At 40.3% G+C, this 115,343-nt stretch carries 111 protein-coding genes and 1 pseudogene (1 of these 112 running past the window's edge); 80 read left to right on the top strand and 32 right to left on the bottom strand.

Annotated features, from left to right (window positions below):
* A protein-coding gene (locus E6139_RS00560) for an ABC1 kinase family protein (protein ID WP_316401088.1) crosses the window boundary here: on the bottom strand, positions 1 to 987 show its 5' portion. Its footprint begins 756 nt before the window's first position; only the first 987 of its 1,743 coding nucleotides appear in the window; its start codon is at positions 985 to 987; the stop codon falls past the left edge of the window.
* A gap of 156 nt (positions 988 to 1,143) precedes the next feature.
* Positions 1,144 to 1,605, bottom strand: coding sequence for a DUF441 domain-containing protein (locus tag E6139_RS00555; RefSeq protein ID WP_316401087.1), 462 nt, complete (start codon positions 1,603 to 1,605; stop codon positions 1,144 to 1,146).
* 149 nt (positions 1,606 to 1,754) lie between these two features.
* Here E6139_RS00555 and E6139_RS00550 point away from each other — a divergent pair, with 149 nt between their 5' ends.
* From E6139_RS00550 to E6139_RS00540, 3 genes are all read left to right on the top strand, one after another.
* A complete protein-coding gene (locus E6139_RS00550; protein ID WP_316401086.1) occupies positions 1,755 to 2,705 on the top strand; it encodes an aromatic acid exporter family protein in 951 nt (316 codons plus the stop codon).
* An 86-nt stretch (positions 2,706 to 2,791) separates the two neighbouring features.
* Positions 2,792 to 3,607 (top strand): DUF4097 family beta strand repeat-containing protein, encoded by an 816-nt coding sequence (locus E6139_RS00545; RefSeq protein ID WP_316401085.1) that lies wholly within the window; start codon positions 2,792 to 2,794, stop codon positions 3,605 to 3,607.
* 26 nt (positions 3,608 to 3,633) lie between these two features.
* Positions 3,634 to 4,149, top strand: coding sequence for a VanZ family protein (locus tag E6139_RS00540; RefSeq protein WP_316401084.1), 516 nt, complete (start codon positions 3,634 to 3,636; stop codon positions 4,147 to 4,149).
* Between the two features lie 42 nt (positions 4,150 to 4,191).
* Here E6139_RS00540 and E6139_RS00535 read toward each other — a convergent pair whose 3' ends face one another.
* Entirely contained in the window at positions 4,192 to 4,881 is a 690-nt protein-coding gene (locus E6139_RS00535) for a YoaK family protein (protein WP_316401083.1), read from the bottom strand.
* Between the two features lie 508 nt (positions 4,882 to 5,389).
* On the opposite strand from E6139_RS00535, the gene E6139_RS00530 reads away from it, so the two are divergent.
* Positions 5,390 to 6,145, top strand: coding sequence for an AzlC family ABC transporter permease (locus E6139_RS00530; protein ID WP_316401082.1), 756 nt, complete (start codon positions 5,390 to 5,392; stop codon positions 6,143 to 6,145).
* Positions 6,138 to 6,455, top strand: a complete 318-nt coding sequence (locus E6139_RS00525) for an AzlD domain-containing protein (protein ID WP_316401081.1) — start codon at positions 6,138 to 6,140, stop codon at positions 6,453 to 6,455. The genes E6139_RS00530 and E6139_RS00525 overlap by 8 nt, the downstream gene beginning before the upstream one ends.
* Positions 6,456 to 6,503: 48 nt before the next feature.
* Here E6139_RS00525 and E6139_RS00520 read toward each other — a convergent pair whose 3' ends face one another.
* From E6139_RS00520 to E6139_RS00510, 3 genes are all read right to left on the bottom strand, one after another.
* On the bottom strand, positions 6,504 to 6,812 hold the full coding sequence (locus E6139_RS00520) for a hypothetical protein (RefSeq protein ID WP_316401080.1): 309 nt from the start codon (positions 6,810 to 6,812) through the stop codon (positions 6,504 to 6,506).
* Between the two features lie 86 nt (positions 6,813 to 6,898).
* A complete protein-coding gene (locus tag E6139_RS00515; protein ID WP_316401079.1) occupies positions 6,899 to 7,948 on the bottom strand; it encodes a HAMP domain-containing sensor histidine kinase in 1,050 nt (349 codons plus the stop codon).
* Entirely contained in the window at positions 7,945 to 8,619 is a 675-nt protein-coding gene (locus E6139_RS00510; protein WP_316401078.1) for a response regulator transcription factor, read from the bottom strand. Before E6139_RS00510 ends, E6139_RS00515 begins: the two co-directional genes overlap by 4 nt.
* A gap of 129 nt (positions 8,620 to 8,748) precedes the next feature.
* On the opposite strand from E6139_RS00510, the gene E6139_RS00505 reads away from it, so the two are divergent.
* Positions 8,749 to 11,097 carry an ATP-binding cassette domain-containing protein gene (locus E6139_RS00505; protein ID WP_316401077.1) on the top strand — a complete coding sequence of 783 codons (2,349 nt, stop codon included), beginning with the start codon at positions 8,749 to 8,751 and terminating at the stop codon, positions 11,095 to 11,097.
* A 49-nt stretch (positions 11,098 to 11,146) separates the two neighbouring features.
* Here E6139_RS00505 and E6139_RS00500 read toward each other — a convergent pair whose 3' ends face one another.
* Both E6139_RS00500 and E6139_RS00495 read right to left on the bottom strand, forming a co-directional pair.
* Complete coding sequence (locus tag E6139_RS00500; protein WP_316401076.1) at positions 11,147 to 12,766, bottom strand: hypothetical protein; 1,620 nt, start codon at positions 12,764 to 12,766, stop codon at positions 11,147 to 11,149.
* A gap of 183 nt (positions 12,767 to 12,949) precedes the next feature.
* Positions 12,950 to 14,143 (bottom strand): YdcF family protein, encoded by a 1,194-nt coding sequence (locus E6139_RS00495; protein ID WP_316401075.1) that lies wholly within the window; start codon positions 14,141 to 14,143, stop codon positions 12,950 to 12,952.
* Positions 14,144 to 14,433: 290 nt separating this feature from the next.
* Here E6139_RS00495 and E6139_RS00490 point away from each other — a divergent pair, with 290 nt between their 5' ends.
* Entirely contained in the window at positions 14,434 to 14,919 is a 486-nt protein-coding gene (locus tag E6139_RS00490) for a GyrI-like domain-containing protein (protein ID WP_316401074.1), read from the top strand.
* A gap of 184 nt (positions 14,920 to 15,103) precedes the next feature.
* A pseudogene (locus tag E6139_RS00485) lies at positions 15,104 to 16,379 on the top strand (ISL3 family transposase).
* Between the two features lie 94 nt (positions 16,380 to 16,473).
* Here E6139_RS00485 and E6139_RS00480 read toward each other — a convergent pair.
* From E6139_RS00480 to E6139_RS00465, 4 genes are all read right to left on the bottom strand, one after another.
* Positions 16,474 to 17,766: a serine hydrolase gene (locus E6139_RS00480; RefSeq protein ID WP_316401073.1), complete on the bottom strand. Its 1,293-nt coding sequence runs from the start codon at positions 17,764 to 17,766 to the stop codon at positions 16,474 to 16,476.
* Between the two features lie 142 nt (positions 17,767 to 17,908).
* A complete protein-coding gene (locus tag E6139_RS00475; RefSeq protein ID WP_316401072.1) occupies positions 17,909 to 18,706 on the bottom strand; it encodes a TPM domain-containing protein in 798 nt (265 codons plus the stop codon).
* On the bottom strand, positions 18,703 to 19,773 hold the full coding sequence (locus E6139_RS00470; RefSeq protein ID WP_316401071.1) for a TFIIB-type zinc ribbon-containing protein: 1,071 nt from the start codon (positions 19,771 to 19,773) through the stop codon (positions 18,703 to 18,705). The genes E6139_RS00475 and E6139_RS00470 overlap by 4 nt, the downstream gene beginning before the upstream one ends.
* Before the next feature lie 29 nt (positions 19,774 to 19,802).
* A complete protein-coding gene (locus E6139_RS00465) occupies positions 19,803 to 21,038 on the bottom strand; it encodes an SPFH domain-containing protein (RefSeq protein ID WP_316401070.1) in 1,236 nt (411 codons plus the stop codon).
* 182 nt (positions 21,039 to 21,220) lie between these two features.
* On the opposite strand from E6139_RS00465, the gene dnaX reads away from it, so the two are divergent.
* The 11 genes from dnaX (at position 21,221) to E6139_RS00410 (ending at position 29,874) form a co-directional block, all read left to right on the top strand.
* Positions 21,221 to 22,966, top strand: coding sequence for a DNA polymerase III subunit gamma/tau (dnaX, locus tag E6139_RS00460; protein WP_316401069.1), 1,746 nt, complete (start codon positions 21,221 to 21,223; stop codon positions 22,964 to 22,966).
* Positions 22,967 to 23,087: 121 nt separating this feature from the next.
* Complete coding sequence (locus E6139_RS00455; RefSeq protein WP_316401068.1) at positions 23,088 to 23,402, top strand: YbaB/EbfC family nucleoid-associated protein; 315 nt, start codon at positions 23,088 to 23,090, stop codon at positions 23,400 to 23,402.
* A gap of 28 nt (positions 23,403 to 23,430) precedes the next feature.
* The gene (gene recR / locus E6139_RS00450) at positions 23,431 to 24,027 is read left to right on the top strand and encodes a recombination mediator RecR (RefSeq protein WP_207106848.1); all 597 of its coding nucleotides are present in this window, start codon (positions 23,431 to 23,433) and stop codon (positions 24,025 to 24,027) included.
* 61 nt (positions 24,028 to 24,088) lie between these two features.
* Positions 24,089 to 24,733: a dTMP kinase gene (gene tmk, locus E6139_RS00445; protein ID WP_316401067.1), complete on the top strand. Its 645-nt coding sequence runs from the start codon at positions 24,089 to 24,091 to the stop codon at positions 24,731 to 24,733.
* Positions 24,734 to 24,745: 12 nt separating this feature from the next.
* Positions 24,746 to 25,075: a cyclic-di-AMP receptor gene (locus E6139_RS00440; protein ID WP_010740793.1), complete on the top strand. Its 330-nt coding sequence runs from the start codon at positions 24,746 to 24,748 to the stop codon at positions 25,073 to 25,075.
* 1 nt (position 25,076) lies between these two features.
* Positions 25,077 to 26,015: a DNA polymerase III subunit delta' gene (holB, locus tag E6139_RS00435; RefSeq protein ID WP_316401066.1), complete on the top strand. Its 939-nt coding sequence runs from the start codon at positions 25,077 to 25,079 to the stop codon at positions 26,013 to 26,015.
* 26 nt (positions 26,016 to 26,041) lie between these two features.
* Complete coding sequence (locus E6139_RS00430) at positions 26,042 to 26,854, top strand: stage 0 sporulation family protein (protein ID WP_316401065.1); 813 nt, start codon at positions 26,042 to 26,044, stop codon at positions 26,852 to 26,854.
* Positions 26,854 to 27,201, top strand: a complete 348-nt coding sequence (locus E6139_RS00425) for a DNA replication initiation control protein YabA (RefSeq protein WP_316401295.1) — start codon at positions 26,854 to 26,856, stop codon at positions 27,199 to 27,201. The genes E6139_RS00430 and E6139_RS00425 overlap by 1 nt, the downstream gene beginning before the upstream one ends.
* Positions 27,202 to 27,284: 83 nt before the next feature.
* Positions 27,285 to 28,139 carry a 16S rRNA (cytidine(1402)-2'-O)-methyltransferase gene (gene rsmI / locus E6139_RS00420; RefSeq protein WP_316401064.1) on the top strand — a complete coding sequence of 285 codons (855 nt, stop codon included), beginning with the start codon at positions 27,285 to 27,287 and terminating at the stop codon, positions 28,137 to 28,139.
* Between the two features lie 151 nt (positions 28,140 to 28,290).
* Entirely contained in the window at positions 28,291 to 29,505 is a 1,215-nt protein-coding gene (locus E6139_RS00415) for an ammonium transporter (RefSeq protein WP_316401063.1), read from the top strand.
* 24 nt (positions 29,506 to 29,529) lie between these two features.
* Complete coding sequence (locus E6139_RS00410; protein ID WP_316401062.1) at positions 29,530 to 29,874, top strand: P-II family nitrogen regulator; 345 nt, start codon at positions 29,530 to 29,532, stop codon at positions 29,872 to 29,874.
* Positions 29,875 to 29,912: 38 nt separating this feature from the next.
* On the opposite strand, the gene E6139_RS00405 is transcribed toward E6139_RS00410, so the two are convergent.
* The gene (locus E6139_RS00405) at positions 29,913 to 30,452 is read right to left on the bottom strand and encodes an SHOCT domain-containing protein (RefSeq protein ID WP_316401061.1); all 540 of its coding nucleotides are present in this window, start codon (positions 30,450 to 30,452) and stop codon (positions 29,913 to 29,915) included.
* A gap of 529 nt (positions 30,453 to 30,981) precedes the next feature.
* On the opposite strand from E6139_RS00405, the gene E6139_RS00400 reads away from it, so the two are divergent.
* The 10 genes from E6139_RS00400 to asnS all read left to right on the top strand — a co-directional run bounded on the left by E6139_RS00400 (position 30,982) and on the right by asnS (position 42,399).
* Positions 30,982 to 32,085, top strand: a complete 1,104-nt coding sequence (locus E6139_RS00400) for a hypothetical protein (protein WP_316401060.1) — start codon at positions 30,982 to 30,984, stop codon at positions 32,083 to 32,085.
* Positions 32,086 to 32,277: 192 nt separating this feature from the next.
* Positions 32,278 to 32,478, top strand: coding sequence for a cold-shock protein (locus E6139_RS00395; protein WP_010745638.1), 201 nt, complete (start codon positions 32,278 to 32,280; stop codon positions 32,476 to 32,478).
* A gap of 612 nt (positions 32,479 to 33,090) precedes the next feature.
* Complete coding sequence (locus tag E6139_RS00390) at positions 33,091 to 33,750, top strand: ABC transporter ATP-binding protein (protein WP_316401059.1); 660 nt, start codon at positions 33,091 to 33,093, stop codon at positions 33,748 to 33,750.
* Between the two features lie 14 nt (positions 33,751 to 33,764).
* Entirely contained in the window at positions 33,765 to 34,523 is a 759-nt protein-coding gene (locus E6139_RS00385) for an ABC transporter permease (protein WP_316401058.1), read from the top strand.
* Positions 34,524 to 34,576: 53 nt separating this feature from the next.
* Entirely contained in the window at positions 34,577 to 35,689 is a 1,113-nt protein-coding gene (locus E6139_RS00380; protein WP_316401057.1) for a sensor histidine kinase, read from the top strand.
* The gene (locus E6139_RS00375; protein ID WP_316401056.1) at positions 35,682 to 36,281 is read left to right on the top strand and encodes a response regulator transcription factor; all 600 of its coding nucleotides are present in this window, start codon (positions 35,682 to 35,684) and stop codon (positions 36,279 to 36,281) included. Before E6139_RS00380 ends, E6139_RS00375 begins: the two co-directional genes overlap by 8 nt.
* A 253-nt stretch (positions 36,282 to 36,534) precedes the next feature.
* Entirely contained in the window at positions 36,535 to 39,288 is a 2,754-nt protein-coding gene (locus tag E6139_RS00370; RefSeq protein WP_316401055.1) for a helicase C-terminal domain-containing protein, read from the top strand.
* A gap of 54 nt (positions 39,289 to 39,342) precedes the next feature.
* The gene (locus tag E6139_RS00365; RefSeq protein ID WP_316401054.1) at positions 39,343 to 39,846 is read left to right on the top strand and encodes a DUF5590 domain-containing protein; all 504 of its coding nucleotides are present in this window, start codon (positions 39,343 to 39,345) and stop codon (positions 39,844 to 39,846) included.
* 27 nt (positions 39,847 to 39,873) lie between these two features.
* Entirely contained in the window at positions 39,874 to 41,061 is a 1,188-nt protein-coding gene (locus tag E6139_RS00360; protein ID WP_316401053.1) for a pyridoxal phosphate-dependent aminotransferase, read from the top strand.
* Between the two features lie 39 nt (positions 41,062 to 41,100).
* Positions 41,101 to 42,399, top strand: a complete 1,299-nt coding sequence (gene asnS, locus E6139_RS00355) for an asparagine--tRNA ligase (RefSeq protein ID WP_316401052.1) — start codon at positions 41,101 to 41,103, stop codon at positions 42,397 to 42,399.
* Positions 42,400 to 42,442: 43 nt separating this feature from the next.
* Here asnS and E6139_RS00350 read toward each other — a convergent pair whose 3' ends face one another.
* From E6139_RS00350 to E6139_RS00340, 3 genes are all read right to left on the bottom strand, one after another.
* The gene (locus tag E6139_RS00350) at positions 42,443 to 42,643 is read right to left on the bottom strand and encodes a hypothetical protein (protein WP_316401051.1); all 201 of its coding nucleotides are present in this window, start codon (positions 42,641 to 42,643) and stop codon (positions 42,443 to 42,445) included.
* 31 nt (positions 42,644 to 42,674) lie between these two features.
* Positions 42,675 to 42,926: a hypothetical protein gene (locus E6139_RS00345; protein WP_316401050.1), complete on the bottom strand. Its 252-nt coding sequence runs from the start codon at positions 42,924 to 42,926 to the stop codon at positions 42,675 to 42,677.
* A gap of 74 nt (positions 42,927 to 43,000) precedes the next feature.
* Entirely contained in the window at positions 43,001 to 43,639 is a 639-nt protein-coding gene (locus tag E6139_RS00340; RefSeq protein ID WP_316401049.1) for a TetR/AcrR family transcriptional regulator, read from the bottom strand.
* Positions 43,640 to 43,887: 248 nt separating this feature from the next.
* On the opposite strand from E6139_RS00340, the gene E6139_RS00335 reads away from it, so the two are divergent.
* From E6139_RS00335 to dinB, 8 genes are all read left to right on the top strand, one after another.
* Entirely contained in the window at positions 43,888 to 45,945 is a 2,058-nt protein-coding gene (locus E6139_RS00335; RefSeq protein ID WP_316401048.1) for a heavy metal translocating P-type ATPase, read from the top strand.
* Positions 45,946 to 46,151: 206 nt separating this feature from the next.
* Complete coding sequence (locus E6139_RS00330; protein WP_316401047.1) at positions 46,152 to 46,592, top strand: CopY/TcrY family copper transport repressor; 441 nt, start codon at positions 46,152 to 46,154, stop codon at positions 46,590 to 46,592.
* Positions 46,593 to 46,623: 31 nt separating this feature from the next.
* Entirely contained in the window at positions 46,624 to 46,833 is a 210-nt protein-coding gene (copZ, locus tag E6139_RS00325) for a copper chaperone CopZ (protein WP_316401046.1), read from the top strand.
* Positions 46,834 to 49,008 (top strand): heavy metal translocating P-type ATPase, encoded by a 2,175-nt coding sequence (locus E6139_RS00320; RefSeq protein ID WP_316401045.1) that lies wholly within the window; start codon positions 46,834 to 46,836, stop codon positions 49,006 to 49,008.
* 100 nt (positions 49,009 to 49,108) lie between these two features.
* On the top strand, positions 49,109 to 51,220 hold the full coding sequence (locus E6139_RS00315) for a copper-translocating P-type ATPase (RefSeq protein WP_316401044.1): 2,112 nt from the start codon (positions 49,109 to 49,111) through the stop codon (positions 51,218 to 51,220).
* Between the two features lie 109 nt (positions 51,221 to 51,329).
* Positions 51,330 to 52,364 (top strand): HTH domain-containing protein, encoded by a 1,035-nt coding sequence (locus E6139_RS00310; RefSeq protein WP_316401043.1) that lies wholly within the window; start codon positions 51,330 to 51,332, stop codon positions 52,362 to 52,364.
* A gap of 171 nt (positions 52,365 to 52,535) precedes the next feature.
* Positions 52,536 to 53,066: a type II toxin-antitoxin system Phd/YefM family antitoxin gene (locus tag E6139_RS00305; protein WP_316401042.1), complete on the top strand. Its 531-nt coding sequence runs from the start codon at positions 52,536 to 52,538 to the stop codon at positions 53,064 to 53,066.
* 215 nt (positions 53,067 to 53,281) lie between these two features.
* A complete protein-coding gene (gene dinB, locus E6139_RS00300) occupies positions 53,282 to 54,412 on the top strand; it encodes a DNA polymerase IV (protein ID WP_316401041.1) in 1,131 nt (376 codons plus the stop codon).
* On the opposite strand, the gene nrdG is transcribed toward dinB, so the two are convergent.
* Together nrdG and nrdD are read right to left on the bottom strand one after the other, a co-directional pair.
* Complete coding sequence (gene nrdG, locus E6139_RS00295) at positions 54,404 to 55,006, bottom strand: anaerobic ribonucleoside-triphosphate reductase activating protein (RefSeq protein ID WP_316401040.1); 603 nt, start codon at positions 55,004 to 55,006, stop codon at positions 54,404 to 54,406. The two genes, dinB and nrdG, sit on opposite strands and share 9 nt — an antisense overlap.
* Before the next feature lie 98 nt (positions 55,007 to 55,104).
* The gene (nrdD, locus tag E6139_RS00290; protein ID WP_316401039.1) at positions 55,105 to 57,294 is read right to left on the bottom strand and encodes an anaerobic ribonucleoside-triphosphate reductase; all 2,190 of its coding nucleotides are present in this window, start codon (positions 57,292 to 57,294) and stop codon (positions 55,105 to 55,107) included.
* Between the two features lie 421 nt (positions 57,295 to 57,715).
* Here nrdD and E6139_RS00285 point away from each other — a divergent pair, with 421 nt between their 5' ends.
* The 8 genes from E6139_RS00285 to E6139_RS00250 all read left to right on the top strand — a co-directional run bounded on the left by E6139_RS00285 (position 57,716) and on the right by E6139_RS00250 (position 67,031).
* Positions 57,716 to 58,483, top strand: coding sequence for an ABC transporter ATP-binding protein (locus tag E6139_RS00285; RefSeq protein WP_316401038.1), 768 nt, complete (start codon positions 57,716 to 57,718; stop codon positions 58,481 to 58,483).
* Positions 58,473 to 60,485: an FtsX-like permease family protein gene (locus E6139_RS00280; protein WP_316401037.1), complete on the top strand. Its 2,013-nt coding sequence runs from the start codon at positions 58,473 to 58,475 to the stop codon at positions 60,483 to 60,485. Before E6139_RS00285 ends, E6139_RS00280 begins: the two co-directional genes overlap by 11 nt.
* 225 nt (positions 60,486 to 60,710) lie before the next feature.
* Positions 60,711 to 60,860: a teichoic acid D-Ala incorporation-associated protein DltX gene (locus E6139_RS00275; protein ID WP_316401036.1), complete on the top strand. Its 150-nt coding sequence runs from the start codon at positions 60,711 to 60,713 to the stop codon at positions 60,858 to 60,860.
* Between the two features lie 44 nt (positions 60,861 to 60,904).
* Positions 60,905 to 62,416: a D-alanine--poly(phosphoribitol) ligase subunit DltA gene (dltA, locus tag E6139_RS00270; protein WP_316401035.1), complete on the top strand. Its 1,512-nt coding sequence runs from the start codon at positions 60,905 to 60,907 to the stop codon at positions 62,414 to 62,416.
* A complete protein-coding gene (gene dltB / locus E6139_RS00265; protein WP_316401034.1) occupies positions 62,416 to 63,669 on the top strand; it encodes a D-alanyl-lipoteichoic acid biosynthesis protein DltB in 1,254 nt (417 codons plus the stop codon). Before dltA ends, dltB begins: the two co-directional genes overlap by 1 nt.
* A 340-nt stretch (positions 63,670 to 64,009) precedes the next feature.
* Positions 64,010 to 64,243, top strand: coding sequence for a D-alanine--poly(phosphoribitol) ligase subunit DltC (gene dltC / locus E6139_RS00260; RefSeq protein ID WP_088933251.1), 234 nt, complete (start codon positions 64,010 to 64,012; stop codon positions 64,241 to 64,243).
* Complete coding sequence (gene dltD, locus E6139_RS00255; RefSeq protein ID WP_316401032.1) at positions 64,243 to 65,508, top strand: D-alanyl-lipoteichoic acid biosynthesis protein DltD; 1,266 nt, start codon at positions 64,243 to 64,245, stop codon at positions 65,506 to 65,508. Before dltC ends, dltD begins: the two co-directional genes overlap by 1 nt.
* A gap of 398 nt (positions 65,509 to 65,906) precedes the next feature.
* Entirely contained in the window at positions 65,907 to 67,031 is a 1,125-nt protein-coding gene (locus E6139_RS00250; RefSeq protein ID WP_316401031.1) for a hypothetical protein, read from the top strand.
* A 100-nt stretch (positions 67,032 to 67,131) separates the two neighbouring features.
* Here the strand turns inward: E6139_RS00250 and E6139_RS00245 are convergent, their stop codons facing one another.
* Entirely contained in the window at positions 67,132 to 67,755 is a 624-nt protein-coding gene (locus tag E6139_RS00245) for a response regulator transcription factor (RefSeq protein ID WP_316401030.1), read from the bottom strand.
* A 32-nt stretch (positions 67,756 to 67,787) separates the two neighbouring features.
* Entirely contained in the window at positions 67,788 to 68,888 is a 1,101-nt protein-coding gene (locus E6139_RS00240; protein ID WP_316401029.1) for a sensor histidine kinase, read from the bottom strand.
* Positions 68,889 to 69,051: 163 nt separating this feature from the next.
* On the opposite strand from E6139_RS00240, the gene E6139_RS00235 reads away from it, so the two are divergent.
* From E6139_RS00235 to E6139_RS00225, 3 genes are read left to right on the top strand one after another with little or no spacing between them, the layout of a single operon-like run.
* Positions 69,052 to 69,984, top strand: a complete 933-nt coding sequence (locus tag E6139_RS00235; RefSeq protein ID WP_316401028.1) for an ABC transporter ATP-binding protein — start codon at positions 69,052 to 69,054, stop codon at positions 69,982 to 69,984.
* Between the two features lie 11 nt (positions 69,985 to 69,995).
* A complete protein-coding gene (locus tag E6139_RS00230) occupies positions 69,996 to 71,132 on the top strand; it encodes an ABC transporter permease (protein ID WP_316401027.1) in 1,137 nt (378 codons plus the stop codon).
* Entirely contained in the window at positions 71,119 to 72,291 is a 1,173-nt protein-coding gene (locus E6139_RS00225) for an ABC transporter permease (RefSeq protein WP_316401026.1), read from the top strand. The genes E6139_RS00230 and E6139_RS00225 overlap by 14 nt, the downstream gene beginning before the upstream one ends.
* A gap of 45 nt (positions 72,292 to 72,336) precedes the next feature.
* Here E6139_RS00225 and E6139_RS00220 read toward each other — a convergent pair whose 3' ends face one another.
* Entirely contained in the window at positions 72,337 to 72,747 is a 411-nt protein-coding gene (locus E6139_RS00220; RefSeq protein WP_316401025.1) for an NUDIX domain-containing protein, read from the bottom strand.
* A 125-nt stretch (positions 72,748 to 72,872) separates the two neighbouring features.
* Here E6139_RS00220 and E6139_RS00215 point away from each other — a divergent pair, with 125 nt between their 5' ends.
* The 6 genes from E6139_RS00215 (at position 72,873) to E6139_RS00190 (ending at position 77,697) form a co-directional block, all read left to right on the top strand.
* Complete coding sequence (locus tag E6139_RS00215; protein ID WP_316401024.1) at positions 72,873 to 73,952, top strand: M42 family metallopeptidase; 1,080 nt, start codon at positions 72,873 to 72,875, stop codon at positions 73,950 to 73,952.
* 70 nt (positions 73,953 to 74,022) lie between these two features.
* Positions 74,023 to 74,184, top strand: a complete 162-nt coding sequence (locus tag E6139_RS00210; protein WP_316401023.1) for a hypothetical protein — start codon at positions 74,023 to 74,025, stop codon at positions 74,182 to 74,184.
* 97 nt (positions 74,185 to 74,281) lie between these two features.
* A complete protein-coding gene (locus E6139_RS00205; protein WP_316401022.1) occupies positions 74,282 to 75,055 on the top strand; it encodes a DUF975 family protein in 774 nt (257 codons plus the stop codon).
* Positions 75,052 to 75,789 carry an MBL fold metallo-hydrolase gene (locus tag E6139_RS00200; protein WP_316401021.1) on the top strand — a complete coding sequence of 246 codons (738 nt, stop codon included), beginning with the start codon at positions 75,052 to 75,054 and terminating at the stop codon, positions 75,787 to 75,789. Before E6139_RS00205 ends, E6139_RS00200 begins: the two co-directional genes overlap by 4 nt.
* Positions 75,790 to 75,822: 33 nt before the next feature.
* Positions 75,823 to 76,830 carry a lipoate--protein ligase gene (locus E6139_RS00195; protein WP_316401020.1) on the top strand — a complete coding sequence of 336 codons (1,008 nt, stop codon included), beginning with the start codon at positions 75,823 to 75,825 and terminating at the stop codon, positions 76,828 to 76,830.
* Positions 76,831 to 76,989: 159 nt separating this feature from the next.
* The gene (locus tag E6139_RS00190) at positions 76,990 to 77,697 is read left to right on the top strand and encodes a GntR family transcriptional regulator (protein WP_316401019.1); all 708 of its coding nucleotides are present in this window, start codon (positions 76,990 to 76,992) and stop codon (positions 77,695 to 77,697) included.
* A 69-nt stretch (positions 77,698 to 77,766) separates the two neighbouring features.
* Here E6139_RS00190 and E6139_RS00185 read toward each other — a convergent pair whose 3' ends face one another.
* Positions 77,767 to 78,966, bottom strand: a complete 1,200-nt coding sequence (locus E6139_RS00185) for an enolase C-terminal domain-like protein (protein ID WP_316401018.1) — start codon at positions 78,964 to 78,966, stop codon at positions 77,767 to 77,769.
* A gap of 276 nt (positions 78,967 to 79,242) precedes the next feature.
* On the opposite strand from E6139_RS00185, the gene E6139_RS00180 reads away from it, so the two are divergent.
* Genes E6139_RS00180 through E6139_RS00170 form a run of 3 tightly spaced genes read left to right on the top strand, consistent with a single transcriptional unit; the run spans position 79,243 to position 82,728 of the window.
* Positions 79,243 to 81,072 carry a glucose PTS transporter subunit IIA gene (locus E6139_RS00180; RefSeq protein WP_316401017.1) on the top strand — a complete coding sequence of 610 codons (1,830 nt, stop codon included), beginning with the start codon at positions 79,243 to 79,245 and terminating at the stop codon, positions 81,070 to 81,072.
* 14 nt (positions 81,073 to 81,086) lie between these two features.
* Entirely contained in the window at positions 81,087 to 81,740 is a 654-nt protein-coding gene (locus E6139_RS00175) for a bifunctional 2-keto-4-hydroxyglutarate aldolase/2-keto-3-deoxy-6-phosphogluconate aldolase (protein ID WP_316401016.1), read from the top strand.
* On the top strand, positions 81,733 to 82,728 hold the full coding sequence (locus tag E6139_RS00170) for a sugar kinase (protein WP_316401015.1): 996 nt from the start codon (positions 81,733 to 81,735) through the stop codon (positions 82,726 to 82,728). Before E6139_RS00175 ends, E6139_RS00170 begins: the two co-directional genes overlap by 8 nt.
* Positions 82,729 to 82,773: 45 nt before the next feature.
* Here E6139_RS00170 and E6139_RS00165 read toward each other — a convergent pair whose 3' ends face one another.
* Positions 82,774 to 84,315 (bottom strand): MFS transporter, encoded by a 1,542-nt coding sequence (locus E6139_RS00165; RefSeq protein ID WP_316401014.1) that lies wholly within the window; start codon positions 84,313 to 84,315, stop codon positions 82,774 to 82,776.
* Between the two features lie 338 nt (positions 84,316 to 84,653).
* On the opposite strand from E6139_RS00165, the gene E6139_RS00160 reads away from it, so the two are divergent.
* On the top strand, positions 84,654 to 85,157 hold the full coding sequence (locus tag E6139_RS00160; RefSeq protein WP_316401013.1) for a signal peptidase I: 504 nt from the start codon (positions 84,654 to 84,656) through the stop codon (positions 85,155 to 85,157).
* Between the two features lie 43 nt (positions 85,158 to 85,200).
* Here the strand turns inward: E6139_RS00160 and E6139_RS00155 are convergent, their stop codons facing one another.
* Complete coding sequence (locus E6139_RS00155; protein WP_316401012.1) at positions 85,201 to 85,488, bottom strand: YtxH domain-containing protein; 288 nt, start codon at positions 85,486 to 85,488, stop codon at positions 85,201 to 85,203.
* Positions 85,489 to 85,708: 220 nt separating this feature from the next.
* The gene (locus E6139_RS00150) at positions 85,709 to 86,074 is read right to left on the bottom strand and encodes an ACT domain-containing protein (protein ID WP_316401011.1); all 366 of its coding nucleotides are present in this window, start codon (positions 86,072 to 86,074) and stop codon (positions 85,709 to 85,711) included.
* 131 nt (positions 86,075 to 86,205) lie between these two features.
* Between E6139_RS00150 and E6139_RS00145 the strand changes: the two genes are divergently transcribed.
* The 9 genes from E6139_RS00145 to E6139_RS00105 all read left to right on the top strand — a co-directional run bounded on the left by E6139_RS00145 (position 86,206) and on the right by E6139_RS00105 (position 91,846).
* Positions 86,206 to 87,159, top strand: a complete 954-nt coding sequence (locus E6139_RS00145) for a zinc-binding dehydrogenase (RefSeq protein WP_316401010.1) — start codon at positions 86,206 to 86,208, stop codon at positions 87,157 to 87,159.
* Between the two features lie 133 nt (positions 87,160 to 87,292).
* Complete coding sequence (locus E6139_RS00140) at positions 87,293 to 87,589, top strand: hypothetical protein (protein WP_316401009.1); 297 nt, start codon at positions 87,293 to 87,295, stop codon at positions 87,587 to 87,589.
* Positions 87,590 to 87,699: 110 nt separating this feature from the next.
* Positions 87,700 to 88,587, top strand: coding sequence for a YafY family protein (locus E6139_RS00135; RefSeq protein WP_316401008.1), 888 nt, complete (start codon positions 87,700 to 87,702; stop codon positions 88,585 to 88,587).
* A 66-nt stretch (positions 88,588 to 88,653) separates the two neighbouring features.
* A complete protein-coding gene (locus E6139_RS00130) occupies positions 88,654 to 89,283 on the top strand; it encodes a GyrI-like domain-containing protein (protein WP_316401007.1) in 630 nt (209 codons plus the stop codon).
* A 333-nt stretch (positions 89,284 to 89,616) separates the two neighbouring features.
* A complete protein-coding gene (locus tag E6139_RS00125; protein WP_316401006.1) occupies positions 89,617 to 89,889 on the top strand; it encodes a Na+-transporting malonate decarboxylase, carboxybiotin decarboxylase subunit, madB in 273 nt (90 codons plus the stop codon).
* 123 nt (positions 89,890 to 90,012) lie between these two features.
* Positions 90,013 to 90,573, top strand: coding sequence for a TetR/AcrR family transcriptional regulator (locus tag E6139_RS00120; RefSeq protein WP_316401005.1), 561 nt, complete (start codon positions 90,013 to 90,015; stop codon positions 90,571 to 90,573).
* Positions 90,574 to 90,631: 58 nt separating this feature from the next.
* Entirely contained in the window at positions 90,632 to 91,048 is a 417-nt protein-coding gene (locus E6139_RS00115; protein ID WP_316401003.1) for a hypothetical protein, read from the top strand.
* On the top strand, positions 91,045 to 91,467 hold the full coding sequence (locus E6139_RS00110) for a DUF2871 domain-containing protein (protein ID WP_316401002.1): 423 nt from the start codon (positions 91,045 to 91,047) through the stop codon (positions 91,465 to 91,467). Before E6139_RS00115 ends, E6139_RS00110 begins: the two co-directional genes overlap by 4 nt.
* 1 nt (position 91,468) lies before the next feature.
* Positions 91,469 to 91,846, top strand: a complete 378-nt coding sequence (locus E6139_RS00105) for an HsmA family protein (protein WP_316401001.1) — start codon at positions 91,469 to 91,471, stop codon at positions 91,844 to 91,846.
* 123 nt (positions 91,847 to 91,969) lie between these two features.
* Here E6139_RS00105 and E6139_RS00100 read toward each other — a convergent pair whose 3' ends face one another.
* The 6 genes from E6139_RS00100 to E6139_RS00075 all read right to left on the bottom strand — a co-directional run bounded on the left by E6139_RS00100 (position 91,970) and on the right by E6139_RS00075 (position 98,638).
* A complete protein-coding gene (locus E6139_RS00100; RefSeq protein ID WP_316401000.1) occupies positions 91,970 to 92,770 on the bottom strand; it encodes an ABC transporter permease subunit in 801 nt (266 codons plus the stop codon).
* On the bottom strand, positions 92,767 to 93,651 hold the full coding sequence (locus E6139_RS00095; RefSeq protein ID WP_316400999.1) for an ABC transporter ATP-binding protein: 885 nt from the start codon (positions 93,649 to 93,651) through the stop codon (positions 92,767 to 92,769). Before E6139_RS00095 ends, E6139_RS00100 begins: the two co-directional genes overlap by 4 nt.
* Entirely contained in the window at positions 93,638 to 94,279 is a 642-nt protein-coding gene (locus E6139_RS00090; protein ID WP_316400998.1) for a TetR/AcrR family transcriptional regulator, read from the bottom strand. The genes E6139_RS00095 and E6139_RS00090 overlap by 14 nt, the downstream gene beginning before the upstream one ends.
* Positions 94,280 to 94,459: 180 nt before the next feature.
* Complete coding sequence (locus E6139_RS00085) at positions 94,460 to 96,445, bottom strand: LacI family DNA-binding transcriptional regulator (RefSeq protein ID WP_316400997.1); 1,986 nt, start codon at positions 96,443 to 96,445, stop codon at positions 94,460 to 94,462.
* Between the two features lie 241 nt (positions 96,446 to 96,686).
* Positions 96,687 to 97,742 carry a Gfo/Idh/MocA family oxidoreductase gene (locus E6139_RS00080; protein WP_316400996.1) on the bottom strand — a complete coding sequence of 352 codons (1,056 nt, stop codon included), beginning with the start codon at positions 97,740 to 97,742 and terminating at the stop codon, positions 96,687 to 96,689.
* Positions 97,739 to 98,638 carry a sugar phosphate isomerase/epimerase family protein gene (locus E6139_RS00075; RefSeq protein WP_316400995.1) on the bottom strand — a complete coding sequence of 300 codons (900 nt, stop codon included), beginning with the start codon at positions 98,636 to 98,638 and terminating at the stop codon, positions 97,739 to 97,741. The genes E6139_RS00080 and E6139_RS00075 overlap by 4 nt, the downstream gene beginning before the upstream one ends.
* A 212-nt stretch (positions 98,639 to 98,850) precedes the next feature.
* Between E6139_RS00075 and E6139_RS00070 the strand changes: the two genes are divergently transcribed.
* From E6139_RS00070 to E6139_RS00030, 9 genes are all read left to right on the top strand, one after another.
* Positions 98,851 to 99,666, top strand: coding sequence for a sugar phosphate isomerase/epimerase (locus tag E6139_RS00070; RefSeq protein WP_316400994.1), 816 nt, complete (start codon positions 98,851 to 98,853; stop codon positions 99,664 to 99,666).
* A 10-nt stretch (positions 99,667 to 99,676) separates the two neighbouring features.
* A complete protein-coding gene (locus E6139_RS00065; protein WP_316400993.1) occupies positions 99,677 to 100,810 on the top strand; it encodes a substrate-binding domain-containing protein in 1,134 nt (377 codons plus the stop codon).
* Positions 100,811 to 100,827: 17 nt separating this feature from the next.
* Positions 100,828 to 102,321, top strand: coding sequence for a sugar ABC transporter ATP-binding protein (locus E6139_RS00060; protein ID WP_316400992.1), 1,494 nt, complete (start codon positions 100,828 to 100,830; stop codon positions 102,319 to 102,321).
* The gene (locus tag E6139_RS00055; protein ID WP_316400991.1) at positions 102,302 to 103,297 is read left to right on the top strand and encodes an ABC transporter permease; all 996 of its coding nucleotides are present in this window, start codon (positions 102,302 to 102,304) and stop codon (positions 103,295 to 103,297) included. The genes E6139_RS00060 and E6139_RS00055 overlap by 20 nt, the downstream gene beginning before the upstream one ends.
* Before the next feature lie 23 nt (positions 103,298 to 103,320).
* Positions 103,321 to 104,499 carry a Gfo/Idh/MocA family oxidoreductase gene (locus E6139_RS00050; protein ID WP_316400990.1) on the top strand — a complete coding sequence of 393 codons (1,179 nt, stop codon included), beginning with the start codon at positions 103,321 to 103,323 and terminating at the stop codon, positions 104,497 to 104,499.
* A gap of 76 nt (positions 104,500 to 104,575) precedes the next feature.
* Positions 104,576 to 105,487 (top strand): sugar phosphate isomerase/epimerase, encoded by a 912-nt coding sequence (locus tag E6139_RS00045; RefSeq protein ID WP_316400989.1) that lies wholly within the window; start codon positions 104,576 to 104,578, stop codon positions 105,485 to 105,487.
* 11 nt (positions 105,488 to 105,498) lie between these two features.
* Entirely contained in the window at positions 105,499 to 105,681 is a 183-nt protein-coding gene (locus E6139_RS00040) for a hypothetical protein (protein ID WP_316400988.1), read from the top strand.
* Positions 105,682 to 105,755: 74 nt separating this feature from the next.
* Positions 105,756 to 106,901: a hypothetical protein gene (locus E6139_RS00035; RefSeq protein ID WP_316400987.1), complete on the top strand. Its 1,146-nt coding sequence runs from the start codon at positions 105,756 to 105,758 to the stop codon at positions 106,899 to 106,901.
* 280 nt (positions 106,902 to 107,181) lie between these two features.
* Positions 107,182 to 108,066: an alpha/beta hydrolase gene (locus tag E6139_RS00030; RefSeq protein WP_316400986.1), complete on the top strand. Its 885-nt coding sequence runs from the start codon at positions 107,182 to 107,184 to the stop codon at positions 108,064 to 108,066.
* 723 nt (positions 108,067 to 108,789) lie between these two features.
* Here E6139_RS00030 and E6139_RS00025 read toward each other — a convergent pair.
* Complete coding sequence (locus E6139_RS00025; protein ID WP_316400985.1) at positions 108,790 to 110,103, bottom strand: IS1380 family transposase; 1,314 nt, start codon at positions 110,101 to 110,103, stop codon at positions 108,790 to 108,792.
* 448 nt (positions 110,104 to 110,551) lie between these two features.
* Here E6139_RS00025 and E6139_RS00020 point away from each other — a divergent pair, with 448 nt between their 5' ends.
* The 4 genes from E6139_RS00020 to lacG are packed head-to-tail and all read left to right on the top strand — an operon-like array spanning position 110,552 to position 114,876.
* Positions 110,552 to 111,388 carry a PRD domain-containing protein gene (locus tag E6139_RS00020; protein ID WP_316400984.1) on the top strand — a complete coding sequence of 279 codons (837 nt, stop codon included), beginning with the start codon at positions 110,552 to 110,554 and terminating at the stop codon, positions 111,386 to 111,388.
* 22 nt (positions 111,389 to 111,410) lie between these two features.
* Entirely contained in the window at positions 111,411 to 111,728 is a 318-nt protein-coding gene (locus tag E6139_RS00015) for a PTS lactose/cellobiose transporter subunit IIA (protein WP_316400983.1), read from the top strand.
* The gene (locus E6139_RS00010; protein WP_316400982.1) at positions 111,728 to 113,437 is read left to right on the top strand and encodes a lactose-specific PTS transporter subunit EIIC; all 1,710 of its coding nucleotides are present in this window, start codon (positions 111,728 to 111,730) and stop codon (positions 113,435 to 113,437) included. The genes E6139_RS00015 and E6139_RS00010 overlap by 1 nt, the downstream gene beginning before the upstream one ends.
* 32 nt (positions 113,438 to 113,469) lie before the next feature.
* Positions 113,470 to 114,876, top strand: coding sequence for a 6-phospho-beta-galactosidase (gene lacG / locus E6139_RS00005; protein ID WP_316400981.1), 1,407 nt, complete (start codon positions 113,470 to 113,472; stop codon positions 114,874 to 114,876).
* The last annotated feature ends 467 nt before the right edge of the window (positions 114,877 to 115,343 follow it).

Below are 115,343 nucleotides of genomic sequence, written 5' to 3'. Positions count from 1 at the left end.
CCCAAAGTCAATAAAGTTCAGTCTGAAAGGCTGCAGCCGTTCATTTCGAGAAAGAGTGATCTCATAGGGGATATTACCGATTTTTCCCTTGCGCTCCTTGGTTTTGAATAGCTGATCTCTTCGATTTTCTTCTTCACTCATCAGTTGTAATAAAAGATTGCCCGGATGGGGATCGGCATGGAAGAAACCGTCCTCGAAAACTTCTTTCATAAAGTGTTCGATTAATAACTGACTGATGGTCTTTTTCAGATCTTTATAGGTCGTTTCACCATGAACGATCTTGTCGTCTTCGGTATTGATCAGCTCTCTTAAATTCGTGCCAGGCATCAATTCCATTATGATGACTTTTTTAGAAGAGTAAGCGGGCTCCATCTTAGGTACCCGAACTTCTTTCCATTCGTTGTTCAAACGATAAAATTCCTCAGCTAAGACCAGTTCCTTTTGAAAATCCAATTCATTTTCTAGCGACACCCGAATCTCTTTCAAAATGTTTTTGAGATCGATCACTTTACTTTCAGGTACCCAATTCGCGATCGGAATCGCCTTTTCGAACAAGGACAAATCTAGTTCGATTTCAGAAGCGATCCCAGGGTGTTGGACCTTTGCCACGACTTTCTGACCATTTTTCAAACGCGCGTGATGTGCTTGAGCGATTGACGCAGAGGCGAAGGGTTGCTCATCAAAACTCTCGAAAATCTCTGTCAACGGCAGCTCCAGCTCTTTTTCAACCAAAGCTTTAACTGATTCAAAATCATCCGTTTTTACATCATCCTGCAGCTTGCGCAGTTCTTTTGTAAAGTCCAGTGTGAAAATGTCTGTCCTTACTGACATCATTTGGCCTACTTTGATGAAAGTGGGGCCAAGTTCTTCAAAGGCTTTTCTGACCTCTTCAGGATTTTTTTGTTGAGTAATATTTTTTACAACGCTATAGTGGTTGATGATTTTAACGATTTGACGCAGTCGTGCTGCTCTCGATTTACCTCTCATTGCTACACCTCCTAGCTCGCACTAAGTCAACTATGTTTTTATTCAGAAATAGAATCAGCAAACGTTCATTTCTATCTTACAAGAGATTTTTGCGATATACAAACAAACCCCTAATTATTCTTTTCAGAAGAGAATTAGGGGTGGCATTCATTTATTTTAGTGATTTGTCACAACTTGGATGACCTGCATGATGCAATAAGTAATACCAGCAGCGATCACAGGTCCCGCAGCGACTCCCTTTAAGAAGACTACACCCATGATCGTACCGAAGACTAAGGCCACGGTTACTTCCGGTGACTGATTGATTAGTCCGACCCCTTTAGAAGATAGGACCGCAACCAAAACACCGCATAGTGTCGCTACCCAGCCAAGCGGAGATTTTAAAGTATTTAACAAATCTTTCAGGACGATATCCCCAGTGGCGATCGGGACTAGGATCGTCGCTGATATCAGCGTAACTCCCCAATTGATTCCTTGTTTGTTTAAGATCGATAAAAATTTATCTGAATGGGGAATTAATTTGAGCACTAAAATCGCGAGTGTCGCGATCATTAAACTTTGATTTTTTGCAATCAAGGCAATCAATAAAATGACACCTAAGAAAAGCCAACTCTCCATCTTCTCACTCCTCGCATTAATGAATTCATTTTTCTTCCGGAAAATATGCCTGATATCCACAACGTATTTACTATACAAGATATTTCGATAAGTTGCGACTTTTTTCCGAAGCAACTTTAGTGTAAGCTTTTAAAGGAAGGGAGAAACAAATGAAAATAGGATTACGTACGATTAAAACCGCAGTGGCTGCACCTGTTGCGTTGTTGTTGGCCAGCGGTCTAAACTTGGAATCTGCTGCTTCGGCGGCTATCATAACCATCTTGACGGTCACAAATACGAAGCGTTCTACTGCAAAAACAGCATTGAATCGACTTTTTTCTTTAACCTTAGCAACAGTGATTGCGGCCTTTTGTTTTTTACTTTTGGGTTTCCATCCGATTGTGTTTGGCTTGTATTTATTAGGCTTTATCCCGTTGTCGATCCAGTTCGATTTAGCTGATGGTGTCGCAGTTAGTTCTGTGCTGATCACCCATTATTTAGTAGCAGGGGAGATGCCATTGAGTTTGATCATGAATGAGTATTTGTTGATGATTATCGGTGTTGGCTGTGCTTTAGTAGCGAACCTCTATATGCCGAACACGGAGAAAAAAATTCAAGAAGATCAGACCGTTGTCGAGGTTTCAATGAAAAAAATGCTAGGTCAAATGTCTAGCTATTTGAACCAGCCGGCCAAAGAAGAACAGCTGCGGCAAGAATGCTTATCTTTGCGGGACTTTGTTCGTGAAGCACAGGTACGAGCGCAGGAATTCGAAGAGAATCGTTTCTTTTCTGGTAATAGTTATTATTTTGAATACTTTGCGATGCGTCGTTTACAGTTGAAAGTTCTATCCGACATGCTGCAAATATTGAATCGACTAGATGCAGAACCAGAAGACGTGCAAGAATTGCGGGAATTGTTTGAGTTTACAGCTCAGACCTTGGCAGAAGACAACGATGGCTCAGCGATATTAACGAAAATTGCCGAAACAGATCAACGGTATCAGCAAAAGAAATTACCGGAAAATCGTCAAGCTTTCGAAGAACGCGCGATGCTTTTCCAGTTGTTTCAATTATTTCAGGATTTTATTGAGATCAAAGCTGGGTTTACTCGTAAGAAGTAATGAGAAAGAATCAGTCTTTTGTCCCATGTAAACGGTTGAGAAATTCTTTATGATAAAGGTAAGAAAATCAGGTGAGGGGTATAAGTATGAAAAAGATAGTTTTAGGGTTAATTCTAGTAGGAGCTGCGTTGGTATGTATGAGCAGTTTATTTTTTAATAATCGAATAAGAAATGAAGAATTCACAACAACAAAAAATGTACAGCGCTTAGTCGTGGATGATCGCAATATGCCGGTGGATGTCGTTGGAGTGTCTGGAAATCAAACTAAGATCAATTATAAAAGAAGCAGAGATATTAAATATAATATCAAACAAACAAGTAATACGTTGACATTAGAACGTAAAAGAAGTATTGGCTTTAACTTTAGTTTCTTCAATTTTGGCAACCGCAATCCTAGAGTGACGATTGAAGTGCCGAAAGCAAAGTTGAAAGATTTACAAGTTGAAACGTCAAATGGTAAGATCAACGCAGAAAACCTTGTGTTAGACAATTTGGATTTGGAAACAAGCAACAGTAAAATGACAATCAATAAGGTGGATGCCGAAACAGTAGATGCTGAAACCAGTAATGGTAAAGTGGATCTGACACATCTGACTTTCGATGATGGATCATTTGAAACGAGTAACAGCAAGATGAACCTGCAAGATTTGAACTTCAAAGAAGGCGAGTTCCAAACATCGAACGGTAAGATCGATCTGATGAATCTGAAACCTGCCGAGTCACTTTCCTTAACTACCAGCAACGCTAAAGTTAGTGGAACTATCATTGGAGACAAAGATGATTTCGCAATCACTTCTAAAACCAGCAATGCTTCGAACAGCTTAGGCAATAATGCTGATGGCTCAAAAGAATTGGAAGTAAGGACTAGTAATGGAGATATTGAAGTCGTGTTTGTCCGGTAACAGATTTCTCTAAAGGAGGAGGAAGAATGGTCAATAAAAAACTTGGCAAAGTACTGCTCGTAATCTATTCGCTGATACTAATTTGGATATTACTATTTAAATTGAGGCTTTCCTTTTCTAGCATTGCAGCAAGTTTAGAACATCCGATGAGGTCTCTCAACCTTGTTCCTTTTCAGGGCTCAACGATTGTGAATGGTGAAGTTGCTATAAATGAAATCATTTCGAACGCATTGATTTTTGCACCCTTGGGCGTTATTTTAGGAATCTCAGAAAAAAACACTTCCTTCATAAAGAAGTTGGCCTTTATCCTGTTGCTCTCATTGTTTATTGAAGGAATGCAATTCATTTTGGGAATCGGAGCTACCGATGTGACCGATATACTAATGAATTTTTCTGGTGGATTCGTAGGGCTTATGATCTATCAAGGATTGAAGCTTGTTGTACCGGAAGCTAAGCTGGATAAATGGCTAGTAAGAATAGGTACAGCATTCGGAATTTTATGTTTTGGACTCGTCATGTTCATATTGTTTGTGAACCGTTAGTATAAAGATACAGAAAAACACTTCAGTAACTATGCTGAAGTGTTATTTTTTATGCAAGATATTCGTATTTCGCTGAAACCGCCACACTAAGAACGTTTCGGAAAGTGCCAAATAAAGAAACAATCCCGCAATGATCAAGACCGCCTTCGTCTCAATCATTCGATAAGAGAAAACGGAGACGATTGCACCCGCAATGAAAGCCGTGACCACTAAAAGAAAATGAATAAAGCGCGTTTTTGCTCCTTGATCCTTTGTACTCAAGTAGTCATAAAGATTTGTTGCTACGCCTTTTAGATTGCCAGTGGTAAATAAATTCGTGTAGGCTAGTCCATTGATTTTATCAAAGGAGACCCATTGAATCGCAGCAGTAAAAGCGATCATGATGGTAATGAGGGCCGGATGGGGCTGTAAGAAATCCAAACTGATCACTAAAAAGATCGCTGCCTCAAAGTAAAGCAGGAATAATCGCCAAAAGTGCAACTCTTTCTTTTTAAAATAATCAATCATAAACTTTGCTAAAAGAATACCAATAAAAAAGAAGAGGGTGGAAAGCATTTTTTTTCCAACCATGTTCCATTGCCGTTCGTAGGCTTGGATGATTGCTAAAATGATATTACCAGTCTGAGCCGAAGCAAAAGCACCATAACGAATATAGGTATAACTATCCATCATGCCGCCGATGAAAGTCAGTAGCAAACCAACCGAACGATTCTCATGAAAACTATTATCCATTTGTTACTCAACTCTTTTCGCTGATTATCTTACCACATTTTTTCAGAAAATGGATAATCAGTTTCACGGTAATTCTTTATACAATAAATAGATTGCCGCTACTAAGCTGATCAAACCGAGACCTAATCAGCGAAAACTTGAAATTCTCATACTGCTTTTTGGGAAGAATCTGAAGGCATGCTTCAGCTGACGATCGGATTCGACAGGAACTGAGAAGCAGGAATAGTTGAAAACGTACATGAATTTTCCATAAGAATATTTTAAGACTTTCCTTCTTTTTGTGGTGGAAAGCAGATGTTCTTTCTATTATTAAAAAAATAATTCGGATTGTCGGCGAAAACAATCGTTAAGACGATTGGAAATGGAGATCAACACTCGGTTTTCCGAATGATTGAGAGCTGATTTGCATGGAGTTAAGATGTTCGTGGAGTGCTATCTTTTTCGGAAGAATGTGTTAGAATGAAAATGCTTTTTATCCTGTGAACGTGAAGGGAATTGAGAACTCACCATGTCTGTAAAAAAAAGGACACCATGGTTAGAGGCGTTATATGCGGTTATGCCGCTTTGTTTTAGTTATATTCCGGTTGGCTTAGCCTGTGGAATGCTCTTACAAAAAGCTGGATTCAACATCTTATTAACAGCCTTGCTTTCGATGCTCGTTTTTTCTGGAGGCGCGCAATTTTTAGTCGTCTCGATGATCAGTGTGCATGCATCATTTGTGTCCACCATCCTAATGGTTTTCTTCTTGGAACTGCGCTATGCATTGCTAGGTTCCAGTTTGTCGCAATTTTTTAAAAAAGAAAAACGATCATTTATCGCACTGTTTTCACAATCAATGAATGATGAAAACTACGCAGTGAATTATTTGAAATACTCCACCGATCCTGATTGGAATCGTAAAAAAGCCCTATACGTCAACTGGTTTTCAATGGCTTCTTGGACAGGTAGTACGGTGCTTGGAACTATTTTTGGTTCTGTGATCCATGTTGATACGGAACTGGTTCACTTTGCTTTGACGGCGATGTTTATCTTTATGTTTATGATGCAGCTGAGCAACGGTCTGTTATTAGCTACTGGTTTGTTTTCTGGCGGGTTAGCAGTTATTTTCATGCTAGTCTTCAAAAATACTTTTGGCTTGATCTTAGCAACTTTGCTGGCCTCTTTTACCGGCTATTTGATCGAGCGCTTTTGGAAAACCGCTCATACAGAAAACGACGGGCCAGATCATTATGATTTGACTGGTGGGGAGGTTCACCATGAGTAATACCTCTTTGCTGCTGCTGATTCTTTGCTTATTTGGCGCTTCCTATTTGCCCCGTCTTTTTCCCATGCTGTATTTTTCACAACGGCAGGTACCGCAGTGGTTCAGTGATTGGATGAAATATGTACCGATCTCATTATTTGCGGCTTTGGTATTTAAGGATGTGTTTATTAGCGGCAATCATTTTGACTTGATTGGCAATGTCAGAATTATCGCGATGTTTTTAGTAGCCGGAGTTGCGTACAAAACCCGGTCAATGGCTATTTCAGTTATTACTGGCTTAGCGGCTGTTTTTTTATTATCAATGCTATAAAAACGAGACACTCAGAAAAGGAGTGCCTCGTTTTTTCCTGTTTAATTGTTAGTTTTGATACTCAGCGATCGGACGATAAGTAAGGACCTGCATCTTGCGATAAAATTCAGCTGGTAGATTTTTCCACGATTGCAAAAGATTATGGAAAAAGCCGCCATCTGCATTGATGATATATTCGTTCAATAAAAGACCAAACGATTTCTTTGGCTGTTCTTTGATTAATTTTTCGTAGACTTCGGTTGCCTGCTCTTGATTCTCTGCAACAAAAAGTGTATTTACTTCAACGTATGCACCTTCGATATTTTGCGTCTCTTCAACAAAATAAACCGATTTAGTAACTTTTTGCTCCTCTATCATTTGAGTCACCCTTTCTTTAAGTTACTCATAGCTTACAAGATAAATATTAACTAATGATGAATTAATTTGCTTTTTGCGTCATTTAATTATGAATTTTTTGGGTTATTTGGCAAAAAAAGTTTAAAGTTGCTGCCTTTATTAGGTGAACTGTTGACTTTGATTGTCCCATGATGTAGCTCAACGATTTGTTTTGCCAAGGCCAGGCCAAGTCCATTCCCTTTGGTTTTACGGCTGGTATCACTTTGATAGAACTTATCAAAGATTCGATTAGCAACTTCTTTTGTCATCCCAATACCTTCGTCACTGATTGTAATGGTTTGTCCGTCCTTTTCATTTTTTAAATGCACGTGGATGTTGCTGTTCTCTTGGCTATATTTAATCGCATTATCCATCAGATTCAGCCAAACTTGATAAAGAAACTCCTCATTGCCATAATACTCTGTCCATGGTAGATCCAAATCCAAAGACAAGTTTAATTGTTCCCATTTTGGTTGTAAGAACAGAATCACTTCACGAATCTGTTCATCCAAGCGGAAGGTTTGAAAGTCCAATCCGATCCCTTGGTTATCCAGTTTGCTCAATTTTAAAATATTGTCGGTCAAATGAGTCAGCTGTTGAGTACCGTCCAGCATGCGTTCTAAGTAAACCTGTCGTTCTTCTTTTGATAAGTCTTCATTTTGTAAGAGCTGGACATAACCTTTGATCGTCGCGATCGGTGTTTTGAATTCATGGGAGACCGTCGAGACAAAATCATTGCGCAATGTTTCAATACTACTCAATTCTTTTACCATGACATTGAAATCATGGTAAAGTTCCTCAACATCCTCTATTTGATCCTGTGCATCTAATTGGATCGTGAAGTCGCCTTTAGCCACTCTACTCATGGCTTGTCGCAAGTCACCGATCGGCTGCAAGATTCGTTTTCCCACAAAAAATGAAAGAACCAATCCCAAAATCAAACTGATCATAAAGATGATTCCTAAAGGGAAAAAATGGGAATCTCGTTCCGGTTCCAGAAGCTGAAAATGATTGCATACAAAAAGCAAAGAAACAAAGACACCTAATACAATGACCATGATCAAAAAAATGATTCCGACAAAATACATCCATAATTGGGAAAACAATCTTTTTCTCATGAGTGGATGACCGCCTTATAGCCCAATCCGCGAATCGTTTCAATCGAAAAATCAGGATTATTTTCTAAGCGCGACCGCAATCGTTTAATATGTACATCAATCGTTCGTTCATCAGTATCGGAGTCCAATCCCCAAATTTCATCCATCAACTGTTGACGCGTGAAGATTTTATTGGGGTAGGCCAGTAGTTTATATAGTAGTAAAAATTCTTTTTGCGGCAGCGTTTCGGTTTGTTCAGAAGTCTTGATTTGATAAGTTTCCTGATCCAGTCGCGTATTTCCTACGACCAGTTCTTTCGTGTGAACGATTTGCGCCCGCCGCAATAATGCGTCTACGCGTAAAATCATTTCATTCACATCGATCGGTTTTACCATGTAGTCATCGACACCGATTGTAAAGCCGCGTTTTTTATCTTCAAACGAATCCTTCGCAGTAATAAATAAAATCGGCAAATCATAATCTGCCTCGCGCAAGCTTTCGGCTAATTCATAGCCATCCATGTCTGGCATCATGATATCGCTGATGATCAAATCAATGAATTGCTTGTCCAAAATATCTAAGGCCTCTACGCCGTTCATCGCGCGAAATACTTCGAAGCGTTCGTTCTTTAATGCAGATTGATAAAGTAATGATAAGTTTTCATCATCTTCTACGATAAGTATTCGATTCATTTGCGTTGCCCTCCTTTTTGCTTAATAATAGTAGCAAATCACTGTGAACCTAGTGTGAATTTTTGTTCATTTTGAGTTAATAATGCCATGCTATCTTTACGATGTAAACAGAAAGAAAAGGGTGACGCAATGTTAGAATTAAAAGACATAAAGAAATATTATCATGTGGGTGATACCACCACGAAAGCTTTAGACGGTGTATCAGTCGCATTTCGGAGACAAGAATTTGTCGCGATCCTAGGAGCCAGCGGGTCTGGTAAGACAACGATGCTGAATGTCATCGGTGGCTTAGATAATTATGATTCTGGTGATATGGTCATTGATGGGAAATCCACGAAGACCTTTAAGGATGCCGATTGGGATGCGTATCGAAATAATTCTATCGGGTTTGTCTTCCAAAGCTACAATTTAATCAGTCACTTAGGAATCATCGACAATGTGGAACTTGGGATGACCTTGAGTGGTGTTGCGAAAGAAGAAAAAAGACAGCGAGCAGAGGATGCATTGCGCCGAGTAGGTCTAGCTGATCATATGCACAAGAAGCCGAATCAGCTTTCTGGTGGACAAATGCAACGGGTGGCGATTGCACGAGCATTAGCCAATGATCCTGATATTTTGCTCTGTGACGAACCAACAGGTGCTCTTGATACGGAGACCAGCGTCCAGATTATGAACCTGATTCAGGAATTGTCTAAAGAAAAGCTAGTGATCATGGTGACCCATAATCCTGAATTGGCGAATAAATATGCCGATCGGACGATCAGATTTTCTGACGGTCGAATCATGGATGATTCACATCCTCATATTGAAGGGAAGAAAGGCGAACAATTTCAGCTAAAACGGACAAAGATGAAATTCATGACTGCGTTGAAGCTGTCCTTCAATAACCTGCGAACCAAAAAAGGTCGGACTTTTTTAACGGCGTTTGCCTCAAGTATCGGAATTATCAGCATCGGAATCGTCCTCTCTTTATCAAGTGGATTCCAGAAACAAATCGATAGTACTCAAGCTGAGACGATGGCGAAGTATCCTATCACGATTTCGAAAACCACAACCGATCAAACGGCGAATCGCGACCGAGCGCTCGGTTCAGAAAAAGCCAGTGGTTCAACCAAAGACACGAAAAATAGTGTCGTCGCAAAAATCAGCGATGAAGACAAAGCCCAGCATACAAATAAAATCAATCAAGAGTACGTAGATTACATCGAGGATATTGATCCAAAACTGAGCAACAACATCGGCTTTACCCGTGTGGTTGGTATGAATCTGTTGCGTGATGTAGATGGCGATGTAAAACCAGTGAAACTATCGAATGAAGCACCGGACAGCGGTCCTTCAATGATGAGCGCGATGTCAAGCATGACAGGAATGGGCGTATCTTCATTTCCAACTCAGCTGGATAAAAATTCTGGCAACTTTTTAGAAGACAACTATAAGCTGTTATCCGGCGAGTATCCAAAAGCCGATACAGACGTCGTATTGATTGTTGATGCGAACAACAGTACCAATATTAACTCATTGAAAAACCTCGGCTTTGATGTCAAAGACGGTGAAAAACTGGATTTTGATCAAATCGTCGGTACTGAATTCAAATTAATCAACAACAATGAATATTATTCAAAAATTCCAACAGGTAATTTCATCCCGAATAATGACTACAAAGCGATGTACGACAATGCCAATAATGATACATTAAGGATTTCCGGTATTTTACGAGTAAAACAATCGTCAACAATGAATCTTTTAGCATCTGGAATTGCTTATAGTAATGAATTGACTTCTAAGATTGTTAAGGACAATGAAAATTCTGAGATCGTCAAAGCGCAAAAAGAGACCGATAATAATGTCATGACGAACGAAAAATTAGACGATGCGACGAAAGAAAGTACGTTGGCTTACTTAGGCGGAGATAGTATTCCCAGCAGTATCATGATCTATCCAAATAACTACAAAGATAAAGAACAAATCTTAAGCTATTTAGATGATTTCAATAAGGGAAAGAAGAAAGAAGACAAAATCATCTATACTGATTTGGCAGGAACGATGACTGAGTTGACTGGTGGTTTGATGGACGCCATCACGTATGTATTGATCGCCTTTGCCGGAATCTCATTAGTGACCAGCATGATTATGATTGGTATTATCACTTACACATCAGTAATTGAACGGACAAAAGAAATTGGTGTTCTGAAGGCATTAGGGGCACGGAAGAAAGATATTACCCGCGTATTCGATGCAGAAACGTGTATCTTGGGTGTTGCTTCAGGAACGTTGGGCGTGGTGATCGCCTACTTAGCGACTTTCCCAATCAACGCGATTTTGTACAACATGACTGATTTGAAGAATGTTGCACAATTAAATCCGGTTCACGGAATCATTTTGATCGTCGTATCAACAGTGTTGACGATGATCGGTGGACATATCCCAGCAAGAATGGCAGCGAAGAAAGACGCTGCGATCGCATTGCGAGCAGAGTAAAAAGCAGGACAGCTTCTCAAATTGTTTGGGAAGCTGTCCTTTTCAATTTCTAGAAGGTACCGTTATTCACGCCATCAATCGGTAAATTTCCTCCAGTTACACTGTATAAACGTAAAGTATAAGAACCGCCGCTGCCTACGGTGATTGGATTTCTTGACTGGGAGCTGCGAGCAGTCGGACCAAAACCATTCACTGCGCCGTACCACTTGTCTCCTTGTCCTCGTGAGAAACGCAATTTATACGTACCTGGAGGCAAGTTGACTGTTAGCTGCTCACCGCCTCTGATATAGGCTGATAAAATCGTGTCAGTGTTGTCTGTATTATTGAATTTGACATAATAATCATTCGTAGCGCTAGCCAATGTGTGAATTGCGACTGGAGTCCCCGTATTTGTACCCACGAGAACACCACTTGCCGGCCGTTCTTCCGGTTTCTTCATGACGTTATCTTGAACATAGGTCTTAATATCCGTTATCGTTTGATCGACTTGTTTTTTCGTTTCAATATTTGCTTCATTGGTTCCTGTTTGAGGAAGACTCATGGCATCGCCCTCGGGTTTGACGATGATTTCTTTTTCGATGGTGTGCTTCAGTTTTTCGTTTTGTAATTTTTGATTCAATTTGGTGCGGATTGAGGTATCCAGAACAGTAGTAAATAGTCCATTGGGATTATTTTTTTTATACTCCTCGTTCGTTGTATCTTTGATTTTTTTCAAAGTCTCTTCCAAGTTATCTACCAACAGCAATTTTACTTTGTATTGATCGTCATCTTGTTTAGTGATCTTGGAAATTTTTGGAGCTACAGCTGAAGGAACATCTCTTTTCAAATTCGTTTTTAAGTTACTCAGGAGTTTTACTTGCTGGTGAGCGTCGAGATCTTTTGAATCTGTCATAAAAGAGTTTTTAGAATTACTGACGGTTTGCTGGACCGGAGTTAAACCGTCATCGTTGAATGTTGCAGTAACTTTTTCATTGTCATCTTTGACGGTAACATTGACGGTGAATTTTTTCATTTTTACTTTCTTGTCTGATTCCAATTGTTTGATTAAGCTTTTTTCAACCGCCTCATCAATCGATTTGGAGTAATTCATCAAATATCCACTGTCTGAGTTTAAGCGCGCGTAATCAATCTCATCAATCTTGATCGATAGCTCTTCTGGATCGATCTCTTCAAGGGCTGGCAGCCAAACATTTACCTTGTATTTATAATTCTTTTGATCTTTGTCCGCTTCTTCATACTGTGGTTTGATTTGTTCATCGAGGTCTTTGAAGTCACGTTTAGCTAAAACAGCCTTCCAAAGCTTTGGATCAAGTTGGGAGATTCCCTGCGAATTATAAAGTTGCTTGAGGACGGCATCAGGTAGAATGGTCGAATCTGAGATGATCCCTCTTTCTCTAAGGATATCGGTCATCATTTCTCGTTCAGCAGGAGATACGGTAGTGTTCGTACTGGGTGTGGTTATGTAATATTTGCGTGATGACGAGGGTGTCGTTCTGCTAGACGAAGGCGTAGTAGCTGATTCTGACGTATCAGTTGATGAGGAACTGGAGGAACTTGCTGTTTCTTCACTAGTAAAGAGCTTATCGATTGCTTTAGAATGCTCAGACACTTGATTGGAACAACCAGTTAAAACCAACAGGAACAAGCCAACAATAAATAATTTTTTCATTTTTTCTGCTCCTTTCTTTGGAAACACTGAAGGGGACGGACAGTGTGCAAAAGAGCCGATAACTAAAAAAATATTAAAATTTAATGGCAATTGGTTAATAAAGTATATAGTCAAACGCCACTTTTTTCAAGCGAAACTAGCAAAAAAGACCAGAAAAAATCTGGTCTTTTGAATAAAAAATTGTTAGCCAACAAAAAAGTAATTAATCACGGCTATAGCTGCAAATCCAAACGTGATTAATCCGCAAATAATAAGGTGGAGACGTTTGTTCATTAAGGCTACCGCAATAAATTCTCTTAGAAAAGCGTTTGGCAGGTAGTAACGAGCAGTCTTTGAACCGATGCCGTCGATTTTCAATCCGACATCTTCAGCATACATACCCGCTCTGAAAATATGGTAATTGTTCGAGGTAAAAATAGCGTGATAACCGCCTGGTTTTTCACGTTCCATGATCTCTTTGCTGAACTTCATATTTTCTAATGTATTAGTAGACTGGGCCTCCATAATGATATCTTCATCAGGAATCCCTTGCTCTAGGGCGTATTCTCGCATCGCTTGAGCTTCTGGGACTTTTTCATCAGGACCTTGCCCACCGGACATCAAAAGCTGCGGCGGCGATAGGGTCTCTTCACTTTGTTTACGGTAAAATTGAATCGCCCGATCAATCCGTTTTGCTAATAAGGGAGTGACCTTTTCACCACCAGTCAAGCCAGCACCCAAAACGATTACATAATCTTGATTATATTTTGGCTGATTGAATTGATAGAGCAAAGAAATCGATAAAAAATTCCAAAAGACGATAAAGAAATAAATCGCAATTGTTGTTGGAGCCGATAAAAGAATGACTGACCAATCCGGTAATAATCGAGGTCCAAAGGTCTGTAGAGTGATTAATGCGATAATAGCCAAGCCTAAGATCAGGGTTAATAAATTTGGCAGTCTGCGGGATTCATGCCGCAAAACGATAAAACTGTTACCTATCAAAAAAATAATGGCCGCATAGATACCGAACAGAACTGTTACCAGGAATAAGACAGCCAATAACCCAAGAATCCCTGCGCCAATCAAGGAGCCTTCAGTAGCTGTGACGAGCGCCACATATCCCATAAAACTGACCAGTGCTAGATTGAGCAGCCAGCCGTTGCGCAGTCGACATTTTTCTTTGAAATAGAAATAGCTGAATAATAAAAAGAAAAATAGCGGAATTAAAATATAGAACGTTTTATTTTGGATCTCTAAGATACAAAAATACAGGATCAAAAAAATTCCTGTCCATAGTGAAAATTTGCTAAATCGTTTTTGCTTGAAGCGAACCATTAAACCAATTAAAATGACAAAATAAATGGCTAGAGCAATAAAATCTCGTTGTAGGTCCATCTCATCACACCTTTCGTTTTTAGATAGTATTATTTTTTCGAGATCAAGCGACCTTTCACTGAACCTAATTAGCAAGGAGAAACTGGCAGCTTTCTGTTTCAACAGCTCGATATTTCTATGTCAGTATATCAAAGAAAAGGTCAAATGCGCAGTTAAGAACTATCAGTTGGTTTTCTTTCATAAGATTAGTAAACTGAAAGAAAGAATATCGTTTTTATTTTTGCGGTGCACAATACAAGGCGAAAGAAAAACACTCTTTAATTCATTGATACGAACTTGGAGGGATTTGTATGGAAATCAAAGGAGTCGATCGGATTGATTTGCCGACAACTTATGTAATTGGTAAAGAAGGACGCGGATTAGCAGAAGAGGGACCGTCATGGGTACCACTGTTGTGGGATCAGATGAATGCTCATTTTGAAGAAGTGATCGGTATTTTAGCGGGACAAGAGATGAAGGACTTGCAATTATGGGGATTGATGAGCGATGGAGAGCATTGGTTAGAGCCGTGGCAAAAAGAAGGTCGCTATTTAGCCGGAGTCCAAGTGCCAGCAGAAGCAGAGGCTCCTGAAGGCTGGGTTCGCTGGGAGTTGCCGCCAATGAGCTATCTGACTGTCAAAGCCAGCGCGGAAAAAATCGAAGACGCAACAAACCTAATGCTGGGTGAGATCTTTCCCTTAGAAAAACTGGAGCTTGCTGGTGCCATTCATGAGCATTACTTGCCGCATTTTGCAGAAGGAGAAGTCGAATTGTATTTTCCCTTCAAATCAAAATAAAAAAACTTTCGACTTTAGCATTCGTGCAAAGTCGAAAGTTTTTTGGTTCTATAATATTTTGTGTTGGTGGAAAATCGAAGCCGATTTTCTACCAACACTTTTTTCTTGTCATCCAATCAAAAAGGAGCTACCGTTTGATAGAATTTAGTCGCCTAAAACCAACTCAATCAAAAGGAGCCCCTCAATGGATTATCATACTAGAAAACTACTTGGATTAACAGACATACACTTACATTTCGATGATGATTGGCTGGAAGAAAGAAACTATAAAGGCATCCAAGCCCAAGTGATCAAAGGAAAACTAGTGACTTCACCTAGCCGATGTGAAAACTGCGGTTCTGCAGAGATTATTCACAATGGGTCGTATACAACCCATTCTCAGATGCTGAAAGTCAAAGAAAAGCTGACTATTTTAGAACTAAAGCGTAGCCGTTTCTTGTGTCACGCTTGCGGAACAACTTTTTCTGCTCAAACAGACTTAGTCGATGACCATCATCATCTAACGAAAGAACTGAAACAGGCGATCCTCATGGAATTATTTGAGAACCAATCACGAAAATTGATCGCAAAGAAGTACTTTGTTTCTGATGGAACGATCACGCGTATCTTACGCGAAGTGACCAAAGATTATCAACCGAATAAAAAATATCTGCCCTCTGTTTTATGCATGGACGAGTTTAAATCCATGAAATCCGTCGCTGGAGCCATGAGTTTTATTTGTGTGGATGGGACCGACCAATAAGTTGTTCACGATCCTTGAAGATCGCCGATTATTCAAACTCACACAATATTTCATGCGGTTTCCAAGGAAGGCGCGGTTGAATGTCAAATACCTCGTGATGGATATGAATGCCAGCTATAATCAGCTGTTGAAAAAAGTGTTCCCAAATGCCGAGATAGTGACGGATCGCTTTCATATCGTGCAACACATTAATCGCAGCTTTAACCAATTACGCGTTCAAATCATGAATCGCTTTCGTACTTCTAACTCCAAAGATCAAAAGAAATACCGTCGGCTGAAGCGGTACTGGAAACTATTACTTAAGGATTCGGACAAACTGGAGCCCCTCAAACGGCATTACCATCGGCTTTTCAAAAAAGAGAGCAGCCAAACAGAGATCATCGATGAACTCCTAAGCTACAACGAAGAATTACGAAAGGCGTATAAATTTGTCCAACTTTTACGCTATTACTTTACGAAGCGGGATAATACAGGCTTTCGTCATACGTTAAAAATGATGAACCCTAGTCTTCCCCAAGCATTTAAAAAGAAGTTTAAGGTCTTTCAACGCTATCAGGCAGGGATTACGAATGCTTTCAAGGTGAAGCTTTCCAACGGTGTTACAGAGGGCTTGAACAATAAAATCAAGTTGATCAAACGAATCGCCTTTGGCTATCGTAATTTCTATAACTTTCGCGCACGGATTTACTTACAACAAGGATTAATCTTTGAAAACTAAAAAAAGTATGCGGCGCACAAAACGTGCCGCATACGGGACTAAATTTTATTCAGATTTGTCTCCACCAACACGATTTGACGAAGAGCCAGTTTTTTTATGCGAAAAAGCCAGTGATCTTTTGCCAGATCAATTCAAAGGTGCTGGCTTTCTCAACGTCTGTTTTCGTTACAAGATCGGCTGTCGCACCTTCATTTTTCTGCACATAGCCTAATGTATCTTGGGCTAGTGCAACACTAACAGTGCCGATTTTTTCATTTTTATGGACTGGAGCGATGATCGAATTATTGTCTAGTAAAGACTGATCCAATGTTGTTTTGATTGTCAGATTCTTCGGATCCATGTCGCTGCGTACCCAAAGTTTGACAGGTTTTTCCATGACCAAACCAACCGTTTTTTGTTTACCTTCTGTCACTTTTAGTTCTTTCTTGTCAGATGGAGTTTGACCTGCTGTAGTCACATCCTGCTGACTCCAATTGTTCAGGCAGTAATCCATTAATTTACCAGTTTCGGCAAATCGGGCATTTTCGTCATTTGGCTGATCTAGGGCGTTTAGGATCACCGTGATTACTCGGCGCCCATCTTTTTGGATTGTACCGACAAAACATGCCCCGGCTAAATCAGTGGTTCCCGTCTTCAATCCGTCAACGCCTTCTTTGTAATTAGGACCGTCGAACAACATCACGTTCCAATTCTTGATTTCGCCTGGTTGACTGGAATTAGGTGCGAAAGTTTTTTCCTTGATCTTCGAAACTTCTAAAATCTCAGGAAAATCTTTAATCAAATGCTGAGCCACGATCGCCACATCTCTTGCAGACATTAAGTTTTCATCGTTTTCTTGGGTGCCGGGGTAAATATGGTCACCTAGATAAACATTACTTAATCCCGAAGAGTTGATGATAGTAGCATCTGTGATTTCCCATTTATTGAGCTGTTCGCGCATTTGATTGACAAAAGTATGCTCATTGCCGGCAACAAGTTCGGCTAAAGCAACAGCACACGCATTGGCAGATTGAACGATCATGGCTTCAAACAGATCCCTGACCGTATACTTCTGTCCACGAACTAGAGTCACATTTGATAATTCAGGGACTATACTCAATTCTTCAGCGTACTCAGAGATGGGTACTTCTTGTTCCCAAGAGATCTTCTGCTGCTTGATTGCATCTAAAACGAGGTATGCCGTGATTGTTTTAGTTATAGATGCTACGCCTTTGGGAGTATCGCCGTCTTGGTTAAAAAAAACTTTTCCTGAGTCGGCGTCAATGGCATAGCCTGCATTCGCATTGACTGAGAACTCATCTGCCGCATGGACGGGGATCGCTATGAGGCTTTGGAAAAAGAGGACCAAAACAACCAAAACAAGGGGGAAACTTTTCTTTTTATTCATTGATGGGCTCCTTTATTTCTATTAACCCTAAAAGTTTAGCAAAATCAAGGGGTGAATTCAAGAAAATACAAGAAAACCCCAGAGTTTTTCATTAGTTTTAAAAGACTCTGGGAAAAATGATAACGATTTTTATTTTATTTACTTAAAAACTGCGTCCACCACCGCCAAAGGTCCCGCCACCTGTGGAATGTGTTGAGCTTCCGCCACCGCCACCGCCACCATTGTTGTTGGAAGGCTTTGGAATACGTCGGGTCGTAACGAAAGAATTGACTAACTGGTCTTGTCTTTCCGTCAAATCTAATTGAGCGTTTTGGCGATAAGGATAACGGTAGGTTCCAGTTTTTAATTGATATCGCAATCGTACAGAAACGAAGAAGGCAATAGCCGCCACTGCTGCAACGACCAAACCAATGATAAACTCAAACGGTCTGATGGACTTGTAACGCGTGATTTTGCCAGTTTTCTCATCCACTCGATAAGAACCACCTGGTACCCCAGCATCAACGAAATCTTTCGCATTGAACAAATAATTCGCGCTAGCTTGATAATAATCGCCGTCTCTCATTGCTGCTTCAACATCATCTAAAAGTTTATCTCTCCGCTTATTATTAATGTAATCAATCATATTCCCCGAAGTTGATAGATAAATTTCTCGTTGATTCATATCTAGCAAGAGAAGAGCGCCATTATTATTTTTGCCTACACGGTCCATTAATTGCATATCTGCGAAGTCTCGTGGTTCTTCTGTATTTGTATTAGTGGTCAAGATAAAGACTTCACCTTTGATCTTTTTGTTGATGGCATCGGCTTGATTGGACAACTCTGTTCGTTCTTCTGGCGTAAGCAGGTTGGCTTGATCATCTACTGTATCGGAAGCAGCCAAAACCCTTATCGGACTGAAGAGTGCCAAGAAACCGATGAATAATAGCATTTTTTTCATATGAGATACCCCACGATCATTGCGAGTATCATGATTGCCGCGAAGATACCACCTGAGAATAAGCCTAAACGTTTATTGCTGATCGGCAGGATACCGCTGACCTTGCCGGTTTGACCGTTCATGGCATAGTAATAGGTTTTGTCTGAAGCATCCTGATAAGTCACGAGCCAGACTGGCAGCAGCATATAGTGATTATCTTGCTTTTCAACATCGACTGACTGATTGCTGCGTGTGAAGGTTGTATAGCCCGAAACTGTATCTCGTAGCAGATCTTCCGTATATTCAGATAGTTCATGATCGATTTGCTCAGCCAGGTCCTTAATCTCGATATCTCGCTTTTCCGCCTGGAACCCGGACAGGTACTCTGTGTGAAAATCGACTGCTTGATCAATCGGGAAAGGCTGAACACCCTCTACCATTTTTTGCTGCAAATTTTTCTTCAAGGCGTTCTTCGTAAGATGTCTAATTTTTGCTTTTCCTTTACGATAAACTTGATAGACTTTCGTTTCAGTGTATTCTATCTCTCCGACGATCCAGACCCGTAACGAAGTACCTTTACCAGTCAAATTGCCGGCTGTCTCCGCATCAACTACCCAATAAGGAAAATAGACACCGGTCATTTTTTCGATTTGATCCTTGTTGAAAAAATCCTTTGGGATAAAACGTTTCTTTTGTGTCCAGGCTAAAAAATCTGCGACCGCTTTTTCACGATCAATTTTGAATGGTAAAACTTTATTCGGTAAAAACTCTCCCGTTAAACGTCCTGATAATACGACGGGATTATGACAAAAGTAGCAATAGGTTGCGGCGGTAGTGTGATCAGTGGCGATTTGAGCGCCACAGCTGGGACAGAGAAAGAGATCGACATCACCCGTGCTTGTTTCCTCAGCATTGGCAGTTTCTGCTTGTCCGTCCGCGGTTGGAGCTGCTTCTTTGGCTTCAAATTTTTCGATGTCTTCCACTGTAAAAATGCTTAAGCAATAGTCACAGTGAAATTTTTGATCACTAGGATTGAAAGTCAAGGGACCGCCGCAGTTGGGACAATGATGCGTCAATACATCTGCCATTTGCAGGTCCTCCTAAGGTTAATAATAATTTAGTCTAACGGAATTCCTTTAAAGGGTTTGCCGCAATGTGGGCAGAATTTTGGCACACCATTGCTCAAGTCAACCACTTCACCGCATTCACTGCACTTCATTTGGATTTTTGCTGCCGTTGCCGGAGCAGGTTTTGCTTCACCGCAATTGCTGCAGAATTTTCCAGTGTTTTCCTGACCGCATTTTGGACAGGTCCATTGATCGCCAGCAGGCTTTTGCTGCGACTGTTGATTTTGTTTGATTTGCTGATTATTACTTTGCGAAGCTTGATTTAAAAAGTCTCCGCCAGCGTTCATTCCCATGCCCATGCCGAAGAATCCAGTAGCAGCACCGGCATCGTTTTTTCCAGCAGCCTCCATGCCGCGAGCAACTGAACCTTGCACGTAACCTTCTCGGACATTTGGATCGCCTAGCATTGCGCCTTCATTTCGCATATTAATCAATTTTGTCGAGTCATCAGTATAAGAGATGCTGGCAACAGCCACCGATACGATCTCCATGCCGCGGAGCTCTTTCCAGCTTTCATCGAGTGCGTTAGATAAATATTTGCTTAGCTCCAAACTTTTTGATGGCACATAAGAGATACGTTGACCATCAGCAGACATTTGATTAATTGACGCTTGTAAACCAGTCAGGAATTCCTGCAAGTATTGCTCGTTAATATCGCTGATGTCGACTTGGTTCATATTTCGTGGAATAGCGTTAGCGAAAAATAAAATCGGGTCTGTTACTTTGATTGAGTACGTTCCGTGTGCCCGTAAGAATAGTTCCGCATTGTAAAAATTGTCAAAATAGTTCAACGGTGTACTGGTACCAAACTTGATTCCTTTGATTTCCTGTAAATTAATGTAAAATACTTGTTGTTTTTGTGGTGTTACCCCGCCAAATTTGAAACGACTGAAGGTTTCTGCAACAGCATCTTTTAATGAACCATTGAACATAGACGGAGCAGAATTATTTTCCACTGTATAGTAGCCTTCTTCGGCCGTGTAATCGATGATTTTGCCACCATCTACTAAGAGCATCATCATATTTGGATAAACATGAATCACAGAGCCATCTGTAATCACATCACTGGTACCTTTTTTGTTGCTGCCGCGTTTGTCATCTTTTCGAACGGCAATGCCTTTTGTCATAACTGTTGTTTGTCCCATGTTGGCTGGTTCGATAATTTCAAGCCATTGATCGGCCAGACCTCCGCCTATACTGCTAGTTGCTGCTTTAAATAGTCCCATGAATATCCCTCCATAAAAACGTTTTTTCTATTATACCACAGGGTTTTTTCGAAATAGAAAGGATGAACTTCCACAGATTAAAAGACACTAAACAATTACTTCTGACAATCGGTTTCTATAGTTTTTTTACACGAAATCACGTATAATAGAAAGCAGTGATTTTGAAGGAAAAGAGGAGAATTATGGCGTATCAAGCACTTTACCGCGTTTGGCGGTCGCAGCGGTTCGATGATTTAGTCGGACAAGAAGCAATCACGAAAACGCTGAAAAATGCGATCCAACAACAGAAAACTTCCCACGCCTATCTATTTACCGGTCCCCGCGGAACAGGGAAGACCAGTGCGGCGAAAATTTTTGCCAAGGCCATCAATTGTCCTAATAGTGTTGATGGGGAACCATGTAACGAGTGTGAGATGTGTCGTTCGATCACTGAGGGACGACAAGAAGATGTGATCGAAATCGATGCGGCCAGCAACAATGGGGTAGAAGAGATTCGCTTTATCCGTGACCGTGCGAATTACGCACCAACTACGGCAAAGTATAAAGTATATATCATTGATGAAGTTCATATGCTTTCTACTGGGGCCTTTAACGCATTGTTGAAAACATTAGAAGAACCTAAAGAACATGTGATTTTCGTCTTAGCAACGACAGAGCCCCATAAGATTCCGGCAACAATCATTTCACGAACACAACGATTTGATTTTAAACGGATCGATGTCCAAGCAATCATTGGACGAATGGCTTATATTCTTGAGCAGAGCAATCAGCCTTACGAAGAACAAGCGTTGTCTGTAATCGCACGAGCAGCTGAAGGTGGGATGCGTGATGCGCTAAGTATTTTAGACCAAGCGATTTCTTTCAGTAATGAAAAAATAACGTTAGAAGATGCATTGGCTGTGACAGGCAGCTTAACTACTGAGATGATGGACAGCTTTATCGGGTCTTGTCTGCGGCAAGATGTCAGTGGCGCTTTAGAAGTTTTGGAAAGTATTTTAGCGGAGGGGAAAGAAGCACGCCGCTTAACAGAAGATTTGCTACTTTACTGTCGTGATCTGCTGATTTATCAGCAGGCACCAAAGCTGTTGGAAAATCGTGCTGCGTATTTAACAGATCCCTTCAAACAATTAGCAGAGTCGACTGCTTCTGAACGACTGTATAGCATGATCAAAATATTAAGCGAGACACAAAACGAGATTCGCTTTACCAATCATGCGAATGTCTATTTAGAAGTAGCAACAGTGAAGTTGGCTACACCAACAACAGCGATCGATTCAGCGCCAGTGGCTCAGCCGGTAAATTCAACAGCACCAGCAACGGGACAATCAGTCGATCAATCAGAATTGACAGCTCTAAAAACGCAGCTTCAGCAGCTACAGAATGAAATGCAGCAGTTAAAAGCCAACCCAACAGTAGAAAAAGAAGAACGCAGAGCAGCACCGAAGAAGACTGCCAGCAGTTATCGTGTGCCGACTGAACGTGTCTATCAAGTATTGAGTGAAGCGACGAAAGATCACTTAGTCAATGTGAAGAATGTTTGGGAAGATTTACTGATGGCATTACCAGTTACCCAGCGGGCGATGTTGAAGGCCAGCGAACCGATGGCGGCAGGACCGGGCTTACTGCTGATTGCTTTTGATTATGAGATTGTGTGCCAACGGGCAGATGGCAACGATGAGTTACGCTTGAATATGCAGAACAGTTTAAGTATGATGATCAAGGATTATACACCCGACTTTGTCTTCATCACTCGTGAAAGTTGGCCGCGTTTGCGCCAAGCTTTTGTCAGTCAACATCATGACCGTCCAGTAGCGGCTGAAGAAAATGACACGGCTGATGAGATTAGTCTGATACCCGAAGAAACCAATGAAGTTGTTGAACAGGCTAAAAGTTTGTTTGGCGATCTTGTGACAATTAAAGATGATTAATGAGAGATGCCAGTTTTTCTTCTTGCTTTAGCAAGTTAGTAAAATGGTAGACGGCATGAAAATCAAACTAATTTTTTGGAAAAATTAATTCATTAATATAAATAAGGAGCGAGCAGATAAAATGATGCGCGGAATGGGAAACATGCAAGGCATGATGAAACAAATGCAAAAGATGCAAAAAGAAATGGTGAAGGCTCAAGATGAATTAAACGCAAAAGAATTCACTGGCAGCTCAACCAATGATTTAGTAACAGTAACATTTACTGGTGACAAAAATATGAAAGCAATGACGATTAATCCAGAGTTGATCGACCCTGAAGATCCAGAAATGCTGCAAGACATGATCGTCTTGGCAGTTAATGATGCAATCACGAAGATCACGAAGGAAACAGATCAAACAATGGGCAAATATACAAAGGGACTTCCTGGAATGTAAGCGACTTTGTTCAGAGAGGAAGGACACCATGCAATATCCAGAACCAATTGCGAAGTTGATTGAAAGTTATATGAAGCTGCCGGGGATCGGTCAAAAAACCGCTACTCGCCTAGCTTTTTTTACGATCGATATGAAAGACGAGTCAGTCAATGAATTTGCACGCTCATTGATCAGTGTCAAAAGAGATTTGCGTTTTTGCAGTGTTTGTGGGAATATCACGGAGGAAGATCCTTGTGAGATTTGTTCTGATACGACTCGTGACCGCAGCACGATTCTCGTGGTGGAAGAACCTAAAGATGTAATGTCGATGGAAAAGGTTCGTGAATATCACGGACTTTATCATGTTCTTCATGGAGTGTTATCACCGATGGAGGGGACAGGGCCAGAGGATATCAATATCGCGCCTTTGATCAAACGTCTCCATGATGATGAAATCAAGGAAGTCATTATTGCAACTAACGCCACCACTGAAGGCGAAGCGACTGCGATGTATTTATCGCGTCTCATTAAGCCAGCTGGAATCAAAGTTACTCGCCTAGCTCATGGCTTGTCAGTCGGGAGCGACATTGAATACGCTGATGAGATTACTTTGCTAAAAGCTGTGGAAGGACGTCGTGAATTATAAGCATGCACGGCGTTTTAAAAAAGATACAGATAGATCATAATTAATTTTGGGGGACAAGAACGTGAACGGATTATTTATTACGATTGAAGGGCCTGATGGGGCTGGGAAAACCAGCGTCCTGAATGAACTCTATCCTAAACTACAATTAACGGCGAAAAGATCCATCGTCAAGACAAGAGAACCCGGAGGCATCCCGATCGCAGAAAAAATTCGTCACGTCATCCTTGACCCTAGTAATGACCGAATGGATGATCGAACTGAGGCGATGCTCTATGCGGCAGCGCGTCGGCAGCATCTGGTGGAAAAGGTCTGGCCAGCACTTGATGAAGATAAAATCGTTTTGTGCGACCGCTTTGTTGACAGCTCGTTAGCCTATCAAGGAGCTGGACGAGGCATCGGCATAGAAGAGGTTGCCAAGATCAATGAGTTTGCGATCGAAGGCACAACACCAGATGTTACATTGTATCTGGATGTAGATTCCGACACCGGCTTACAACGAATCATGAAGAATCGAACCAATCAAATTGACCGTTTGGACTCAGAAGGGTTACAATTTCATCAGAGGGTCCGACACGCTTATCTAAAATTAGCAGAAGAAAATCCAGATCGGATCGTAAAAATCGACGCTCGGAAGCGTTTAGACGAAGTCGTGAGAGATTGTTTTTACGAGTTGTTGACACGTTATCCAGACTATTTTCAATCATGAGAGGTGTAAACTATGAAACTTATTTTAGCGATCGTCCAAGACAAAGACTCAAATCGTTTAGCCAATGAATTTATCGATGCCAATATTCGGGCCACTAAGCTATCTTCCACTGGCGGCTTTCTAAAAGCTGGCAACAGTACTTTTATCATTGGTATTGAAGATGAACGAGTGGAAGATGCGTTGGCTTTGATCAAAGAGACCTGCCAAGCACGTACGCAATATGTCACAACGCCAGTTACTTTAGACATTTCGTTAGACGGTCAAGTCCCTTATCCTGTTGAAGTTGAAGTCGGCGGAGCGACAGTCTTTGTGTTGCCAGTCGAAGGCTTCCATCAGTATTAATATGGAAGAAGCGAAAAAACTCCAGACAATCCAACCAATCGTTTTTCGCCAATTACAAAACAGTTTTGAGCATGGGCGTTTGGCCCATGCTTATCTTTTTGAAGGCGACCAGGGAACCGGCAAAGCAGAGTTAGCTCTGTGGTTTACGAAGCATCTCTTCTGTTTGAATCTACAGGATGCCATGCCTTGCGAAAAATGTAATAATTGTCTGCGGATAACCAGCAAAGATCATCCCGATGTCGTTGAGATTGAGCCAGATGGTCAATCCATCAAAGTCGACCAAATCCGGGCCCTGCAAAGTGAATTGACTAAGAGCGGCTTTGAGTCTGCAAAAAAAGTCGTGATCATTCATCAAGCGGAGAAAATGAATACAAATTCGGCAAATAGTTTGCTGAAGTTTTTAGAAGAACCGCCAGCCAACTTTATGATTATTTTGGAAACTCAATCATTAGGAAAAATTTTACCGACAATCCGCTCTCGTTGTCAGATCATTCACTTCCAAGCGTTGTCCACAGAACGCTTGCAGTCTCGTTTAGAAGCGGAACAAATCCCTGCAAAAACTGCGAAACTCTTAGCGAATTTAACAAATAGTTATACAAAAGCTGTTGAAATCTCAAAAGATGAATGGTTTAATGAAGCTAGAGATGTTGTTATTCAATGGTTTAATTATCTCGAAAAAAATGATCCGCAAGCGTTTATCTATGTTCAGAAAAAATTGGTCAAGACATTTAAAGACAAAACGCAGCAGCAATTTGCCTTCGAAATGTTGGCATATTTTGTCAAAGAGAAACGTGATCAAGTGATGAAGCAAAACCAAGCAGACCTAAACACGTACAATTACCTGCTGGAGGAAGTTTTATCCGCTAGTCAGAAACTAGAAGCAAACGTATCATTTCAAAATATCGCAGAACAAATAACGTTGCGCATCGTATTTGCTTAACGTTATTTAAGAGAGTAGGGAAAACCATGGTTGAAGTTGTGGGTGTTCGTTTTCGCGAAGCAGGACATATCTATTATTATGCCCCGGGCAAAAACGAATATTTTTATAATGATAAAGTCTTGGTCGAGTCGCAGCAGGCGCACCAGATTGCGACAGTGGCAATTCCAAAAATAGAGATTGATAAAAAGGATTTGTCCGATGACTTAAAAACGATTTTACATAAAGCGTCAGACAAAGAATTAAAAAAAGTAGCTCAAAACGAGGCCGATGCAGAAGCGGCTTTCAAGACGGCTAAAGAAAAGATTCGTGCACATGAGTTAGAGATGAAGCTGATCCAAGTTGAATATACCTATGATCGCAGTAAGATGATCTTTTATTTCACAGCGGATGGACGAATTGATTTTCGTGAACTGGTCAAGGATTTAGCTGGCGTTTTCCGGACGCGCATCGAGCTACGGCAAATCGGAGTGCGTGATGAAGCCAAGATCCTTGGTGGAATCGGCCCCTGTGGTCGACCGTTATGTTGTTCGACATTTTTAGGTGATTTTATCCCGGTTTCGATTAAGATGGCTAAGGATCAAGGATTGTCGTTGAACCCAACAAAGATTTCTGGTCTGTGCGGTCGATTGATGTGCTGTTTGAAATACGAAAACGGCGAGTATGAAGCAGCAAAGAAAGAAATGCCTGATTATGGGAAAGAGATCAATACGCCAGAGGGACGTGGGAAAGTGATCGGCTTGAATCTGCTAAGCAAAGTGGTGAAGGTCCGCTTATTCGGTCGCGATGCAACGATTGATTTTGATTACCAAGAATTAGTTGAAGCAGGTGACTTGTCATGATGGATCGACGCTCATTATACGACGGCTTGAATCAACTAGAGCTAGACATGCAGAAGAATCTTGAGGACTTAGTTTCCATGAAAGAAAATCTGTTAGAGCTTATAGAAAAAAATGCCACATTAGAGATGGAAAATGAACGCTTACGGGAGCGGATTCGTGAGATTGATGAGAAGAAATCGCCGGTCTTGGATGAACGCCAAGAACTATCGGAATCCCGCTTGAATCTAGAGAAAATCTATGAGGACGGCTTTCATGTCTGCAACCTGCTTTATGGATCAAGACGTGAAGCGGATGAGCCCTGTGCATTTTGTCTAGATGTTATTTATCGTGAAAGCAAGCAGAAATAATCAGAAGAATATGAAGTCTGAGTAAATGAGGCCTGTGACAATAATTCTGTCGCAAGCCTTTTTAAATGGAAGGAAGAGCGAGCATGAAGATCCAAAAAAGTTTCGCGCAGGAAGTGGGAACACTTTATCTAGTCCCAACACCAATCGGTAATTTAGAGGACATGACTTTTCGCGGGGTCAAGACATTGCAGACGGTCGATTTAATCGCTAGTGAGGATACGCGCAATACTCAAAAGTTGTTGAACCACTTCGAAGTGAAAGTACCGCAAAAAAGTTTGCATGAACACAACTATAACGAACGTATTCCAGAATTGTTGGATTTTCTAAAGAACGGCCGATCCATTGCCCAGGTCAGTGACGCTGGGATGCCATCGATCAGCGATCCGGGTCATGAATTAGTTGTTGCTTGTATAGAAGAAGATATTCCTGTCGTCGCTTTGCCTGGAGCAACTGCCGGCATGACCGCGTTGATTGCTTCTGGATTAATGCCGCAGCCATTTCATTTTTACGGCTTCCTGCAACGAAAGAAGAGTACGCAAAAAAAAGAATTAGCTGATTTAAAAAATCAGACGGCGACCTTGATCTTCTATGAGTCTCCTCATCGGGTTAAAGAGACGTTGAAAAATATCTCTGAAGTTTTAGGTGACCGAAACGTTGTGATCTGTCGTGAGTTGACCAAACTTTATGAGGAATATCTGCGAGGAACAGCGGCAGAGTTGATCGAATATTTGTCGGAGCACTCTTTAAAAGGGGAATGCTGTCTGCTGGTTTCCGGTACGACGGAGCCAGTAGAAGAGGAAATATTTGAAGGAACGCTGAAAGAGCAAGTGGATGCATTAGTGGAAGAGGGGCAACCTGCTAAAGAGGCGATTAAAACAGTTGCCAAACGACATGGATTGAAGAAGCAGGATGTATATAAAGAATATCACGAATTGTAAGAGTAGGAATTTGTTCCTACTCTTTTTATGTGAAGTTTTCTGACATAAAAAGTCATAAAATTAGAATAAAATGAAAAAAATGAGTAAAAACACTTTTTTTATTTGAGTTTGATGTTAGAATACTTAACATAAAGAGAAATGGAGTGGTTTGATGGCAGCAAATATTGCATTTATTTTGATTTGTTCAGGTTTGGTTTTTCTCATGACCCCCGCATTGGCGTTTTTCTATGGCGGATTGGAACGGAGAAAAAATATTCTGAACACAATGATGATGGTAATCTGTGTGATGGGGTTAGCTTCCCTGATTTGGGTAGTGATTGGGTATTCACTATCATTCAGCGGCGGCGGAGATTTTATCGGAAACTTAGATAAAGCATTTTTCAACGGCGTTTCCATGACGAAGGGTGATGGAATCCCAGAAGGACTATTTGCCTTCTTCCAAATGATGTTTGCTTTGATCACAACGGCAATTTTAACAGGATCAGTTGCCGGACGAATGAGATTCTCAGCGATTTTCCTATTTATCGCGATTTGGTTGATCGTAGTCTATGCGCCAATGGCTCATATGGTTTGGGGCGGCGGTTTCCTTGATAAGATTGGTTCGATCGATTTTGCCGGCGGAAATGTCGTGCATATCAGCTCTGGAATTTCAGGTTTAGTCTTAGCAATCGTATTAGGTCGCCGTCGTGAGTATCATCTTGGTGATTATCGGCCACATAATGTTCCATTCGTAGTATTAGGAACAGGTCTTTTATGGTTTGGCTGGTTTGGTTTCAATGGGGGTTCTGCTTTGGCAGCAGATGGATTGGCAATTCATGCGATGATCACTACGAACACAGCTGCAGCTTGTGCTATGTTATCTTGGATGCTGATTGAGAAAATTCTAAATGGCAAGCCAACTGTTGTGGGTGCTTGTACTGGTGCCGTCGTAGGTTTGGTGGCAATTACTCCTGGAGCAGGCTTTGTATCGATTTGGTCAAGCCTTCTGATTGGTGCGCTAGTAAGTCCTTTCTGCTACTTCTTTATTTCAGTTATTAAACAAAAGCTTGGATTTGATGATGCGTTAGATGCCTTTGGTTGTCATGGAGTCGGCGGGATTTTCGGCGGAATCGTAACAGGAATTTTCGCGGATCCTTCAATTGGAGGAAGAACTGGTCTGATTTATGGTGAAACACACTTATTTATCGCGCAAGTAGAAAGTGTACTATTCACATTGGTATTTGCTGGTGTAGCTAGTTACTTGATTATTTCATTTATCAGAGTCTTCATGCCAATTCGAGTATCACAACAGGAAGAAGCATTAGGACTTGATCAGATTGAGCATGATGAAAATGCATATCCAACATTTATGGGAATGGATTCATAAGAATATCAGTATGAGGAGGACGCGATGAAAAAAGTTGAAGCGATCATTAGACAGGAAAAATTAGAGGCAATTAAGGAAGCAATCGACAAAGAGATTGAAGTTAATGGAATGACCGTCAGCCAAGTACTTGGTTGTGGTTTGCAAAAAGGTCAGAAGACCCATGTTAGAGGGCAAGAGATTATCACAACTCTGCTGCCGAAAGTATCAGTCAGTTTTATTTTAGCTGATGAAGATGTGGAGCGAGTGATTGATTTGATTTTAGAAACTTGTCAGTCGGAGGAATGTGGAACAGGAAAAATATTTGTTTATCCGATTGAAGAAGCAATTCGTATTCGTACCCGTGAATTTGGTAAAGCGGCGATTCAATAAAAGAATCCTGCCTGAGAATTTTCTTAGGCAGGATTTTTTTATTTTAGAATGTCGTCTTTTATTTTTGCAAATTCCGCTTCTGTCAGGATTCCTTGATCCAGTAAATCTTTCATCTTCAAAAGTTGTTCGGCTTTGCTTAGTTGGTTCTCGGATGCTTTCTCTTGATTAGCAGGTTGAATATTTTCGTTTAAGCTGGCTAATATCTTTGGTGCCTCATCTTCTGTTAGAACAATTTTAATCATTCCTTCTAAAGAGGTGACCTCCAATATATCTAAACTGGTTTCTTTGGTCAAACGAAGTCCCTGCAGATTTGCCAATGGAATAACCTTGAACGCATCACCGATGATTCTCTTTTGCCCCATGATAAAACGGTGGTTCGTCAACGCGTAAGCATAAAAGCCGTCATTTTTTGTAGCAGATGTCCGATTATGCAGACCGATAAAACAAATCAAGACTTCTTCATCAGGTCCTAGATGATTTTCAAGTACCGAAAAAAGCCTTTCGCCCCATTGGCGGTCTGACCCTGAGAAGAATCCGACTTCTTGACAGAATTGATACATTTCCTCAGCAGTTTTCATGATCCACCCCTTTGATGTGTTAGTTTCAGTGTAGCAAAACTTGGAAACGCAAACAAATTTATTTTTGAGCGAGCTTTTTCGAAGGTGTCTGTGAGTCTGGTGGTCTGAGTGGACATGGACTGACAGCTAACTCCGTATAAGGAAATCATTTTTCGGAAAACGTGAAAAATGAATTGGATTGTCGTCACGCATATCATTCTACTACACCTGCTAAAGCAGGTAGTAGAACTGACAAAAAAACCACCATAGCCGTCACTATGGTGGAAATGAAGGTTGTTATTTACTCTTGGTAGGAGTAAGTATGAAAAACCAATTCGGGATAATTGGTATGAATTCATGATAAAGCATTCAGTAAATGAAATCATGAATAGCTGTTTGTTAATCGCTAAGAAATGTATTAGAAAAGACTTATGCAAATTACAGTAAAATTTTTCTGTTTATTTCACAATGAAAGGGTTGCATTTCATTTTTAGGATATTGATTGCTATGGTACACTTGGGTTGGAAGATTTAATTAGGAGGGTACATTTATGGCAAATATCAGTAAAAAGTTACTAACTGAATTGACTTCAGAAGAGGCAACCGGTCCGTTTATCACGTTTATGTTGAATACTCACCATGCGCATCAAGACGTTGAAAAAGATCAAATCATGTTTAAAAACTTTGCTAAAGAAGCGAAACGGCGCTTTGAAAAGAAGTACACTGATCACAGCTTTGAACCATTCCAAGAAAAAATCGATCAATTATTAGCAGATGGAGATTTTTGGCGCAGCGGAACCAAAAGTGTTGCGGTAATCTTGACCGAAGATGAAACATATATTCATCGTTTAAGTATCGCAGTGGACGATCAATATTATGTCAGTGATCTCCCATATCTATTGGCAATCATCAAAAACGCGCAATTCAACTATTCATACTATTTAATGGCCTTAAATAGAGACTCTATGAAACTTTACCTTGTTCGCAACAAAGAAGTAGAGGCGATCGAGCTTCCAGAAGGCGCACCGAAAGATATCGTGACAGCCTTAGGTGATGAACTAACGGGTGGAAATCTAAGCGCCTCATCCAGGGGCGGAGATGTTGGCAGTGTTCATGGTGTCAGCACTAAGGATGAAGAAGTCGAAATTGACTGGGTAAATTATTATCAAGCGGTTGACAACTTTCTGAAGGAACTGGATAATCCAGAACAGTTGCCTATCTATCTTTTTGCTTTGCCAGAAAATCAATCACAATTCAAAAAGATTGCTAAGAATCCTTTTTATTCGGATAAAGCAGCGATCAGCGGATCTCCTGCTCAAGTAACAATCAATGATATAAAAAAAGAAACACAAAAAATAGCGGATCAGCTAGCTGAGGTAGAAACACAAACCAATCAAAAGTTGATCAATCGAAAATTTATCGATCAATTGGTAGATATTGTACCGGCAGCAATAGAAGGGAAAATTTCTCATTTATTTATCGCAACATCAAACCTTGTTGATGGCTACGGAGAAGACCCTGATATTGAGTATGATCGTCGTCAAGTACTAAATGAAATTACCGACAATGTTATCAAAAATGGTGGACAGGTCTTTGTTCTAGACCAAAAAGATGCACCAGATGAAAAAAGCTTATTGGCGATTCTGCGGTATTAGTGAGCAAATATTTCAAATACATTAAGAAAAATTTTTTTAAGCGATAACCTAGTGTTATCGCTTTATCTATGTTATACTTCTAATTGTAGTTTTTGTACGGTAATATTGGCAAGTTTGTTTCAGACAACATCTTTCCTATTTCACCATTCAAGTAATTACAAAATTAATTTTTATCCTAGGAGGATGTTTAACATGGAACAAGGTACAGTAAAATGGTTCAACTCAGAAAAAGGCTACGGATTTATCACTGCTGAAAACGGAAATGACGTATTCGTACATTTCTCAGCTATCCAAGGCGACGGCTTCAAAACTTTAGAAGAAGGTCAAGCAGTGACTTTCGACGTTGAAGAAGGCCAACGTGGACCTCAAGCTACAAACGTTAACAAAGCTTAATTAATAGTAGACTTTTATGCCGGATGCGAAAGCATCTGGCTTTTTTTTATGTTTTGAAAACCTCAGGATCAACCTGTGGTTCAGGAAAACTTCCAAATAAGGGTAAAAAATTGCCCTAGACGCTGAGATGAAAGAGGATATCCCACCAATCATATTCAGCCAAAGGAGGATAGATAAGGACTATATCAAGAGCCAATTAGCTAAAGGCTATCAAAGTGATCAATTAAGTCTAAATGAAATAGTTAATCAAGTAGTTCCTATTTAGTCGTGTATTAATCCTGTAACAGACTTGTACTTTGTCAATGTGCTTAAGTTAATGACAGGGCATTCACACAGGTTGTTTTGATTACTTTTTTTAATGAAAATAAATATAAAATTGAGAGTTCAAAATCTGATGAAACTAGGCTTTTTAACATTTTTTTATCCTATTGATGTTTGCTATAGTCACCGTGTTAACATGAAATAAAACTCAACCGATGCTTCAATGTGTAGTGAGTTTTGAAAAGCTTTCTTATGACAAATGTCATGAGTAATCATGACGAATTCCTCTTAAATGCTAATCAATGCTTCGATAAAATTGGTTAATAAATGAAGAAAGAGGGAGTTAGTTAAGTGAATAAACTAGTTGATGTAAAAAATGTGAGTATTAGTTTTAAACGAAAGCACGTACTAGAAGCAGTCGATTGTTATTTAGAACAAGGAGAGATAGTTGGTTTAGTTGGTCCCAACGGTGCTGGAAAGACAACGTTAATGAAAGTTATGGTTGGTTTTATTCCTATAAGTAAAGGTGGAATAATGAAAACAAGAGACATTGCGATCGAAGCTTTGATTGAGCAGCCTGGGCTATATCCTTTTTTATCTGGCTTGGATCATCTGCAACTGTTTGTTGAAGATCGGAAAACGACTGAGATTGATTACTTAATTTCACTATTAGACATGAATGAGTTCATCGGGAAAAAAACTAAAGAGTATTCGTTAGGAATGAAGCAGCGTTTAGGGATTGCGCTGGCTCTATTGAATCGTCCGCAGGTTGTCATTTTAGATGAGCCGATGAATGGTTTGGATCCATATTCAGTCAAGTTGCTGAAAGAAGCAATTATAACTTACAGAAAAAGCGGAACTACCTTTCTAATTTCTAGCCATATACTTAGCGAGTTGGAGCAATTAGTGGATCGTGTCCTTCTGTTAAAAGCAGGTAGAGTGGTGGAAAACATAGAACACCCTGAGCGATTAGAAAATTTCGAAAATGATTTATTAGCTAAATTAGCCTAAGGAGAATGATAAAAATGAAAATCGCAGTCGGACAAGAATTTTTCAAACTAATGAAGCAAGAGCTTATTTTGAAACAATCATTGATTTTGAGCGGGTTGATATTACTTTTTGCCATGGTAACTAAATTTGGTAACTTGGATGTGCTATCGGCAGATAGTTTAGTGGTGACTTGTTTTAATAGTAGTTGGTTGATTGTTTTCTTTATGGTGTATCTTGCTAGTCAAACTTTTTCTATGGAATTCCGGCTGGGTACAATTAAAAACTTGCTAAAAAAGAACCAACAACGCCGAATAATTTTCTTTAGTAAACTAGTTACCTTAATAGGATACTCCTTGTATTTAAATGTAGTAGCGATGACAGCTACCATCTGTATAAGTATGATTTTATTTCCAGAAGTTTCATTGAATCAAACAGAAGTGCTCCGCGTCTTAGTTACTAATTTACTTGGAAATTTTATTGGAATGTGGTTATTTGCTAGTTTGTCATTAATGATTTCTTTAGCGGTGCCGAATGAATCACTGGCAAGCATATTAGGAATTGCGGCTTATTTCATCTCTTCAATGCTAGCAGGAATACAATTTATGGTGTTGGATCAATTCAGTTGGTTGCGTTGGAATCCATTAAACATGTTGAATCTGAGCAATCAGTTATCGAATAACAGAATAGAAAAGTTAACGCAATTAGCGACGAATCAATTATTAATTGGTAATCTAGTGTATATTATTAGTTTCCTCTTAATTGCCAACTTCTTATTTAGTCGAAAAAAAGTCTAATTACTATGTTATCATCGAAATTAACATTGTGAGTAACACAGAAAGGAATAAATATGCATAAATTCTGCTTATTTCCTAAGGGTGAGATACTTAGCTCAATTATCTGGATGCTTTTTCTACTAATCCCTATTATATCCTTGATTCCATTCGACACCTTTGAAAAACAATTTTTGGGTATGCTAATAGTGCTGTTTAGCTGGTTTTATAGGAATACTCTTTTTCAAGGAAGGTATTTTATCTACTGGTTAATGGGTCAATATTTGATTGCTATTTTTTATGCTTTGAATCTAGGATATATCTATCTATTTATGTTTCCTGCATGGCAGCTGGGCTTTGGTTTTCCTAAAATAAAAAAAACAACCTTTTGGTTATTATTTTTTGGTCAATCACTTCTTATTGTCGTGAGCTTGTTTTTGAGGTCATTTGAAAAATCCTCTTTTGTAAGCGATCAGTTGGTTATATCAAGTCTTTTTGGGTTGTTTACTATCATTGCTCCATTGCCGGGCAGGGAGTTTCAGAAATCGATGGAGCAGCGAAAACAATTGTATCAGGCGAATCAACGGATGGAAGCTGTGATTAAAGGAGAGGAATGTATTCGTATAGCAAGAGAATTACATGATTCTTTAGGGCAATCATTGTCTGTAATGACTCTCAAGCTTGATTTGGCACAAAAAGTTTTATTAAAAGATCCACAGATGGTTACTGGAGAGTTACAGGAAATAGAACAACTTTCTCGTTCTACCTTAAAAACTGTTCGTGAAATTGTTTCAGATATACGAAAGCGTTCCGTAAGGGAAGAGCTAATTGAAATAAATCAAGCATTAACAACGGCTAAAATTGTTTTGATTACCGAAAACGAGGAGATAGCTAACGATCTGTCTGCTAATCAGCAAAACGAAATCAGTAATGTTCTGCGAGAAGCGGTAACCAATATTATCCGCCATAGTAAAGCGACCTTTTGTAAAATCATCTTTACGATTGACGCTGGTTGGTTTAAGCTTTCGATTGAGGACAATGGGATTGGTGCAAAGGAAATGATCGCTGGAAATGGAGTTACCGGAATGATCGAACGAATTGAGAATATACAAGGGACAATTTTAATACAGGATGATCAAGGAACATCCATTCGTATTTCGGTTCCTTTGAAGGAGGCTTTGCATGATTAGGATACTTATTGCCGAAGATCAAGGACTTTTGTCATCAGTGTTGGCGACGATCTTGAATTTGGAGGATAACTTGGAAGTTGTTGGAACAGCCAAAGATGGGGTAGAAGCGACATCAATGTTGAAACAACTGCAACCAGATATCTTATTAACGGATATTGAAATGCCTCACAAAACTGGTCTGGAACTGGCTGAGGAATTGAAAGAAAGTACAATTAAGGTGATCATCCTAACTACTTTCGCTCGGGATGGTTATTTTGAAAAAGCAGTGGATGCTAAAGTATCTGCTTATTTATTGAAGGATACTCCTAGCGAAGAGTTGATTGAACATATTCACTCGACAATGAAGGGCAAGGTTTATTATGAACCTTCCTTAATTACAGGTTACATGAACAATCAAAGAAATCCCTTGACCCCAAAAGAGCAAGAAATTCTGACATTGATTGCTTTAGGAGCTACGTCCATGGATATTTCTAACCAACTTTACTTAACAGATGGAACGGTTCGTAATTATATTTCTGAGATTATTAGCAAACTAGGGGCTAAAAATCGGGTCGAAGCTGCTGCGAAGGCTAAAGAAAAAGGTTGGGTATAAATAAGAGTCTGGAAGATCACATAGATGGATCTTTCAGGCTTTTACTTTATAGCTACGAAAAAATGGCTGTTGCTTGAGTAATGTTTTGGACTACCTAATTGAAGTATTATTTTTGTTGAAATTATTTTGAGAAAAGGTTTGTCTAAAGATCATCCTTGTAGAAAGTGGTACTATTCAGATATAATGCGTGAGGAAGAATAAATCGAGTTTTATATAGAAATACGTTCACCGTTTCGAGGAAGGAGGGGCGAGAGTGAAGAAAAATTATGCGGTCGTTGATATTGAAACGACTGGAACGGATCCTAAAACGGATCGGATTATTCAATTTGGCTGTGTGCTGATCGAAGAAGGCAAAATCGTGACGCATTTTTCGACAGATATTAATCCAGATCAAACGATTCCAGCACAGATCCAGACGCTGACCGGTATCACCAATCACCGAATTCGAAAAGCCCCTTATTTTGAAGATGTGGCACAAACAATTACGAATTTGTTGGAGGATACGATCTTCGTAGCCCATAATATTCATTTTGACTATCCCTTTTTAAGCAATGAATTGGAACGCTGCGGGATGCCACCGCTGACCATTCCCGGTATTGACACAGTAGAGCTGGCACAGGTGTTTATGCCCACATCTTTGAGTTTTCGTTTAAAGGATTTAGCAGAGGAGCTGCATTTGGTGCATGAGAACCCGCATCAAGCGGATAGTGATGCGGATGTGACGGCTCAACTTTTAATTCATCTAGAAGCGAAGATAAAAGAGCTGCCGATTATTACTCTGGAAAAAATTATTGATACAGCTGATCAAATGGCTTTTCAGACAAAAAATTTCTTAGAAGACTGCCTGAAAGAAATGCAAGCAGAGCCTAAGCCGTTATCAGAAGAGCTGGCGATTATTCACGGGTTGGCTTTACGCAAAAAAAGTGTTCCACTCTTTTCTGAAAGCTACTTTGGGACAAAGGCGTATCCTCGTTCACGAAAAGCAAAGGAAAAAGTGTACCAAGGAGAACTAGATTTTCGAAAAGAACAGGCCCGCTTGATGAATTTGGTGTACGACTTTTTCAATAAGAAGGATGACAAAAATGTTTTAGTAGAGGCGGCGACTGGGATCGGCAAGACACTAGGTTATCTATTGCCGATGAGCTTTTTAGCAACACCGGAAAAACCGATCGTTGTCAGTACTGTTTCGTTGCTACTGCAGGAGCAAATTCTGAATCACGATTTGCCGCTGATTAATCGGTTGTTAGATCAGCCGTTGCAGGCTGTAGTGATGAAAAGCAGTCGACATTATATCGATTTAGAGCGTTTTTATCAAAGCTTCGAAAAGAAATCGGAGCAAAAGCAATACACTTTTTATCAGATGGCGTTGCTTGTTTGGTTAACACAGACGGAGACAGGCGACTTTGACGAGTTGAATATGACGAGCCTGAAGCATCCATTCTGGCAAGAAGTTTGTCATTTAGGAACGCATACGCTGAATGCCAATAGCCCTTTTTATTCTGCTGACTTTATTCGTCACCGTCAGGAAAAGCTGGCGCAAAGCAATTTGATTGTGACGAATCATGCCTACTTAGCTCAGGAAGATCAGCGAAAAGTTCCACAACTACCTAAGAGTCCCTATTTGATCATTGATGAAGCTCATCATTTGAATCGTGTACTGGAAAAAATCACGACGCAACAGTTCAACCTTTTGGCGATTCAACGTACATTTAATCATTTGCTGGAGAATAAAAAATTTTCTGTCTGGCAGACACTCGTTCAAAAGGATCAGCAAACTCAGCATACACTGGAGATTTTCCAAGATGTGTTGCAGGAACTGAATGAAGATTTAACGGATTTTTACCAAATTTTCAAAGACGAGTTTCCGACTGAGGATGAGCGCTTGATCACTAAGGATATGATTGATCAATTATCTTTAGCTGGCGAACAGGTATTGCAGCGAATTGGACGACTCTATCAAGATGCCTTAACGCTTGGGGATCAGCTGCAAAGATATTTCATGACCTATAAAGAAACATTTGGTATCAAGGAACAGGCTGAATGGAGCGATCTTCAATCATTGCTAGATCGCTTAGCTGGACAACAAATGGCTTTTGAAACCTTTAGCGAAAAATGGGATGCACGTTATATTCATTGGTTCAATGCGAAACGTAAGACTTTTCAGGTGCAGGATCTAGAAGCATCGCTGATCAGTCAGACAAAGTGGTATGACCGTTATCAGCAGATTCTTTATTTAGGCGGAACCCTGAAGATCGGCAGTGACCGTCATTATTTTGCCAAACGTTGGGGGATTCCTGAAGCATCATTAAAGATCATCAGCAGTCCTTACGACTATGCGGAGCAGGCTCGTTTATACTTGCCAACGAACAGTATCAGTATTCAGGCGACTTCACCTGATCAATATGCGAATTATGTCGCAGGAGTGGTTCATAAAATTGCAGAAAACCAGAAACGTCCGATCTTAGTGTTGTTCACCTCCCATGATATTCTGAATCGGGTTTATCAGCGTGTTCGGGTACCTTTATTAAATGAGGGAAGAGAAGTCTTGGCTCAGGGGATAGGCGGCAGTCGGGAAAAACTGCTGAAGCGATTCTTGCTTTCAAAGGATGCGCTCTTGTTTGGAGCCGACAGCTTTTGGGAAGGCATTGATTTACCAGGAGAGATTCTGCAGATTTTGATCGTGACACGTTTGCCGTTTGAGAATCCGCAACGATTGCAGGTGAAGGCTCGTAATGACTTTTTAGCCTCAGAAGGGATCAATCCCTTTTTCCAAGAGGCTGTTCCTCATGCGGCGCTGCGATTGCGCCAAGCGTTAGGTCGCCTAATTCGCTCTGAGAAGGATAAAGGAGTCATGCTGCTGCTAGATCAGCGATTTATCACTGCGGGTTATGGTGAAAAACTGCGAAAGGCACTGCCAAAAGAATTACCCATCAAAGAATTGCCGTTACCAGAAATTATTACGGAGATGGATCAATTTTTAAATTCTGACAAAAGTACAGAGAATTAATGAGGGGACGGCTTTCTTTTGGTATAATGTAGCTTGTCTGAGAGGAGTATGATTTTGGATACGAATAGTGCAGGACAACGGAAGCTTAATCGTTGGCTGTTGGGAATCGTGACTTTTTTACTAATCATCATCGTGGCGGCGACCATGATTTTTATTCGTTCAAATCGTCCGATGCAGCAAGCCAAAAGAGAAGCGATTCAAATGGCAGAAAAATATGCCGACTTAAAAACAGCGGATCAATTCTATTGGTTTAATCGGGATAAAACCTATTTTACCGTCACCGGTGAAAACAACGCTGGTGAAGCGATCATTGTGATCGTGCCAAATTCGGGAGAAAAGGTTCGCGTCCTTAATCAAAAAGATGGTCTGACAGAACAACAAGTGGAAAAACGCTTTGAGAGTGAGAACCCAGAGTTGATTTTTGAAAAAGCAAATCTCGGAATCTATCGGGATAAAACAGCTTGGGAGATCACCGCAAAAGACAATCAAGGCGCGATTTATTATTACTTGCTGGCATTCAATGACGGCAAGGAGATCAAAGTCATCAAAGGAATCTAAAAAATCTTGGTAGGGGAGTTATCAGTTATGAAATTATCACAGCGTGTAACAAACTTAGAACCGTCCGTCACTTTAGCAGCCACAGCCAAAGCCAAAGAGTTGAAAGCCCAAGGATTAGATGTCATCAGTTTAACTGTCGGTGAACCGGATTTTAGTACACCTAAAAACATCGAACTAGCCGCAATCGAAGGAATTAAAAGCGGTAAATCCAGCTTCTATACTGCTGCTGGTGGAACACCGGAAATGAAGTCAGCGATTATCGAAGTGACTAAAAAAAATTATGGTCAGAGTGTGGAACCCCAAAATATCATCGTAACTAGTGGCGCGAAATTTGCGTTGTATGCATTGTTCCAAACTATTTTGGACGAGGGGGATGAAGTAATCATTCCGGTTCCTTTTTGGGTAAGCTATGCCGAGCAGGTCAAATTGGCACAAGGGAACCCGGTTTTTGTGACTAGTGAGCAAGAGGATAGTTTTAAGATCACGGTTGATCAGCTTGACGAGGTTCGAACAGAGAGTACGAAAGCAATCATTATTAGTTCTCCATCCAATCCTACTGGGACGATTTATACAGAAGAAGAATTGCGTGAGATCGGCGAGTGGGCCGTTCGTCATGAAGTATTGATTGTCTCAGATGATATTTATGATCATCTTGTTTATAATGGGAACGAAGTGACGCATCTCGCTTCTTTATCTGACGAGATTTTCCAGAACACAGTGATCATTAACGGGGTATCAAAAACCTATTCCATGACTGGTTGGCGAATTGGTTATGCGATTGGGAATCCTGAGATCATTCGCGGGATGACTTCGATAGCCTCACAATCAACTAGTAATCCGACATCCGTTAGTCAGATTGCAGCGATTGAGGCTTTGACCGGAGAACAAGAGATGGCGGAAAAAATGCGTCAAGCTTTCGAAGAACGCTTGAACAACATTTATCCTAAAGTCGCTGCTTTGCCGGGAGTCAAGTTGAAAAAACCTCAAGGTGCGTTCTACCTGTTTCCTAATATCAAAGGTGCAATGGAAATGGGCGGCTATGATAATGTAACGACTTGGGTCAATGATTTGTTGGAACAAGAGCATGTTGCTTTGGTAACAGGTGAGGGTTTTGGTTCATCAGATTGCGTGCGGATGAGCTATTCAGCCAGCATGGAAGACTTAGAAGAAGCGGTTGTGCGGATTCGTCGCTTTATTGAAAACAGTAAAAAGTAAAATCATCAATTCGGGATAAATAAGTTAGGAGAGACATTTGTGGAACAAATTCAAATCATCGATGCCAAAAATCATGTTGGCGAAACAGTAAAAATCGGCGCCTGGGTCGCTAATAAGCGCTCAAGCGGAAAAATCTCATTTTTACAATTACGCGATGGAACAGCTTATTTTCAAGCAGTCGTAGTCAAAAGTGAAGTATCAGAAGAGGTCTTTCATTTAGCCAAAGAATTGACGCAAGAAACTTCGATCATCGTTACAGGTGAAATTCGTGAGGATACACGTTCAAAATTTGGCTATGAATTAGGCGTGAAAGAGATTGAAGTAATCGGTGAGAGTCATGATTACCCAATCACACCAAAAGAACACGGTGTTGATTTCCTAATGGATCATCGTCATCTATGGTTACGTTCATCACAACAGCATGCAATCATGCTGATTCGTAACGAAGTGATCCGAGCAACTTATGAATTCTTCAATAATAATGGCTTTGTAAAAGTTGATCCACCGATTCTAACAGGTTCAGCTCCCGAAGGTACAAGCGATTTATTTGAAACAAACTATTTTGATCATAAAGCGTATTTATCTCAAAGTGGACAATTATACATGGAAGCAGCTGCTATGGCATTGGGCAAAGTATTCTCATTTGGTCCAACCTTCCGGGCAGAAAAATCAAAGACTCGTCGTCATTTGATCGAGTTTTGGATGATCGAACCAGAAATGGCCTTCATGCACCAAGAGGACAGCTTAGAAGTTCAAGAACAATACGTAGCTTACTTGGTTCAAAACGTTCTGGATAATTGTGATTATGCGTTAGACGTTTTAGGTCGTGATAAAGAAATTTTGAAGAACTACACGAAACTTCCTTATCCACGTATTTCTTATGATGATGCAGTGGAATTATTGAAGAAGAATGGCTTTGACGATATCGAATGGGGCGATGATTTTGGTTCACCTCACGAAACCTTTATCGCTAATTCATTTGATCGCCCAGTTTTCATTTTAAACTATCCAAAAGCGATCAAACCTTTCTATATGAAACCACATCCAACCCGCGACGACGTTGTCATCTGTGCTGATTTAATTGCACCAGAAGGCTATGGTGAAATTATCGGCGGTTCAGAACGTGCGACGGATTATGATTTCTTATTAGAACAAATTCGTGAACATAACCTTAGTGAAGAAGAATACTCATGGTATTTGGATTTACGCAGATATGGTACCGTTCCGCACTCAGGCTTCGGTTTAGGGCTTGAACGGACAATCACTTTTATCGCTGGAATTGATCATGTGCGTGAGGCGATTCCATTCCCACGTTTGTTAAACCGTATTTATCCTTAATAGTAACTAGAGTAAAAGCGTCGAGGCTGCCCTCGACGCTTTTTTAAAACCCAATTTTTTCAATTAAAGAGGCTTTCTCGTCATTTTCATGTTGAAAATAAAGCTCCTCATTCTCTTGATCGTTTTCTTTGAGGTTCGAAGTCACCACTGTTTTAACTTCTTCTTTGTCGATGTTCTTTTCAACAATCTGAGAAGTAGCTTCTAGAGTGATGAGAGTCAATGCGATAATCGTAATTTTTTTCATTTTAGTTTTCTCCTTTTTTTGTAGGTTTGGTTTAGTTGTAAAATTTACCTTTGACTTCGTTTTTTACTAAATCAAAGAAGTGGGTCATTACTTTTGAACAGGTTTCTGAAGGTACCGATGTTTCATTGGCGATAAAATCAACAATTGCTGCTAAATGTTTTCTTGAGTAACGAGTGATGTTCTTAGTGCAATAGTTTTCATAGCTGTTTAAGATACTTTCGACTGTTTGAATGGATTCGTTTGTTCGTCCTGCTAAAGTTTTGATTGTTTGTGTGTTGTTCATAATGGTTTCCTCTTTTCTTGACCGACTGTCGGTCATTTTTAGTTTAATAGTTAAACTCAACAGAATTTGCTGAGCTATGAAAGAAAGATTTTTTGTAATTGTGTGACTGTTTGTTCATAGGGATGGACATTTGGATTAATATCTAGGACTTTATAAATCAAATCAGTTGCAGCGATGACCCGGCTTTGAATCGTCTCTGGTGAAAGTTTTTCGATATTGTCAAACATTGTTTGAATTCCTGCAATCAGAAATTGGATGCTTTCTAATGGATGCTCTGTTCGGAATTCTCCCTGTTGTCTGCCGACTTCGATGATCTCTGCTAAGACTGGACAAACTTGATTGATTGTTTCTTCCAGAGCTCGCTGCTTCATTAAAGCATTTTCCGGCATCTGGAACTTGTCGACGATTTCTTCTTTCCGTGTGTCTTCTTGATTGTTTTGTGAAAGGAAGGTTATCAGTTTTTCTAATGCTGTGTCGTTTGATTGTTGAATTTCTTTGGCTCGTAAAATTTCTTGATCGATGATTTGTCCGATAACAGCCTCTAAAACTTCTTCTTTAGAAACGAAGTAGTGGTAGAAGGTTCCCTTGGCAATCCCAATTCGTTTCAAGATATCATTAACGGTTGTTTTATTAAACCCTTTGGTTAAGAAGAATTCTTCTGCTGTGGTGATGATCTCATTTCTACGTTCATCATGCTCTTTTACGATTCGCATTTCTTCTCTCCTTTCTCTGAACCGACTGTCGGTCGTTGTTTGTATCTTTATAATACCGACCCGCGGTCTAGTTGTCAATACTTTTTCGAATAAAAATTTTTATTTTTCTAAAAAGCTTATTACAGCGGGCTTTTTCAAGAGATATTTTTTTGAAAAAGCTTTCTTTATTGCCTTGACATATGATTATGTACTCATATATAATAAATATGAGGGAGCATTCATATGTAATAAAGAGAGAAGGGTATCTCATGGAAAAAGTATATCGGTTAGATGGGTTGGATTGCGCAAATTGCGCGGCTAAGATTGAACGGTCCGTCCAGCAAATTAAGGGAGTAGAGCAGGCTCAAGTCGATTTTATGAGCACGAAGTTGACGATTGTGGCGCCTGAAAAGGATATCGAACGGATCAGCGACAAGGCGAAAGAGATCGTATATAAGCTAGAGCCAGATGTTGAAGTCAACAGTGTGCAGACTGAAAAGGCGGAAGAAGATTCTAAGGGAAAGATTATTCAGATTCTTGTCGCAATCATCGCATTAGTCTTTCTAGCGATCTTTACTCCGGCAACGCCGTGGAAGCTGATCGCTTACTTGATTTTGTATTTTTGGATCGGCTACGATGTATTGAAGACAGCTATTACAAATATTTTCCATGGTGAGATCTTCGACGAGAACTTTTTGATGGCGATCGCAACTGTTGGAGCTATTGCAATTGGCGAATATCCGGAAGCGGTAGCGGTCATGCTGTTTTATCAAGTGGGAGAATTCTTCCAGGATTATGCTGTGGCGAAATCAAGAAAATCAATCAGTTCCTTATTAGCGATCCGACCAGATTCAGCGAACTTGATTCAAAATGGCGAAGTAAAAAAGGTCGCTCCTGAGACAATTAAGGTCGGCGATCGTATTTTAATCAAACCCGGTGAGAAGGTTCCGTTGGATGGTATCGTTAAGGAAGGAAACTCGATGCTGGATACTTCCGCATTGACTGGCGAGTCTGTTCCCCGCAGTATTCATCCTGATGAACAAATTCTTAGCGGCTTCATTAATCAAAGTGGACAGCTGACTGTAGAAGTCACTACTACCTTTGGTGAATCGACTGTCAGCAAAATTTTAGATCTAGTCGAAAATGCCAGCAGTAAGAAAGCGCCGGCTGAAAACTTTATTACCAGCTTTGCCCGCTACTATACACCTATTGTTGTCGGATTAGCAGCTTTGTTGGCAATTGTCCCACCGCTTGTTACTGGTGAACCTTTCTATGATTGGGTCTATCGCGCATTGACCTTCTTAGTCATTTCTTGCCCGTGTGCATTGGTCATTTCTGTTCCATTGAGCTTCTTTGGCGGGATCGGTGGCGCAAGTAAGGCCGGGGTCTTGATTAAAGGCAGCAACTATATCGAAACATTAGCCAATGTTGAAACGCTCGTCTTCGATAAAACAGGAACGTTGACGAAGGGTGTTTTTAAAGTTCAGACGGTTGACACAACGATTAATAAGAAAGATTTCTTACGCTATGTTGCCAGCGCGGAACAAAGCTCGAGTCATCCAATTGCCCAATCAATCGTAAACTATGTCCATCAGCCATTAGCTTCAGTCAGTCAATTAGAAGAAATTGCTGGTTTTGGAATTTCGGTCGAGATTGAAGGGCATCGATTCTTAGTCGGAAACGAAAAGCTGTTAGCGAAATATGCTATTCCCTTCCAAGCGGTTAATGAAATCGGGACGATCGTCTATGTTGCTATGGATGGCGAGTTCGTCGGTCATTTAGTGATTGCTGATGAATTGAAGGAGCATGTTTCTGAAGCTTTGTCCGAAGTGAAAAAACTTGGTGTGAAACGGACCGTCATGCTAACTGGAGACAATCGCGGAATTGCTGATGCAATCGGCAAGAAGATCGGCATTGATCAGGTATACAGCGAACTACTGCCAGAGGACAAAGTCACTCATTTAGAGGATGAATTAAAACGAGAAACAAAAACGGCCTTTGTCGGTGATGGCATGAATGACGCTCCTGTATTGGCTCGAGCTGACATTGGAATCGCCATGGGAGGGCTTGGTTCAGATGCAGCGATCGAAGCGGCGGATGTTGTCATTATGGATGATGAACCTGCCAAAATACCCGTAGCCATCCGCATTGCGCGTAAAACCATGGGTATTGTGAAGCAAAATATCGTGTTTGCTATTGGTGTAAAAGTATTAGTGTTGATTTTAGGTGCACTTGGATTTGCGACAATGTATGCAGCTGTTTTTGCTGATGTCGGCGTGACAGTGATCGCTGTCTTGAACGCGATGCGGTGTTTGAGAATTAAATAGTTTTTTCTTACCGTCTTCATTTTGAGGACGGTATTTTTTTTGCAGTATTTAGAGTAAGACCATACGATGCTTGTCAGGATGATGAACAAGTTCCTCCTTTAGACTGAAATAGTTTGAAAAATTTTATCTTTTTAGTTGACGAATGACGATTACAAATGTAAACTAAAACATGTAGATTACATTTGTAAACGAAAGAGGTGAGAAGGATGGCTATGACGATTACGCCAATTAAAATCAGTGATTCGGAATGGGAAGTCATGCGGGTAATTTGGACACAGGAAGCAACTACCGCACAAGAAATTATTGATATTTTAGGGCAAACGATGGAGTGGAAGCCGGCGACAATCAAAACGTTACTGGGTCGCTTGGTGAAAAAGGAAGCAGTTCGGACGGAGCAATCGGGGAAAAAATATATTTACTATCCGGCAATCAGCGAAGGTGAAACAGTCAAGAGTGCGACGGAGAATCTATTTTCTCATATTTGTGCAAAACGGATCGGTGAAACAATCGCTGAGTTGGTCGCGGAGGCTGAGCTGACTGATGCGGATGTTGACTTGATCAAGGAGCAATTAATCAATAAGCAGACAGTAGCATCAATCGAATGTAATTGTATTCCTGGACAATGTGAATGCAATCATCATAAATAAAAAAATTAATTTAACGATGGAGGAATTTAAAATGAAAAAACAATTTGCAATCAACGGAATGAGCTGTAATCACTGTGTGGCAAACGTAGAGAAAGCGATCAATCAATTGGATGGCATCGACAAAGTAAAAATCAATTTGAAGAAAAATCAAGGAACCGTAAAATTTGATGAAGCACAAGTTTCCGCAGATCAAATCGCTGCAGCAGTGACTGAAGCAGGGTATGAAACTGAGGTGATCTAATTGGCAGACGCAACAGTAGAAACATTTGCCATCACCGGGATGACCTGCGCCAACTGTTCTGCTCGCGTAGAAAAGGAACTGAAGGCAACAGAAGGCGTGCTGGAAGCAAATGTCAATTTAGCTACAGAAAAGGCCACCGTTCAATTTGATGACACCCTGACCGCGGAAAATTTGATCCAGCGGGTCGAGTCCATCGGCTATGGTGCGATCCTCTTTGATGAGGAGCACAAGCAAAAAATTGAACAGGAAAAAGCGGCGCATTTGAAAAAAATGAAGCGTGACTTGATTATGAGTGCTGTTTTAGTGGCACCCCTGATGATCGCCATGATCGCGATGTTGTTAGGCAGTCACGCGGGTTGGGTGCATTTCCTGCATTTGCCGCTGGTTCAGCTGATCTTGGTTACGCCAGTCCAATTCGGAGTTGGTCAGCGCTTTTACCGCGGCGCCTATCATGCGTTGAAAACCAAAGCACCAAATATGGATGTTTTAGTAGCGATGGGGACCTCAGCGGCCTTTGCGCTGAGTGTTTATAATGGCTTTTTCAATCCTTATAATTCTGATTTGTATTTTGAAAGCAGCGGCATGATCATTACCTTGATCTTGCTAGGAAAGTATTTAGAACAAAAGGCTAAGACTAAAACTAGTGATGCTATTAAACAATTGATGAGTTTACAGGCTAAGACAGCTACTGTAATGGCGGATGGCGAAGAAAGAGAAGTACCGATCGAAGACGTACAGGTTGGCGATCTTTTACGTGTTCGTCCTGGGGAACAAATTCCGGTAGATGGGAAGATTTTTAGCGGACAAACCACGATTGATGAAAGTATGCTGACGGGGGAAAGTCTGCCAGTGGATAAGCAAGCCGAGGATCAAGTTTTTGGCGGCACGGTCAATACCACCGGCAGTATTCAATTTACCGCTACGCAAGTCGGTAGTATGACGGTTCTCTCCCGAATCATTCGGATGGTGGAGGACGCGCAAGGTGAAAAAGCACCGATCCAACAAATCGCTGACAAGATATCGAAGATTTTTGTCCCGACTGTCTTAGGATTGGCTTTGTTAACATTGATCGCGACGGGTCTGTTGACTGGCGATTGGCAGCAGGCCATCGTTCATAGTGTCTCGGTTCTAGTAATTGCCTGTCCATGTGCGCTAGGTTTAGCAACACCGACCGCTATTATGGTAGGTACTGGTTTAGGTGCGAAGTCAGGGATTTTGATCAAAGGCGGCGGCGCATTGGAAAAAATCGCACATCTGACAACGGTTGTGTTGGACAAGACGGGCACTATCACAGAGGGCAAACCAGTGGTAGCGGATTTTGAAGCTTTTGATCCGCAGGCTTTGTCCTATCTGACAAGTTTGGAGCAGCAATCGGAGCATCCATTAGCCAAAGCGATTTATCAGTATGGTAAAGACCAGACGGAGATTTTGTCCGTTGAGAATTTTAAAAGCTTAACTGGACAAGGAGTTACCGGCACGATTGCTGGGAAATCCTATTTTGTCGGGTCTAAGCGTGGACTTCGCGAGCGGAAAATTTTATTTCCCGAAGAGCGTGTGTTAGCGTTAGAAGAAGAGGGCAAGACAGTCATGTTTCTGACTGACAAAGTGGAAGTCCTTGCAATGATCTCAGTAACAGATCAAGTCAAGCAATCCTCTAAAGCCGCTATCGCAGCGCTGCATCAACTGGGAATCAATGTGAAAATGCTAACGGGAGATAATCCTCAGACAGCTCATTACATTGGGGAACAGGTTGGTCTGCAGCCATCAGATATCGTTGCCGAAGTGTTGCCGGAGGATAAAGCTCAGGTTGTTAAAGAGCTTCAGACGAAAGGCGAATCTGTTGGCATGGTTGGTGATGGGATCAATGATGCCCCCGCATTAGCATTAGCCGATATCGGGATTGCGATGGGCAGCGGAACGGATATCGCAATGGAAACAGCAGATATCACCTTGATGAACAGTGATTTATTGTCAGTTGAAAAAAGTATTCGTTTATCTAAGTTGACGCTAAGAAAAATCAAACAGAATTTATTCTGGGCGTTTTTATACAACGTGATTGGGATTCCCTTCGCCGCAGTCGGCTTTTTGAATCCAATCATTGCGGGCGGTGCGATGGCCTTTAGTTCGGTCAGTGTGCTGTTAAATTCCCTCAGCTTAAATCAGAAAAAATTATAGATGTGCCAATTACTGCTTAATCTTTAGTAGGAGAAATTGGTGCAAGCGGCTTTTCCTTCTTTAAAGGAATGGCTGTGAAATGAATTAGGAGGTAGGCAACATGAAACAAGAAGATCAAATGGATGAATCGATGAACACAGACCATACTATGCATGACCATCAAAAAATGGATCATTCAATGGGCGGACACGAACATCACGATATGAATCATGGAATGGATGGGCATGAGCATCACGACATGGACCATGGCGGGATGGATCATTCGATGCATATGGGAAATTTCAAACAGAAGTTTTGGCTCTCCCTTGTTTTGTCGATCCCGATCATTGTCCTTTCACCGATGATGGGGATGCAGCTACCTTTCCAATTTACCTTTCCCGGCTCTGAGTGGCTGGTATTAGTTCTGGCGACGGTTCTGTTCATCTATGGTGGACAGCCCTTCCTGAGCGGTGCCAAAATGGAGCTGAAGATGAAGAGTCCGGCCATGATGACCTTGATCGCGATGGGGATCTCAGTAGCGTATATTTATAGCCTTTATTCCTTTATTGCTAACAAGGTTAATCCTCATGAACATGTGATGGATTTCTTCTGGGAATTGGCGACCCTGATCGTGATTATGCTGCTGGGGCATTGGGTGGAAATGAGCGCTGTCTCAAATGCCAGCAATGCTTTGAAGAAGCTGGCGGAATTATTACCGGATGAAGTCAACCAGATTCAAGAAGACGGCTCGACACAAAAAGTCAAATTGCAGGAAATCAAAAGCGGTGATTTACTATTGGTTCGTGCGGGAGATAAAATGCCGACGGATGGACAGATCATCAAAGGGTCGACAATTGTCGATGAGTCGGCAGTGACAGGTGAATCAAAAGGGGTTCAGAAAAATGTCGGTGATTCAGTTATCGGCGGTTCCGTCAATGGTGATGGCACCATCAGAGTGAAGGTCACCGGTACTGGCGAGGATGGTTATTTAGCCAAAGTCATGACAATGGTTCAGCAGGCTCAGCAAGAAAAATCGAGATTGGAATCTATCTCCGATAAGGTAGCGAAGTGGCTCTTTTACATCGCTTTAGCTGCTGGGATATTGACCTTTGTTGCTTGGCTGGTTGTAGCTGACTTACCGCAGGCTCTAGATCGTATGGTGACCGTCTTTGTTATTGCCTGTCCCCATGCTTTGGGGTTGGCCATTCCATTGGTGATCGCTCGCTCAACTTCTCTTGCCGCTAAAAATGGACTGCTGCTGAAAAGTCGTCAGGCGTTGGAACAAGGAAATCAATTGGATTATGTTTTTCTTGATAAAACCGGAACATTGACTGAAGGTAAGTTCACCGTGACAGGCGTTGAAGTTCTAACAGACAGTAACAAAGAGGAAGCGCTGAAGTATATTGGTGCTTTGGAAGCCCAAACGAATCATCCATTAGCAGTCGGTGTGATGAATTACTTGAAATCCGAAGACATCGAACCCTATCAAGCGCAAGACGTTTCAACCTTAAAGGGTATCGGAGTCAGTGGGATGGTGGAAGGACATCAAGTCATTTTAGCCAATCAAAAGGAAATCGAACGTCGAAAGCTAAGCTTTGATCCGAATAAATTATCGGATTATCAAGCGCAGGGCAATACGATTTCCTTCCTATTAATAGATGATCAGCTAATCGCTTTCTTTGCGATGGGAGACACCTTAAAGAATCAAGCCAAAGACTTCATCAAGAGCTTGCGTAATGTCGGGATCGAACCAGTGATGCTGACCGGGGATAATCAGGAGGCTGCGAAAGCAGTGGCTGAATATCTGGATATCAAAGAGTTTTACAGTGAATTGTTACCGGATGATAAAGAAAAAATCATCAAGCGTTACACTGATGATGGTAAAAAAGTCATGATGGTAGGTGATGGAATCAATGATGCCCCTGCCTTAGCGAGAGCGACCATTGGGATGGCGATTGGCGCTGGAACAGATATCGCGATCGATTCCGCCGATGTCGTTTTGACGAACAGTAATTTGCAGGACATTTTGAAATTTGTCCGTTTAGCTAAAAAAACACACAGCAAAATGATTCAAAATCTTTGGTGGGGAGCAGGGTATAATATTTTAGCAATTCCACTTGCTGCTGGTGTCTTGGCACCAATCGGAATACTGCTAAGTCCCGCTGTTGGCGCGATTTTGATGTCTTTAAGTACGATTATTGTGGCGATAAATGCCATGACCTTGAGTGTCTGATTATTCAGACGCTTTTTTTTTCGGAAAAAAGTTGAGAATAAACTTGGATAGCACTTGTGATACTTTTAAATTAGAAGAATTACAATGAGTAGAAGAGGGGATGCTAAAGATGATCTGGCAATTAATAATCAGTAAGAAAACGCAGCAATATTTGCAACTGCTTGAATTAATAAATGATGAACAGTACAAGATAAAAGAAATGGCTAAAAAACTAGAAATAAGTATAAAAACCGTTAGACGTTCTATTGGTGATTTGGAGCATAAAGGGTATGTTGTAAAAGAAACTTCGTGGCGGATTAATCGCCAACATTATCCACATTACCTAGAGCTTCATCGGACGATATTGACTGAGGACCCGCTCTTTCAATTGTTTAAACAATTTCTTTGGGGATTAACCTCTACAGAAATGAAGTATACAAAAGTAAGAAGGTTAAATCGACGCTTGATTTCTTTAAATCTCTGGGCAAAAGGACGAACAGGGAATTTGCTAGGTGATCCAGCTATTATCCTATTTCTACAATTACGCTATTTGAGAGAGTTTTATTATTTTGATGAATGGGAGATTTATCAACAAATGGATCAGTATTATAAACATCAATCTGCTGCATCGTTTGACAAAGCGTTGTTTCCAGACAACCTGATGATTAACCATTTCATTGAGAAATATAAAGTCCAGGAGCAACTAGCGGTTTATTTCTTCTTTGATCATCTGCGTTATCATTTTGTGCTGTTTACTGAATTTTATCATTGTCATCAGAAGCACCAAACTGTCTTATATCTGGAAGTTAGGAAAGCAAGTCGGATTATTGAAGATGCAATTGCTTGGGAAAGTGAACTATTAAAGAATATATTCAGAGTGAAGCTCTTTGATCTTTTTATCGGAATACATCAAGGTTTGCCTTTAGCGCTCTTCAATGCAAAACGGCAGCAGGGAGCAGTTACGCCAGACTATCAACATTTAAGTAAAGAATTAAAACGACAACTACCTATGTTGAATAATTCCCGAATAGATGAACTGGCCTTAGCTTTGAAAAATATCGTGTTTGCAAGCCATCAGGTGGTATTTAAAACGACACCTAACTTAGAATCTTCGCTATTAATTCAAGAAAGGTATCAGACATTTTTAGCGGATGGTGGAAACTAAGGTGAAGATTTTTCTTCAAGAAAGGTTATGCTATAATGATTAGGACTACGATAAGAGTATCATTCTATTTAGCATGTTGTTTAGTGACTAACGTGATTTATAGAGTGGGAACAATTGAAAATAAGGGGTAGTTCTTCTAGCAGAAGGGCTAGAAAGTAGGAGGAGAGCAGAATGGGCTTACGAAAACTAGATGTTCCGACATCTTCAATTACAGAAGTAAAAAAATCTCCAATGGATGTTTTTGCTCAAGCTCGTAAGGCAGAGACCGGGGTTTATATTTTTAATCGCGAAAAAATTGCTGGTGTGATGCTGACAAAAGAACAATATGAAGCATTGGTAGAAGAATTAGATACTTTACGAGATACCTTATATCAACCAGTGGAGCGTGAATTACCGGTTCCAGAAGAATTAGAAGAGCTGGCTACAGCTTTAAGAACGACATTGGCGAAGGGTTCTGTTATATCAGCCCGCTACTTAGATGAACGTATGGTGGCAACTGGTTTTATCACTAAAAAAACCGGCTTTGGCGGTGTAACGGAAATGATGAAAGAACTAGAAGACACTGGGAAAATTATTTATCAATTGCGTCGTCGGGAGCATAATAAGGTCATCTATGCCGAGATTTTTGGCGAACCGCAGGAATTCCAACGGGGTTCTGCTGATAAACTAATGATCCGTAAAGTGAATCTGATTGAGCGTTGATGCTCAATTTTTTTCATACCGAATAAAATGAAACTGAACGATCTTCTTTTATTGCTAGTGATGAAAGAGAGATCGTTTTTTTGTAATTAACATGCGGAAACGTTGATGACAGAGGTGGATTCTTAAATTCCTTTTACTTTCAGCATGAATAATTGTCCGTGAACAAACGTTCGGTTATAATGAGAGTAACAAAACTGCTGAAGGAGGCGAGTCAAATGGCTGAATTGGTTTTTCCCTTGAAAAATGATACATCGCGAAAAATTATTCATATCGACATGGATGCCTTTTTCGCCTCTGTCGAAGAGCGCGATGATCCTGAGTTGGCAAAGCATCCGTTGGTGATCGCTCGTCATCCTTCTGATACAGGCGGTAAAGGCGTCGTGACGACGGCTAATTACAAGGCGCGGATCTATGGGATTCATTCGGCGATGAGTGCCCAGAAAGCTTATGAGCTGTGCCCGCAGGCGATCTTTAAGCCTGGTGATCATGCGAAATATAGTGCGGTCTCAAAGCAGGTACGAGAAATTTTTCATCGCTATACCGATATCATCGAACCTGTCTCCATTGATGAGGCCTATCTTGATGTGACGGAAAATAAGATCAACGCGCGTTCCGCGATCAAGATCGCTCGCTTGATCCAGCAGGATATTTGGCAGGAGCTGCAATTAACCTGTTCTGCGGGTGTCAGCTACAATAAGTTTTTAGCGAAGCTGGCTTCGGATTATCAAAAACCGCAGGGAATGACAGTGATTTCACCGGAAGAAGCAGTGGTATTCTTGAAGCGATTGCCGATCGAAAAATTTCACGGGGTCGGCAAGAAGACCGTACCTAAGATGAACGAGCTGGGTATTTTTACTGGCGAGAATCTTTACGAGAAGAGTGAAATGTTCTTGATTCAGGAATTCGGCAAGATGGGTTATTCGTTGTATCGAAAAGTTCGAGGTATCCACGATTCACCGGTTAGTATCACCCGTGAGCGAAAATCTGTCGGCAAGGAACATACGTATGGTCGTCCGTTAGCGACAGATGATGAGGTATTAAGCCAATTAAGACAGTTGGCTGAAAAAGTTGAAGGCTCATTGAAGCGCGTCCAGCGGCATGGAAAAACGGTCGTCCTGAAAGTTCGTTATGCGGATTATACAACAGTTACGCGGCGAGTCACACTTCCGTATTACATAGAAAAGAAAGAAGAATTGTTTTCTCAAGCGAGCTTGATCTGGGAAGAGATCGGCGGCGTAGAAAAAGGGATCCGATTAGTCGGTATTACCTTGACCAATCTAGATCCCGTTGCGTATGAGAATATTGTCCTCCCGCTATGGGAAGAACGTGAAGAGCGATCAAATTAGTTCGCTCTTTTTGATTTGTTCAAAGGCCTTTTCCGAATCGTGCAGCTTTTCCCAGATCACGACTTCACCTTGAGCCAATGATTTTTTGACATCGATGATTCGTTGATTGGAGCTGCCGCGGAATTGCAGCATCAGATTTTTCTTTGAGAGATCAAAGCGACCATCTACGAGAATATCAATCTTACTCAACATCTCCAGTTTGTCCTCACTGTCCTGTAGCAGTTCTTCAAAGGTATAACCGCTCCATGACCAGATATCTTTTGTATCGCCAAATTCAGCGCGGAGACGGTCGATTACTTTTAAGCAGACTTGCGTATTTAAGAAAGGCTCACCGCCTAAGAAGGTCACCCCTTGGACGTAATCGTGAGCAGTATCCGCAATCAACTGATCTTCTAGTTCTTGGGTGAAGGGCTTGCCATAACGAAAATTTTGCGAGGCAGCATTGAAGCATCCCTCGCAGGCAAAGGGACAGCCACTAACATAGAGACTATTGCGGACGCCTTCGCCATCGACAAAGTTAAAGGCCTTATAATCAGCAATGTATTGTTGGCTCAATTCGCTGGCCAGCCATTCTTTTGGTTTAGGATTACGCATATTTTTCCCCTTTCAAGTAAAACAGGGAGCGGCAAAGAGCGCCGTCCCTGTCAATCGTATTTCTGTTTGGTTCAATGGACAAGATCCATTGAGCGTTTTTACATATGTTTTACACGTGAGGCGATTTCTTCGTGACGACCGTGAACCATTGGACGTGCTTGAGGGTTTCCTAAGTAGCCGCAAGTCCGTTTCACTACATCACATGATTTTGGATCGTGATTGCCGCATTGTGGACATTCAAAGCCGCGTTTGGTTGGCTTGAAGTCGCCTTCGAAGCCGCATTCGTAGCAGTGATCGATTGGTGTATTCGTACCAAGATATGCAATACGATCGTAACCGTAGTCCCAAACAGCTTCCAATGATTTTGGATTTTGTTGCAGAACAGGGTATTCACAATAATGAATGAAGCCGCCAGAGCAATATTTAGGATAGTCTTTTTCAAAGTCTAATTTTTCAAACGGTGTTGGATTTTTACGAACATCGTAATGGAAACTATTTGTATAGTAGTCCTTGTCCGTGATATTCTCAACGATCCCGAAGCGTTCTGTATCTAAACGGCAGAAGCGGTCTGTCAAACTTTCACTCGGTGTTGAATAAACACTGAAGTGATACCCATATTCGTTGCCCCATGCATCGGCGTGTTCCTTCAAGTCTTTCATGATGTCGATAGTGAAGTCTTTCGCTTCTGGATTTCCTTCCCATTCGCCGCCGTAAAAGACGCTGGCAACTTCATAAAGACCGATATAGCCTAGAGAAATCGTTGCTCGTTTGTTTTTGAACAATTCATTGACTGCATCTGTCCGTTTCAGACGTTTGCCGAATGCGCCATATTGATAAAGAATCGGTGCGTTTGCCGGTGTTGCTTCTTTACAACGATCGATCCGGAAGACTAGTGCGTCTTTTGCGATTTGCAGACGTTCTTCTAATAATGACCAGAATTTTTCTTTGTTGCCGCCAGACTCTAACGCGATTCGCGGTAAGTTCAACGTAACTACACCAAGGTTCATACGACCCGCATTGACTTCTTCACCTTGTTCATTTTTCCAGCCTTGTAGGAATGAACGACAGCCCATTGGCACTTTGAAGCTGCCGGTTAATTCAATCAATTTATCGTAGTTCAAGATGTCTGGATACATCCGTTTTGTTGCACATTCTAATGCTAATTCTTTAATGTCGTAGTTTGGATCAGTTGGATTCAAGTTTGTTCCACGACGTAAAGTAAAGATCAGTTTAGGGAAGATCGCTGTGCGTTTTTCGCTGCCTAGACCTTCGATGCGGATTTGCAGGATCGCTTTTTGGATTTCACGTTCAAACCAGTCTGTTCCAAGACCGAAGCCTAGAGAAGTGAATGGTGTTTGTCCATTTGATGTGAATAAAGTATTGATCTCATATTCTAAACTTTGCATCGCATCGTAAATATCTTTACGGGTTTTTTGTTTTGCGAAAGCCTTTTGTTTTTCAGGATCATCGATCCATTCTTCCGCATCTTTTAAGTGTTTTGCGTAATTTAGGCGCGCAAAAGGAGCTAATAGCTCGTCAGTACGATCCGCCGAACATCCGCCGTATTGGCTTGATGCTACGTTGGCGATGATTTGCGAGATTTGGGCAGTCGCTGTTTGGATTGATTTTGGACTTTCAACTTCCGCATTTCCGATCTTGAAGCCGTTGTTCAACATGCCTTTGAAGTCAATCAAACAGCAGTTGGTCATCGGAGTATATGGATGGTAGTCCAGATCATGGTAATGGATATCACCTTTTTGATGAGCATTCGCCACGTGTGGCGGCAGCATCTTCAAACCAATTGATTTGCCAACGATTCCAGCTGTCAAATCGCGTTGTGTGTTAAAGACATCACTATCCTTATTGGCATTTTCGTTCACGACAGTTTGATCCTTGTTGATCAATTTACCAATCGTAAAGTTGATATCGGTCGCTTTGCTGCGTTGGAAGTCGCGACGTGTCCGATAATTGATATATTCTTCTGCTAACTCATATTCGTTGTGTTCTAATAATGTATGCTCCACAATGTTTTGAATTTCATAAATTTTAATATCGCTAGTGAAACGTTCTGAAATTTCTGCGTCTACGCGTTCAACGATTGACTGAATACGTTCATGAGCCAATGGATCGACTGATCCTTTAATTTTCGTTTCTGCTTTGATCAAAGCATCATAAATTTTTTGATCATCAAAGGCTGTGTGACGACCATCACGTTTTACGACCTTAATATTTTTTAGCGACGGCTGATATTCGTTGATTAACGAATCTTTTGTGTGGATTTCCATCATTGCAAACACTCCATTTCCTCTAAAGTTCATTATCAATCATATAGTATTTCTGACGTGGTTGCAACGATATATGGTATCTTTTTTCGGATAAAAAAGAAAAACACACCATATATAGTGTGTTTGTTTACTGAAAGATGAAAGAAAGCTGATGAGGTCAAGCTTCTATTTGAGATAAAATAACTTAAAAATATTTTACCGAAAAAGTGAAAAATTTGTAAGATTATTGAAGGACGTTTCACATGGGAATCTGCCCCAAATATGATACCATAAAGAAAAAATTTTGGATATCAAAAATAGGTTTTTGTTTCATTGTTTGTTGAAATTTTCACCTGAATGCTCTACTGAAAGATGATTCGTGTAACTAGCAAGCTCTAGTTGTAAGCTATATGGCATTCGAATAGAACGAATATGGGAGGAACCAATGAAAAAAATGATCGATGTGCAGCATCTTAGTAAAAGCTTCGGCACACGTAATAATAAGGTCACTGTTTTGAATGATTTGAACTTTACTGTAGAAAAAGGTGAATTTGTCGGAATTATGGGACCTAGCGGAGCCGGTAAGACGACTTTGATGAATATTCTGTCGACGATTTCATTGCCAACGATGGGTTCAGTAAAAATCGATGGTGCGGATATCACGCAAATGCGTGAAAATCGTCTGACTGATTTTAGACGGGAAAATCTCGGCTTCATTTTTCAGGACTTCAATTTAATCGATAGTCTGACAGTGAGGGATAACATTATTTTACCGCTGACTGTCAGCAAGCTTTCTTATGAAGAGATTGAAGAACGCGTCCAGCGCTTAACGCGAATCTTGAAGATCGAACAGATTTTGGAGCGCTATCCAGAGGAGATCTCGATCGGCCAGCAGCAGCGGACGGCAGCAGCTCGCGCCTTGATCAGTCGTCCGTTGGTTCTATTTGCGGATGAGCCAACAGGTTCTTTGGATTCGAAGGCGGCTACAGAATTCTTGAATTATTTAGATGAGGTTAATTTGCATGAAGAAACAACTATCTTGATGGTGACCCACGATCCATTCACAGCAAGCTATTGTAATCGAGTCTTGTTCATCAAGGATGGGCGCTTCTTCTCGGAGATCGTACGGCGCTCATCTAGGAAGGATTTTTTTGAAAAGGTTATCGATATGCAGGCTACAATCGGCGGAGGTGGAAAGGCGAATGCTGATTAGTATTGTTTGGCGAGGCTTCAAAAAACAGCTGTCGAATTACTTAATATTTTTCTTTAGTCTGATTTTTGCGGTCATGGTCTATTACTCTTTTATCGCGATGACTTATGAGCAGCCCTTGATCCGCAGTGCCGGGAAAAATACGCAGCTGGTGGGCATGCTGGGTTTCGGCAGCTTTGCTGTTGTTTTGATCTTGCTATTTTTCATGGCGAATACCAATCGCTTTTTTATTGAGAATCGCCGCAAGGACATCAGCATTTTCCATCTCTATGGTTTGAGTTATTATCAAATCTGTCTCTGGTTCATTTTGGAAATTTTTTTCATCGGGATTTTTTCATTTGTGATCGGGATCGGAGCAGGCGTTCTGCTATCCAAGCTTTTTAGTATGATTTTAGTAAAAGCGATGGATTTGCCATTGCAAGTCCACTTCTTTTTATCGACCGATGCGATCGTCGCTACAGGATTAGTGGTGCTCTTTATTTTAGCAGTTGTTTCATTTCAAATTCTCTGGCTAGTATCAGGCTATAAATTCTCCCATTTGAAGAAACTTCAACTGCGAAAGATTCAAGCAATGAAGGTGCCGCTTTGGCAGAAAATCATGGGAGCCATCGGGGCTTTGTTGTTGCTGACTGGCTGGGGAATGGCGCTGGTCTATATCAGCCTGGCTCGTTGGGCAAGTGATTCCTTCGGCTTATTACAGGGCAACGCAGTATTGATGCTGCTCATCTTTTTATTTTGTGTAGTGGGCAGTTATTTGTTTTTTGCCTTCACACTGCGCTGGTACAATTCTTATCGGCCGAAGCGTTTGAATAAAAATCTGGGCATGTTATCAAGAAGCGAATGGCAGCTGCGGCTATTTAGTGAATGGCGGTTTTTAGGTTCGATCACTGTTGCGCTGGGTTTGGCATTAGCAATTTTAGGCGGGATGGCAGCAATCGTTTCATTAGAAATGCGTTCAGTTAATGAAATCGCGCCAGCTTCATTGATGCTTACCAGTGAAAGCTATGCTAAGTTTACCCCCAAGCTACAAGATGTGGCACCTTATCAGAGCCAATCCCTGCATTTCAAAGCCGTTCCCGCTAAGCAAAGTGTGGAGATTTCTGGCGAGGGAATCAATTCGCAGCCAGAAGTCATGGATATGATCTCTCTTTCTGATTATCGTGCCTTTCAAAAAGTGAATCCGACCTTGCAGGATATCCAACTGAAAACGCCTCATTCGACGGTTGTTTTGAGTTCTTATCAGCGCTACTTCAGCGATTACGTTCGTTACAGTAAAGTAATCTATCTGAAGCATCGAAACTTGACTGTTCAAAAGAGCTTGCCAAACTTTTTTGGTGATCCTAGCCTGCGGTACGGAACGGGGATGATCGTTGTTTCTGATGAAGTTTTTGCAGAGATTCAAGGACATTACTATACTATTGAAGCGATCGATGTGGAGCGATCGTTTGAGGGTCAACTAAATCAGCTGGTTCACCAAAATCTTAAAGGAGATTGGGACTATCCGATCCATTATGATCTTTCCTGGAAAAACAATCAGATTGTCGGGAATATTACTGAAGGGGAAGGAACGAAAAAAGATGGTTCAACGATTTATCGATCGGAATATAGCTCTCGTCAAGAAGTCTATCGAGCGACTCGCAGCAGCATGGGGCTGGTTCTATTCGTAGTGACCTTTGTGACTGCGACCTTCATTATTGCAACAGCCAGCATGGTAACTTTGCGGCAGCTCTCTGAGTTCAAGCAAAAGCGGAAAAAATACAGCTTGTTGCGGCAAATGGGGATTCCAGATAAAACGATCTATCAAGAGATCAAGCGCGAGAATCGAGTCGTTTTCTTCATTCCGGCGATTTTAGCTTTGATCCATAGTGTTTTAGCCATCTCGGTCATCTCCCACATCGCTAAAGATGCTAACTATGGTTTTGTTTATTTATTTTGCGGCTTGATGATGATAGTCTATGGATTGTTCTATTGGGCGACTTGTGTCTATCAGAAAAAGGTTTTATAGAAAACGAAAAAATTTTTATAAAAAGAGCTGCCTTGTTGTGTGTTTCGCAATTAGGCAGCTCTTTTTTAATTATCCAGGTTGGTTTCAACTATACCAAATAGTCATTTTTTCGTTTTGTGGATGTGACAAAACTGTTCGTTTGAAAGCGTTCTATGTAAGAGGAAGAAATGGTAGATTTTTGGCAAGCTCCTATAATGAGTACTAAATAAAGGAGAGGGCGATCGAATGAAGGAATACTTTAAACGCCCGGCTACTCGTTACTGGTTAAGCTTTATTGGAAAGACGCTTTTCTACTTTGCCGTCCTTTTGATTTTAGTTTACTTATACCATTACAAGAGTATCCAAGGCGGTAATTTTATCTATAACGAATTTTAAGGGATTGAAAAGAGTTCGTTCTTGAACTGAACGGGGGGACAATCATGCAAAATATCATCACAGCAATCGACCAATGGGCAAAGAAAACACCAGAGGCGATTGCGTATCAATCAGAAACAGCAGCGTTCAGTTATCAGACCTTGAGTCAATGGTCAGATAACTTGGCACAGTATTTGAACAAAAACGCAGCAGCGAAGACACCGATCGTCGTCTTTGGTGAATTGGAATTTGAAATGATCGCCAGCTTCTTAGGAGCCGCTAAAAGTGGTCATGCCTATATTCCAATCGAATCAAACACACCACTAGATCGGATTCAATTAATTTTAGAAGTAGCACAGCCAGCGATGGTCTTAAGTGTTTTGCCATGGCCAGAAGAAATTGATGTAGACATCCCGGTCGTTTCACCAACCGAACTCGCAGAGATCTTTGCAACAGAATATGAAAAAGAAGCGTTGCAGCCAGTCGTGGATGACGATACTTTTTATATCATTTTCACTTCTGGTACGACTGGTGTACCAAAGGGTGTTCAGATTAGCCATAAGAATCTGTTGAGCTTCGTCAATTGGGATTTGAAGGATTTTGGGATCGAAACGGGGATGCGTTTCTTATCACAAGCGCCTTACTCCTTCGATCTTTCTGTGATGAGTGTTTATCCGGCGCTTTGCAGCGGAGGAACTTTGATACCAATGGAAAAAACAGTCATCAACGATTTCAAGAAATTATTCAGCTTTCTGCCGAAGTTAGATTTGGAGGTTTGGGTTTCAACACCATCATTCATGGATATTTGTTTAATGGAAAAGGCCTTTGACGGTGAGCATGTTCCTTCTTTGAAAATCTTCCAATTCTGCGGCGAAGAGCTACCACGTAAGACAGCCGAAGAATTATTGCGGCGCTTCCCGAATGCGAAAGTCTTCAATACTTACGGTCCAACTGAAGCAACAGTTGCCATGACGCAAATTGAAGTGACAGAAGAGGTATTGAAAAAATATGATCGTGTGCCGATTGGCTACATCAAGGAAGACACGGAAGTATTAATCTACGACGAAGATCAAGTAGCGGAAAAGGGCGCTTCAGGCGAGATCATCATCAAAGGTCCAAGCGTTTCTAAAGGCTATATGAACAATCCGGAAAAAACCGCAGCGGCCTTCTTTGAAATTGACGGTGTTCCAGCGTATCACACTGGCGATGCCGGACGTCTTCAGAATGACGGGTTGCTGTTATATGAGGGGCGAATTGATTTTCAAGTGAAGCTACACGGCTTCCGAATCGAATTGGAAGACATCGATCATCATTTGGAAAAGGTTTCTTATGTAAAGCAAGCGACCGTTGTTCCGAAATATCAAGATCACAAGGTCCAACAACTCGTCGCCTATGTCGTTGCCAACGACAACGAGTTCGAAAAAGCCTATCAGTTAACGAAAGCAGTCAAAGAAGAATTGGCAGAAGGCGTTATGGAGTATATGATCCCGCAAAAATTTATCTATGTGGATCAATTGCCGCTGACAGCGAATGGCAAGATTGACCGCAAGAGACTAATCAACGAGGTGAATAGCTAATGCTGATCCCTCACATGGTACCTTATGCGTCACCGACTTATTTCATTATTTTGTTTGTGACCTTGCTGCCGCTGATCTTAAGTTTGCTGATACGAGGCAAACGAATCGGCTGGTATCAATCACTAATCACGCTGTTCTTTCTTTATATTTCCTTTGGTGGAAAAGATTATCGTCAAGGATTGGCGCTGATCGGCTATGTAATTTTCCAAAGTATTTTAGTTTGGTGCTACAACCACTATCGTAAGAACAAGAATCAAGCTGGTGTCTTTTACTTCGCGGTCTTTTTAAGTATCGTACCGTTGATTCTAGTCAAGGTGACACCCTTTCTAGATGGACAAAATTCCATTTTTGGCTTTCTGGGTATTTCTTACCTAACGTTTAAGTCGGTTCAAATTATTATGGAAATGCGCGATGGCATGATCAAGGAATACAGCCCGTTGAATTACATCAAATTCCTGCTGTTCTTCCCAACAATCTCTTCAGGTCCGATTGACCGTTATCGTCGCTTTGAGAAGGATTTAAAGGAACCGCCTGCACCAGAAAAATACGTGGACCTATTAGGCGCTGGTGTTCATGATATTTTTGTCGGCTTTTTATATAAATTCGTGATCGGCTATTACTTCGGTCAAGTTCTGCTGCCAATTGTTGATCGCATGGCGATGCAGCATGGCGGAATCTCTTGGGGCTTAGTCGGGTATATGTATGTTTACAGCATGTACTTGTTCTTCGATTTTGCCGGTTATAGTTTGTTTGCGGTTGGTACCAGCAAATTGATGGGATACGAAACACCGCCAAACTTTAACAAGCCGTTCTTATCTTGGAACATCAAGGAATTCTGGAATCGTTGGCATATGACCTTGTCCTTCTGGTTCCGTGACTACATCTATATGCGCTTGATGTTCACCTTGATCAAAAAGAAAACCTTCAAGAGCAGAATCGTAGCGTCAAATGTTGGCTACTTTGCCTTATTCTTGATCATGGGCGTATGGCATGGCTTGACTTGGTACTATATTTTATATGGATTCTACCACGCTGCCTTGATTTGTTTAACCGATGCGTGGCTGCGCTTCAAGAAGAAGCACAAAAAACAGATTCCATCCAATAAATTTACCCACGCGTTGGCGATTTTCTTAACCTTCAATGCGGTCTGCTTGAGCTTTTTAATCTTCTCAGGCTTTTTGGATAAGTTATTATTTCACAACTTATTTGCCAGTCCGGCTTTTAGCAGTTTGTTAAAATTCAAACTGATGTAATGATTTAAAGTCTAGATATAGCGTGAACAGTTTAGCCGGATGGTATGCGTACGAAAATAAAAACATTTTTGCTCTTAAAAAAATGATTCCTTAAATATGAGCTAGCTGCCAGTCCGGCTTTTAGCAGTTTGTTAAAATTCAAACTGATGTAATGATTTAAAGACTAGATATAGTGTGAACAGTTTAGCCGGATGGTATGCGAACGAAAAAAACATTTTTTGCTCTTAAAAAATGATTATTTAGATATGAGCTAGCCGACATGGCACGGATAGTAATGATAGAAAGAATAGAAAAAGAAATACAATTACTAATTACAAAAACACGAAATGGAGCGAGTAACATGGAAGACACATTATTTAGTATTTTAGAAGATATCACAGGAACGGATGAAGTAAGAGACAATCCAGAGGTAGATCTGTTTGAAGAAGGCTTGATGGACTCATTAGCGACCGTTCAACTATTGGTTGAGATTGAAGGGCAATTAGGCGTGCAAGTTCCTGTTTCAGAGTTTGACCGCGCTCAATGGAACACACCAAATAAAATTATTGAACAAGTGAAAGCTTTGCAAGCCTAATGAAAAAGAAACTCTTCGGTATCTTTGGGCCGATTGTTTTAGCGGCAGTATTATTGGTTCTTCTGTTTTTTTCACCGTTTAAAATTAACAGCAACGATCCAAAGCTGATCAAAGCTGCTTCAAGTTCGATGGCGGGAAATGTTCTGCGAGGAAACAGTATTACAAAAGAAGCTCTTAGTACCGATAATTATGTACCGTTCTTTGGTTCCTCTGAATTGAGCCGGATTAGTCCATTCCATCCTTCGGTTCTAGCCGAAAAGTATGATCGCGGCTATACGCCTTTTTTGATGGGAGCACCAGGAACTCAATCACTAACACAATTTATGATGATGCAGTCGTTGGGAAATGAGTTAAAGGATCGAAAGGTCGTTTTCATCATTTCACCACAGTGGTTTGTTAAAAACGGCATCAAACGCGATTACTTTGATGCCTACTATTCCCCAGAACAAACCTTGAACTGGCTGTTGAATCTAAAAAAGGTTCAAGTTAGCGATCAATATTTGGCGCAACGTTTGACCCATTATGGAGTGGTAAGAAAAGATAATCGTTTAGAACGGATGCTGAATGCGGTCATGAAGGGCGATCTGCCAGACAAGACCGACATCGCCTTTAGCAAACTAAAAATGAACATGTTGGAAAGAGAAGATGAACTATTCAGTACGATCGGAATGATCAGCAAGCAGGACGCGATCGATAAAAATGTTAAGGCCTTACCTGAAGATTATAATCAAAGTGAACTGAATACTTTAGCTGATCGTTTAGGAAAGCGGGCAACTGAAGGAAATGAGTTTGGGATTCAGCAACATTTCTATAAGCAACGGATTAAACCGCATATGAATCGTTTTGCTGATTCGCAAAAGGAATGGGATTATCGTTACTCGCCAGAGTTCTCTGATTTTCAATTGGCATTAGATCAATTAGCGAAAGAACATAGTGATGCGCTCTTTATTATTCCGCCAGTCAATGGACGTTGGGCGAAATTCACTGGGCTTTCAAATGAGATGCTGCAGCAATTCTCTGCTAAGATCAAATATCAATTGACTTCGCAAGGATTTAACCATATCGCTGATTACTCTAACCAGCAAAACACCCCGTATTTCATGCAAGATACGATCCACTTAGGCTGGAAGGGCTGGTTAGCAGCAGATAAAAAAATCGCACCATATTTGAAGGATCATCAATCAAAAGCGGAAGACTATCGAATCAATAATCAATATTTCTTAAGCAAAGAATGGCAAGAGATGAATCCAGAAGCAATAAAATAAAAAATGAGGCAGTCACAATTTTTAAATTTGTGGCTGTCTTTTCTTATTTATAAGTACGATTCTGAAGAACTGGATGATTTTTTTCATCATTTAATGCTGAAATTTTTCCGCCTGATTTATTCGTTTCACAAACAAAAAAATGAGCAGCGATATGATCGACAACAGTTTATCGGTGTTCTTTTTATTTGAGAACCAGTATAACAAGGAAGAAAAACAGGAAGATTGATCTGTTTTTTTTAATAAATCCATTTAATTTAAAAATAGCCGCAAAATGGGTTCTTTTTTATTTGGCTTCTAGCATCGCTTAATTAAAATCTCGCCAATTCTAGCATCTAGCGTTATGATTTTTTTGAAGAAATAAAACGCATACATTGTTGGAAAAGAAGGAGCGGATTTACATGAAAGCAAAAGAGCAGAAAACACCACTATCTCAGAGACAGTTACTAGGCATGAAGCCCAGTACACTTGAAGCCAAAATCATCAGTTATTTCGAATTTTCTCAAGATGTGTCATCTGTCATCAAATATCTCGTTATTACCATGATGCGAAATGCCCTTGTCACAACGGACTTTTCGTTTCTCTGTAGAGAGCTAATCTGTGATTTATTCATGACGGCCGGACCTAATGACGTGATGCGGAAATACTGTAGTTATTTTGAAGATTATTTCAAAAAAAGAGGCGATTGGGATAAAGTTATCCGTCGCTTATTTGCAGATAAGAAGGAATATTATCGTTTATCCGAGGAAGCTCGTTCATATAAAAAAATTTTAGATACTCCAGGGACAAATGAAGTCAAGAACCCGGATCATACCATTCGTCTAGTCTCAGTATTTGAAGATGCTGCCGGAAAAAAACATACCCTGACGCTCCGAGATGCGGACGAAAGACGATCAAAAGCAGAAATCAATAAAATTCTAGAAATCATGACAACCGTGGATCTTTTTGAAACCGCTACCGGTGTAAGACGCTTTATGACGCTTGTTAAAGCGAATCGTCCAGGAACAATAGAGACGTTAGACGAAGAGGAAGTGCAAGACGAGTCACAGGTGGAATCTGTTCAAAATTCGGAAGCCGAATCAAGAGAAAGGAAGACGATAGAAATCGTTGTCTCAGAAAGCTTTGATCCCGAAGTCTTAAGCGAAAAGGAGCTATTAGCCATGATCCGAGTGGGTCATCCAGATGTGGTTAGTTTGCAGGATGTTCATGTAGTCTTTACTGAACAAGAATCGGAAGTGACGCAGTCGGATGAAGATGTAGAAATGCAAGAGCCAATATTGGAGCCTGTGATAGACTCGAACTCGCCACAACCAGCGTTAAATGATAGCTCCCAATCGAAGAGTTCAACTGGGGTTTCTGATCCACCAGCCACGGATCAAAAGAAACCTAAAAAGCGTAAACGGCTTACAGCAAAACAAGCTTACGCCCAATCTTTGATTGAGAATAGAGAGAATAATATTCAAAAAGGCAACAGTAAAAATAAGAAAAATAAGAATGGCAAAAAAAATAAAAAGAAAAGGAAGTAAAGCTGCTACTTCCGCATTCGATTTAGTTGCCGTACCTCCGATGAACCTAATAAAAGAACCTAAGCAGAAGAATTCTCCTTAGGTTCCGACGGTAGTTTTATTAATAGTGCTTATAATAGAAGATCGCCAGCTGTGTGCGATCACGGACTTCTAATTTCTCCAGCAGTTGGCTGATATTATTACGTACAGTGCCCTCACTTAAAAATAACTCTAGGGCAATCTCTTTGTTGTTTTTTCCATTGGCAACAGCGATCAATATGCTTTCTTCCCGTTCGGACAATTCGATCGTCGATTGTTTACGCGGAGATTGATCTGTCAAAATCGAGGCTAGTTTCCCGACGATCTCTGTTCCAAACACGGTTTGCCCGTTGTAAACAGCTTTGATTGCTGGAACGATACTAGCAAGATCCTGTTTGATCAAATAACCTTTGACACCGATTTGCAAGGCCTCTCGGATATATTCATCATCGGAGAAAGTTGTCAGCAACAGGATCACAGCATCTGGTACTTGCTTAAAGATTTCCTTTGCCGCTTCAATTCCAGTACTTTCTCCCATACGAATATCTGTTAGCAAAACATCAGGGCGTCCCTGCAAGTACAGCTTGACTGCTTCTGAGGCAGAGTTTCCTGTGCCTACAACTTGGATCTCATCCGATATTTCTAAAATAGTTTTCAATGATTCCGTTACTAACGGATCATCATCAACGACGACAACGTGAATCATGGCAAACCTCCTCGTTTAAAGTGCTTTTTTGATTAGTGGATGCTGTGAAAAGCCGAGTGTGTATCTTTTGGCAACACCACATGGATTAGAAAGTTATCTAGGGTCTGGGAGACATGGAGCTGTCCACCGATTTGTTCCACTCTTTGTCGCATACTTTTCAAACCAATTCCCTTGCCGCTTTTTTTAGTCAGCGTTCCATTATCAAGAATCTGCAAGCGATAGAAGGCGGGTAATTCATTGAAAGAGAGTGTAACTTTCGTCGCGTTACTGTGTTTCATCACATTAGCGAAGGCTTCTTTCAGAACCATTAATAATGTCCGTTCCTGTTCTTGACTCATTTTTTCTGGAATATTTCCCCGAATCTCAACATCACAAAACTGAAAATCTTCTATTAATAAGTCTAACCCCTTTGAGAAAGAGAGAGAAGTTTCATGGAGATCATGAACGCTCTCACGAATATTGTCCATACCCGTATGAATCGTTGTTTTTAATTGATTCAACGGTTTTTTTAGGTTGTCTGCCTGATTGATGGCTTCGATCGCTCCTAGTTGAATGATGGCACTGGATAATAAATGACCAACATTGTCATGGATGTCACGAGCAATTCGATTCCGTTCTTCGGAAATCTCCAAATCAATGAAGGTTTCCTGCGACTGCACCAGCTCGTGATTTTTTTGTTTTAACAGCTCTTGTTTTTCCCAACTATCATCCTTCAGCTGCAATAAGGCTTCTCTAATATCTTCTTTTTTTTTGCCGCGCCAAGCTAGCAGGATGGCAAAGCAATTTAAGCATAAAACTAGCAGTCGTTCAGGGGATGAGTAGGCGTCTTGAAGCAAGGGGATGACTAAAACAATGAGTGCCCAGCTCCAAATCACTTCTTCACGCCAGGCAATTCTTAAGTTTGCCGGCAGAAAAACGAGCAGCGTCGGCCAGAAAAAGCTCAGAATCAATAACGGAAAAACACCAAATACTTGTCCTAACGACTTTTTGAGCAGTAAAGCAGGACCAGCTAAAAGAATACTCGCCAAGAGATAGACCACCATTTGCTGTTGAAAATTTTGTTGAAAAAGTAACAGGATGCCGATCATTTCTAAAAAGAAAAAATCCGTCCAATAACTATTTAAATTTTTCATTGCCGCTCCTTTTAATGATCGTAAAAAACGATTAGAGATTTTCGTCACGGTCGCTATGCATATAATGACATTTGTCATCTTATGATTGGCGCAAACTCACTACTGGAAAGTTTCTAATTTTATTATAGTAAATGTAAGAAGAAAAGGAAAAGGGGTTTTTCAAATGTTGATCGAAATCGAAAATTTAGTGAAACGCTACGGTGACTTCACCGCATTAAATCATTTGAACTTATCAGTAAAAAAAGGAGAAATCTTAGGGTTGCTGGGACCAAACGGGAGCGGTAAATCAACGACCATCAATTGTGTATTGTCGTTGTTAACGTATGATCGCGGCTCAATTAAGATTTTCGGAGAAGAAATGGGACCGGAAAAATATGCCATCAAACAAAAAATCGGTGTCGTTCCTCAGGAGATTGCTTTTTTTGAAGAGTTGTCTGTCACGGATAATATCAAATATTTTTGCGGTCTGTATGTTCAAGACAAAAATAAGCGTGAACAATACGTTGAAGAAGTAATCCAACTGGTAGGTTTAGAAGAGTTTCGCAAATTTTATCCGAAGCAGCTAAGTGGCGGGTTGAAGCGTCGACTGAATATCGCTTGCGGGATCGTGCATAAGCCTGAGTTGATCTTCTTAGATGAACCAACCGTAGCAGTCGATCCACAAAGTCGGAATAAAATTTTAGACAGCATCAAAGAGTTGAATCGCCAGGGTGCGACAATCGTTTATACGACCCATTATATGGAAGAGGTCGAGATTTTATGTAACCACATCGTCATCATCGACCAAGGGCAAGTCATTGCAGAAGGCAGTAAAGAACAATTGAAGAACATGGTTCGTGAGAATGAAAAACTGATTATTGAAGTGCCAGGATTGACGCGCGAGCAAGTCGAAGCAGTCGGTGTTTTTCCATCAATTATTGATGTTACATATGATGAAAGTTATCTAAGTGTAACGACAAAAGAGCTGAAGGAAGCGTTGCTGCCGATCTTAAATTATTTCGAAGCTGAAAAAATCATGTATGCCAATATCCATACGCAAGAGGCGACATTGAATGATGTCTTTTTAGAAATTACTGGAAAAGAATTGAGAGATTAGGAGGAGCTAAAATGTTTATTCGTTTATTTACGTATCGACTACGGGTTTTGTTGAGAAACCGCAGTTTGCTATTTTGGACCTTCGCTTTTCCGGTCGTATTGGGATTGCTATTCAATCTTGCTTTCAGTGATCTCGATAAGATTGGGACAGTGGAACAATCAACGGTAGGAATCGTTTCGTCAAGCGAGGAAAATCAGGAACGCTTTGAAGCTGTCTTAAAAGAAATCAAGCAGGATGACAAGGTAATCTTTAAAAGCAAAGAAATGACGAAGAAAAAGGCACAAAATCAGCTTTCAAATGATAAAATCTCAGGCTACTTTGAGATCGATAATAAAAATATCGAGCTGTTCGTCAGCAAAAGCGATACTCAACAGACTGTTTTAAAAGAAGTGCTTAATCAATATTTGCAAAATACGGATAAAGTCGAGACTCTGATGGCGACAGGGCAAGTTCAGCCTCAAGAGGTGGGGCAATTACTCCAGCAAGAAAATTACGTTAAGGATGGCAATGGAACGGGTAATTTTAATCTGAAGTCTTTCTATTTCTTTACCCTAGTTGGGATGACCATTATGTACGGTTTTATGTGGGGGCTTAGAAATGCGAACGACCAGCAGGCGAACCAATCGCCAGAGGGTCTGCGGCTGTGTTTGATTCCGCGGAATAAATTACTTGTTTCTACTGCCAATATGCTGGCTAGTTTTGTCTTATTCTACGTCCAAACCGTGTTGATTTTACTATTCTATCGATTTGTTTATCAAGTCGAATTCGGTGACCATTGGAACTACATTTTACTTGTCTGCGGTTTAGGCGCGTTCACCGCCATTTCCTTTGGAAACTTGATCGGCAATGCCTTGTCAAAATTAGATTTTCAGCAAAAGATCTCGATCGGTATTTCCATCTCCATGATCATGAGTTTCCTAGCCGGTATGATGGGCTCTCAATCAATCAAATATTGGATCGATGTGAATCTGCCCTTTTTAGGTCGGATCAATATCGTCAATCTGATTAGTGAAAGCTTGTACCAGCTGTTCTATTATCAATCGTTGAGTCCATTCTATATAAATCTGATGTGGTTAGCCGGGTTTGGCGTTGTATTTATCCTGCTAAATTACTCTTTTGAAAGGAAGGTTCAATATGACCACTTATAAAGCGATCCTGGAAATTTTAAAAAAGAAAAAAGGCAGCCTTTTATTAGGTGTCATTATCATGGGAGTGATCACCTTTTTCTATGCCGGCCAATTAACCCAAGATGCTGAAGAATTGACAGGTGCGAAAATTGCGATTCTTTCAAAAGATGATTCAGCGATTGAAAAGGAGTTTGTGGATTATTTAGGTAAACAACATACGATCGTTAAATTAAAAGACACATCACAAAAAAGATTAGACGATGCGTTGTACTTTGACGAGGTGGAATATATTTTAGAAATTCCAAAGGATTTCTCCGAAAAATTGGCAAAGGGCGAACAAGTCAAGTTAGCCAGTAAGACTCGACCTGCAACATTTTCAAAATCGTTAGTCGATACGACTGTCAATAGCTATCTCAACACCTATTTAACCTACCAAAAGCAAATGCCGCAAGAAAGTCAAACGACTCTGTTAAAGAAAACAAAGTCGACCTTGAGCAAGGATGGAGAGGTCCATTTTGATACGACTTATCATAAAAAGAAAAAACAAAATGTGACAGGACAAATTTATAATCTATTGGCTTATGGGATGTTCATGTCGATCTTTAGTGGATATGCTGCGGTGAATTTGGCCTTCAATCGTGAAGAAATCCGACGACGGAACAGCTGCTCACCAATTTCTCGCCGCAAGCTGTCTCGGAAGATCTCGATCGGAAATTTAATTTATTCGGTCTTTTGCTTGGTCCTGTTTTTGGCCTTCGTAGTATTCATTACTCAGGGGAGTTTAGACCAAGTCACGGGGTATTTCGCATTAAATACGGTGGCATTTTTCATTGCGGTTATCAGCTTCTCGGTAATGATAACCAGCGTCATGCAAAATGAGGACGCGATCACGGGAATCAACAATATCTTCATCATGGGAAGCTGTTTTGTCGGCGGGGTCTTTGTTCCGAGCCAGTTTTTACCAGATATCGTCAACAAAGTAGCGGCCTTTACACCGACTTATTGGTTCGCCCAAAACAATGAGCTGATCGGGAAAACCATGAATTTCAATCAACACTTTTTGAATAAATTTTTATTCAACTCTGGCGTTCTGCTGGCATTTGCCGCAGCATTCTGGGTAATCCACATGATTACAATGCGGGAAAAAGGGGCGTGGTCATTGAAAAAGGCTCACGCATAATAAAAGATCAGCGTGTCCAAATCTGAATTTGGATACGCTGATTTTTTATACTTCAAAGTAGATTTGCTGTTCGTCGCCAAAAAAGATCGGCAGCAGCTCATTTAAGGTTCCCGCTAACTGCTGTGATTGCAGGTCAGCTTTTTTAACCCAAAAAAGATTTTCAGGAATAGCTTGCTTTTTGACTATCGCAGTATAAAGAAAAGCGAGTTCTCGGGTTTCCTTGTTTACGTTATTCCACTCTGCTGTGCCTTTCAAGATTGGTTGAATTGCATACCCAGTCTCTTCTTCGATCTCCCGCAAAGCGGCTGCATAGCTGCCTTCGTCTTTCTCCACATGTCCGCCAGGGAAAGTCCAGCCGGGCCAATCCTTTTTCCTCCGATCTTGAACCAAGATTTCTCCTGCTTCATTCTCGATCATTACCATCATCGTTAATTCAATTGCCAATAAACGCGCCATTTGATCACCTCGTAGTGATTATACAACATACTACGCAGATTTTTTTGACAATGGTATACTAATTTAAGAACGAAAAAGGGTACTGCCCTTATTTTTATGTAGCAGCATTTTTAGGAGGAGTAATAGTGGAGAAAAAGGAAGAGCAATTATTAATTGATTTAACTTCTGCGCGCGGCATCGCTGGCAATGAAGACGAAGTCAGAGAGGTTTTCAAAAGCTATGCGAAGGAGTTTTCTGACGATATTTTCTTTGATGGCTTAGGCAGCGTCATCGCGAAGCATGGTGGCGGAGGTGGGCCAAAAGTTTTCATCTCTGGTCACTTGGATGAAGTCGGCTTCATGGTTACAAAGATCACAGAAAAAGGGTTTCTAGAATTTCAAACGATCGGCGGCTGGTGGAATCAAGTGATGCTGGCGCAACAAGTTGAGATCAAAACGCGCAAAGGAAAAATTATCCATGGTGTGATTGGTTCAAAACCACCTCATGTGTTGACACCGGAAGCGCGTAAACGTCCATTTGAAATCAAAGATATGTTTATCGATATTGGTGCGACTAGTGCCGATGAGGCCAAAGAATGGGGCATCCGCCCTGGCGATATGGTGACGCCCTATATCCAATACCAACGAATGAATGACTCAAAATTCTTGTTGGCGAAGGCTTGGGACAATCGGATCGGAACGGCTGTGGCTCTGCGTGTCCTAGAAAATCTATCAAAACGTGAACATCATAATGTACTGTTTGCCGGCAGTGATGTGCAAGAGGAAGTCGGATTACGAGGGGCTAGAACAAGCTCTCATATCGTAAATCCCGATATCGCTTTTGCTTTGGATACAGGTACAGCAGGTGATACTCCTGGAATGACTCCGAAAGAGGCAGATTCAGTTCTTGGAAAAGGACCGCAGATTTTGATCTACGACGCATCAATGGTGCCTCATAAAAAGCTATTGGATTTCGTGATTGATATCGCCGAAGAATTAGACATTCCATTCCAATACACGGTGATTGCCGGCGGCGGAACAGATGCGGGACAAATGCATCTGACCCGTGATGGTGTGCCATCGTTAGCCATCACGGTGCCGGTACGTTATTTGCATTCACATACGTCGGTCATCCATGAAGATGATTATTTCAATACAGTCAAATTGGTTACTGAAGTCGTTGCTCGTTTAGATTACGACACGGTGGGAGAAATCAAGAACTATTAAAAATTCTTCAGCCAGAGCGAGTTGTTGTTTGTTTTATGTCCGTTGGTTCATATCAAAGGAGAAATGTGATTTGAATAAGATAGATACAAAACGTACAGAACTAGATCATTTAAAAAAAGAGTTGAAAACATTTAAACGACTCAATGGTGCAAATGTCTCGGTTGCCCTTGAAGCAAAACGATTGAAAGAGAAAATACAGCAATTAACCAAAGAAATAGAAGCGTTACAATAAATGAATGAAGAACGAAATGACACTTGCTGACCTCTGCCTTTACGGTAGGGGAAGTTTTGGCAGTGAGTGAATCGAAATAGGATGGGGAAGTGAATTTATGCGTCTAAGTGAATATCGTCAAAGAGCCAAAGACCGATTAAACGGTCAATGGGGAATCAATGTAGGATTAGTGGTGATTGTTGGCTTATTAACCGGAGCGATCGGTAATGTTTCAACGATGACCAACAATACGAATCTTCAATTTGGAATCTCGTTCTTATTGAGTATTCTGGTAACTTTTGCCTTCAGCTATGCGCTTTATTACATCAGTTTGTATGTGGTAAGAGGCGGCAGAGCGGAATTAGGACAAATTTTTGTAGTCTTTCAGCAGGGCTATTATGTGCCCTTGATGCTGATCAATATTCTTGCGCAAATCGTACAATACGTATTAGCGGCGATCTTTTTTATTCCATTGCTGCTGCAAGCTGGAAGCAGTGTGTATTTCTCATTGATTTCATCAGGCGGGGTTACCAGTACGGCGAATGTTTCTACCTTACTGAACATTGGCGTATTAGGGCTTTATGTTATTTTGACTTTGGCCTTCTTACTTGCAACGACCATTATCAGCATCATCTTCAAATTCGCTGTTTGGGTGAAATTTGATTATCCCGACTTAAGTGTGGGAGATTGTATCAAACGTGCATGGTCATTGTTGAAAGATCGCTGGGGGAAATATATCTTATTACAATTGTCATTCATCGGCTGGTATATTTTAGGTTTAGTCGCTTTGGTTGTTGGGCTGCTTTTCGTGGCAGTCTATGTGAACACTGCGAGCGCGGCTTTCTATGACCAAGCCTTGAAGGAAAAGATTGATCAGGGGGAATTAGCATGAAACTGACCGTACTCGGTTGTCTTGGTGCGTATCCGTATGAAGGTCAAGGAACGACCAGTTATTTGCTGCAATCCGATGGCTTTAACTTATTATTGGATGCCGGCAGTTCGACACTTGTAGAGTTGGAAAAGGAACTTGATCCGTTAGATTTGGATGCGGTGATTTTGACTCACTACCATCATGATCATATTGCGGATCTCGGTGTATTGCAGTATTATTGGCAGCTTTATCCGACGCAAACACCGAAGCCCATCCTACCAATCTATGGGCACACGGAAGACGAGTTTCATTTCAATGATTTAACCATGGAAGGTGTTACTGAAGGACGTGCCTACTTTGAAGCAGAAGAATTGAAACTTGGACCGTTTCTTGTTACGTTTATGAAGACGATTCATCCAGTACCTTGCTATGCGATGCGCTTCGTGGAGGAAAAAACCGGAGCTGTCTTTGTCTTCACAGGAGATTCCGGTTATTTGGAAGCCTTCAATGAATTTGCCAAAGAAGCCGATCTGTTTTTAGCGGATACGTATCTATTTGATGGCCACGAACGGCATAAGGCCCACTTTACCGCAGGCGAAGCTGGTACCTTTGCGAAAAATGCGTCAGTCAAAAAATTAGTCTTGACTCATTTGCCGCAGCATGGTGATTTGGAAGAATTACGTCAACAGGCCGCAGCTGCGAGTGCAGGGATTCCTGTTGAGTTGGCTCAGCCACATAAAGTGTTCGAGATTTAAGAAAAATTCATTTCATAATAAGGAGCTGGAAACATGCTATACGTACCAAATGACAAAGAACGTGATCCGCGAGTAAACCTTGCCATCGAGACTTATCTGTTGCAGAATATGCCATTAGATGAACCAATCTTGCTTTTCTACATCAATGAACCATCCATCATTATCGGTCGCAATCAAAATACGATCGAAGAGATCAATAAAGAGTATGTGGACGAAAAAGGCATTCATGTCGTTCGTCGCTTAAGTGGCGGAGGCGCCGTATATCACGATCTTGGAAATTTGAACTTTAGCTTCATTATGCCGGATGATGGCAACTCCTTTAGAGATTTCAAAAAATTGACGGAACCTATTGTTGAGGCATTGCACAAGCTGGGGATCGAAGGCGCACAATTAAAAGGGCGTAATGACCTAGTGATCGACGACAAGAAATTCTCCGGTAATGCGATGTATTCGACAAATGGTCGGATGTTCGCTCACGGTACGTTGATGTTTGATAGCGATATCGATGAAGTTGTGAATGCCTTAAAAGTCAAAAAAGATAAGATCGAATCAAAGGGCATCAAATCGATTCGTTCTCGTGTGACGAATATCAAAGATTATTTACCAGCTGATAAACAAGCTATGACAACAGAAGAATTCCGCCAAGCGATTTTATTACAAATTTTTGGTGTCGACAGTGTCGATCAAGTGAAGACCCATGAGTTGAATGAGGAAGATTGGAAAGCCATCAATCAAATCTCAGATGAATACTATAGGAACTGGGATTGGAATTATGGTCGTTCACCAGAATTTAACTTAGAACGGCAAAAACGTTTCCCGATTGGCTCGATCGAAGTCCGTCTGGATGTGGCTGACGGCAAGATCGAAAAAGCCAAAGTCTTCGGCGATTTCTTCGGGTTAGGCGAAATCAAGGATGTTGAGAATCAACTGATCGGTACGCGCTATGAGAAACAAGCTTTGGAGGACAGCATCGATCAAATTGATCTGACCCATTACTTTGGGAATATCAGCAAAGAAGATTTCTTATCATTAATCTATTAAAAATCAGCGATCTTTCCTAGACGGGGAGATCGTTTTTTTCGCATTTTTCGAAAATGATTGTCGCATTACGAGATAGCCTTCAATAGTCAAAAGCGGACTGTTAATTTCAGGTTCTTTTGTTAAGATAGGGTATAGAAATAATCAGACAAAGGAGTTACTATGAAAAAGCGTGAATTCATCGTCCAAGACCTATTAAGTAAAATCTATCAAGAAGAATTCAATGATGGAAAATTGCCGAATCAACGGAAATTAGCCGAAATTTATGGGGTTTCTCGTTTTACAATCCAGCAAGCGGTTAAAAATCTAGAAGAAATCGGGATCGTGCGGGTTGTTCAGGGATCGGGAATTTTTGTCCATGAAAAATGGGTGAAGAATCCGCTGATCTTTAATTCGTTGACGCGCACGCCCTATGACCGGATTGATTCAAAGATGATTGAGTTGAAAAAGGCCCCCGCCACTTTAGACGAGCAAAAAATTTTTCAAATCAATCAAGGCGAAGAAGTCTGGACCTTTGAGCGGATTCGAATCGTTAATTATAAGATTGAACAATTAGAAATATCGAAACTGCCGGTCTCGATGTTCCCGGATCTTTCACAGGAAGTCGTGGAGCACTCGATTCAAAATTATGTCGAGCAGAAGGGCTTTCGGATTTCCCATTACATCACCAGCTATGATCCAATCACTACATCTAAGGAGCAGTCAAAGCTGCTTCTGTGTAAGCGCGGGACTCCTGCGATGCAGATTACGAATCGCGCTATTTTGGAAGATGGACAAGTTTTTGAATATAGCAGTATTGTCGCTATCGACTATTCGGTCACCTATATTCGTCCCTTTGACCGTGAGATTCATCGATCACGGATTGACTAATAGGTTTAATCTATGCGAAAAATGACCTACACCTCAGTTTTATGCTGAAGTGTAGGTCGTTAATTTTTCTTATGGTGTCACGATCGTTCCATCTGGTGTCCGGCTTTGGGTCCACTCATGGGTACGGTAGACAACCGGATATTCTGCTGCTAGTTCTTCATCGAAGGTTACACCAATGCCACTTTCTTCAATTGGATAGAAGAAGCCTTTTTCTGGCGCTGGGATGTTACCAAAGACTTTTTGAGTATTTTCAGGCACATCGATATTTTCTTGGATCGCAGCATTGTGGAGATGAATGTTCAAATGAGTATTCACTGCTAAACCAACCGGCGTGATATCCGATGGGGTGTGCCAAGCGATTCGGATACCCATCGCCTCACAGTAATGAGCCAATTTTAAAGCGGGAGTGATCCCACCGATTTGTGAGACATGGGCACGCATGTAATCGATTTGACGATTACGTACTAATTCCTTCCACTCCATTGGGTTATTGAACAGCTCGCCAGTCGCGATCGGTGTTACCGATTGGCTGCGCAGTTGAGCCAGCCATTCATTTTGGTTGGGCGGTAGGATATCCTCTAAAAAGAAGAGATTATATTTTTCCGCTGCTTTGGCAAATTTGATCGCTTGGTTTGGATGCAGACGCTCATGGACATCATGGAGCATTTGGAAGCGGCTGCCATATTTGTTTTGAATGCTTTCGAACATTTTTAATGTCGTCTGCATATAATCCTCTTGGTCAAAGTAAGAGCCTTCCATTGGATTTTCAGGTGTTTCCAGATTGCTGGGATTCCCACCATAAAAGCCTAATTGGCAGCGAATGTAGCGGTAGCCTTCTGCTAGAAATTTCTCGATTTCGCTATAAAGGTCCTCTAGGTCATCTGCCACCGCATGAGTATAGGCTGGGATAGCGGTTCGAGCTTTGCCGCCTAATAATTGATAAAGGGGCATATCAGCAAGCTTGCCCTTGATATCCCACAGTGCCATGTCGACCCCTGAGATTGCATTGTTGGTGATCGGACCATTGCGCCAATAGGAATTGACGTTCATCACTTGCCAAATGTCTTCTATTTGATTTGCATCTCTCCCGATAAGTAATGGTTTTAAATATTCTTCTACGACTGTTTGAACAGCTAATGGACGAAATTGGAAGGTTCCGCAGCCGACGCCGGAGATACCTTTATTCGTTTCTACCTTTACCACCAACAAATTGTGGCGATCAGGTTTGATAGCGAAGCTTTTTATATCCGTAATGATAGTAGGTGTCATGTTTTTCACTCCAATGTACATAGATATGTTTCATTTGCACATTCATTGAAACACGCCAATGATAGGGCTGTCAATTTGGTCTAAAAAAAAGGAGTAAAAGCATGTAAAAACAGTCCAATTTTTAAATATCTACTTAAGAAATGTTGATACAACGGGCTTAATAATATTATTTTATAAAAAAGGACTGGTTTTACAAGTTTTGTCGAGCATGCTACTATGTGTGTGAAAACGGAAACACGTTTTTAAGGTGTTTCGAAGAATAAGGAGGAAGAAAAAGTGAAGCACGAGGATGTAGCGAAACAAATCATTAAAAATGTTGGCGGTGCGGATAATATCAATAATGCTTGGCATTGTATGACCAGGCTGCGTTTCAATTTGAAGGATGAGAAGCAGGTTGATTATGCAGCACTGGAAAAGATAACAAAGGTCGTCGGGACGAAATATCAAAGCGATCAGCTGCAGGTGGTCATTGGAACCGATGTGGCAGATTACTTCGCTCCAATCGCAAAAGAGCTGGGTCTTGATGAAAACAGTCAACAAGGTGATACGGAGAAAAAAGGAGCCGTATCCTTATTCATGGATACTGTCTCAGGAGTCTTTGGTCCGATCGTGCCAGCGATCGCCGGTGCTGGAATGATCAAAGGTTTGATGGCTGGGTTGGTCGCTTTAAATGTGATCTCCAACCAAACAGACACGTACCTGATCATCGATATGATCGCCAGCGGTGTATTTACATTCTTGCCGTTCTTCGTAGCGGCATCGGCTGCGCGTATCTTTAAAACGAATCAATATTTAGCCGTCGCTATCGCAGCAACGCTGCAATTTCCAACCATGACCAACGCGGTAGCAGAAGGCTCGGTCTCAGCCTTCAAGTTATTTGGTGTGATACCTGTTCCGGTCTTCAACTATGCGGGCACGGTTATTCCGATCATCTTCGCAGTGTTGGCTTTAAGCTATATTTACCGTTGGGTAGATAAGGTATTGCCGCAGGTCTTACGAACGGTCTTTACCCCAACGATTTCATTATTCGTTGCTGGTTTAGTTACGTTGACCGTCATTGGTCCCATCAGTATTCATTTAGGAAACTTGCTAGCGGCAGGAGTTGCTTGGTTGTTCTCAATCTCACCAGTATTAGCGGGAGTGGTCGTTGGAGCGATTCGTCCAATTGCGATCTTTACTGGATTGCATCATGCGATGACACCGATCGCCTTACAGAATTTTGCCAATCAAGGATATGACATGTTGATGCCGATGATGTTCATGGCGAACATGGCGATCACTGGTGCAACAGCGGCAATCTATACAAAAGTAAAATCAAAAGAAGATAAATCACTTGTTTTGTCTTCAGCTGTTTCTGGTCTGTTAGGCATTACAGAGCCTGCATTATTTGGGATTTTATCGAAATACAAAAAAGCGTTTATTGCGGCAACAGTCGGCAGTTCAGTTGCTTCAGCATTTATCAGTTTCTTTGGTGTTCGGATCTACGGCTATATTTTATCAAGTATTTTCAGCTTGCCAGCTTATATCGGCCAATACTTCATCTTCGCAGTATTAGGTATCTTGATTGCTCTGATCTCTTCATTCGTTATCACCTATATGATGGTTCCTGCTGAACAAGCAGACGCAGATGAGCTGAGCAATGAAGTAGCGTTGCATGCTGTAGCAAAAGGCAATTATATTCCTTTAGAAGATGTGCCTGATGAAGTCTTCTCAAGCAAAATGATGGGTGACGGCTTTGCGATCAATTCAGTAGATGGTGCTGTTTATGCTCCGGTTAGCGGAACTGTGACGACGGTTTTCCCATCGAAGCACGCAATCGGAATCAAAACAGGTAATGGAGTGGAGGTCTTGGTTCACATGGGAATCGACACCGTATCGTTGGACGGAAAAGGCTTCGAAGTATCTGTTAAAGTAGGCGACAAAGTAAGTGCGGACACCAAAATTGCGCAAATGGATCTTGAGTTTATTCACAGCCAAGGAAAAGAAACGATGATCATTGTGGTCATTACCAATATGGATCGAATCTTGAAATTCTCTGGTGAGAAAGACTTAGAAGGACAGCATCAAGCAGGTGTCGTTTTAGAACGTGCATTGTTGAACGGTTAGGAGATTAGGAACAGATGAAACGAATGGAAATCTTGTCACGTTTAGAAAAAGCCGGTGTGATTGCAGTGGTTCGCGGAAAAGATTCGGTCGAGGCAGTGAAGGCTAGCCAAGCGATCATCACTGGTGGATTGAAAGGGATCGAGGTAACCTTTACCGTGCCGAATGCTCAAGCTGCGATCCAAGAATTGGTTGAAGGCTATCAAGGTCAGGATGTAGTAATCGGCGCTGGAACAGTACTGGATGCGGTGACAGCTCGATTAGCAATCATGGCTGGTGCGGAGTTTGTTGTCAGCCCGAGCTTTGATCAGGAGACAGCAGAACTGTGTAATTTATATCAGGTTCCGTACCTGCCAGGTTGTATGACGATTACTGAGATGCAGCGAGCACTAAGAAGCGGAGCAGATATTATCAAATTATTTCCAGGCAGTGTTAGCGGACCAAGTATGGTTTCGGCTGTCAAAGCACCACTGCCTCATATCAACCTGATGCCGACCGGCGGTGTGAGTCTTGAAAATATGCAGACTTGGTTTGACGCAGGTGTCGTAGCGGTCGGTGTTGGTGGTAATCTACTAGCTCCAGCAGCAACAGGTGATTTCACAAAGGTAACCGAAATCGCACAACAGTATGCAGCTAAGCTTGTAGAGATTCGAGGAGGAGCAAATGCCTAAGGTTGTTTGTTTAGGAGAAATCATGCTGCGACTATCTGCTGAAGCCGGTGTTCGGCTGCAGCAAACACAGCAGCTAGAAGTGTTTTACGGAGGCGGCGAGGCTAATGTCGCTGTCTCCCTTGCCAATTACGGACACCAAGTGCAATTTGTTAGTAAAGTAGCGGAGAATGGTTTCGGACAAGCCGCGGAACAGCATTTGAGAAGTTACGGGGTAGCAACGGATTATTTATTGAAAGCAGATGGCAGATTAGGCACGTATTTTGTGGAGCAGGGAACCAGTCAGCGAGCAACTTCGGTGATTTATGACAGACAAGATTCTGTGTTTGCGAGGATGACCGAGCCTGAATGGGAACTGGCAACATTGTTCAACAAGACTGATCTTTTCCATGTATCCGGCATCACTCCGGCGCTTTCACCACAGTGGCAGACGCTCACACTAGAATTGATCCGAGCGGCTAAAAGTGCAGGCTGCAAAGTGAGCTTCGACTGTAACTATCGGCAAAATCTGTGGAGCCAATCTGAAGCCGCTAACTTTTTGAAAAAAGTCCTGCCGCTTGTTGATTACTGTTCGGCAGGAAAGTTGGACGCGATTCATCTATTAGGCATTCCAGAAGCAGGCACGGATATTACTTATTATTATCAAAAAATGCAAGAGCTGTTTCCTAACATCGAAGCCTTTTATTCAACGAATCGAATCGTTCATTCGACTTGTATCAATGAATTGCAGGGAACGCTATGGCTCAATGGTTCGTGCTATACTTCCAAGAATCATCTGATTGATCCGATTATTGATCGGATTGGCGGTGGTGATGCTTTCTCTGGGGGAACGCTACATGGTCTGCTCAAAGGCTTCTCCCCAGAAGAAGTAATTGAATTTGCGACAGCCGCTGCTGTTTTGAAGCATTCAGTAAAAGGTGATTGCAATCAATTCAATGAATCCGAAGTGCTGCAATTCAGCAAAAGTAATAGTGCAGCAATTAAACGTTAGTAAAAAGGAAACAATCCTAATCATTCATAGGATTGCTTCCTTTTTTTATATATCCAAAGTAATTTTAAAATATTGTTGCTTTTCCTTGTTTTGCCAATGCCATTCACCATTCGAACGTTTGACTGCCTGTTCTAGTTCCGGATGGTGATCGATGGGAGCCGTTGTCGCGACTGCTTCATCGAAGGTATGGCGCGTGAAGGCACTCGTACTGCTTTCGATAATCAACTGTGTGTGCTCCTGCTTGATGGAAATATCGATGCTGCCAAAATTTGGATCATTCAGAAATTTCTCGAACAGCTGGATTAATAAAGCGATGTTTTCTTCAACTAACATGACTGTTTCCTGTTCAACAAGCAATTGACAGGAGAAAAATTTGGCTTGTTTGCGAAATTCTTTTTGATAGTAAGCCTGCATCTCTTGAAGCAGATGCGTTAATGCAGGTATTTGATTGTTGCTATAGGCTTCCTTTTCAGCCAGCAACGTGAAGGTCGTTAGTAAATTATGCTGTTTTTCTCTGATTACAATCGATCGTTGAGTATTTTCCTGCTGTTTCGCTCGGTAATGTTGGATAAACGTAATATCTTCTTCAAACTGATAACCGGAGATTAGGATCATCAATCCACTGAACAGGATCAAGGGCCAATCCGTTGTTAAGTTAGCTGCTCCAGCAAACAGCTGGATATAAAAGAAACAGTGGATAAAGGCAGCCATGATGATTCCCGGTGAACAAATGGTGTAAAAGCGATTATGATCAGCAGACTCCGCCAAAGCGACCGCTGAGGTAAACAGGGTCATGAAGACGTTGAACCCGCTGAAAATCTGCATCGCGATAGGTAAGGATAATTTGCCGGCGGCGATGCAAAGTAAACCAACGACTAAAAGAAAAACCTGTGAAGCAACTCCATAAAGATAATAATGCTGATATTTTTTTGCCCGCAGTAAATAGTAGTTGGTTAAAAAGACAGGAATCAGAATAGCCGTCAGATTGTAAATAATCGACAAGGTTTTTGGACCAAATAATGTACCAGCAGGAACATTTAGGACGATCGACTGTAATCCCACCAAAACCGTGAAGCCAATCAACAACAGTGCGGAGATAAATTGCCTTTTCGATCTTTTTGGTCTTAAAAAGAGCAGGACCAGCAAGAGAACGATTAAGGTGGAGCAAAGAATCAAAAGTAAAAATTGCGGCAAAGAACGGAGAATAAAATAGCGGCTGACCTCCGCGCCTTCACCAATAAAAACTTGAGCGGGAATTCCAGCGTAGTATTCATACGGAGTCTTCGTGACGATCCTCAATTTATGCTGCTGATAATCCTGTGGCAGGCGAATTGTCGTTTGCAGCAGGCCTGGTTCACTGTGGTTTGCAGCAGCACCGTATTTGTAAATAAGCTTTTCTCCCATAAAGACCGAGACCCATTGGTGATTGGTTCGAACGACCAGCTGAGGATCCTTGAGGGGCATTTCCAGCTGTTGCTGCATAATCAGCGCATTATTTGGCTGAACATTTTTCAATCGCTGCTCCGTTTTACCAAAAATATAATGATCGGAATGGTCTTTTACGATAAAGGTCCAACGATCTTTCAATTCAGAAATATTCGTTTTTTTAATTTCATTGTTAACTGTGAATATACTAACTGAAACGATAATTAAAATAACAGCTATTATTAATAGATAGCTTGCTTTTGTCCGCAAGTGAGACAGTTGTTTGTCGGCTAGATTAGCAATGATGGAATAACACCCTTTCATTCAAAAAAAGAAAATAATTAGCAATATAATCTACAATAATAGTAACATATTGAGAAAATCTGTCAAAATTAATTCAATTTTTTATTCAATTAACAACTAAAAATTCGATTTTTTTGATTAATGTGATATGATGGAGATAAGATTTTTTTCTTTTTCTAGGGAGGTAGAAGAGGGCGATGAAGAATAAAAAAATAACGATTGTATATGCGATATCAATTTTTTCTTTATTTCTGCTAGCAATACTGACAATTGTTATTCCAAAGGTGCTGGATGTCACGCCATATGTGATTTCGGACAATAAAATGGCTCCAGAATATCATCAGGGTGGTTTAGTTTTTGTGAAGGATGTGATGGATCCCATCCATGTCGGCGATACAATCACTTATTATGAGAACCAAGGGAAGGCCATCAAAACACGGCGCGTATTAGCAGTAGATAATAAAATCGATGGCTATTTTGTCAAGGGGGATAACTCCGATAAAGCCGAGATGGGATTGGTCCATAAACGGAATTTGATTGGGCGACCTCATTTTTATCTACCCTACATAGGAGTTCTTGCCGATGCAAAAGTAATGAATATTTTAAAAAGCGCACTATTCATCAGTGCTATTCTGATGACCTTATCTACTTTATTTTTGCATACAGGACTGAAGCAGAAATTTCGCCAGCAAGTCGAATAAAAAAAGACCTTTACCAAGAGAGGTCTTTTTAGCAGTTATCTATCTAATAGGAAAGCTTCAACTCATCTTTCACTTCATCTTGGGTATTTTTCATGTCTTCTTTTACTTCCTGACGAGTTTCTTTCAACTCTTTTTTGACTTCTTTAGAAGCTTCTTTTATTTCATCTTTGCTGTCGTCTAAATCCTCTTGAATCTCCTTTTTCACTTCTCGCATCTCTGTTCGAAACTCGCTCTTCCAAATAGGGCGAAGAATGTAGCGATTGACCGTGATCATTCCAATACAAACAAGTCCTAATACTAATACAGTAACATCTAAACGATTTCTTTTCATTTCCTATACCTCCTGGTTTATTCTGCCTCTGGCTAAATCCGCTAATTTCAAAAATACTTTTTTTATTTTCCGATTTATTACTACACTCTCATAATAAGAGAAAGACGTAAGCGTTTCGTCCTACCAAAGTCGTATCTTCTTCTCGGAAAAAAGGCTGGAATAATAAAAAGAATGACAAATAGATGAAAAAAGAGCCTGCAAAGGGCTCTTTTAGATAGATTTAAGCGACAGTATATCCGGCTTCTTGCAAGGTCGTCACGGCAGCATCATATTTATTGGCTTTGATTAAGATATAATCGGTGTTGTAGGTTGAGATGGCAAAAATACTGATGCCTGCGTCAGCCAGCAAGGATGAAATTTTGGCTAGAATCCCGACTAAACTAAAATCCAATACACCCTCGATCTTGAAGCCTTTCCAGCCATCTTCTCGCTCGATCGTGTCAGTAGGCACCTTGTCCGTTGCGGAAACGATCGACGTTTCTTCATCCGTCACACCAATAAAAAGCGGCTGCTGTGTCAGATCCACCATCTTTAGGTCAGCGACCTGATAGATGGATAATTCTAATGGTAAAGTTACTAATTTCATTGAAAAGCTCCTCTCATTGGCACATAGTCATTTAAATTTAGCAGAGGTGTTGTAGGAATGCAATCTGATTTTTTGCTGAAAAAAAGACTCCATAGTATATTTGAGAAAATCAGCAAAGGGGGATTTTAGGAATGAAAGCTTTGTACTTTGAACAATTTGGCGGCAGCGAAGTTCTGCAATACGGCGAACTACCTCAACCAAAGATCGGAAAAAATGATGTATTAGTAAAAGTGGCGTATATCGGGTTGAATTTCGCAGATATCTATCGCCGGCGCGGCGAGTACCACATTGAAAAACATGCCCCATATATCAATGGCTACGAAGGCGCGGGAGTGGTGGTAGAAATCGGAGCCGATGTGACAAAGCAAAAAGTCGGAGAGACTGTCTTGTTTGTCGATGTCCCATTCGCAAATGCTGAATATGTAGCAGTCCCCAGCGATCAAGCAATTCAATTACCAGCCGGTATCGACAGCAAACTAGCTGCAAGTATCGGTCTGCAGGGAATGACTGCCGATTTCCTTGCCCATGATCTTGGAAAAAATCATCCTGATGAAAAAGTATTCATCACAGGCATTAGTGGCGGTGTCGGACAAATACTTTCGCAAATGCTTGTTGCAGATGGCATTGAAGTCTACGGTTCCGCTTCATCAGCAGAAAAAAGGGCATTGGCGCTGTCCCATGGTGTGAAGGAAGTTTATCCAAGCCGAGAAAATGCTTGGGTCGAAACGATTGAAGGACAATTTGCGACTGCTTATGATGGCGTCGGGTTGACCCTTCAGCAAAGCTTGGACTTGATCAAGCATCGGGGCAAAGTCGTCTTCTTCGGTATGGCTGGCGGTGATCCAATAAAGATTGATCCGGTTGCGTTGATGTCTGAATCGAAAAGCCTTTTGACCGGAGATTTATGGGATTACTTGATCAGCTATGATGAACGAAAGACTCGCAGTGAACGCTTATTCAGCTATTTCACTAAAGGACAGATTCAAATCAGCGAACCAACCATCTTTTCTCTCTCAGAAGGCAAACAGGCTCATGAGTATTTGGAAACTGGAAAGAGTATCGGGAAAGTATTGTTGAAACCATAAAGCTCATCAAGCAAACACCACATGCTCTTTCATGTGGTGTTTTTAGCTGGGAGCTGGGTCGAAATCTATTGAAAAGTAATTCAACGTTCTTTATCATTAAAGAAAAAGTAGTAGTTTTAGGGGGAATGTTTGGATGAGTAAAGCAAAACAGGCGATCATTAAGTATCTTTTTGCATTAGCTATAATTGTTCCAATCGTACTTAACTACACGGGCTTCATACAATTTTTTTATGAACTTTTGATCTTCGGAATAGTCTCAGGTGTGGCATCAGTCTTGATTCTTTTTAAAAAGTACTATTTTCTGGCTAACTTGATTAGTTCAAAGGGTGAGGCATATATAGCTTTTGAACTTAAGTTAGGAAGATATTCTGGGTATGCGTGTGTCGGCATATCAGTCATCTGTTTCGTCTTAGCTTTTATTAATAGATAGACTTATTCGCTTGTCCTTCTTCACATATGTATCAGTGAAGAAGGGCTTTTTTATAACCTGACACGTGTTTACTGGTTTACGATGCTATACTAATGATGGAGGTGAATACAGTGGCGGAATATCGTTTATTCCAGATGGTTTATTATTTGATGGATAAGGGGAGTACCACAGCACCGGAGCTGGCAGAGAAATTTGAGGTTTCGATTCGAACGATTTATCGCGATATAGATATTTTGAGTGCCGCGGGCATTCCTGTGTACACGACGCAAGGAAAAGGTGGCGGGATTTTTCTGCCGGAAAATTTTGTCTTGAATCGATCACTGATTTCAGAGGAGGAACAGCAGCAGATATTGACAGCTTTGCAAGGATTAAGCGGAGTGGATGAAAAAAGTAATCAAGCGCTGTTAAAAAAATTAGGCAGCGTCTTTCAGAAGCAGACGACTAACTGGATCGAGATCGATTTCTCAGATTGGCATCCGCAAAATGAAGAGCTATTCCAAATTCTGCAAAAAGCAATCTTTCAAAAGACACGTATTCGCTTTTATTATTTTAGCCGAGAAAAACCAGGCTCTGATCGCAAAGTTGAGCCGCTGAAGCTGATTTTTAAAGCAAGAGAATGGTATCTGTATGCTTATTGCTGTGAGAGGCAGGCAAATCGGCTGTTTAAGTTGAAACGAATCAAAGACCTGCAGCTGACAACAGAACATTTCGAACGGGCAGCGCCAGAGAAGGTGCTCCAGTCGGAAAAGATTTATTCTGCTGATAAGCAATTGGTTCAGCTAGCCTTTGTTCCTGAAATGGCGTACCGGGTTTACGAAAATTATGATCGGGTTGAACAGGCAGCAGATGGCCGTTTACTCGTTTCACAAAAATATCCGATGAATGATAGTCTATATAGCTTTCTCCTTTCCTTCGGCGGACAAGTGGAAGTCCTGTCCCCTGAGACTGTGCGAAACGAATTGATCAAAAAAATCGATCAACTAAAAACAATTTACTAAACCTGACACGGGCTGACAGGGTTCACTCGCTATAATGAAGTCAAAGTTGAAAGCGAGGGAAATGAAATGAAGTATGATTGGAAAAAACAAGAAAAGCACTTATATGGAAAGAAAAAACAGCCGGAGATCGTTGTTGTTCCGCCACAGAAATTTCTCACAATCAAGGGAGCAGGAAATCCGAATAATCCAGATTTTTCAGAACGAGTAAGTGTGCTTTATCCAGTAGCCTGGAGCATCAAGATGGGCTTCAAAAAATTCTATAAGGCACATCAGGAATTACAGGGGGACTTTGAGTATTCAGAATTTGCGATTTTTCCGTTAGAAGGTATCTGGTCCACTAAAAATACCGCTGATATTACCGATAAAGAAAGCTTCGAATACAAAATTATGCTGCGGCAGCCGGATTGGATCACACAAGAAATGTTCGAAACAGCAGTATCAGCTGTAGCAAAAAAGGAGCCGAACGCTTTACTGCAGAAACTGAATTTTGAAACGATCGAAGATGGAAAATGTGTCCAAGTTCTGCATCGGGGCTCCTTTGATGATGAACCGGCTTCTTTTAGAAAGATGGATCAGTTCGTTGAAGATAATGGTCTGAAACGTAGTAGCTTCGAACATCGTGAAATCTATCTGAATGACGCTAGAAAGACTGTACCGGAAAAACGACAAACCCTCTTACGGTATCAAGTAAAGTAATCGAAAAATAGTAGAAAAAACTTATAATTTAATAGAATCTAAAAAAAATGAAAGTACTGCCATCACCCAAAATGGGGAAGGTTTAGCAAAAAAAATCATTTATACTATAAATGAACAAAGGGAAAGGATTATTCGTTTCCCTTTGGACAAGCTCTGGATTACTCATGAATCGTAAAATAGTTAAGTCTCAACCTCTCTCTAACCCAACCCTGTTTTAGCGTTGTTTGAGAACTTACTTCCGCGAGCATGAGCAGTCCAGTTTTTTGTTTCTCGGGCACAATTTTAGTCTTCCTTCAGTCTTTCTAGTATAGTGGTCCTGAGGGAGGTGAGGACATGGAAAATCTTATTCTAGTTGGTCACATTATTTTTGGTATCGCTTCATTTGTCGGCTCATTATTATTGACGATCGGTTTTAGAAATACTTTCGCCAAACTGACAGGGATCCAAAAATCAGGCATCGTTCTAACCGTAGCAAGTCTTTTCGGAACAATCGCCTTTGCGATGCTTACTAAAGGAAATGTTATGGGTGCAGTCTTGTTTATCGTATTAGGTTTAGCAATGTGTACATTGTTAGTAGCACCAAAAGCAGTGAAAGAGAAAAATTAAGTTTCTTCGGCTCTCAACGAAAATAGTTGAGAGCCTTTTTTCGCGGATAAAGGAATTGACAGAAATAGAAAAGCGTTGTATTATCCAAAGTGAACATCGTTCATTTTGGTGAGGAGGTGTATCATGAACAATCAAATAAGTTCAAAAGAAGAGCTCATCGGGTATTGCAAAGAAATCGTTCGAGCGGACGGACTTCAAGCGATCAGTATTCGTTCTGTTGCTAAAAAAGCCGGCATGTCCGTCGGCGCGGTGTATAATTATTTTCCATCAAAAGGGGAATTATTGGCGGAAACGATTGGTAGTATTTGGTCAGAGATTTTTCATTTTTCCGAAGAGACCTTTCATTTTGATGATTTTACAAAATGTCTGGAAGCTCTTTTACAAAGTGTTGAACAGGGGAAAGTACTCTATCCAGACTTTTTTTCCTCCCATGCACTAGTTATGGCTTTTGATGATAAGATCATGGGTTCGAAAATGATGGAGAGATATTGGCAACATATTAAGCAGGCATTGCTAAGTGCATTAACGCAGGATAAAAAGATACGTGAAAATGTCTTTGATAGTCATTTGACTCCTGAGCGCTATGTGGAGTATGTCTTCGAATTATTTTTATATACGATGACTAATGATGAGAATTGTGATGGTATTTTAAAGCTCGTTCGAAATTCGATCTATGCTGAATAACGGACGAGTCATCTTTTATCTCAACATGAACATTGTTCATATTGTAGGAGGTCACATGATGGTTAAAAAAAGAACTTTATTATTGTTAGCTAGTATTGTATGGCTCATTGCTGGCTTTAATGTTTTAAAAATAGGAATTGAAACATACGCAAATTATTTATCAGTCATCAATTTTTTATTATCAATACTGGTTTTCTTGATTTTTTGGTTTATGGTCTTTCATAAGCTAACGATCAAACACACGAAGAGGATCTGTAATTACACAAAGGAGCGGCAGTTTATTCTCAATTTTTTTGATTTGAAGTCTTTTCTGATCATGGCATTCATGATATCTGGTGGCTTAATCATTCGAAAATTTAATTTGTTGCCAGATCGTTTCATCGCTGTTTTTTATACAGGCTTAGGGTCGGCGCTCTTTTTAGCTGGAGTCCTTTTTGGCTATAACTATTTTGAAAGAAGGAAGTTGAAAAAATGAAAAAAGTCATGAACACAGCAATCATATATTTTGTCGCAGCGATGGTAGGGGGCGTTTTTTACCGTGAATTTACAAAGTTAAATGCATTTTCTGGTCAAACGGTATTGGGAGTTGTTCATACCCATCTATTGGCATTAGGGGTGGCAGTTTTTCTATTTACGGCAATTCTTTTTAAAGTAACCAATCTAGAAAATAATCGATTGTTTAGAAGATTTTTCGTCCTCTACAATGTTTCACTGCCATTGATGGTGACGATGATGATTGTCAGAGGAATTGTTCAAGTAAAGGAGCTCACCATCAGTAATGGGATAAATGCCATGATCTCAGGAATCTCAGGATTAACCCATATAGGGGTTGCTATTGCGTTGTTCTTGTTTGTAAGAGCAGTAAAAAAAGAATTAATGGAGGAGGAGAAATAGGATGTCTACTTTATTATTAGCCGCCATTGTATGCATGCTCTTGGCATTAACTTTTTATACCATCGGCGTGTTTGCGGAAAGAAGACAAGGGATACTGCTTCGTTGGCACGCAATTGTATTTTGGTGCGGCTTCATTTTTGACACTACCGGAACAACCATCATGAGTAAGCTTTCGGGCGCTAGCTTTTCCTTTAATCTACACGGAATAACCGGAGCGGTAGCGTTGTTTTTAATGTTTTTTCATGCTTGTTGGGCAACCGTTATTCTGGTAAAAAAAGATCGTTCTGCGCAGCAAACTTTTCATAAATTCAGTATTTTAGTCTGGGCAATCTGGTTAATTCCGTTTGTTTTGGGTATTTTTATTGGGATGGGTGGATAATGATAAAATAGTTTTCCTTCAAAAATGATGAAAGAAACATTCTCATATCGTCTGAAAACTAGATGAGGACATTTTCAGTAGGAAAGCCTATCAGCATGAAGTTGATAGGCTATTTAGCCGCGTTCAAACAGCGATGTCTTTTTTCCCATAGTGATAATAGCTTAATCCAATGCAGAGAATAATCATTATGAGTGTGATGAAAAGATACGGTGTTTGAATAGTTTTCCCAATCACTAAATCTTCCGTATTAAAGTAGCTGAAGGGAGAAAGATAGTTGAAAAAGGAAAGCTTTTCTTTTAACGAGGCGGCAATACTAAGGAAGTAACCTAAAAAAACGATACCTAATGCAATGGCAGTATTGGTTCGTGTTTTTGTGATATATGCAGATAAGACAAAACCAATAAACATAAAAATCAAGTGGATCGCCCAAGCACCAAGAGAGATTAACAGAAATCCCTTAGTGTCAAAATCATAAATTTTGAAATGATTCAAAAGAAGCCAGTTACTAAGCGAGAAGAGAAGATCGAACAGAGTGACATAGATCAAGGGGCACAACAACTTAGATGTTATCAACGAGGCACGGCTGATCGGTTTTGATAGTAAAAATTCGATCGTCCTTTCGCTTTCCTCTTTTGACAAAATGGAAGAAGAGAGTAGGATCGCATACACACTACCGAAAATTGTCACTATTAAAAAGGAACGGCTGGCGTAGAAGTGTAGAATATTCGTCATATTCAAACGATCGAGACTTAAGGCCTGAACAAATTCCTTTGGATACTGGGCTAACATGGCTTCCGTGTTTTTCGTCATTTCCGCGACAGATTCAAAGCTGGCGAGCATCATTGCATTGACGGCAATCAAGAGAACCAGCCAAATACTTGAAGCAACAAGATTACGTTTTAATTCTCTTAACAAAAGGTTCATTTCGCTTCAGCCCTTTCATAGTAGTGTAAGAAAACATCGTCTAAAGATGGATCAAGGATAGAAATATCTTTAATTGCTTCGTGGTGTAAAGAATCGATCAAATCATTGATATTTCCTGAGAATAAGAAGGTCACATGGTTTCCAACGATCTGATGATTCGAACTATTTGGTATATTGAATGAGTCAGGTTGGTCAAAAAACTCTAACTCAATTTGCTTGAAATGACTTTCTTGCAGCGCATCAATCCTTTCAAACTTCAAAAGCTTCCCTTCGCGAATAATCGCGATCCGATCGCATACTTTTTGCACTTCACTTAATATATGAGAAGAAAACAAAATGGTCGTTCCTTTTTCTTTCTCCTGCTCCAAAAGAGCAAAAAAATTATTTTGCATCAGTGGATCAAGTCCGCCAGTGGGTTCATCTAAGATCAATACTTTCGGCTGGTGTTGCAATGCTTGTACGATCGCGACTTTCTTTTTATTCCCATAGGATAGGGCGGTCATCTTTTTCGTCAGATCCAGTTCCAACAGTTGAGCCAATTCCGCAGCTCGTTGCCCACAGTCCTTTTTATAGAAGCGGGCGGAGTAGCGCAACAGTTCGGCAACCGTCATATCCTCATAGAAGTTGATCTCAGAAGGGACATAGCCCACTATTTCTTTAATCCTTTTCGCCTCGCGAAGACAATCGATCCCATCAATCTGAGCTTCGCCGCTATCAGGATAAATGAAGGAGAGGAGAAGCCTGATCAAAGTTGATTTGCCAGCGCCATTCGGACCAATCAATCCAATAATCTCTCCAGTTTTTACAGAAAAGCTGATATCCTCGATTCCTCGCGAATGACCATAATTTTTAGAGAGATGTTCAACATTAATCATGCTCATTTTCGATCACCCCATAGAGTAAGATGTCTAAGTATTCCTTGATTTCCTTTTCAATCGTTTCCTTGTTTTGGAAGAATTCCATTGGTGTATCTTTATACCGAGCCAGATATTGCATAACGATTGTATTGATATAAAGTGTCATTCCCTGTAAAAGCTTCTCAGAGTCTTTTTTGATTGGCAGAGTAGCGATCGCTTTTTGAAGAACCTGTGCTGATTGCTGCTGAGCTTGGAGCATATACTTCTGAATGATTTCTTGCTTTTCTTTCACAACCTCGATGTTCGTTTCCTTCGACGCGTGGTTTACAAAAAGAATCTTTTCTTTTGCTTTGGAAGAGTACAGAGTCATTTTATTCTCCATGCTTTCAAAGAGAATATCGTAAAAATTGTTTGCCGTAATATCCTGCTTCACTGACATCAAGTCTTCAATACTATCACGTAATAGATAGAGGTAAAATTCTTTTTTGCTGCCGAAATAATTAAATAAGCTGCCTTTTGAAATGCCTAATTCCTTTGTGATTTGATTGGTACTCGCTTCTCCGTAGGAATACTTCGTGAAAATCTCGATTCCTTTTTGCGTGATCTTTTCTCGCTTGTCCAATGGTAAGTTAAAAAAAGTTTCTATTGCCATACACAGCCCTCCTGACCACGTGGTCATTTTGTCGTTAAAAAAATATTTCTTTCATCGTTCGAGTACAGTGTAACATTTTATGACCGGGTGGTCAATCGGATGCAGGTGACAAAATATTTTTATACTCATAGAGCGCCTCTGAAACTAGTCTCAGAGGCGCTCCGTTTTTGTGTATAAAATTTACTTTCTAGCAAGCAGCTCTCGTAATTCTTTGGGCGGTTCTTCTTTAAAGATAGTCCGCCATGAGTTGAGTAAATTCCCCTTATTAACCATAAGTGGTTCTATTCCGATGAAGCTAGGTACATGTTTTTGCAGAATCGATTGCCCTGCGGCCAAAGCGATGGCTTTTCCTTGTTCGAAGGGCTGTTGCGCACTCACGCATTTTATCGGTCCATCCTTAGCAATCACTAACGCGGAAGAAAAGTCTAAATCGACTGTTCCAACAATGATATCTAAACGGTCAAGAGTAGCTAATGCCTTGATGACTTGTTGCGCCGGTCCATCCCATGAGATATAGAGACCTTCTATTTCCGGGTGTTCAGCCAACAGCTCCAAGGTTTTATCAAAGACCTCACTTTCACTTTTGAAGGAGGAGTTCGCTACTATTTCCATTGCCGGAAAATCCTCATCAATCAGCTGTTGTGCCGAGGTATCTCTTTGATTGGTGGCATAAAAATCAGAGTCGAAGGTCATTAAACCGACTTTAGTTTTTCCATTAGCAGCCATTTGTTCGCACAAGCCTCTGGCAGCAAGTCTTCCGTTGGTAAGCTCATTTACTGATACGACCGACACGTAATCGTTAGGGGTTAACCCCTTTGGAACATTGGTGATCAAGATTAATTGACTAGGGCTGTCAACAATCTTTTTAAAGGCCTCGGCGGTTTTAGCGGTATCAGTTGGAATCGCAATAAAAATATCCGGCTCTAATGACAGGAGACTGTCGATCTGTTTGTTTTGTAGATCAGAATCGAAGTGAGCATCAGTTACACCGATAATGTTGATGTTAAGTTCATTAAATAGTTTATTTATCCCGGCTTCATGCAGGTTCATCCAAGAAGCTCCCGTATAGTGGAAAGAGATGACTGCGGTTCTTTTCGTTTGTTTTATCTCAGCGATCTCTTTTTCCGTGAGCATAATACTGTCAATGGAGTAGGCTTTCTCACCAAACGGTCCCTTGGCAATTCCTGAGGTGGAATTTTGTAAATGGAAGGTAGTTGGAACGACCTTTTTTACCTGCAAATCTGCCGAGTACGAGTGGAGGATATTCAAAGCTTCAGAAACGATGCTAGAAAAATCATGTTCAATACTAGTAATGGCTGGATTGCATAGTGAATACCAAGATTCGCTGCCTAAGGAAATGACAGAAATATCTTCTGGGATACGATAACCTGTTTTGCTAAAATAACCAATGACTTCATTGATAATTATTGGATCAACAAAGATACCAGTTGGCGGATAAAGATTGTCCTGTGAAAATAACTCATGTAGCTTTTCAAGCAGTTCCTTTTCGGAAAGTCGTCTAGTTGAAACAATATCCTCATCAATCTCCAACTGGCTTTTTTGAAAAGCCTGTTTAAAGCCTAGAAGCGAATCGTTCTCCACTTTATCAGAAAAGTCTATATAGGCAATTCTAGAATGACCACTTTTTATTAAATGATTGGTTGCATGTTCTACCCCGGCACGACTATCACTTGAAATGGATGGCAGAGTAATCGTTTCATAGTTATTGGTACTGATTATTACAAACGGAATCTTGTAAAATTTTTTAGGAAATACTGGTTCAACCTCTTCTGAGTAGATTAAAATTTGACCAATAATTTTTTCAGCGAAGCTATCAAACATCACCTCAAATTCCTTCGTTATATCTTGATATTCGACAGGAATAACTACGACATTTTTATTTGTTTGCTGCTGGCGAATTTCTGCTAGCACACCCATTTGAAATTTGTCAGAAAAGTTTGGTACGTACACCAATAGGATTTGTACTTTGTTCTCATTTTTTTTATTTTGCTTTAGGACAAAATTTGGAACAGAATCAAGCGAAGAGAGGACATCTTCTACTTTTCTTTCTAGCTCAGGGCTAACATATCTAGTTTTTCTAACAACGTGAGAAACTGTAGCAACAGAAACGCCAGCCATTTCCGCTACTTCTTTAATAGTCGTCAAAAAATCACCATTTTCTATTTTTATCTAATTCACATCATACTACAAGGAATCAGTAAAGTGAACGTTTTTATTATTGACAAAGAAGTCAGCGAATCACGAGCGACAGTAATGAATACTTACCTTGAAGAATACTGAAAGCAAATCGGTTTTTTAGTAAAGGTTTTTGGAAAATGTCCTTGGCAGAAAACACTTAGCCATTGTTGTTAAAGTGTTTTCTGCTTTTACCAGATTCGTTTTCTTACTAAAGACCATTTGGAAAATGGAGGACTTCATTTTTTCTTGAGGCCTCAAAACAAGCATCGATAATTGTCGTTAGTCGTATTAGTTCTTCATTTTTGATAAAAGGCTCAGCTTTCCCGTCAATTGCTTGGGCGAAATTGTCATAAAACTCAACGACGTTACTTTCTACATAAGGCAAAGGAAACGTTTCAACAGAATTATCATTTCTCGGGGCCATGGTTTTTGTGAGACCGGCACCAGTTTCGACCGGGACGGCTTCTTTTGCTAACTCTCCAGTCAAGGTTACAAATTTTCCGTTGAGTTCAAAGTCTTCAATGACAGCTGTTCCAATCGATCCAACAACATACCATTCAGGTAATTCAATGAAGTTTGTCGTTCCAACTTCTAAATAGGCTTTCTTCAATGAATCAAAAATAATTTCTATTTTAAACCCATCGTCCACCTCATGTTTCAAAAAATAGTTTAAAGTAGCATGTAGACTGATTATTTTTTGATTTGGAAATAAAAATAGTATTCGGTCTATTAAGTGAACACCCCAATCTAGTAGCATGCCGCCGCCCTGATTTTTATTTCTGCGCCAATCCTTTGGAATCCCGCGAGAACCTTGTACGCGATTTTCAACATATAACAGCTCACCCAGCTTTTTCTCTTCGAGTAATTTTTTGGTGATTAAAAAATTTTCATCCCAACGTCTATTTTGATGGACGGTAAATTTTTTTCCGCATTTTTCTGCAGTTGTTAAAATTTCTTTTAATTCTGAAGTATTCAACGTAACAGGCTTTTCTGAGATGACATGTTTTCCTGATTGCAGAGCCTGAATGGCGATCGTTTTGTGGGTATCGTTTGGTGTTGCAATCAAAACGATCTCAATGGTGGAATCGTCTAATAGAGCTGATAATGAGTCATACTTTTTGATTTTTGATGAAATTGTTGAGTAATCCTTGTCTGAATCAATATCAAAAATGCCAGTGATCTCAACTAATTGGCTCTCCTTGATACGTTTGATATGCTGTTTGCCCATCCCGCCAAAGCCTACTAAGCCAACTCTTTTTTTCATGTTAAAACATCCTTTCTATTAAAACATTCTTCAATATATTTTTTAGAGTGAATAAGTGTTTGTTCAGCTTCGCTTTTGTTCTCACTCTTGAACTCTAAAGTAAGATCCTTTGAATAGTTCTTCTCTTTCAACGTTTCAAAAATCGTTTTCCAGTCAATGCTTCCTAATCCTAATGGGGCTGGTCTGTACCAACCAAAATCATAAGGATGCTCCCGTTCTATCTGCTTTCCAAAAATTCCATATCTGCTGAGATTATCAGTTTCAACAAAAACTTCCTTTACATGAATGTTGAAAATTCTATCATAGTAATCAGTGAGTGCTTTCGTATAATCGATTTTTTGCCAAATTAGATGAGAAGGATCAAAATTTAGTCCGAAATTTTGATTTGGTATTCTTGAAAACATTTCGTCCCAAAGCTCAGGACTGTAGGAAATGGTTGCAGGAAAGCCATTTTTGTCCCAGGAAGGCATGGAACAATTTTCAATCGCGATTTTAATCTTTAGCTGTTCTGCATGGTCCACGATGGGACGCACAAGTGAATCTAGCAAAGTAAAGTTTTCAGCGATTGATTTACTGGTGTCCCGACCTATAAAAGTACTGATTTGTGGAATACCATTTTCAAAAGCGAAGTCAATAAGCGCATACAAATTGTCAATATGCATCTGTCTTAAGCGTTTTTGCTCGGTCAAAATATTTTGATAATAGGCCAGAGATGAAATACGAACCTCATTTTCAAAGAGCTCGGAACTTAAAAGTTGGGTATCGAAAAAGCTCAAACATTGGATCGAACTTGGCGTTAAGGAAACTTCTAATTGAGAATAGTTGAGTTGGTTAGCCAAATGGACCTTATCTAACAAAGCCCCGTCAAAACAGCTTGTCAAAAATCCTAGTTCCATAAAAACACGTCCTTTTTACGTAAATTTTATATTTGCATCTCAAAGATACAACGGATCGAAAGTTTTTTCAATGTTTTTCTACTCTATTTACGATATTTAGCTAAAAAAGTCGTAAAATCGAAAAAAACGTTGACGAACAACAAGTACGATGGTAGAGTATGTTTGTGGTAAGCGCTAACACAAATAAATTTACGTAAAAAGGAGTGGTGATTTTGGAAGTTGGATACATGACAAATGGTTTCGGTGAGTTAGTAGGTACAGGCGGAGGCGTCACCAATGTTAGAGAGGCAAAATATCTTTCATTAATCGACGAAGCCGAAGTGATGAAGAAAATCTCTGAAGTTGGGTATCGCTATATTGAATTGTTTGATGGAAATTTGGAAAAATTTGATGATTCGCCAGAAAAATTGAAAGCGTATTTAGCTGAAACAAACACGAAGATCTTAGGGATTTATACCGGGGCAAACTATATTTATACTGATGCGTTCGAAGATGAATTTTTCCGTATTAAAAAAACGATTGAAAATATGAAAAAATTTGGAGCAAAACACTTAGTTCTTGGAGGCGGAGCGATCCGCGCAAAGGGAAATGGAGCTAAAGACTATCAGCTGTTAGCTCAAAATCTTGACCAAGTCGCACAATTTGCAGAGGAAAATGACATCATTGCAAGTTATCATCCTCATTTAGGATCAGCAGTTGAGACGCCTGAACAAATTGATCAGCTATTTTCGTTAACGAATATTTGTTTTTGTCCAGACATTGCTCATCTTGTGGCTGGCGGTGGCGATGCGTTAGAGTTAATCAAAAAATATCGCCAGCGAATCGAATATGTTCATTTAAAGGATTTGAAGGGATCAGAATTTGTTCCACTTGGCGAAGGAGACATCCCATTGGAAGAGATAATTCACTATTTGAAAGAGGATGGTTTTTCTGGGGATTGGTTAGTAGAAATTGATGGTTACTCAGGGGATTCTAGCTACGCTTGCGAAGCTTCTTACAAGTTTTTAGAACAATTTTTTGAAGTATAGGAGGATAGTTATGAAGTTTATCAAGAAGATGATCGTTTTTTCATTAGTTTTACTATTTACGACTGGCTGTGGATCTGATTCGGCAGCGAACAAAAATTCGTTAGAAAAAACAGATGGAAAAGACGAAATAGTGTTAGATGAAAACAATATAAAATCGACCGGACCGAACGGTGAAAAAGCTGCACCCGCCAGTTCTTTAACGCTGACAGATGAAGAAATCGCAAAACTAAAAGCCGGCAATTATTCAGCGGCAATTTCGTTTCATTATGCTGGAAATGACTGGTCCTCAGCTCAGCAAAAGGGACTTGAAGATACCTTCAAAAAATATGGGATCAATATTGTAGGAACAACTGATGCAAATTTCTCTGTTGAACAACAGGTATCCGACTTGGAAACCTTAACTGCTCTTAATCCAGATGTGATGATTAGCATTCCCACAGATGCCAAAGCGACATCTGATGCCTTCAAGCGAGTAAGTGATCGTGGAATCAAGTTAGTCTTTATGGATAACGTACCTGATAATTTTGTTGCTGGTGAAAATTACGTTGGGGCTGTTTCAGCCGATAATTACGGCAATGGCGTAATTGCAGCGGAACTGATCGGAGACAAGCTGAAGGGCAAAGGCAAAATTGGAATTATTCACTACGATGTTGACTATTTTGTGACGAATCAACGGTTAGAAGCATTTGAAAAAACGATTAAGAAAGAATATCCGGATATTGAAGTTATTGCAAAAACTGGTTTTTCAGATGTCAACCAATCTACTGAAGTTGCTGACGCTATGCTGACGCAAAATCCAGAATTGGAAGCTATTTTCGCAATTTGGGATATTCCTGCCGAGGGTGTATTGTCAGCGCTTACCTCTGCTGGGCGCGAAGATGTCTTTGTCAGTTCAATTGACTTAGGCGATAACATTGCCAAGGAAATTGCCCAAGGAAAAGTTTTAGGTGTGGGCGCTCAATTACCTTACGATCAAGGTGTAGCGGAAGCAACGATGGCAGCCTATGCTTTATTAGGAAAAGAGACACCTTCTTATGTGGCTGTACCGGCAACAAAGGTGGAAAGAAATACCATTGTTTCTGGCTATGAAATGGTTTACCACAAGAAAGTACCAGGCTTTATTACTGAAGAATTAGACAAATGATAGTAGAGGGTGAACGCATGCTTGATTCTATTTTAAAAATGAACAAGATTGGGAAAAAGTTTGGCGAAACAAAAGTTCTAAAGGACGTGGATTTTACCTTAAAAAGAGGAGAAGTTCATGCATTGGTTGGTGGCAATGGCGCAGGTAAATCGACACTTATGAAAATAATGACAGGCGTTTACTCGAAAGATGGTGGGGAAATTCGGATCGAGGATCAGCTAGTCGATTTTAAGAATCGCGAAGATGCCTCAAAAAACGGGATTGAAATGATTTTTCAGGAATTGTCTCTCGTTCAATCGATGACAGTGGCACAAAATATTTTTCTTGGGAGTGAACTGCAAAAAAGTGGATTGATTGATGAAAAGGAAATGAACAGGAAAGCACGAGCAGCCCTACTTAATTTGGGAATAGATATTGATCCCAAAGCAAAAGTCGAAAGTTTGAGTGTTGGACTAAGTCAGATGGTGGAAATTGCGAAAGCGGTTATTAAGGATGCTAAAATTCTGGTTTTTGATGAACCAACAGCCTCTTTGTCAGACGGAGAGTCAAAGCAGCTTTTTCAGTTGATTAATGACTTAAAAAATAAAGGTGTAACGATGGTGTACATCTCGCATCGAATGAATGAAATCATGAATATCGCGGATCGTATCACTATATTAAAGGATGGAACTAACGTTTTAACAGATGAAATCGCTAACTTATGCTTAGAGGATATTGTTTCGTTCTTTGTTGGCGAGAACGGACCGACTTTTGAATGGAAAAAACGTGAGTATTCACAGGATGAGTCAATTTTAAAGGTTGATAACTTAACCATTAACCACGCCATTTCCGAGATATCCTTTGAAGTGAAGAAAGGGGAGATACTTGGTATTGCTGGATTGATGGGGAGCGGCCGAACGGAGATTTTGGAAGGACTATTTGGCATTAGTCCAATAGAGGCTGGAGAAATCTATATTGATAATCAAAAGAGTACGATTAAAAATGCTCGAGATGCTATAAAATCCGGCCTCGGTTTGGTACCCGAAGATAGGAGAAAACAGGGGTTGGTATTATCTCACTCCGTGAAAGATAACAACATTTTACCTATTTTAAAGAAATTGTCCTTTATTGATTTCGTAATTGATGAAAAAGAATCACAAGAAGTAACTAAAAAGAACGTTTCGGACTTCAATATTAAAACATCAAGCATAGACAAAAAAATTAGTCTATTGTCAGGCGGAAATCAGCAAAAGGTTGTCATTTCAAAATGGTTGAACACAAATCCTAAAGTGATGTTATTGGATGAACCAACAGCTGGAGTTGATATAGGAGCTAAAACGGAAATCATTAATATCATTCGCGAGTATGCCGATAAGGGAAACGGTGTCCTGTTAGTTTCTTCAGAGCTTGCAGAGCTATTGGCAGCATGTGATCGCATCTTGGTTCTTTTTGATGGAAAAATAGTGAATGACATTAAACGAGAAGAAATTTCATGTGAGGAGGAACTACAGCATGCAATCCAAGCAGGCTAATTTAGAAAAAAAGACATCCGATACTAAAATCGATTTGAAAACGATCGAGTGGAATAAATATATGGTTTACATCGTATTTGTTATTGTTTTTCTGGCTTTCTCGATTTTTTTAGGAAACAAAGGTTTTTTAAGCTCCAACAATCTGTTCAATATTCTAAGACAAACATCAATGATCTCTATCATGGCCGTTGCAGGAACGTTTGTATTGGCGGCTGGTCAGATTGATTTGACAGTGGGTGCGGTTGCAGCCATGACAGCCATGTGTGTGTCTTTAGTTTTGCAAAGTACGAATTCGATTATTTTAGCCTTACTAACGGGCTTAGGATTTGGCGTCATTTGTGGAGCGGTGAATGGTTTCTTAGTTACCATTCTTAAAATCCCAGCATTTCTTGCCACGTTGGGAATGATGCAGATTATTCGTGGGTCGGCTATGTGGATTACTAATACCGCAGCAGTTCCGATCAAGAATAATCAATTTAATAGTGTCTTTGGTATAGGTAGCGTTGGTGGTATCTCTGTTCTAATTTTATGGACGATCCTGTTTTATGTAGTCGGTGTATTTCTATTTAATAAAACGCCATTTGGGAAACATACATTAGCCACTGGCGGTAATGAATTATCTGCAAAATATAGTGGGATAAATACAAATCTCATCAAGTTAAAGGTATTTATTATGTCAGGCGCATTCGCTGCATTTGCTGGGATTTTATACGCTGGAAGAATGCAGTCAGGAAGATACTCCTTTGGTGATGGTGATGAAATGTCTGTCATAGCAGCAGTTGTTCTTGGCGGCGCCGCTATGAACGGAGGCTCAGGTTCTGTTATAGGAGCATTAGTCGGGTCATTATTGATGGGGATTATCAAAAATGCTTTGATCTTGGCGGGATTGAGTTCTTCTCAACAAACCATTGTTCAAGGTGTGATTATTGTTTTCGCAGTTGCACTTAGCAATTTATCAAGTAAAAAAAATAATTAAAATTTTAAGGGAGAGATATTGAAATGATCAAAAAAATTAACGTTGGACTAATCGGAGCAGGATTTATGGGAAAGGCACACGTAGTAGCATATTCGAATATGCCAAAATTCTTTTGGCCAGCTCCAGCAGTTCCCGTACTAAAGGTAGTTTGTGATGTTGAAGAAGAGATCGCTAAAGAGGCAAAGGATCGCTTTGGTTTTGAAGAAGCAGTCACCGATTGGAAAGCGGTTGTGAATAATCCAGATATTGACGTTGTCAGCATCTGTACGCCAAACGACGCTCACGCAGAAATTGCGATCGCTGCCCTAGAAGCTGGAAAGCATGTCTATTGTGAAAAACCAATTGCCAGTACCCATCAGGATGCGAAAGCAATGAGTGAAGCCGCAGAAAAAGCAGCGAAAAAAGGTATTATCTCAATGTGTGCTTATCAATACCGTCGTGTTCCAGCTTTAGTTTTGGCTAAGAAATTTATTGATGAAGGTTCAATCGGCGAAATTTTAAATGTACGAGCACAATATCTGCAAAGCTGGTCTGCTGATCCAGATTCACCTTTATCTTGGAGATTCCAAAAAGCCATCGCCGGAGCAGGAACATTAGGTGATATTGCTACTCACGTGATTGATATTTCTCAATACTTAGCTGGGAACATCAGTGAAGTCGTTTCTACAGTGAAAACCTATATCAATGAGCGCCCAGTGCAAGAAGGCGGAGTGGATTTATTAGGTACGGTGAAACTTAGCGGCGATGTGAAGAAAGAACCTGTAGATGTAGACGATGAAGCGTCATTCTTAGTTAATTTTGAAAACGGGGCAGTCGGAAGTATTGAAGCTACCAGAAATGCTTGGGGTCGAAACAACTTTATCTCTATTGAAGTTCACGGAACAAAGGGTTCGTTGATCTTTAACTATGAACGTTTAAACGAGCTTCAAGTTATGTTTGCAGATGATCCAGAGGATCGAAAAGGTTTCAAAACGATTTATACTGGTCCGGCACACTTCTATGGAGAGGTTACCTGGAACATTCCGGGAATGAACATTGGTTATGGAGAATTAAAAACGATTGAAGCGTACGAATTCATCAAGTCTGTCGTAAGTGGAAAACAACCGTCAACTAGTTTTGCGGAAGGCTACAAAGTAGATTTAGTCACAGAAGCAGTTATTAAATCTTCTGAGACAAAGGCTTGGACTAAAGTAGGGGAATAGTCGATTTTAAGGAAGAGGACCATTTATTCTGTTAATGGTCCTCTAATAAGGAAACATGTTGAAAGGAGTTTTATTTATGAAGCTAGGAATTGTAAGTGCCATTTTTGATCAAAGCAGCTTTGAGGAAATGATTGATATCGTAGCGGAGACGGGTTTAGAATGTGTAGAAGTTGCTTGCTGGCCTAAAGGAAAAGCAGAACGACGCTATGCGGGTGTTTCTCATATTGATACGAAGAACTTAACAGCAGAAAAAGCGCAAGAGATTTTGGCCTATTGCGAGAAAAAACAGGTAGAAATTTCGGCATTGGCCTATTATCCCAACCCATTAGATGAAAACCTGGAAAAACGGCAAGAAGTTATTGATCATTTGTATACACTCATTGATGCAGCCAAACTATTAGGTGTAAACTTGGTGACCACTTTCTTAGGAAGAATGCCGAGCAAAAGTGTATCTGAAAATCTAAAAGAGGTTGCTAGTGTTTGGCCGCCGATTATCCAATACGCAGAGGAACAAGAAATCAAAATCGGGATTGAAAATTGTCCAATGCTTTTTACTGAGGATGAATGGCCTGGTGGGCAAAACCTGATGACGACACCTAGCAATTGGCGAAAAGTTTTTGAAATTTTGGATAGTGACAACTTTGGAATTAACTACGATCCCTCTCATTTTGTTTGGCAGCACATAGATTATATAGAACCCCTTTATGAATTTAAAGAAAAGCTATTCCATGTCCATTACAAGGATATCAAGCTGTATCCAAACAAACTGAAGGAAGTAGGCATAATGGCAACACCTCTGGAATATATGTCACCAAAATTGCCAGGCTTAGGTGATGTGGACTGGGGAAAATATGTCTCTGCATTGACTGATATCGGTTACAACGGATATACCTGTATCGAAGTTGAAGATCGTGCATTCGAATCTGATTATGAAGATGTTAAGCGCTCAGTCAGACAAAGTGCCCATTATTTGCGGAATTTTGTCTAGGGGAGGTTTCCTTGGAAAAGCAAAATAAAAAGATAATCGGTGTAGATATTGGCGGGACGGCCATCAAGTTTGCATTAATGGACACGCAAGGGATAATTGAAAAAAAGTGGTCGATTCCAACAAATATTTCTGAGAAAGGAAGGTTTATTCCAGCTGAAATCTGTTCATCTATCCGCAGTTCAATAAAAGTGTAGATCTATTTTAGTAGAAATAAAACAGCGTTCATGAATGTAATCAGTTAAAAAAAAGCTTAGGAGTGTGGTTGATTATGCAAACAATTAATTCTTATGGTGGAACAGAGAAAGTGAAGTTTAAAGCCACTGGATTCTTTAGACTTGAACAATCTGAAGGGCGCTGGATGTTGGTTGACCCTGAGGGGAATGGTTTTATTTCGGTGGGTTTAAATCATACTGATGAGACTAACTTGAAGTATGATCATAACATTGATATTTGGAAGGAAAAGTATGGATCTAGGGAAAATTGGTTAAAAAGCTTGTCTTCGGAACTTAAAGATTGGGGTTTTAACACAATTGGTTGGACTGGAGACTATATCAGCGGTGATTGGGGAAAAGCGTTAGATTGGTATGGAGACCCAATCAACCTTGGACATTCGGCTGCATGGGCTTCAGCGGATTATAAGGTTGCGGACATGCCTTATTGCCTTCAAATTCGCGTTTCGGAAATAGAGGATTGGAATGGTCAGCCGGCATTTCCTGATGTTTATACTGAGGAATTTGATATGTATTGTGAATACTTGGCTAGAAGTATTTGCGCAGATCATGCTGAAAGCAAAAATTTAATTGGCTACTTTTTAGTTGATATCCCAGCCTGGATTCGCCATGCTACTGGAAGAGACTTTGAATCATTGAAAAACTTAAATGAAGAAGAAAGAAATGAAAAACTATTTGATGTAGCAACAAGATATTACGCTACGATAACAAAGCACATTAGAAAATATGATCCTAACCACCTCATTTTAGGTGATCGATATAATGGGAATAAAGGAATACCTGCACCTGTTTTAGAAGCTATGAAACCTTATGTGGATGTTTTATCTGTTCAATATTTCCCTGGCAACAACAAAGAGGGGTATAAGGAGATGCGTGAGGACTTGACGAAATGGCAAGAGCAATGTGGAAAGCCAGTAATTATAGCTGATATCGGTAACTACTGTGCAACGCATATGAATCCAAATAGAGAAAGTGATCTTAATGGGCAAGGAGAACGAGCTCAAGACTATATTGATTCAATTAATGAAGTGATTAATGAACCGTGGTTTATAGGATGGCATTGGTGTGCGCATGTTGAAAACAAAGCAAGGGGTTGGGGTGTAAAAGACCCATATGACAATCCATATAATGAATTTATCGACCCTGTTAAAGAATTTAACAAGAGTATTTATGAAAAAATCTAATTAATTTAACTTTTTGTTAAGTATAGTTCGTTACTCTCCCTTTTGTAATCGATTACATTAAAAGGGAGAGTCTACGTATTAGAAATCCGCAATCTTTGAATTTTGTTGTAAGCATTTGCTGATTTAAGGTGTCTTTTATTGGAATGTTTAATATGGATAGTATTTATACTTATTAATTACTTATACAAGTAATTGATTATATTAAGGTACTGAGTTTTTTCTATCAGTTATATAACCAATATCGGGTTTATTAGTCTATAAAAAATAGGAAGGTGAAAAAATGAAACAGGATATTTTAGATCACAATGGAAAAAAAGTTACGCATGGCAAAGAGACGGTAAATGGGGTACGTCTCCATTACTACATGGCTGGAGATGGAGAACCATTAATTCTTCTTCACGGTGTTCCTAAGACTTCATACTATTGGCGAAAAGTCTTACCTATGCTAACTTCTAAATTCACTGTTATTGTACCTGATCTCCGTGGATTCGGTGACTCTACTCGCCCTGATGATGGATATGATATGCGTACTATGGCTGAGGATATTGTACAACTTGCGAGCAGATTGGGATATGAAAGTTTCAATATTGCTGGCGAGGATTGGGGAGCAGCTTGTGCCTATGCTGTGGCTGCTGCATATCCAGATAAGGTTAAAAAGTTAGCTTTCGTGGAGATGATTCTTCCAGGTTTTGGACTCGAAGATTGGTCATTCTTAACAACAGAAAATGTGAATTCTAATCGTTGGTTATGGCATATTAACTTTTATAGTGTGCCAGACTTCCCTGAGTTTCTTATAACAGGGAGAGAACGTCAATACTTTGATAAATTTTTCAAAAATGAAACGTATGATCCGAATATCCCAGATGATGCTTTAGATGAGTATGTACGATGCTATTCCCAACCAGGTGGATTGCGCTCTATGTTCGAAGTATACCGAGCAACATTAGAGGATGGAGAATGGAATAAGAAAGCTGCTGAAACGAAATTACCTATGCCTGTACTTGCAGTGGGAAGTAAACATTTCATTGCTGATGAAGTTCAACGACAGATGGAACGGGTAGCTACAGATGTTTCAGGAGTCATATTAGATTACGGACACCAATTAGCTGAGGAATGTCCTGAAGATTTTGCGCACGTGTTGAATGAGTTTTTTTGTAATAATTAGCCAATAAAAATTAGGCTCTACGTCAAATGATGTGGACAGACAAAATAAGTGCATTTAAGACTCTTTGTCAAATAGGACTGATGGCTCAATTATGGTACGTATCACAATAAAAATATTGGCTCTTTAACAACTAGGGTTGGTACATCTTAAACGAATCTTTAGAATTGCGTTACGAGGAGGCTGATCCATAAGTCCAAAAATAAAGAAAAGCGCATCAAATCCATTCTCAAGAATATTGATTTGATGCGTTTCTTATTTTTATAAACTGTCATTTTCGACTAATGTTTAGTTCAAAATAAATGTACATAACTTTGCAAGAGTCAATACATATGTCAAATCCATGAATAACTATTCATGATTGCAATCCTGTGTATTTTTATTTTGCAAAACACATGTATTTATCGATGCCATTGTAGATATAAAGATCTCGATTGCCCGCGACATGTTTAATTAGACAGGCTAATTTGAGTTCCTGTGGCGTTTTATTAACGGATTCTTTAATATTTGAAATTTACTTATTTTTTTTGTTCTAAAAGTATCGCCTGAATGATTCATAGTTTTTGAGTAATGGTTCTTTCGAGAGAAACTTTTTCAGTGAAATCGAACTTAGCATGTTTTCTTCCAGTTCTTTCTCCGTGGGACTCGTAAGTTCTCAACATTTAGATCCGTTAACTGAAAAAGGAACGCACGAATCCCTTGGACGAACAAACGATTTTTTTCAGTTTAGTAAAGTTGAAATGTTTGTATTCGATGTAGGACTTGCCAAAACAGCCGATCAAAGACATTTGTGCTGGATAACTGAACACAAATTTTTCTCGCATGGGTCGTCACTTTCGCGGCAATATGAAAAAGTTTGAAACGAATCGTTGAAACGGTCGCTTTCTGGTCCTTTTTTGGAAAGGTAAAATGTTTCATCATTTGAACGATGTTGTACGCAATGCCGCTAAGCATCATCCGAGTCGCATTTTGAGCAAAGCCCGAGTAATCCGTTTTATCAAAAAAGAAACCATATTTGATTTCTTTAATGTCATTCTCCATCACCCCACGATGTTGGTACATAGGGAATACTGCCGCGGGGAATAGGTCCTCCAGATTCGTTACAAGAAATTCATGATGAAAGAGATATTCTCCTGCCTTTCGCGTAGATTTGATAATTACACGATAGGGCCGCTGCCAGGTGCTCGCCTGATAATCTAAAGACTGCCATTGAACCTCTTGCTTTGTAAAGTCGGTTTCATCGGAATAAAGAACTCGTTCTTCACCGAATCGTTGGAGCTTCGCAGTTGATTTCAAACGAATAAGAAACGTTGCTTGAAGTTCGTCACAAAGATGATAAATAGCAGGCGTGGCGAAGCCGCTATCCCCGCGAACCAAACAGCGACGCTCACAGGAACTACCTCGATACCGTTCAAGAATGGGACGTAAAAATTGCGCCGCTCCATTGGATGTGTAGACATTACCAGGTCGTAATTGAGCATCGAGAAAAAGTCCTGTTAACCCATCAAAAGCAAGTAAGGGATGGTAACCGGTCGTTTGATAATGGCCATTATAAGCGGCATATTCTTGATAACCGAACGTATCCGAATGCGTGGAGTCTAAATCAATCACCATCTCTTGACGATTCATTTGATGAACAAAGCGTTCACCTAGCTGGAAATTCAGCGACTGAAGTCCACTTACAGTTTGGTGATCCCAGTGTTTAACAAAACGCGAAATCGTTGGCTGTGAGGCCAAACGCTCCTTTGACAGAGTTAACGTGAAAATCGGATCGTTGCGTAAACAATCGCTGGCTGAGTCCGCTTTATAGCCAGCAATCGTTTGGAAAAGTAATTGTTTGAATAAGTCAACAGGCGTGTGCTGGCAGTATTTTCTAGGGTCGAAAAACGGACTGTGTTCTTGAACAAGGCTGTCAAAATCAATTCGGTTGAGAAATTCTTGAACCAGTAAAAGGCCCGCATCCGAAGATAATTGCCCGCCATTGTTAGAAAGCGATAATTGAGGATTGAATTGTAAATCAATTTGATGTAAAGTCGACATGAGGAACACTCCTTTTTGTTGTCTTGGTTTTTGTCGACTTAACGATAACATAAGAGTGTTCTTTTTTGTGCACCTAAAAGGTGAAACCAGAAAAATCTTTATTCACTTGGGGCAGTATGTGTTTGGGGCATTGAAAGATCTACTATGAATTATTCAGGTTAATAGCTGTTTCTTAAGACCTATATCGATGTGCACCTTTCTTAATATTAATCTCGATAACTCCTAAAGACCCAGTAAGAAAATTATTCCCCAAAATTATTTTGAAGGAAAGGTTTACAAAATCGAAAAATATGTTAATATGTTTTTATATTAATAGTGTAAGCGTTACTAAGTCAGATTAGGCGTGATCATGAGTAAGTTGAGAAGGAATGTTGGATCATTCCCTCGATTTATTTGTGGTCACTTTTTGTTTTCTCGCTCAAATAAAACTATCAATAAGGAGGTAGACATGTACCGAATCATACATTCTATGAATAATAATGTTGCGTTGGCGCAAAATGAACATGGTGAAGAGGTCGTGTTAATTGGAAGCGGCATGGGTTTCAATAAAAAGAGAGGGGATTTTGTTGTAGAAAAGAATATAGAGAAAATTTTCAGGCTTCGTACGGAAGAATCCAAGGAGAATTTCGTTACTTTGCTAAAAGATATACCACTTGATTTCATTACGGTAACTTATGATGTGATAAATAGCTTGACCCAAAAATATGATTATCATGTTCAAGAGTACATTTACGTGACGCTAACAGATCATGTTTACTATTGTTATCAATCCATTATCCATGATCGTTATAAGAAAAGTGATTTACCCGATGTCTCAGAGAACTTCCCAACTCCTTATTTGATGGCCAAAGAAGCTGTGGATATTTTTAGGGAACGTTTACTTTATACTTTTCCTGATGATGAAGTAGATCGAATAGCCTATCACTTTATGAATGCAGAAGGAGAAAATAATCCTAAAGAACGAAAAAACTTAGATAAGAGAAAAACTATTCTAAACAAAGTTGAAGACGAGTTGCAAAGAAAAGGTATTAGCAGAACAAATAGTAATAGCCATTTTTATGATCGATTCATGATTCATTTGAATTATTTTCTCGATTATATTGATAGAAGTTGTGGGGATAATAAGCCTTTATTAGAAATGGAGGCTCAGATGAGGATTGCTTATCCTGAAGCGGATGAGATTAGTAACAGTATTTATGAAATTATTGCTCATGAAATTGATGTTGATTTGAATCGAAGTGAAAGAGTTTATTTAATGATCCATATTCAGCGTCTATTAAAATAATGTATTTCAAGGAGGAACTACTATGAATAGAGAAGACATGACTTTACTTGGGTTTGAAATTGTAGCCTATGCAGGTGATGCTAGGTCGAAGTTATTGGAGGCGTTGAAGGCGGCAGAGGTTGGTGATTTTCAGAAAGCAGAAGATTTATTCGAGGAAGCCAATATCTGTATTGTAGAGGCTCATCGTGCACAAACCGAATTACTGACAAAGGAAGCATCAGGGGAAGCCGTTGAATATAGTGTGACTATGATGCATGGTCAAGATCATTTGATGACTACACTTCTATTGAAAGACTTGATGCACCACTTGATTGAACTATATAAAAGAGGAGTGAAATAATGAAAAAATTAATTGAATTTATTGAAAAAGGAAAACCATTTTTTGAAAAATTATCTCGAAATATCTATTTACGAGCTATTCGAGATGGCTTCATTGCGGGCATGCCAGTTATTCTTTTTTCAAGTATTTTTATTCTAATAGCTTATGTCCCTAATGCATTTGGATTTTTTTGGTCTAATGATATTGAAACGCTTTTAATGAAGCCATACAACTATTCAATGGGAATTTTAGCGCTTTTAGTAGCAGGCACAACCGCTAAATCATTGACTGATTCAGTAAATAGACGGATGGAAGCAACTAATCAAATCAACTACATGTCCACCTTATTAGCTTCTATAGTAGGCCTTTTACTATTGGCAGCTGACCCGCTTGAGGGAGGAGTTGCAACCGGATTTCTTGGAACCAAAGGATTACTAACAGCTTTTCTTGCAGCTTTTGTAACCGTTACTATCTATAAAGTGTGTGTGAAAAATAATGTAACTATTCGCATGCCGGAAGAAGTCCCACCGAATATCTCGCAGGTATTCAAAGATGTTATTCCATTCGCAGTTTCAGTGTCTTCTCTTTATGTGTTGGATATTCTTTCGCGTCAGTTCGTTGGTACAGGTGTTGCAGAGGCAGTTGGACAATTTTTTGCTCCGCTATTCTCCGCGGCAGACGGGTATGTAGGTATTACCATTATTTTCGGTGCGTATGCTTTCTTCTGGTTTGTTGGTATTCATGGACCTTCAATTGTAGAACCTGCAATTGCTGCGATCACTTATGCTAATATTGATGTCAATTTAAATCTTTTGCGTGCTGGAGAACATGCCGATAAGATTTTGACTTCTGGAACACAAATGTTTGTCGTTACAATGGGCGGCACAGGAGCTACTCTTGTTGTTCCGTTTATGTTTATGTGGATTTGTAAGTCTAAACGAAATAAAGCGATTGGACGAGCATCAGTTGTTCCAACATTTTTTGGTGTAAATGAGCCTATTCTTTTTGGCGCTCCAATTGTACTGAATCCGATCTTTTTTGTACCCTTCATTTTAGCACCGATTGTGAATGTTTGGATTTTTAAAGTTTTCATCGATGTACTAGGGATGAATAGTTTTACAACCAACTTGCCTTGGACGACTCCTGGACCGTTAGGCATCATACTAGGAACAAATCTTCAAGTTCTTTCTTTTGCTCTGGCAGTAGTATTAATTGCTGTAGATGTCATTATTTACTACCCTTTCATCAAAGTATATGATGAACAAATTCTTGAGGAGGAACGTCTAGGTAGATCAAATAGCACCTTGAAAGAGAAAGTTGCATCTAATTTCAATACTACCAAAGCAGAGGCTATTCTTGAAAAAGCAGATGCAGGACTGGTAAAGGAAGATACTTCTAGTAAAGATAATATTGCAAAAGAAATTAATGTACTTGTTCTTTGTGCAGGAGGAGGCACTAGCGGATTATTATCTAACGCTTTGAATAAAGCGGCGATGGAATGTGATGTCTTAATTAAAGCAGCAGCTGGTAGCTACGGTGCTCATCGTGAGATATTGCCTGAGTTTGATTTAGTAATCCTAGCTCCTCAAGTGGCATCAAATTTTGAGGATATGCAGGCTGAAACAAGCAAGTTGGGTATAAGACTCACTAAAACAGAGGGCGCTCAATATATCAAATTGACTCGAGATGGAAAGAGTGCACTATCATATGTAAAAGATCAGTTTAATTAAGCATTTTAGCTTGAAAAGAAAGGGTGAAAAAAATGGCAAAAAAGTTACCTAAAGATTTTATTTTTGGAGGTGCTACTGCTGCTTACCAAGCAGAAGGCGCCATTCAAGCAGATGGGAAAGGTGCTGTGGCTTGGGATCAATACTTAAAGGATAATTATTGGTATACAGCTGAACCAGCCAGTGATTTTTATAACAAATATCCAGTAGATTTAAAGTTAGCAGAGGAGTATGGAATAAACGGAATTCGAATTTCGATCGCTTGGTCTCGAATTTTCCCCAATGGTTTTGGCGATGTCAACCCTAAAGGCGTAGAATTCTATCATAATCTTTTTACAGAATGTCATAAACGTAATGTTGAACCTTTTGTCACACTACATCACTTTGATACGCCATTAGCACTTCATTCAAATGGAGATTTTTTAAATAGAAAAAATATTGACTACTTTGTAGATTATGCATCTTTTTGCTTTGAAGAGTTCTTAGAGGTGAACTATTGGACAACTTTTAATGAAATAGGTCCTATCGGAGATGGCCAGTATTTGGTCGGTAAATTCCCACCGGGCATTCACAATGATTTGGCAAAGGTTTTTCAATCGCATCATAATATGATGATTTCACATGCTAGAGCAATCAAATTATACAAAGATAAAGGATATAAGGGGGAAATAGGTATTGTCCATGCTCTTCCAACAAAATATCCAGTTAATCCTGATAAGCCAGGAGATGTTCGAGCAGCGGAGTTAGAAGATATTATCCATAACAAGTTTATCCTTGATGCTACTTATCTGGGTCATTACTCGGAAAAAACTTTAGCAGGTGTTAGCCATATCTTAGAGAACAATGGTGGAGAACTGGAATTTTATGAGGAAGATTTTATAGCCCTTGAAGCGGCTAAAGATTTGAACGATTTTCTCGGAATTAATTACTATATGAGTGATTGGATGACTGAGTTTGATGGAGAAACTGAAATTAATCATAATGGAACAGGAATTAAAGGTGGTGCTAAGTATCAAATTAAAGGGGTTGGTCGTCGTGAATACGATGTAGACGTCCCTCGTACTGACTGGGATTGGATGATTTATCCACAAGGTCTTTATGATCAAATTATGCGTGTAAAAAAGGATTATCCAAACTACAAGAAAATTTATGTTACGGAAAATGGCTTAGGTTACAAGGATGAATTTGTAGATAATACAGTATATGATGATGCAAGGATTGACTACGTTAAGAAACATCTCGAAGTTTTATCTGATGCTATTTTGGATGGTGCTACAATCAAGGGGTACTTTCTGTGGTCCTTGATGGATGTTTTTTCTTGGTCAAATGGATATGAAAAACGGTATGGATTATTTTATGTTGATTTTGAAAATCAGAAACGATATCCCAAAAAATCAGCATATTGGTATAAGAGATTATCTGAAACACAGATAGTTGAATAGATTGCGTTGCTGAATGTATTATTTCCTTCGTTTTTTTTAAGGGTAGATGTTTAGTTTCAGCTTGTTTGGCAAAACTAAAAACTCCTTTTATTTTATTAAAGAAAATCAGATTATACTCACAGTCTAGTTTCGCTCCGTTGATTAAAGTAAGTTTACAACCTAGATTAATATAAATACTCGAATACTCAACAAATGGATTACTTTACATTAAAGTAAAAATAGAGAGGTTGTCTTTGTCTCAATACTCTCTATTATGATTATGGCGAAATCGAGCATTATAATTTTTGAAAGAAGATTTAGTTGGCTATTCGTATATAAAGGATGAAATGCAGCCTATTTCATTTTTCTTTACAGCAAGTTTAAAACCAGTTAGCAGAAACGGAGATTTCCGATGAAAATTAGAGGAAATAAAAAATCTGTTAGCAGATTTAGAGGTCAACTAACAGATCATTATATCAAGTATAGTA

Origin of the sequence: Enterococcus sp. (assembly GCF_032555305.1) — a bacterium.
Classification (GTDB): Bacteria; Bacillota; Bacilli; order Lactobacillales; family Enterococcaceae; genus Enterococcus_A.
This window is presented reverse-complemented; position numbering and strand designations above follow the sequence as displayed.

Excerpts from the sequence above, each read along its gene's own strand:
- E6139_RS00385 (WP_316401058.1), top strand. The coding sequence starts at position 33,765 with ATGAAAATCGCAGTCGGACAAGAATTTTTCAAACTAATGAAGCAAGAG.
- holB (WP_316401066.1), top strand. The coding sequence starts at position 25,077 with ATGGAAGAAGCGAAAAAACTCCAGACAATCCAACCAATCGTTTTTCGC.
- E6139_RS00500 (WP_316401076.1), bottom strand. The coding sequence starts at position 12,766 with ATGAAAAAATTATTTATTGTTGGCTTGTTCCTGTTGGTTTTAACTGGT.
- E6139_RS00380 (WP_316401057.1), top strand. The coding sequence starts at position 34,577 with ATGCATAAATTCTGCTTATTTCCTAAGGGTGAGATACTTAGCTCAATT.
- E6139_RS00045 (WP_316400989.1), top strand. The coding sequence starts at position 104,576 with ATGAAGCTAGGAATTGTAAGTGCCATTTTTGATCAAAGCAGCTTTGAG.
- E6139_RS00525 (WP_316401081.1), top strand. The coding sequence starts at position 6,138 with ATGAGTAATACCTCTTTGCTGCTGCTGATTCTTTGCTTATTTGGCGCT.
- lacG (WP_316400981.1), top strand. The coding sequence starts at position 113,470 with ATGGCAAAAAAGTTACCTAAAGATTTTATTTTTGGAGGTGCTACTGCT.
- E6139_RS00195 (WP_316401020.1), top strand. The coding sequence starts at position 75,823 with ATGCTATACGTACCAAATGACAAAGAACGTGATCCGCGAGTAAACCTT.
- E6139_RS00035 (WP_316400987.1), top strand. The coding sequence starts at position 105,756 with ATGCAAACAATTAATTCTTATGGTGGAACAGAGAAAGTGAAGTTTAAA.
- E6139_RS00540 (WP_316401084.1), top strand. The coding sequence starts at position 3,634 with ATGGTCAATAAAAAACTTGGCAAAGTACTGCTCGTAATCTATTCGCTG.
- E6139_RS00250 (WP_316401031.1), top strand. The coding sequence starts at position 65,907 with ATGAAAGCAAAAGAGCAGAAAACACCACTATCTCAGAGACAGTTACTA.
- copZ (WP_316401046.1), top strand. The coding sequence starts at position 46,624 with ATGAAAAAACAATTTGCAATCAACGGAATGAGCTGTAATCACTGTGTG.
- E6139_RS00330 (WP_316401047.1), top strand. The coding sequence starts at position 46,152 with ATGGCTATGACGATTACGCCAATTAAAATCAGTGATTCGGAATGGGAA.
- E6139_RS00240 (WP_316401029.1), bottom strand. The coding sequence starts at position 68,888 with ATGAAAAATTTAAATAGTTATTGGACGGATTTTTTCTTTTTAGAAATG.
- E6139_RS00335 (WP_316401048.1), top strand. The coding sequence starts at position 43,888 with ATGGAAAAAGTATATCGGTTAGATGGGTTGGATTGCGCAAATTGCGCG.
- E6139_RS00285 (WP_316401038.1), top strand. The coding sequence starts at position 57,716 with ATGAAAAAAATGATCGATGTGCAGCATCTTAGTAAAAGCTTCGGCACA.
- E6139_RS00090 (WP_316400998.1), bottom strand. The coding sequence starts at position 94,279 with ATGGCAATAGAAACTTTTTTTAACTTACCATTGGACAAGCGAGAAAAG.
- E6139_RS00350 (WP_316401051.1), bottom strand. The coding sequence starts at position 42,643 with ATGAAAAAAATTACGATTATCGCATTGACTCTCATCACTCTAGAAGCT.
- rsmI (WP_316401064.1), top strand. The coding sequence starts at position 27,285 with ATGAAGATCCAAAAAAGTTTCGCGCAGGAAGTGGGAACACTTTATCTA.
- E6139_RS00455 (WP_316401068.1), top strand. The coding sequence starts at position 23,088 with ATGATGCGCGGAATGGGAAACATGCAAGGCATGATGAAACAAATGCAA.
- E6139_RS00055 (WP_316400991.1), top strand. The coding sequence starts at position 102,302 with ATGCAATCCAAGCAGGCTAATTTAGAAAAAAAGACATCCGATACTAAA.
- E6139_RS00405 (WP_316401061.1), bottom strand. The coding sequence starts at position 30,452 with ATGAAAACTGCTGAGGAAATGTATCAATTCTGTCAAGAAGTCGGATTC.
- E6139_RS00095 (WP_316400999.1), bottom strand. The coding sequence starts at position 93,651 with ATGAGCATGATTAATGTTGAACATCTCTCTAAAAATTATGGTCATTCG.
- E6139_RS00530 (WP_316401082.1), top strand. The coding sequence starts at position 5,390 with ATGTCTGTAAAAAAAAGGACACCATGGTTAGAGGCGTTATATGCGGTT.
- E6139_RS00440 (WP_010740793.1), top strand. The coding sequence starts at position 24,746 with ATGAAACTTATTTTAGCGATCGTCCAAGACAAAGACTCAAATCGTTTA.
- E6139_RS00315 (WP_316401044.1), top strand. The coding sequence starts at position 49,109 with ATGAAACAAGAAGATCAAATGGATGAATCGATGAACACAGACCATACT.
- E6139_RS00510 (WP_316401078.1), bottom strand. The coding sequence starts at position 8,619 with ATGAATCGAATACTTATCGTAGAAGATGATGAAAACTTATCATTACTT.
- E6139_RS00515 (WP_316401079.1), bottom strand. The coding sequence starts at position 7,948 with ATGAGAAAAAGATTGTTTTCCCAATTATGGATGTATTTTGTCGGAATC.
- E6139_RS00225 (WP_316401026.1), top strand. The coding sequence starts at position 71,119 with ATGACCACTTATAAAGCGATCCTGGAAATTTTAAAAAAGAAAAAAGGC.
- E6139_RS00245 (WP_316401030.1), bottom strand. The coding sequence starts at position 67,755 with ATGATTCACGTTGTCGTCGTTGATGATGATCCGTTAGTAACGGAATCA.
- E6139_RS00375 (WP_316401056.1), top strand. The coding sequence starts at position 35,682 with ATGATTAGGATACTTATTGCCGAAGATCAAGGACTTTTGTCATCAGTG.
- E6139_RS00280 (WP_316401037.1), top strand. The coding sequence starts at position 58,473 with ATGCTGATTAGTATTGTTTGGCGAGGCTTCAAAAAACAGCTGTCGAAT.
- E6139_RS00430 (WP_316401065.1), top strand. The coding sequence starts at position 26,042 with ATGGTTGAAGTTGTGGGTGTTCGTTTTCGCGAAGCAGGACATATCTAT.
- E6139_RS00465 (WP_316401070.1), bottom strand. The coding sequence starts at position 21,038 with ATGGGACTATTTAAAGCAGCAACTAGCAGTATAGGCGGAGGTCTGGCC.
- nrdG (WP_316401040.1), bottom strand. The coding sequence starts at position 55,006 with ATGCGTAATCCTAAACCAAAAGAATGGCTGGCCAGCGAATTGAGCCAA.
- E6139_RS00120 (WP_316401005.1), top strand. The coding sequence starts at position 90,013 with ATGAACAATCAAATAAGTTCAAAAGAAGAGCTCATCGGGTATTGCAAA.
- E6139_RS00230 (WP_316401027.1), top strand. The coding sequence starts at position 69,996 with ATGTTTATTCGTTTATTTACGTATCGACTACGGGTTTTGTTGAGAAAC.
- E6139_RS00310 (WP_316401043.1), top strand. The coding sequence starts at position 51,330 with ATGATCTGGCAATTAATAATCAGTAAGAAAACGCAGCAATATTTGCAA.
- E6139_RS00125 (WP_316401006.1), top strand. The coding sequence starts at position 89,617 with ATGGAAAATCTTATTCTAGTTGGTCACATTATTTTTGGTATCGCTTCA.
- E6139_RS00535 (WP_316401083.1), bottom strand. The coding sequence starts at position 4,881 with ATGGATAATAGTTTTCATGAGAATCGTTCGGTTGGTTTGCTACTGACT.
- E6139_RS00155 (WP_316401012.1), bottom strand. The coding sequence starts at position 85,488 with ATGAAAAGAAATCGTTTAGATGTTACTGTATTAGTATTAGGACTTGTT.
- E6139_RS00015 (WP_316400983.1), top strand. The coding sequence starts at position 111,411 with ATGAATAGAGAAGACATGACTTTACTTGGGTTTGAAATTGTAGCCTAT.
- recR (WP_207106848.1), top strand. The coding sequence starts at position 23,431 with ATGCAATATCCAGAACCAATTGCGAAGTTGATTGAAAGTTATATGAAG.
- E6139_RS00480 (WP_316401073.1), bottom strand. The coding sequence starts at position 17,766 with ATGAATAAAAAGAAAAGTTTCCCCCTTGTTTTGGTTGTTTTGGTCCTC.
- E6139_RS00100 (WP_316401000.1), bottom strand. The coding sequence starts at position 92,770 with ATGAACCTTTTGTTAAGAGAATTAAAACGTAATCTTGTTGCTTCAAGT.
- E6139_RS00495 (WP_316401075.1), bottom strand. The coding sequence starts at position 14,143 with ATGGACCTACAACGAGATTTTATTGCTCTAGCCATTTATTTTGTCATT.
- E6139_RS00305 (WP_316401042.1), top strand. The coding sequence starts at position 52,536 with ATGGGCTTACGAAAACTAGATGTTCCGACATCTTCAATTACAGAAGTA.
- E6139_RS00200 (WP_316401021.1), top strand. The coding sequence starts at position 75,052 with ATGAAACTGACCGTACTCGGTTGTCTTGGTGCGTATCCGTATGAAGGT.
- E6139_RS00110 (WP_316401002.1), top strand. The coding sequence starts at position 91,045 with ATGAAAAAAGTCATGAACACAGCAATCATATATTTTGTCGCAGCGATG.
- E6139_RS00105 (WP_316401001.1), top strand. The coding sequence starts at position 91,469 with ATGTCTACTTTATTATTAGCCGCCATTGTATGCATGCTCTTGGCATTA.
- E6139_RS00130 (WP_316401007.1), top strand. The coding sequence starts at position 88,654 with ATGAAGTATGATTGGAAAAAACAAGAAAAGCACTTATATGGAAAGAAA.
- E6139_RS00145 (WP_316401010.1), top strand. The coding sequence starts at position 86,206 with ATGAAAGCTTTGTACTTTGAACAATTTGGCGGCAGCGAAGTTCTGCAA.
- E6139_RS00010 (WP_316400982.1), top strand. The coding sequence starts at position 111,728 with ATGAAAAAATTAATTGAATTTATTGAAAAAGGAAAACCATTTTTTGAA.
- E6139_RS00550 (WP_316401086.1), top strand. The coding sequence starts at position 1,755 with ATGAAAATAGGATTACGTACGATTAAAACCGCAGTGGCTGCACCTGTT.
- dltC (WP_088933251.1), top strand. The coding sequence starts at position 64,010 with ATGGAAGACACATTATTTAGTATTTTAGAAGATATCACAGGAACGGAT.
- E6139_RS00140 (WP_316401009.1), top strand. The coding sequence starts at position 87,293 with ATGAGTAAAGCAAAACAGGCGATCATTAAGTATCTTTTTGCATTAGCT.
- E6139_RS00275 (WP_316401036.1), top strand. The coding sequence starts at position 60,711 with ATGAAGGAATACTTTAAACGCCCGGCTACTCGTTACTGGTTAAGCTTT.
- E6139_RS00555 (WP_316401087.1), bottom strand. The coding sequence starts at position 1,605 with ATGGAGAGTTGGCTTTTCTTAGGTGTCATTTTATTGATTGCCTTGATT.
- dltD (WP_316401032.1), top strand. The coding sequence starts at position 64,243 with ATGAAAAAGAAACTCTTCGGTATCTTTGGGCCGATTGTTTTAGCGGCA.
- E6139_RS00060 (WP_316400992.1), top strand. The coding sequence starts at position 100,828 with ATGCTTGATTCTATTTTAAAAATGAACAAGATTGGGAAAAAGTTTGGC.
- E6139_RS00345 (WP_316401050.1), bottom strand. The coding sequence starts at position 42,926 with ATGAACAACACACAAACAATCAAAACTTTAGCAGGACGAACAAACGAA.
- E6139_RS00220 (WP_316401025.1), bottom strand. The coding sequence starts at position 72,747 with ATGGCGCGTTTATTGGCAATTGAATTAACGATGATGGTAATGATCGAG.
- E6139_RS00340 (WP_316401049.1), bottom strand. The coding sequence starts at position 43,639 with ATGCGAATCGTAAAAGAGCATGATGAACGTAGAAATGAGATCATCACC.
- E6139_RS00205 (WP_316401022.1), top strand. The coding sequence starts at position 74,282 with ATGCGTCTAAGTGAATATCGTCAAAGAGCCAAAGACCGATTAAACGGT.
- E6139_RS00475 (WP_316401072.1), bottom strand. The coding sequence starts at position 18,706 with ATGAAAAAAATGCTATTATTCATCGGTTTCTTGGCACTCTTCAGTCCG.
- E6139_RS00415 (WP_316401063.1), top strand. The coding sequence starts at position 28,291 with ATGGCAGCAAATATTGCATTTATTTTGATTTGTTCAGGTTTGGTTTTT.
- E6139_RS00050 (WP_316400990.1), top strand. The coding sequence starts at position 103,321 with ATGATCAAAAAAATTAACGTTGGACTAATCGGAGCAGGATTTATGGGA.
- dltA (WP_316401035.1), top strand. The coding sequence starts at position 60,905 with ATGCAAAATATCATCACAGCAATCGACCAATGGGCAAAGAAAACACCA.
- E6139_RS00065 (WP_316400993.1), top strand. The coding sequence starts at position 99,677 with ATGAAGTTTATCAAGAAGATGATCGTTTTTTCATTAGTTTTACTATTT.
- E6139_RS00520 (WP_316401080.1), bottom strand. The coding sequence starts at position 6,812 with ATGATAGAGGAGCAAAAAGTTACTAAATCGGTTTATTTTGTTGAAGAG.
- dinB (WP_316401041.1), top strand. The coding sequence starts at position 53,282 with ATGGCTGAATTGGTTTTTCCCTTGAAAAATGATACATCGCGAAAAATT.
- E6139_RS00025 (WP_316400985.1), bottom strand. The coding sequence starts at position 110,103 with ATGTCGACTTTACATCAAATTGATTTACAATTCAATCCTCAATTATCG.
- E6139_RS00170 (WP_316401015.1), top strand. The coding sequence starts at position 81,733 with ATGCCTAAGGTTGTTTGTTTAGGAGAAATCATGCTGCGACTATCTGCT.
- E6139_RS00470 (WP_316401071.1), bottom strand. The coding sequence starts at position 19,773 with ATGGCAGATGTATTGACGCATCATTGTCCCAACTGCGGCGGTCCCTTG.
- E6139_RS00395 (WP_010745638.1), top strand. The coding sequence starts at position 32,278 with ATGGAACAAGGTACAGTAAAATGGTTCAACTCAGAAAAAGGCTACGGA.
- E6139_RS00030 (WP_316400986.1), top strand. The coding sequence starts at position 107,182 with ATGAAACAGGATATTTTAGATCACAATGGAAAAAAAGTTACGCATGGC.
- E6139_RS00185 (WP_316401018.1), bottom strand. The coding sequence starts at position 78,966 with ATGACACCTACTATCATTACGGATATAAAAAGCTTCGCTATCAAACCT.
- E6139_RS00505 (WP_316401077.1), top strand. The coding sequence starts at position 8,749 with ATGTTAGAATTAAAAGACATAAAGAAATATTATCATGTGGGTGATACC.
- E6139_RS00080 (WP_316400996.1), bottom strand. The coding sequence starts at position 97,742 with ATGAAAAAAAGAGTTGGCTTAGTAGGCTTTGGCGGGATGGGCAAACAG.
- E6139_RS00020 (WP_316400984.1), top strand. The coding sequence starts at position 110,552 with ATGTACCGAATCATACATTCTATGAATAATAATGTTGCGTTGGCGCAA.
- dnaX (WP_316401069.1), top strand. The coding sequence starts at position 21,221 with ATGGCGTATCAAGCACTTTACCGCGTTTGGCGGTCGCAGCGGTTCGAT.
- E6139_RS00235 (WP_316401028.1), top strand. The coding sequence starts at position 69,052 with ATGTTGATCGAAATCGAAAATTTAGTGAAACGCTACGGTGACTTCACC.
- E6139_RS00190 (WP_316401019.1), top strand. The coding sequence starts at position 76,990 with ATGAAAAAGCGTGAATTCATCGTCCAAGACCTATTAAGTAAAATCTAT.
- E6139_RS00400 (WP_316401060.1), top strand. The coding sequence starts at position 30,982 with ATGGCAAATATCAGTAAAAAGTTACTAACTGAATTGACTTCAGAAGAG.
- E6139_RS00115 (WP_316401003.1), top strand. The coding sequence starts at position 90,632 with ATGGTTAAAAAAAGAACTTTATTATTGTTAGCTAGTATTGTATGGCTC.
- E6139_RS00425 (WP_316401295.1), top strand. The coding sequence starts at position 26,854 with ATGGATCGACGCTCATTATACGACGGCTTGAATCAACTAGAGCTAGAC.
- E6139_RS00075 (WP_316400995.1), bottom strand. The coding sequence starts at position 98,638 with ATGGAACTAGGATTTTTGACAAGCTGTTTTGACGGGGCTTTGTTAGAT.
- E6139_RS00360 (WP_316401053.1), top strand. The coding sequence starts at position 39,874 with ATGAAATTATCACAGCGTGTAACAAACTTAGAACCGTCCGTCACTTTA.
- E6139_RS00160 (WP_316401013.1), top strand. The coding sequence starts at position 84,654 with ATGAAGAATAAAAAAATAACGATTGTATATGCGATATCAATTTTTTCT.
- E6139_RS00150 (WP_316401011.1), bottom strand. The coding sequence starts at position 86,074 with ATGAAATTAGTAACTTTACCATTAGAATTATCCATCTATCAGGTCGCT.
- E6139_RS00490 (WP_316401074.1), top strand. The coding sequence starts at position 14,434 with ATGGAAATCAAAGGAGTCGATCGGATTGATTTGCCGACAACTTATGTA.
- nrdD (WP_316401039.1), bottom strand. The coding sequence starts at position 57,294 with ATGATGGAAATCCACACAAAAGATTCGTTAATCAACGAATATCAGCCG.
- E6139_RS00545 (WP_316401085.1), top strand. The coding sequence starts at position 2,792 with ATGAAAAAGATAGTTTTAGGGTTAATTCTAGTAGGAGCTGCGTTGGTA.
- E6139_RS00175 (WP_316401016.1), top strand. The coding sequence starts at position 81,087 with ATGAAACGAATGGAAATCTTGTCACGTTTAGAAAAAGCCGGTGTGATT.
- dltB (WP_316401034.1), top strand. The coding sequence starts at position 62,416 with ATGCTGATCCCTCACATGGTACCTTATGCGTCACCGACTTATTTCATT.
- E6139_RS00410 (WP_316401062.1), top strand. The coding sequence starts at position 29,530 with ATGAAAAAAGTTGAAGCGATCATTAGACAGGAAAAATTAGAGGCAATT.